This window comes from Avibacterium endocarditidis (assembly GCF_965138825.1).
Taxonomy (GTDB): Bacteria; Pseudomonadota; Gammaproteobacteria; order Enterobacterales; family Pasteurellaceae; genus Avibacterium; species Avibacterium endocarditidis.
The window spans coordinates 1-115,343 of sequence record NZ_CBCSDH010000005.1 but is presented as its reverse complement, the minus strand read 5'-3'; the positions used below and the strand labels follow the sequence as shown (position 1 = coordinate 115,343).

Here is a 115,343-nt window from a genome sequence, read left to right as displayed (position 1 = left end):
TAAGTTCAGGATAGGTTTTAGTTAAGACATTGACAATCTTCTTATACCCATCCATTGTACTTGGACGGAGTGATTTATATAAAAAAATTTTTCAAGTAATTGTTTAAAAGTACATGTCATACTAATTCTCCTTGTAATTTTAACCATTGATTATTTAACAAAATTTTATCTCCAAAAAATAGGCTAGTATCCTCAATAAGATAACCGCTCAAAAAAGAATGTTTATTCGGACCAATAACTTTACATTCCCAAATATTACGACTGTCATCTTCCATATGTTGCCTTTTATGGATACCTAAATTCTGGAAGTGTTTTTGTAGCAGTTCCCACGATGCTTGATCAGTACTCCCCGCTACTTCTCGTAAATATAGCTGAAAGATACTTGGCGTAACAAGAAATAGATGATTCTCAACAATATGGAGTTTAGCATTAGGTCTATTCCAGGATAATTTTTCAGCAATCACCCCTGCTTTTATCCAATCAATAAATTTTTTACCATCTATCATGTCAGATAAATCTGTACTTACCGCCAAGGTGGGAGATACATTATTGGACTTGGCCTGCTTGGAACGTTTTGGTTGTTTTGGCTGTTGCAGTTGCCCTACTTGAATGATTTCTTGTCCGACTGTGACCGGAGGCACAGTATTTACTGTTTCAGTCATAGAAGTCTCAAATCCTGATCCATGTTTCACTGCCTCTTTACACGTGGGTTCAATTTGAGAAAATAAATTAAGTGTAAAATCAATATCACTTACGCCCACTGTTTCAACTTTTTTATTGTTTATTGCCTCTCTTTGGCATTCTGTTTCAGAGCCTTTATTTTCAGGTGTATTTTCTGTTACCGCCGACCTATTTAATGAAGATGATGGAGACATATCTGAAGAAATAGGGATAGTATTCTCCTCAGATTTTGCGCTCTCTTCAACCACAAAGGTTACTCGCCCTTCAAATAATTCAGGGCGTTTGTCTATACTATCCCAAATAATATTCGGATCAATTTTAAGTAATGTAAAAGGTTTCGCAGGTGCCCAACCCACATTTGATACTACTTGACCATTCCATATAGCCGTTCCCGATTGTGTTTTCTGAATCGAATTATGTGCTTGCAATTCATCAAATAATTTTCCATTCTGGCTCGGTACGGAAATGCCCTGGCTTAATAAGTGTGCTCTAATATTGTCAGCCGTACTTTTACTCATTAGCCATAATCCCTCCTCTGTTAACCAACCATCAGAACCACCTTTTGGTGCATTTAATTTAAAATGGCTCACAACATGCCGTAAGGCAATGTGTAATTGTTTTGCAAAAGAAACTTTAGGTTGTTCAGATAATTTATTAGGGTCGCCTCCCAAGGCCAGCGTCACACTAATTTGATCCGCTTTTTGGATAATCTCTGTAAGTATTCCCGCTCTGTCGTGATGACCTGTAATTGTATACATCAGAGATGAAAAGGCCTGCTGATAAGTAGCTAACCAATCAAAAGCCACGTTAGGAATAAGATAATTTGCAAAAAATCCCCCAATCGCAGGGGGCAATGCATAATCCCTGTCCTTGATATATCTAAACTTGTAAGGCTGTGTCGGTATGCCATTCCAAGGATACCAACGTTCCCCATTTTTTTGTATTACTTCAAGATCAACAGCAACTTTACCAATATCATGTAATAAGGCCCCATAAATAATTGCCGCAGTCCATACATCACGCTGTTTTGCTTGTTCTTCTGGCGCAGCATTTTGCGGTAAAACATAATTTTGACGGAGTTTTGTGGCAATTGAGATAACCTCTAAACCATGATCTAGCATACCGCCAACATGGGAATGATGATGGGATTCTGAGGCAGGTAATAATTGCACCATTTCTGCATATCTTTCTATCGGCTCACGGTAATAGTGCTTAAACATCTCAGGCGACATTGAGACATTTTGCCAAATGGTTGTTAGATATTGTTGTCTCAGTGGGGTATTTAGCAGCTCATCTGCTTTTTTAGGTATAAACCATCCCTCTTTATTAAAAATATGGGAGGGAGCAATATTCTCTTTTTCTACCTTTTTAAACTTAGAAAGAATACGTAATAGCATTGAAAACTCTTGTTACATAAATCTATGATGATTTATTAAAACAAGGTTTTGAGCTACTCAGAAGACAAAATTTAATATAATTTATTTATAGTTTTTAAATGTTATAAGTTTACCTATGTTCAAATCAATCCTTATTTAGAGTTTTCTACTTTTATCGCCAATCACGCAAGCCATACCTTGTTATGTTACCAAAGTGCTTGCATACACAATAACTACACATTATAATTTGTATATTGATTGTATATTAATAGGATATGGAGACAACTATGCGTACAGCTGCAATTAACTTACGAGCTAAACCAATACAGCGTGATTTGATTGATCATGCAGCGTCTTTACTTGGAAAAACACGCTCTGATTTTATGTTAGATGCTGCTTGCACTTATGCACAAAACGTTATTTTAGATAGAGCAGTGTTTCAGCTTAATGAGGATAAATTTAATCATTTCATTGAAATACTTGAGCAGCCAGACTTAACTAATCCTGGGTTAGAGAAATTGATGGCTATCAACTCACCTTGGGAATGATAACGTGTATTCTAAACCTGAATTATTAACACACAACCATCACCTTGATTTATTTGATTGTGGTGAAGATTCACTAAATAGGTGGCTTAGACACAATGCAGTTAAAAATCAACAAAGTCAAGCAAGTAGAACATTCGTAATCTGTAAAGAGAATGTTGTTATCGGTTTTTATGCCTTAGCGGCAGGGTCAATAACTCATGAGTTTGCACCTGGTTCGTTAAGACGTAATATGCCTAAACCTATCCCAGTTATTGTCTTAGGGAGATTAGCTATAGATGTAAAATATCAAGGAAAAAAATTAGGGGCTGCATTACTCAAAGATGCAGTATTGAGAGCAAAAGTTGTATCAGAACAGGTTGGAGTGCGAGCTTTGTTAGTACATGCTTTGAATAAGCAAGCAAGGCAATTCTATTTACATTATGGTTTTCAACCATCTCCAATTGATGATATGTTATTGATGCTCAAATTGTAATTATTAAATTTTTATTGAGCTAACATCATTACTAAATAATCACTGGTTTTAACGTTCCTGTTTAAAATAAGTCTTGTGAGACTCCTCTAGGGCTTTACGTTTCTATAGGAAAGCCCTTTAGCCTTTTCGCAAGGCCCTTTCGGGTAAGTCCGCTCCACTTCTGTGGAGCGGTTTACCCTTGAAAAATTCCCCTTCCCCCCTTGGCCCTTTACTAGTTAACTAATAAAAGCACGGTTGAAAATTTTATCTATCTGTAAATTGGCTAAAACTCCGCGTATTACAATATGATTTTTTATATAATTCATGCTATCCTTATTCTATGTCTAGGCTTTGCAAGCAAACCTTGCACCCTATACAAGTGGATAAACTTTTTAAGTATTACACCTAAGCCATCAACAGAACAGCTATTGGTACTTTCGGCGGTAAATGATGATAAACTCATTGAAATTAAAAAATGTTGGACCTAAAGACAATTTAGAACTAAAACTAGGAACAAGATTAAATATCTTTACTGGTGATAATGGACTTGGCAAAAGCTTTTTACTTGACATCATTTGGTGGGCGTTAACTCGAACCTGGCCCAATGATATTAATTCAGAGATTGTAACCGGTTATTTAGCCAAGCCACGTGATATGGCACAAAAAAAAGAAGCTAAAATTGAATTTAACATCATTGGTAAAACAGGAAAACCAAAGAAATACAGTAGTACCTACGATGCTCGTGATGAAACATGGTCTGGCAGACAAGGGAGGCCAATAAATCCTGGTTTGGTCATTTACACAATGTCAGACGGCAGTTTTGCTCTATGGGATCCTGCTCGTAATTATTGGAAACAGAAAGGCGGAATTGATATTCAAGAACGTGTGCCTGCTTATGTCTATACTCAAAAGGAAATTTGGGATGGGCAGATTATCAAAAATTCTAATAATAAAGATGAACAAATTTTTGAAGGATTAGTACGTGATTGGAGTTTTTGGCAAATAGGAAATACTGAAGAATTCAGGTTATTAAAAGAATTGCTCAAATCTCTTTCGCCTGAAAATGAATTACTTGAACCAGGTGAGCTCACTCGTATTCGATTAGATGATGGCCGGAAGATACCTACTATCAAAATGCCTTATGGTAAGGAAGTGCCCCTTTATCACTTATCTTCAGGTGTAAGAAGAATTATAACTTTATGCTATTTCCTTGTATATGCTTGGCAAGAGCATCGTGAAAATGCAAGATTATTAGGCGAAGAACCAACAAAACAAATCATTTTTTTAATTGACGAAATTGAAGCACATTTACACCCTAAATGGCAGAGACAAATTATTCCAACTTTATTAAATGTAATGACTAAACTTGTAAATGGCGCACAAACTCAATTAATTACGGCCACACACTCTCCACTGATTATGGCTTCTCTTGAGCCTATTTTTGATCCAGTTAAAGATTTATGGGTGGATTTTGATTTAAAAGATGGTCTAGTTGAAGTAAAAGAAGAGCTTTTTGAAAAATTTGGCTCCATTAATAATTGGTTAGAGAGCGAAGCTTTTAATTTAAAAAATAGTTATGCGTTTGAATATGAAAAGTTAATAGAGGAAGCTAAAGCTTTAATTAGTTCAAAAAGAAAAGCTCAACCAACCAAAGATGAAATAGAATCTATGCGTAAAAGACTATCAGACGCACTCTCCCCTACTGATGAGTTTCTATTTTATTGGCGTTCCATTTGCGAAAAAAAAGGATACCTCCCTCATGTTACCAGTAAAACCTCATCCTGAACCTGGATATTTCAATCAACAAATTAGGGAACCAGGTAAAGCATGCCTGAAAGCCAATCCTGGTAAAAACAGATTAAAACCTTTCTGGACAAAGTGTTTGGGAGATATGCATTCCATATATCACGGAATATGTTGCTACTATGCCATATATATTGAACTTGAAAACGGTGCTTCGACGGTAGATCATTTTAAACCTAAAAATAAATATCCAGATTATGCATATGAATGGAGTAATTTTAGATTTTGTTGTCTACAAGCAAATCGTAGGAAACGTGATTATGAGGATATAATAGATCCGATGCATCTAAAAAAAGATATTTTACAGTTAGATATTGGGTCGGGGGAAATATATTATAGTGATCAGATTTCAGCGCCTGAAAAAGCATTATTAGAATCCACAATTGATCGTCTAAAATTAAATAGCCAAAGAATGTGTAATATGAGAATACGTCATCTGGCTGAATATTTACAGGGAAACATTAGTGGTAAAGGATTAAAAACAAGAAGCCCCTTTGTATATTATGAAGCTTGCCGTCAGGGCATCATATAATTTTCTTTAAAAGACTAATTAGTAATATCATAACTATCATCAATTATGATATTGAATTTTTTTTCTATCTGATTTTCCTCATCATCTTCTGGTTCAGTGGCTCTACGTGAGTTTAACCATTCTTCTTCTGATAAAAATTGTCTATAATTACAAATCATCATTCCTACATCATCACGTCCCCATAATCCGGCATAGTTAAATATTGACTCCTCTGGCTCTGCATGACAAATTTCTCCTTCACTTTGAGCAACGGCCAAATTTGAAAGCATAACGACTAGAATAATGATTATTTTGATAATAGCTGGCATTTTGATGATGATTTAAAAGTATCAATGTTGTTCCAGTGTAATAAATTTCATCTTTTTCTCATCCTAGAAACTATCTGAAATTTCAAAACAATTAATTCTCCTAAAATCTCCTGATATTTTGCAAAATAAGTACGTCATTAGGGTATACCTCAATGACACAGGCAAAAAGCCATTAAATGCCTCCGTCATTTAGACCAAAAATGGGGTTCAATAACAGGGTCATAAAAAAATAACCTTAATGAAGGTATATTGAGTATTTTATGTTCGCACGAATTTATATGCGGGTTTCAACCGAAGAGCAAGACCTACAACGCCAAGATAAATTGATCGAAGATGCAAAACAAAAAGGATTTTATGTGGTTGCGGTTTATCGTGAAAAAATTTCAGGTACAACAGAATGGGAAAAACGCCCTGAGCTCTCACGGTTAATTAGTGATTTGCAACAAAATGACGTAGTGATTGCAGAGAGCATCGATCGTTTAACACGATTAGAGCCGAAAAAAGCCCTTGAACTGATTGATGCCATACAATCGAAAGGAGCAAAAATTCAGGTTCCCGAAGTATTTGACTTTGATACCGTATCACAAAGCCTCGGTACAAGTGCAGAGGTTTTTGATCCTAAATTTTTAATGTCTGATCTCTTTTTAGCAATGCAGAATATGTTTTTAAAACTCGCCGTCAGTGTGGCACACAATGATTTCCAAAAAAGAAAAGCAAGACAACATCAGGGAATTGCACTAGCACGCAAACAAAAGAAATATCGAGGACGGCAACCTAATACCGCATTACACCACGCCATTATTGAACAACGGAAAAATGGGACATCCATTAAAGAGACCGCGGCAATCCTTAATACAAGTGAAAGTACGGTATTACGGGTTTGGCGACAAAGAAAAAATAATCGTGAGGAATAAGTAATGGAAAAAGTAACATTATCAAAATCAGCCAAACCAATTAAAGAAAAGAATACGCTCTTCGCAATTATTTGGATATCTTTTTTTATTGATTTTGTATGTAACCTGGCGCTTCATTATTATTTTTTTGAAAATGAACAAAACTCTATTACTATTTTTAGTATTTTACTTCCTTTCGGTATAGGCATTCCTTGTCTATGCTTTCAAACTGCTTGCTCTTGGTCTTCAAAGTATGTATATAAATACGAAAGTAATACAATACCTGTTATATGGGGAGGGGACCTGAATAAGTATTTCAAAATAAAAATTAAAGCGACAACTTTGAGTTTTAAATATATAGGTTTAATATCCTTTATCATATCACTTCCTATTTTTATGCTCTCATTATTGGGTAAATCAAGCTCAATAGTTATTGAGTTTTTTATTCATATGCTATATTTAACTGTATGCTTTAATTCTGCCGTGTGTTTTTTTCTTTTTACTCAAGCTTTTTTATTAACAACTCAATACAGGAAAGATATATGAAAAAATATGACGATTAATTTTATTTATAGCCCACCACAACTGGAGGAACAAACCCTCAGTATAGAAAAACTAGAGTTAGTTATTCATCTATGTCAACTGAGACTTGAAAGGGATATTGATTTACCATTAACGCATATTACTTTTATTCGAACTGATTTTGTACTCAGTAAAGAATGACCGTTAAGCCAATGGATAAAATCACCCACTGTCCAGTGCCGCTCTCGTGATAACAAAGATAATCGTAACGCTTTCTTGCCATCTTTGATAAATTCATCAATTAACTCGTCGGTCAGTTGCTGTAACCTATCTAGCCCCAATAATCGAAATGATGGCCAACCATAGCCTCCAGAAACAATATTCACTTCTTCAGGCATTGGGATTAACAAGTTAAAATCAACCACATGCTGATTTTCTTCTTGATCGAAGCGGAAAACTTTTTCAACAATCGACTTCAGCATGGCAGAATCTTGAGCTGAGACTTCAAGGGTATTTTCACACCAATTTGGCATCGTGTATCTCCTTATTTAAGTGAAATGATAAAAGGGATACACTGCCCCAAAGGGATAAATGTATCCCCATTGGGAAAAGTGCGGTGAAATTTAACCGCATTTTTAAAGGTTGAAAGGAAGAGGGCATCATTAAATGATGCCACTCCGTATGGTTTACGCTGCTTCGGGATAGTAATGTTCATATTGTTTTTGAACATCAAGCGTCTCAAGCATATATTCACAGGCTTTGCGGGCAAATCCTGAAGCTTTGAGAATGGCACGATTATCCTCTTTCAAAATCTTGAGCCAACTTTGAATATAGGCGGCATTTTGTGGAACTTGGTTAAACCCAAGATGTGCACATAAAAATGCCCCGCCCATTTCAGCAATCAGTTCTTCAAAGGCATAGACTTTGTTGCCAAATTTGGCTTTCCCAGAGGCAATGCCTTCTCGATTTAAACGCGAGGCGTGCCCTGTGGCGTGCGTCATTTCGTGCAAAAGTACGCTGTAAAAATCCTGCTCTGAATGGAATTGCTTCATTTCAGGCATCACGATTTTATCGGCATTCGGTCGATAAAAAGCGTTAGGGCTTGGCTCGATATTAACCGTTAGCGACATACCGTCGATAATTTTGCGAATATCTGCGTAAATCTGGTATTGGGTCAGCTCAGCATCTACAGCACGTTCTTGAACGTTATCAAACATTACTTTCGGCAAACCGTCGCATTGTTCGATGTTGAAAACAGGATAACGTTTTAAAATGGCAAACTGCTCCATTTCAGGGTTGCCCTCTTCATCACAAATCGGGTTACCTTCGTCATCACATTTTTCACGCTCAATCGGGCAATAACTGGCGACAATAGTGGCTTTCTCACCTTTACGCACATAGCCACCTAATTTGTTAGCGGCCCGTGCGGTGATCCATTTACATTGTCGATAGCCATTTTCTGCACCAGCAATCCATAAAAGTAAGATATTTATTCCTTGATAGTATCGTCCTGACACGGCATTGCAAGGTATGCCTAAATTGCCTTCAGGGTTATCCCAAGGTTTTAGCCAAGGAACCGTGCCTGCTTCAAGTGCGGTGATAATTCTATCGGTAATTTCTTGATAAATATCTTTTTTCTGTGTTGAATTTTTCATTGTGGTTCTCCTAAATAAAAAGGGGAACCGCTCCACAATCGGAGAATGTTCCCCGATTGGGTTGAAAAGTCAGTCAATTTATTGAGGCTGACGTAATTGTGTTAAACCTGCCAACTTGTGTGCAAAGGTTCTCGCTTCACGAATGGCATCAAGGATTAAATCACGTCGATTGCCGCCGTAAGTGGTATCCTCACTCAAGTAAGTACACCAACCTAATGAACTTTCGCCCATTTGAATGTCGAGTGCTTTGTGATAGACCGTAGCACTTAAATCAACGATTTTCATGCCATTCAAAATGGCTTCGCAAAATTGATTGGTATCCTCATAGCCAAAATCTTCTGAGCTAAAATAGCCATAATGAAAAGGCACGGGTTCAACCGTAAATTCAATGCGATACTGTTTAGTGTTAATGGTGCGACGTTTTTCTTCTGGTTCAATATACATTGATTCCAGCAAACGATACCCAAGACGTTCCAGCATTGTTGAGGTGTCTTTAATGTATTCGCCTAAATCCGCAATAAAGTTGTCCCAGATTTCTCTGAATATGGCTTTATCTTTGTTGCGAATATCTCGAAAGCAAAACGCTTCTTCCGCTGGACGCGTATCAAGGCTCATTGTATTACAATGGGAATAGCGATAACCGAAATGATTACGCGTAATGTCAAGCACATTGAAATATTCATTCGCTCCAATATATTCGGCAATAAATGCAAATCGGCGATAGGCTTTCTCTGTTTGTTCAGGATAAATGTGTTTATACAGATTAATCCAATCATCAGAATAAAGCCGACCATAAAAGGCAACGCCATCGCCTTGGCTATAAGAAAGCGAACTTTCAATCGTTAACTCACTTGGAAAGCCTGCCTCAACCAATTTATTGTCAAAATAAGTGTGTAAAATATTCATTGTGTTTCTCCAAAATAAAAAAGGGGAAACACATTCCCTCAAGGGAAACGTTTTCCCCTAAGGATAGGAATATCTTATCGTAATACGATTAAGATAGGTGTTGAAAGGTTAAGCCCCTTTGCGTAAATCATCACTTAAGCGTAATAACGTTACCGTCTGTAAATGATGGAATAATGCCTTTAGCTTGGCTTTCATCTTGTTCGCCCTCCTGAGACCAACAAGGTATTTTCGTCTTTTTGAGTCACCTCTAAAAAACGAAAATGTGAACCATTCTGAGCAGGCATTTTTTGTAAAAATCGCACCGCACTTTCTTGTGGTTGGCGAGCAGCCCAAACAGCCTTAGCTTGCTGAATAACTTCATCAATCAAGGCTTGCTGGGGTTTCGTATCAAGATGCTGATATTTCGGCATATAATCTCCAATTGCCGAGAGTAAAATTTGCACTCTCATTGTGTTTCTCCTCGATAAAAGATAGGGAAACACTCCATAGAGAAGTATTTCCCTATGAAATATGAATAAAATCTTAATTAAATCACTAAGATTTACTATTTATTGACAAATTAAATCAACATGAAGTATGCCCCGAAAGCTCCCGCAAGTAATGAAAGCATCATCAATCCCAAAGAGATGAAAATCCAACGCTTTTTCTTTTGACGAGCTTCTTGTTCAAACGCTTCTGCTTGAGCGGCTAAATGAGCGAATATTTCCTGATCAATTAGCCTTTGCTCTTCTTCAATGCGTTGGTTGATCCCTTTTGTGACATCAAGGTATTTATTGGTTGCTGCTTTCTTTGCAGAAACAAACATACCACCTAATTGATGGCCCAATTTATTGAAGATATTAGATTTTGGTTTAGAGGCGAATGGATCAAATACATCCAGTTCTTTAGAAGTAAGATTATTCATAATGAATTCTCCATTAAAAGTTTAAAAAAATTCAAGGAGAAATCACCCACAGGGAATGATTTTTCCCTGAACAGGTTATGAATGTGAAAGATGCGTTCCCGAACAATATGTCGGAGTCCTTTTCAGAACGCTGAGGAACATTTAGGCAGTGAACCAATCTTGCCGCAACAAGATCGTAGCGTTATAGGTTCTCGCTACCTACTTTGCTATCCATGATAGCGAAAGATTACGATGATTATTTGATGTATTCACGTCATGATCAATCAAAAACTCTTTTTTCATTTTGGATAATTTATTCAATAAAAAATTCTCTAAAATTTAAACAGAGTTTTTCATTTCATTTACAACAAGAAATTTTTAAGGTTACGCTTAAGTTATTCTCTCTAAGGATTGTTATGCGAACCTTCAACTTAACCCCATTATTACTGTTAGTCTCGCCATTTTCTTGGGCTGCTCAAGAAACACAAATAACCGTATATACCAGTCAAAATTACCCTATACAGAATGCGAATTTAGCCCATCAAATCTACCTTATTGATCGTGTAGGACAACTTGAAACGCAATTTAGTGCCTCACTAAGCCCTAACCTGCAACAAGCAGAAAAAGAAGTCAGAAAAATGATGACCTCAGAAAATTGGAAGCAATTTGACAGAGCGATTCAAGAGGCTTATGTGGGAGTCACTAAAGCATGGGCCACGGGAGTTGCCAAAATCCCTGCCATTGTCTTTGAAAATGATACCCATACGCCGGCGGTAATTTATGGTGAAACCGATGTTCAGCGAGCCTTAACACGTTATGAACAATCCCATGTAAGGAAATGACGATGAAACAATCAATATTACGAAAAATACTATTAAGTCAGGTAACTGTAGCAGCTATTCATTTCATGCCTACGACTGCATCAGCGGAGATAAATACAGCAACTATCATGACATCAGGGGCTTCTCCAAGTTGTGCTGATTATCAAACCGTTGGCGTCTGTTATTGGCTGTACTGTACCTATTGGAGTTGCAGCGTAAAAACCTCCGTTAAGGTTCATCATTTTATTCCTGAGATGGTTGTCTCCGTCTATAACCATAATAATCAAAATCCCTGGAAAGAAGTGAATTTTATGAATCAAGGGGTTATGGGTGGCCAATATGAAACGCCAACTAAAAAATACACGCAGTATACCTTTAAAAATGGCGATGCCATTGGCCATCCTGGGGGCATTATTTTGCAAATGCTCAGTAGCTATGGTTATTCATGCGAAAGCCAAACGACGCCATTTCAACCTTATTTTTTAAGCGCATTAGATGCCATTGCATGGCGCTCAAATATGCCGGAAATGTTCTATCCAGAGGCGATTACACCTGGCATGCGCGAAGTGAATAAAAACGGTGATGTGTGGGGAAATCTTTATCCACGCTCCGGAAGTGTGACTCAACCCCATGACTATAAAGCCGCGGCCGTTATCGCACAACGTATTGCAGACATTATTAGTCGTACAGGTCAGCTACATGTGTATTACCCTGCGACAAGACGAGGCGGCCAAGGTAAATGGTATCCCAAAGAAGTGAAAGAAGGCGATAAAAAAACACACCGTTGGCAAATGCTCAGCCCCAAAATGGAACAAAGTTGCTCTGTATTCCCTGATGGAAATGCGACAGATAGCTATGGCGATAAAGTCTCCCCAACAGAAAATTACAGTTGGGCACTTTGGCGTCCTTATGCCTGCTGCAAACGCGAAGGACAAGTATTTCTAGGCAATACAGATTGGATCACGACACATACTCATTAAATCAAGGATAAATTATAATGAAATTTAAAATAAGTGCGTTAAGTTTAGGTATTTTATTATCTTTATCAAATATCACACTGGCTAATACCGATTACGTTCAAGGTAGCGTATTATCCGATAAAGTTTTTTATCAAATCGGGGGAGGCTCAGCAATTGCTCCACCTCCGGCCCGAAAACGAGCTAATGAATATAGCCTCGGTATTGGATGGCGAGCGAACCTGATGTGCGGTAATTTTGACTTAAAAACAACAGTTAAAAATCAATTAAATGGGATTACTGAGGGATTTAAAGATTTGTACAGCAATGTCATTCAATCTGCAACGGGGGCAGTTGCAAGCCTACCAGCGATGATCATTCAACGCGCCAACCCACAACTGTACGATATATTAACCAATGGGCTATATCAGGGTAAAATTGATTTCGACAACTTAAAAACCAGCTGCGAAGAAATGTCTGAACAATTAGCCGACTATGCCATGGACAGTAAATGGGCCAAAATGGCGGGGCTAGAAAATTACAAAAAGATCACGGAATCCGAACCCGATGCGAAAAAAGCCAAAAAGAAACTGGAAAGTGAACAGGGGGAAAATGGGACGCCTTGGGTAGGAGGAGAAGCTAGAGGAGGGAAAGGACAAAAATCCCTTGAGTTAATTGGTGATGTTATCGGAGCAGGATTTAATATGGCTCAAGGACGCAACGTACTAAATAACAACCCAATACCTAAAACACAATGCGATGGGATGCTATGTACTGAATGGCAATCACCACAAGATATGCGAGATTATGCAATGCGTATCCTAGGTGAAAAAACAATGAAAACCTGTGATAATTGCGGCGGTGAACCGAAAAAAACAAAACCTGGCCGTGGTTTAGCCCCAGAAATTGAAGCACAAACCAAAATTAAAGCAACGCAATTAGAAAATATTTTAAATACGAATGACATTACCAATGAAAAACTCACTGAACTGAGCACATCAACGGTTGCCGTTACGAGAGGACTTATTGAAGCATTAAAAGAAGATCCTGATGCTCCAATACTTGGTGCGAGACTAGCCCAAGAGCTTGCAATATCCAAAGAGTTAGAAAAAGCCTTAGTATTACGCCGAGTACTCTTAACAGGGATGCGAGAACCTAACGTAGCAAACAATGCTGCAGCCCAAGAAGATCTTGAAGTGGCCTTAAAAATGCTTGATAGAGAAATTGAACAAGTTAAATTAGAAATGGATTTGCAAAAATCAATTAGCAATAACACGGCAATAGCAATACTTAATAATCGAATCACTGACCAGTTACGTTCTCTTGATAGTAATGCGAACGATAACTCTAAGCGCTTAGCTAACTTATCTGGATTAGCCGGTAAAAATGATACTGATACCTCATTAGGTGGTGCACTAGGCTTTCCTAAACACCTACAAGAGCGATATATTTTAATCCCACGCTCTGAGGAAGCGAGTGGATTAGTGAATATCTATGCAAGTTATGCCCCAACAAGTCCTAGTTCTAGTTCAGGAGCATACTCTCCAATTGGTGCAATTAGTGGCACAGCAATGGAGCAAGCCTCTGGTTTATTAAAAACCTTTGAAGGCTACAGTAGCAAGGCATATTGGGATGTCAATGCTTATCGGACAGGATATGGCTCAGATACCATAACAAAAGCAGATGGAACGATTGTGCGTGTCACCAAAGACACTATCGTGACACGTGAAGATGCAGAAAGAGACTTGGCTCGACGTACACAAGAATTTGCCAATATTGCTAAAAGGGAAGTCTCACCAGAGACTTGGAATGCCCTATCTCCACAAGCACAAGCTGTATTAACCTCCTATGCTTATAATTATGGCACTCTGAGAAAAACCAAAAGCGTGATCACAGCCGCACAAAAATCTGCTGCAACAGGAGATATGACCGCACTTGCTGATGCGATACGCAATCGCCAAAACGATAACAAGGGCTCAAATGCAAGACGTCGTAATCAGGAAGCTGATTATATTCTAAATAAATCATAATAATGTATAATTTATCTAGAAATTAAACCTGACCATTAAGGAGCAATATGATGCGTAAAACACTATTCACGTTATTCGTTACAACAACACTTGCAACTATCACTGTACCTGCACAAGCTGCCACAGGAGCGATTTTTTCTTGTGTTTCAAAAGACGGTAATACCATTACTGTAGAAAAATCTGGTGCTAACTATGTGTTATCATACAAGAAATTAAGGCTCAGTAATGCGATAAAAGATATTATGCCGCGTAATAATACGATTGTTGCCAGTCGTTCTGGTCATATTTTGTATTCACTTGAATTTGAAGATAACCAAAATAGTTATTATGTGCAATATCAGGAGTCAATGGGCGATGGTAAACCACTATTTGCAGGGATATTTAAAGTACCTAACAATGCCGAACCGAAACAGTTTGCCGTGTGTAATACGAAAAAGCCTATGACGAAAAACTTTGAAACCTCACTTATGCCCCAATAACTTATGCCGCAATCTGGCGTAGGTTATTAATCATTATCTGCGACATAACGAAAAGCACACGAGAATGGTTTTATTCGTGTGCTTTTTTATCGCGCTATACAAGTCACGCTAACATCTGAATTCAATAAAATACGGTATTGACATCGAATAAAAAATAGTCGTATATTACAAATAATAAGGATAACTAATAGATTGGAGTATATATGTTAGGTCAAAAGATGAGTTATAAAGCGGGTCATAAATTAGGTTTATTATTTAAATCTACCCGAGCACTTTTTGAACGTTTAGCTATTAAGTTACGTATTCCTGCTAAATATGGCGAATATCTATTTATTGCCGTTTCTATTATTGTTGCTATCTTATCCCTCTATGTATTATTTGCCATATTTATAGTGCTATTTGTGCTGGCTTTTTTGAGGACAAAAACTCATTCGGATGATTCTGATGATACTAATAATGTGTGTTATGATGGCACTTCTCCATATGATCCATACTACTACGAATGGTATTACGGAAATGATGATGAATAAATGAGAAAATGCACTTATCTAATATACTTGAATAAGTGCATTTGGGCTTATTATAGGAGCTTATTCTTAATTTTGTCCGTTTCTTTCTCTGTTATATTACCTGTTTTATTTGCTCCTTTTTCCATAGCAGAAACTATATTACCTGCTTTTACTCCAGCCCATCCCATCATCCCCATCCATAAGGTTGGCAAAATCAGAAACAGTGTATTCACCACCGTTCCCATTACTGCATCATCAAACTCATTTTGAATGCCCATCCAGTTCCAAGAGGAATGAGTATCACTGAGATATAATGCCGAATACATCCAGGTATCTAACCACCTTGCCAGTTCCCACCAAAATGTGAGGAAAAATACCGAAAATTGCACAATAGTGATAGTGATTGCAGTAGAAATATTATAACCACTGACAACCATCAGAAGCGGAATCGCTAAATTAATAGCAAGTAGCATAATGCCCTGAAGCATCGGTAAGGCTTGCCGTATGGTTTCAAAGGTGGGCGCTGCAAATAATCCTCCTAGTGAATGGGTTGCATAAGTCGATATTTTTCGTAGACTATCAAAATGTATGCCATTATCTCCATCCGCAATCTGCCCACCATAACCACCATACACGCGGCCACTTGATACTTGGATATTTTGAGGACTGACTACGCGTCTTAATACGGCTTCTTCATACGTCTGCGCATCAGTACTTACTGTTTTTAACCGCTCCCAAATACTTTGTTCAACTTGTTGTAATAATCGCGCACGTAACCCAACTGAGCTATCAGACCACCAGGTTTTACAAGAGGGATACCCACCATTTCCCGTATTAGGTAGACCAACATCTCGCTTCGCATCATACGGCCAATGCGTCCGAGGTAACTTAGAACGATACGTATCATAAAGTCCTACGGTATTGAGCATAATCTTTGAACCAATCCAGTCTAAGTCTCTCGCTTGCGCTTCATCAAGTTCATATTGCAGACGTTTGATTTTAGAACGTGCGGGAATAAAACACTGCTCAACAAAGTCAGTGACCTCCTGACGTAATACTGGACTAGTAATCTGAGTATGTTGAATATCGAAGCGAATTTGCCTTAAATCTGGCTTACAAGGGATCGCCGCAACCATCCCATGTGTTATTCCCTTACTCAAAGTATAAGTAAATGCCCACCATATTGGTAAGGTGGCTTCTTTACCACTTAACTCTGAAGACAACTTTGCAAGCCCAGTATCTTGCGGTTTATAGACCGTATACCCACAGTTTTCCATCCGTTCGGTATTAAATTCTAATGTACTATATGACACCGTAAAAACAGGCATACAGGTCAGTATCATGGTCAAAAAGCTCATATAAATGGCATTTTCTAACCAACTTGCCAGCAATTTGCCTTTATTTCCCTCATCGTCTCCTTGCTCTCTTACTTTCAGCGTTAAGCCTATAATGTGGAAAAGAATAGGCAGGGCAAACACCCCAGTCTGAGTCAGTAAATCCCAAAGGTTATTGTTAATGATCCAGCCAAGTAATGTAAGAAAGTATTCAAAATAATTATCAACGGTAAGTGAGATATTCATCGTACTATACTCCTGTTCTGATAAGTTGCATCATATTGATACCCTCCATCACGACAACCCAAATCACACACGTAATCACTAACCGTTTAGTGTTATCTAATTTGTCTCGTAATTTGTATAAGAAAAATCCGACAACTGCATAAATAACAAATCGCAATAAGACGAATAACAACCAATATGATTTAAAAAGAGCAGGGAGTGCTAAATCAGCCCCATATTCTAAGGAAAAATGGGCAACCACAAACAATCCCACTATCAGGAAAAACACGATTGCAGCCAGTTTAGTCAGTGATTTCATTGTGCTCATCGTCGTGCTCCGTGTTAGCTTTTAAATGAATATTGGCTTGTAATTCTCGCTTTAATACCTTGGTTAACCAGTATGCATCGGTTGAATCAACAACACTAATATAACGTCGATAAGAATTATCAGTGTGATTGTTCGGAAATTCTGTATAACCGGCCACAATAATTTGTAACCCAAATTGACCAAGATCACCCCAAATAGTCAGTTTAATGTATCCCATATTTGTTACTCGATAAGGGAGCACATCTACTTTAGAAATATTTCCCGCATAGTGATGTACACATTCACACAGTGTATCAATCTGTTGCTGTACATCCGTTGAGAGTGTCTGTTTCAATGTACCCAAATCAATTGGCTGAGATGGGTTAATGTAAAATAGTGTGTGGCGTCTCACTGTCTATCCCCCTTGCTTTATCAATATTTTCAGCAACCTTAATTGCAGCATCGAGCTCTGAAATACCATATTGCCGCATCAGTGCTGCGCGTTCCGCTTTTTCTTCAGGTTCTGTCATCGCCAACGCTAAATATAAACTCGGTGGCACAACACGGAATAAGGCCTCCATTTTTGAGGACAACAAGACGCCTTCCGTATATTTGCGGTTCTCTTTTCTTACTGAAATAATTAAGTTAATTTGTTCATCGCTCAATTTTTTAAATCGAGACACTTGTTCTACCTCGTCTTTTTCAAGGCAAAGTAATTCCCAAAACTCAAGCATTGAAAGAAGCTTAGCCGCATCACCGGGGAAATCTTTTAAGTTTTGTGTTCCCATCCATAACCAAATACCTAGTTTACGCCACATTTTTCCAGCCTTGGTTAGAAAGCGAGCCAACATAGGATTGACGGTGATAATGTGCGACTCATCAGTGATGTTCACGATGGGACGTCCAGAAAACTGGTATTTTTCTCCCAATGAATTGATATGATTAATTAAGGAAATATACGCAATAGCAAGCTGTGCTTCATACCCCTCGCGAGCAAGAGTGGCCAAATCCACTAACGTCACATCAGCATCGGGCCAAATTACTCCTTCTCGGTTAAATAGTTCGGCCTCAAAACTGCCTTCTTGGCAAAACATCCCTATGGATTCTCCCATTTCATACGCGCGATTACGTCTTGCCTCAGGCAGAGACTCGTCTTGACTTAGCATAAAAAGGGCATCTCGAATATCTTGCGTCAGAGTTGTTCGATTTTCCGCATACGTTTTTTCTGCGGCCAAAATAATCGCTCTACGTATCATCGCTTTATCCGCACGCGTCATTTTTTCATCTTCTCTGATTTCACCACCGGTTATCATCAAGCGTGCTGCGATTTCCATCTCCCCTAAAATATCACGCTGATCGTCTCCCTCCTCATCGCTAGATGCTTCCTCATTCTCTATTTCACTTAACGATGTATCATCAATATCACGCAATATTTCTTGCTGAGCTTCAGATAAAGACGGATCGGCAATAAGTTTATGACAATCTGCAAACAGCGGAAGTGAAATTCCCCCACCTGGTTTCAATGTTACGCGATTTACACTCACCCCATAACGTTCAAGATATTCAGCCATTAACCCAAATGAGTTTCCCGCCTCAATCACAAACAATCTAGGGCGATGTATTGCCATCAATTGGGCAATCTTACCGTTAAATGTGGCCGATTTACCTGCACCTGTTGGTCCAAGGATAAGGCAATGCGCAGCTTTGGAACGATCTTCTTTGTTTAATGCATCAAAATCGAGTGGTGCACCACCTCGATTAAAATACGTAATACCTGGATGACGTGTTCCTATGCTACGCCCAAAAACGGGCATTAAATTCGCAATATGTTGCACAAAGTTAAATTTGGTATAGAGGTTTTTACTGTCATCTGCGGGATTAAAACACATTGGCAACCAACGTAAATAGCTGTTAAGTGGCGCAACTTCAGCACCCTCTCGAATCGCAACTAACCCTGTCGATTGTAACGTGGTTCTGAGTTTTCGAGAGCGACGTTTAAGCTCATCCTTGTTCTGTGCCTTTAAATAAAAGGCAAGTGAAGAACGGTATAGCTTGTGTTTTTCTTTTAAAAATTCTTTAACACGCTCACAATCTTTACGCGCATAAATAGATTCCGTATTTTCACCTAAGGCATTATCATAAATGCCTTGAATATGTAACTCTAATAAATCCTGTGGATAGACGACGACCGTCAAAGCCATCACAACCCCTTCGGGCAATAAATCAAATAACGTATTAAAGTTATCTCCGCGTTTCACTTCACCGGTCAAATGCCCGACTTCGGGTGCACGTCTAAGTGAGTCAACCATAATCACTTCGTGAGGCTGTTCATCAAATAGCCAATAATGCCCTTCGGTACGAGGTGGATTAACAAAGAGCGTTTCAGCAAAATCATTACTTAAATACAGATCATCTTTATTTTCCGTTTCTTTAATGGTGTAATGACAGGTCTTATAAAACTCTTCCGGATGATCATAAAGTTCTGGCGCGGGATTAAACCAACGTAGGAGCCACTGATGAATCGCATGACCATCTAAACGTGTTACTCGCACTCCCGCACTTAACAAGGCATTGGTCACTGTTTCACAGGTTGCGTTTAGGTCTTCTAAGGCTAACCCAAGCTCTGTATTGGCATCCACATAACGGTAGATCACCATACGCGTACGTCGTTGCTGCCCTCGCCATTGTGTTCCTGTTACGGTTTTATCCTCAAACAATCCACCTGGTTTCGATATGTCACGCAAATGTTTTGCCATAATATTGAGCCATTGTTCAGTAAATTCCGTCCCTTTGGCATTGGGTCTGACATACTCACGTAGCACTTGCTCATACTCAGCCGACATTTCATCATCCTGACAATAGAACTGGACGACCCAAGGATGTTTATCCAACTCAACAAATGAATCTTGAATGGCATTACAAACTTGCGCTCTAACCATGTTTAAATAATCGGATGATCGTCCTTCTGTTCCAATAACTGCCAATTCAAAGACGGCACCAAGAGAACGGCCATCTTCAAGCAATAAGGCTTTTTCATCATCTAAGAACTCAACCCAAGGCAATTTATCAACAATAGAGGGTTGCGGTTTATACTGTTGCAAATGTTGTGCCGTCGTATATTTTCCTTGTCGTAACAAAAATTGAGGCTTATTTGAGATGTTGTGAGAGATCTCGACTATCGCTTGAGTCTCTTCAACGCTATCCAATTGGGGCGCTATCTTCGCTTTTTTGTGCTTTGTGGTTTTAAACAGTTTTCCAAGCATAGTTACCTCTAGTAATCTCGAGTACGCTCACCAGGCTGTGCATATTGCACGCGTCCATAAAACGGAAATACGGTGGTATAACCAGGGATAGGGACTGGCTCTGCGGTATTGGATAAATGAGGAAAAACAAACATCGCTAAATCAGGATTAGGTAAGCGAGGAAATAAGTTTTTGGCTTCATTTTCCGCGGTGCGGGTATAATGATCAAACTCAGCAGATTGTGCAGCAGGACTCTCAATGGGTCTGACAAATTGTAAGGCATTACGTGCTTCGATTAAGGCTGATTGCGAACCTCCGCCTTGTTTCCACACATCCAGCATCGTTTCCCCATCTGTAGGGAGGAGTTCTTTTTGTGATGTTGAGCAAGCAATTACCCCGAAAGTACAGGTTGAAAGCACAATTATTTTTTTCAGCATAGACATAATAGTATTCCTTCTTAATCCATTTGGCGTGAACCACCTATTGTGGTGTAATTCACTTTTCGAGCCTGTCCGTCATAATCAATTTCAATTTGTTGATCAATATGTACCGCAATTTTTTGACCTGGTGGTACATAAACGGCATCAAACGTTTGACCATAACGTTGTCTTAACCAATCAGAGGTTTCTTTAAGCCCTCCGCCTAATGCTTGACCTAAAATATATTTACCTTGATTGCCTGTTACTGCACCCACAACTGAATTTCCCTCTGCGACCGTCGTCGTTTGTCCCATTGCTAATCCTTGTGCAGCTGCCTCTGCACCGGAAAGGAAAAACTGTGTCGTTAAATACTCCGGTGCATTGGTTTTACGCGTACCTGGAATACAAGGCACCCCTTCAGGGTTAGATAACCAACCAATCCCATTGTTATTATTTTGATTTTTCTTTTGCCCTGTCGAAGTCACAATGCGCCCATCACTGAATACAAAGGTCATACTTTCTACTTTTCCACGGACACAAGACAGCGTCCAATCGCCTGTCGCCGTTCCTGAAATGATTGCTCCTTCAACATCAGGTAACTCAATCCCATTAGCCGTTAAATTTTCTCGTCCAACTAATATTTTGAACGGATAAGGATCGGAAACACTGCCATTAAGTGGCACCCGCCCAAGCAATGCAGTCATAGAGACCGCGCCCATAAGCGTGGCGTTTCTTGGAATGGTATAAAAAGGAAAATTCACGCTTTTTTCTTTCTTTTTATAACGACTTTCTTGGCCAATAAATTCATTTGTTGCTTTACCCAGATGGGTATCATCCAACATTTTAAACGGATTAGAAAAAGTGCTTGTTTTCTGACCTTTGAAATTATTATCAACCACATTACCTTTGCTATCACGATAGACTAAGTCATCAGGTGATACCCATGTCACTGCACCCTCCATATATTGCTCATCTGAGGCAATGCCTTTGCCAATTGGAATATCAGAAGTACTTGTAGTTGTATTGACCTGTTGTTGAACGTGTTGCGATAATTGTGAAAAACGTTGCTCAAATTGAGTCATTAATTCATTTTGTTTTTGATTTACAGCATCTTGAATTTGACGATTTACATTAGATAAATCTCCTCTTAACGTCTGATTTTCACGTTTGAGGCGCTCATTTTCATCATTGGCTTTTTCAATATCTGAACGTACTTGTTTTAATGTCCCAACAAGTGTTTTTAGCGTATCATGTGGCGTATCACCTGCGATGATACCTAACTCTTGCTGCTCTTGCTTTGTCACGTCATAGATCACCCCTTCTGGTGTCGTGCTGATTGATTTTTCAGATTTTCCTCTTGAAAAAATGACAATCACAGTAGCGACTAATCCCAAAAAAATAACAAGAAGGAGTTTTAGCATGCCATTTGATTTATTGATATTCATTCCTTACGCTCCTACTTCTTCAATGCTTTCTTTTTTACTGTCACAATTTTCTTATTAGAGGGCACAAAATGCACCTGCGGAATAAACGCATTGCTTGGATTACCTTCTGTCACAAGATAGACAACCGTTGTATCTTCAGGCGATCCTGTTTCTCCTAGAAACGCATGTTGAAATGTGGCTGCGTAAAAATAACCTTGAAGATAGCGAGGATCTAAATCCACAGGATTTTTAGAGAGATTTTTTATACGCACAGCTGTCACGACATATTCACCTAATCCCCAACTTTCTAATGGCGTACTATGCACATATAAATTAGGTAACAATGTTGGTAGGGATTTTGGTAATTTTAGAGCGACACGACGCACACCAGGTAAAGGCTCGATGGTTCTTAATGGCGCATACAGAGATTGAGCAGCATAACGCGTTAACGCGGCCGGTATCGGTAATTGGCTTGTCAGTGACGTCATCGTCTCCTCATCTGAGACTGCTGTTTGGGGCAGATGTTTATTATTTGTTGCAACATCTTCATTAAATAAAATCCGTACAGGCTCTAAACGCCCTTTATTGGCTCGGCTACGTAGATCAATCAAGATAATCTCACCAGATTCAATATCCCGTAATTGTAATCGACTTAGCTCAAACACATCATTTGATTTTAGGTAGACAGTTCCCCCTGTGCTTTGCACGCGTAACTTGTTCTCTATCTCAGCAGGAATACCGACAGCAACATTCTTATCAACAAAAATTATCCGCTCTTCATTCACATTGAGATCAATAGTTAAAGGTATGCGCTTCCAAGGCATTAATAATTCTGCTTGCGTTAATGTGGTCGCCAAAGAAAGCAATATGGTCAGTAATAATTTAATTTTCATAGACAATTCCCTATTTTTTCTCTGAGACTGGCTCAATTTCTAATCGTTGTGGTGTTGAACGATAACAATTTAGTGCAAGTCCCCAAGGATTGGCTTCGGGATCGACATCATAACGCACCACATTTAGCGGATAACGCACTAGTACACGTTTAACGGGGTTATCCAAATAATATTCATCGGTGCTTAAATCAAGTGTCACATCCCAGCTATCTTGGCTATTGACTTTTACACGCGAATTATCAAAACCACGTCCAGGTATTTCATATACCCCACGTACACGTGAGCGAAGTTCACCTAATAAATTTCTGTTTTCATAATCTTGTTCCAAGAATCGTTGACATTGCGGCGTTAAATAAGCTTGTAAAGAGTGAATATTACGTTTATAATCATACTCACCGTCTTTCGGCCAACGATTAAGTTGCTGGAAAATATAAAATGTAAATGCATAGACCGTTGAAGGAGGAATTTCCCACCAAGCTCGAACAGAGCCTGTCCGTAAATCTGGCGGGTTATGTACGATGATGTTTCTAGGAACGGTATAAAGACCATATCCTAACCCCGTCACCACCATTAATAAAACAACAATAATGATACGCAAACTCTGGATATGAAACCGTTGACTCGTTAACTCGTGTTTATATTTACTCATTATCTGTGATTACCTTGTCCGTTTAATCGCCCAATCCTGTGCAGTAGTAATAAATTTTGAGGGAGAAAACTTGAGCTCAAAAAATCTTTCAAGCCAGTTATCTGGTTTACCCCGTTTTAAGCGCGAAAGATAGACACCGCCAAAACGAATACTCAAAAATAAGGTGGGTACAATGGCTGTGGGTATCCAAACCCAATTACCTAAAAAGAGCACTATCACAACCCCTATTACAAACCCAATACCGAAGCCCGATATTGCAACAATAACAAGCTCTGATATTGTCATACCTCGATAGACCACAGGTGGTTTATTAAGTCTTTCAGGAATAAAGGTGATTGTTTCTGATGATAGATGCTCTTTCATACCGACTTCCTAATTCAAAATATCGACAGCCTTAGTAATTAACCAGATAATGACAACTAGAAGGATGACCCCAACGCCACAAATCATCCCAAACTCACCCCAGCTTTTTTTACCCGATCGAACTTCACCAAAGGTTTCAAGTGCGGCTGTGGCGACTTTTAAAAAAGCGATAGCACTAACGAGTAATCCACCAAAAACGATCCCATCATACGCATAGTTTTTAAGTGTTTCATAAAGCCCTGAGCCTTCACCTTTACTCGGTGCTTCCATTGTCGGTAACGCGGCAAAACTCATCTTAGTAGATGCCATAAATGCGCCTAATGAAACCAAGAGGTTAGTGGCCAGTTTTTTTATTTTTTGATATTGCTTTTTCATTGTGTATTCCTTAATTAATGATTAAAAAATTAATGCAGTAAAAAATAACCCATCACTAAGCTAACCAGTGCAATACGCCCAATCATCCAACCTAATTTATTTAAGGATAATTGTCCTTTTTTTAGACCTTCATATGCACTTGATAAGATATAAGCCCAAACAAAGAAGAACACCGCAAAGATTATTGCCACAATAAAAATTCTGACCTCACCTGCACTGCTTCCCGCACCGATATCAAATGCTTTTATCAGTTCGTTGTTCATTGTGATGCTCTTATTTTGTTATAGTCACCAGAAAGTGTTTTAAGTTGCCTTGGATCTCGAGGTTGCGCACGATCGGTATTCAAATAATAATGAATACCCTCCTTGACTAACTCAATATCTTGGCGCGCTTTCAGATAATCAAAATAGAAACGAGCTTTAACCTGCACTTTTGATGACTGTCTAGCCTGTTGTTGTGCACGATAAAGCGCTTGTTTGGCAGATTCTAATTGTCTGAGTGCCTGATCTAGCTCAGCTTGTTCATTAGCAAAGCTGGGAACGGCAAATAGAGCTGGGAAAAGGAAAATGATTAGTGATTTACGCATTATGGTTCTCCTATCAATGAGTTACTGCAAAGGAAATAATGCAAAAATTACCTCTCAAATGTAATGATTAATTCTATTGAAATTTCAGAGAGTTTTTTAAGACGTGATATGAGAGAGCCCTATGAGAGAAAGGAATAAGCTTAATGCAAGATAAAGAAAAATCATCTTGTGATTTTTATGATATGCCGTAATTTCTAAAACGCAGAGAGTGAGAAAGATACCTGCAACCAAAACAGAAAAGTAAGAGAGTAATAGCATAAACGTCACCTAATAATACAAATTTACTTGCCTATTAGGATAAACAATAAGGGTAAAAAATCGCTACATGAAACTATTTTATAATTTCGTTTAAATAATTTATAACTGTCGGAAATACAGGTAAGATAGATATTATTGATAGAATAATCCCAAATATAGCCAGCAACAAACTGCCTAATTTGTAACGTTTTTCTGAGATAAAAAGAGTATTAATGATCTCGGCTAACTGTCTAATATTTTCAGCATTATCATTCGTTTTTAATAAATTAATTTTATCCATTATATAGCTAGGGAGTTCTGAAAAATTGAACTCTTTCTGATAGTCCTTAAGTAAATCTTCAACACGCTTAGCATTATCGTCATCATTCTCAAGCTCATCTAAGTATAGTTTGGTTAACTGGTTAACTACTTGAAAGCGTTTTATCTTAATTTGATTCGATAGTGCTGTTATACTATATAAAGTCAATTTATTCTTATCAAGTAAACTTTTAGCTTTAACATAGAATGCATTATTTTTTCTTTTTTCAGACAAAGATATCACATAGACTATAATGAATAATATGAGATAAGCCCAGATTACAAAAAATTTATCATATGTCATAACTAATTCAATAAAAAATAGTCTTGGGAAAATTATTACATATTATAAATACTTTTTAAAGTTAGAGGCTGTCAATGATATCATCAACCCAAATAGCACGGCACCAGGAATAAGGATCATATTAGGGTGTATTGCAAAGGGAATAGACAGATAAATAACCCACGCAATAAGCATAACAGGACCTACTGATTTTTTGGCATGATGATATTTAAAAGCAGACTCTCGTCCAATACCAAAACGCCTTAAATCACGTTGTACTAATCCATCAACTAACCCAACCAAGGCAACAAGAATAAATAACGGACTGGTTAATACAATAACAATCAATCTGATAATGAATGTCATCGTGACATACAAAACGGATTCAATATAAGCACGCGCATAAAACCATAGATAGGCAGAAAGACTATCGGGATTTTTTGGTGAGGTTAGCCAACTTTGAAGCCCAGTTTTCACAAACAACCAATGATGAATAAATGCTAGCATTTGCTGTGCCAGTATAACAGGATAGCTATGAATGAGGCTTTGTTGGAACCCTTCAGAAAACCAATTAAATTCAGTAAGCATCACTTGTTTGCTATGTTCAGCCCCTTGTTCTGACCAAAAATACGCAATGCCCACCCATTCAATCATAATACTAAGTAGTAAGGACGTGATAAGCACGCCAATCAGTGTACAGGGACGCGATGACGTTTGCTTGACAGGGCGTTGCGGTACATCATTGCCTTGCATATTAATGTATCCTTCCTTGTTCAAGCAACTCGCATTGAACTAAAATATCACCTTGATACTGCTTCTCAAATCGCATCCAGAAGGCAAATGCATTTTTGTTGGTTAGCCCCACCTCTGGTGCCGTCCAGAGTGATATATCAAATTGTATCAATGCATTAGCCAGCTGATGCAGTGAGTAACGACGTTCATACCAGAGAGGAAAGATGCGTTTTTCAAAAAATCGTAATCGTTCCTCATCAGACATACCACTGCTAGAGCAGAAAAAATATTGACTGTCTAAATCAATCAGACAATCAGGCACAGTTAAAACTGATACAGATTTATTCGCCATGGATATTATCATTTTCTTGCATTTCCTCGTCTTTACGTATATCAAACGTCGTTTGTCTATACTGTGATTGTTGAAAGGCCTCAAGGACATCTTGATTGGGTTTATACTCATCCACCCCTTCCCACCAAGATTGGCTTGTTTGATAGTTTTCTCGCATATACCCCACTAATTTTTGTAGGGATTCGGGCATACAATCATCTTTTCCTTTCGCGGGTAGTGGCATCCGTATTTTCCACAATTTACCACCTTCTAACAAGGCAAAGGCTTGTCCTTTTGGTAAATTAATAATATCTGAAGGAGAGATCAATTTTTGTCGGCTAGTGATCACGCGATCGCCTGTGCTTGAATTAAAATCTTTACTGTCCCCAGGATCGCTAGAGTCGGTGACATTTGACATGGCCATCACATCTAACACACTAACTTCAGGTAATTGATTTGTTAACAGTTCAGCCGTTGAAAACTCTTTAACCCGAAACATTAAAAGCGAGTTAAAGTTACCAATAATTTGCCCAGCTTTCGCTCGATTACCAATACGTGCTTCCACATCAGATAATGTCTGGGTATAGGCAATCACATTAATCCCTGCCCCTCGTGCTTTATTCAGTAATGGAATAAACTCATCGCCAATCAGTTCATTAAATTCATCAGCATGCACATTGATCACTGTTTTTTTGTTAAAAGATTGAGGGAGGCTATCATTGACTCCAAATTTATAAATATGACCTGCCATTGACACTAAGTCAGCAAACATACTGTTACCCACAGAGGCAGCTACAACTAAATCAGATAACGCATCAAGTCCCACATAAACAATGGCTTTTTTACGAATAACGGTTTCCCAATCAAAAATCGGTCTTGGATCAGAAATATCGGAATAATCAGGAGATAACAATTCTGAGACTTTCCCTGTGGTGAGTTTTTCTAATAATGGTAAAAGTGAAGCCACAATTTTATCAAAGTAAGTTTTATCATAGCGTACCGCACTACATAAACCATCTAAAATGGGTTCAAATTCTTTACTTTCTCGAATATATTGTTCAACGGCAACCACCATCGGATCACGCCCTTTCATCGCAATAGAAACGGTCTTTTGATCCAAATTCGCGGCAATTCCTGAAATAGCTAACCAAATTTGCGGATCTTTTTTGTCAAAATAGGTTTTTGCATAATCTAAAAATAACGCATCAATACTACGTACATAACGGGCAATACTCTCATAATCAGGACGAATTCCTAGGGCAACTAATGCTCGCGCGATAATATTGACAAATCGCCAAGCAAACTCTTTAAATGCAGCAGAGTTTCCTGCACCACTTAATTGCCCTGAAATCCGTGAGGCAACCTCAGTAATTTTATTAAAACGACCAATCGCATTATAACGTGCAGATACTTCGGGCCAACCAAGATGAAAGACATAGAATTCATTTTCTCGTCCGGCTCGTTTTGCTTCCGCATACATACGTAAAAGCATATCGGCATCACCCTTAGGATCGACAACGATAACCACTTCACGCTCATCAAAATTACGTCCCCGATGAATATCTTGTGTGACAAGCACTTCTGCACAACGTGTTTTACCAACCCCAGTAGTCCCTTGAACCAAAGTATGACCTGCTCTATCGACCATAGAAAGCATCACATTCATCTCCTGTAATTCAACACCGTGTAACTCCGGTTTACCTCCAACAGGTGGGAGCGGTCTAACAGGGTTAAAAACAGAGTCTGTTGCCGTTAATTTAGCTAGCATGCTTTTTTCATGTTTGCGTTCAAAAGCTCTCACAAAGTTAAATAGCCAAGAAGGTTGAATGTAAGGTCGTGCTTGAGGCAGACCACAATCATGTAAACGCTGAGTATGACGTTGCGTCCATAAAAAGCCTTTCCCCAAAAATAAGTATTTTTGACTTACGGGGATTTGTTTACTGGTTAATTCATAATGAGGTAAGCGTTTTAAATTACGGTGATAACGAAGAATTTGCCAACCTTGATAACCTCGTCTGATTCCTAGTAATGCAAAACCTGCTGCCATACCATAACCAATGTGAGGAGCTAATGCGATAGACCAAGGTGCCAAAATACAGAGTACGACTGCACCTACACAGACAGCGGAAGTATAAAGCTCAACGGGAGGTCGTAATAACGCTTCTACAAGATGTTGTTTACTCATTGTGTGATCCCATCCGCAGTAAGTAAGAAAGGATAATGATAAATCCCTAATCGTTCCGCTAAACTATCCGCAGGTGCTGGCATGAGCATAAGACCAGGGGCTAATTCTCGTAATGCTTGGAGTTCTTGTTGCGTTTCCACATTCACAACAATGCCCATTGCAGAAAGTGTCGTCAATTGCTGATAATGATCTTGCAACCAATTTTTTGAATATTCATCTGCACCAATTAAGAATAACGGCGAAGCACCGGGTAAATTGAATACTTGCGTTTCAACTTTTCCTGGAGATAGCTTATGGGAAACAACTGGTAACAATTGTGCTTCACTTACCTCTGATGGAATCGCATTAGGATGTTGAGGTGCATTGTCCGTATGAACGGGTTGGATAGGCTCATAAAATCGTACCGCACTTTCGCCGCCTAAATCGGCAAACACGGTAAGCACTGCTGAAACAGTACTAGCGCCAAAAACAAACATCGTACTCAAAATGAACGAACGAAATCGGTTCATTTATTTTCTCCTTAAAAAACACATATAGATGAAATAACCTATTACCGCAAAATTCAAACTAATGAGTAGCGTAACCCAATAAATCTGATTGAATAGGGCTTGATAGGCTAAAGGGTAACCTTGCAATCTGGCTAATTGGGCTATCGTTGTCTCAAAATAGGCAGGTGAGAAAAAATAGAGCCATACACAACCATAAACGACGAGAAAACAAATCCCAACAGTGAAAATAAATTTCATAATGGGAATAATCGATTTTTTACTCATCATTTTTCAAATCTCGCAAATTTCTCTTTTCATATTGCACAGTATAGATAATACATTTAAGACATCTAAATGTATGAAGAACGATTACAAGCGATAAGCTAAAATAAAAACACCCAAACAAAATATCGGTAATGATAGGGTAAAACTCAGTGAATGAAATTGCTTTATCAGAGTATTTCAACAACTGTGCATCCAACAAAATAAACGCGAAGGCTAACGTGAGTACTACAATCTTTGCAACAAGGTTAAGCAAACTCATAACGGCCCCGAAGGTGCAGCGACAAGGCTCAGACTTCCAAGTATATAAATAAAGCTGAATTCTTGTTTTAATTACATCAATAACAATGTTCATCGTATCTCCTTCCTATTTAGGCTCAATCCAAACCAATGTGTTACCTTGTGGTTCAACCCAAAAAATTCCTTGATTTTTCACCGCACTTTTAGGGGTAACCCAAGCGTAGTTTTGTTCGTTTAAATGGATTAGATTATTCGCAATTTGTTTATGCAGTCGATAACGCTGGCCTTGATACGCAAGAAATTGCTTGACCGACATACCTTTACGCATACCATTGCGACGCATATTGCGAATATCTTCGGCATTCGCTCGCCCTAACAAGGCTCGATGTAATCCCTCCAAACCAATGTTATGGGCAAGATAGAGATGTTCATCAGTCGGCTTAATGCCTCGTAAGGCAAACTGTTCTAAATGCCAACGGGCTAATAAGGCCGTAGCATAGGTATTTGTGCGGTGATGACGGCGTGGATCGAATTTGGTGCCACGATTTGAGGGGGTTATTAATCGCATTCCAAGCATTTTCCCTCGCGTACTCTGTGCTAACCAATTCCAGGTTTTTTGTGTAAACTGCCCAACGCCTAATGCCCCTGTTGGCGAACGTTTTCCATACCAACCATCTTCCATCTTAATGAGACCGCGTAACATTGATTCGCTTACTTGGTAATGTTGAGCCGATTCTTTGATATATCCATCAATTTCACGACCAAATCCTGAAAATGCAAAGACAGAAGAACATAAGGATAAACTGACTAACCCCACCCTAATCAATACGCGAGAGATAACCATTGTCCATCTCCTTTGATTTGATAAGCAGCAGGCATCTTACCTTTGGCATATTTAAACCATTTGCCATTATCATGATTTAGCGTAATTTGACGGCGTCTTACCTTGTCAATATCAATATTATTTTTCACCGCCCAATCACGGATTTTGTCATCTTTTTGCTCGCTATCCACAACATAGATATCCAGCGGTACAGCTTTTGCATAATCCATAATTTTTCGTAAATCATCACGACAAGGTTCACAATCAGTTCGAGTAAAATAAATCACGCGATTTTCTGTTGAAAATACAGCGTTGCCTGCTTCATCCATCCGGAAAGGTAAAATATTTGGATAGAGTTTTTGGAATGCTTGACTATATGAAATCTGGAAAGCGATTTCTTTCTCTGCGCGTTGAAACTCTTTTTTTGCCAATAATTCGGCAAAATGTTGTCTTTCTGCCTCATTTCTTGCTTCAACCCCTAAGACAACGAGAGGATCGAGATTAGGCGTCCAAATCCCCCGAGGGCCTTTCATGATTTCTTCATAACGCATCCATTCCTCTTGAGTCAATCCCCACTCCGACCATTTATCCACTTGGATATGTTGCTCATTAATGCCATGGACATTTACCTCTTGTGAGACCACATTCTGAATATTCTGTGCCTGATTTAATGTATTCAAGGTAGTTGAATGGTTTGTCTGTATTTGTGCTAAACTTGACATCGACAGAAGATATGCAAGGAAGGAAAAAAATAATGTGTGATAAGAAAATTTTGCCATAGTGATATTCCTAAACTATGTTTTTAGAACATTTTTTCATCAAAAATGTTCTATTTAGTTATTTTTCACTTCATTTTTAATATAAACGTTAGTCTCTGCAGGTATTGGTAATGCCAGTCTACGCTCAAAACAAACTTCACGCTTGGAATCATTAACCGTTAGCTCATGAGCTTCTCCAGCAAGCATTTGGAGTGCATCACGCAACTTCATTGGGCCAAATTTGTAATGGACTTTAGGGAGTGGAAGATTGAATAGATGAGTGATTTCTGGACTAGACAAGCGACATAGTGTATAGCCTGTATTATTTAGTGTCTTTTCAAGCCCCTGACGAACAGAAAGGAGATATTTATTTGTTCCTTTCCCTACCATATTGACCGACACTAATTGGTCCAATAAATATTTTTGCCCGCCCATTGGTGAGGTGCTAATAAGCGTATATCGGTCATAACGTACCACCTCGGGGTATTTTTGATATTCTGATGATTGATAAATATCTTCTTGAACGACTCTCGTTAACTGAAGAGGATCAGGTTGGATAGGTTGAGGTTCTTCATGATGCGGTGCTTTATTGGCGCAACCTGTTAACAAAACACCACATAAAGCGAAACAAAAGGGAGATTTATTCATATATTGCATCCTTTAGTTAAATGGGATTAGAGAAAATAACTATCGGAAGCACTATGCAGAAAAATAATGTGATTTTTAACAGAAAATGAAATATGAAATCTTAACGATTAAATCTATTAGGAAATTTTAAAAGATCATTCCCTCCCTTCAAATGACAAGGCGTTTATCAAAAGAGGCAGTGGCTTACTTTTCGATGATCTTAATACGTCTACCTAGTTCATTTTTGCCTGATTATTAACACATAGAGAATCATTGAGAACAAGACAAAATTGTTTCGCGATATACTCAAGATATTGACTCACAGACTGATTACTTTTACCTCTATGTTGCTCAATTTGCCATTGTTGATTTTGTTTATTTCGATATAAACCCAGCGTAGAATAATGTTGCTTGACTTCTTTTCCTAACTTTTCAGCATATTTTACGGAAAACACTAAATAACATCCTGCATGACATCGTTCAGTATAAGTAAAGATGCAATGCCTCATTCGTTGTCCTTCCTCATAGAGAGCTTTACCTGTCGTCAATGCGGTAAACTCGACCTCTTTAATCTTATAGTAAGGTATATAGCCATCCCAAGATTTTAAAAGCTGTTGTTGATGAATTTCATCTTCCCGCCGTTGCTGTTCTTCAAGGAGTCTACGATGCCACAATTCACTTCGTTCGACCAAACGTCCCCACGTCTACGGCAAGCCTCGTTGCTGCTCATTATCTCTGGCTAAATAGTCAATAATGTCATGGAATCTACCGTTCATATCCCCTTTCAAATAGCTTCTTAATGCCTTAATACCCTCGTTTTTCCAATAGTCTACGGCATATCGGATAAATAGCCTAAGTAAACGTTCCTTGTTCTTATCCGAGATATGTCGATAATCGAAAAGATGCCCGTACATAAAAATTGTTATTTTAAGGCATACTGGAAGTTTTTCTGAGATACCCGGTTGCATCAATACAGAAAGGACATATTTGCAATAAGACCAATTGTGGTATTGCCAAACGCGAATAAATTGGGGAGATTGTCTTTTTATCCAACGCCATTGCTGCTTGCTCTCACAATAAGGCAACGTATCAGTACAAATTTTTTTGATTTGACTGTGGCGTTTCACCGTCACTAGGCGCAACCCAATAGTGATAGCTAAATAGATTGGGATCATCCCAATAGCGAGGATTAATTTGACTTAATAAGGGGAAAAGATTGGGGTATTCACAGGTTACGCGTGCTAATTTGTCAATATGTTTTTGATAAAAAAGGTAATGCCCCAAATGCACTCGATGTCCTTCTATTTTGATAACAGTCGAAACAATAGACTTATCCCAAAAATATTGCCATAACCATTTTGTCAGGCGTTTTGTATGGTTAGCATAGTTTTGTAATATAATACTACGACGCTGTAAGTATTTTTTTAGGATCTCAACCAGTTTATCCTCATAATGCAGCAAGCTATTTTTATTCTCAAGATACTTTTTCCTCAAATACGCTACAATCTTTCTAATGACATTATCTTGTATAATGATTAAAGATTTTAAAGGAAGATTCAAAAAAGGTATCGTATAACAATATTTCAGGTCTTTTTTTGCTCGTTCTTTCTTCCATTGTTGTGATACCAAGCACCAATATTCAACACGAATTAGCCCCGTTTTGTGGTTTTTAGTATAACGATAGAAATTAAACAACGTCAAAACAGCCTCTGTTTCGGTATTTTCCAAACGATAGACCTCATAAAACTTATGCTCAAAAATAAAATCTTTGCAGCTTTGATAAAACATCGTCAGTTTTGGACTGCCAAATAAATTTTTCTTTACCATATACCCCTCAAATAGTGAAGCAATGATCATTGGATAAAAAAGAAAAAAATGTAAGTAAAAAACAATTTTAAAATGACAATAAAAAACCCGTTTATTACATAATAAATGGGTTCGTGAGTTAAATGTTAATGTAATGTGGATTTGATTTCTTCCACTTTTGCCATAAACTCATCAAGCGTATTAATCGCTTCACCATCAATACAAAAATGGCTATCAAAGTCATTCACAAAGGTAAAAACATCGATGCGTTCGTCATCTTCGGCTAAATCAAGCTGCTCAAAGAATAGGCATTCCAACCGACCAATAACCAGGCTTTGGTAAATATTACCAAGGTGAGGAATTTCCTTACAACCTCGTGCAATCTCCCAAACCTCTTCATCTTCAACGCTGGCATCAAAATGAAAGAGAATCGCTTCCCAGTCCGCTAAATTTTCACTTACCCCACCCATATAAAGCAGAGGTACCGTGTTATAGGTTCTGTTGTAGTACATATGTGTTTCTCCTAAATAATCAATCAGAGAGAAACACACCCTAGAGGGAAGTATTTCCCTCTAGGGTTAAGATGGTGTAATAATTAGTTTGCCCGTACAGATAAAGCCACTTGTCCTTTTTCTTGTTCAATGAGCATTAAGGCATCATTGAGCAAACGATGAACTTGCTTTTTCCATTGCTGTAATAATTCCCACGGATTTTGTGGTACTTCAGCAAAACCACGCTGTTTTGTAAGTTCAATGACACATTGAGCTTTGTGCATAATGCTTTCAAGCTCAATGAGCAAACTTTTTACCCAGTACGTTTTACCTGGCGAGATAAAAGAGAAATTACGCATTTGTGCATTGATTTGTTCCATTGCCTCTAACGCCTGCTCTGAGATTAGTTGAAAATCCCAGTGTGTTGGTTTGAGCTCGAATGGACGCCCAAAAGCTAAAAGTGCGTGACTGCCATTTAACAATTGTTGACATTGTTGAATAAAGGCTGGGTTTTGCATTGTTTTTTGAAAACAAGCATGTTCTGGCTCAAACGCCTGAATACAGGCAAAATCCATACTCATTGATTCATCACATTCAATTTCACGTTGGCACTGTGATAATTGACGATAGAACCCTTTCACTGAGGACAGATGAGTCAACTCACTGACACGATCGCAGAGTTTATAGGTTAAATAGATGAATCGTTGCTGAATATTTTTTACGGTTTCATCGTAAATTTGAGCCGCTTCCAAAACTTGGTTTACCGTTAATGTTGTCATGGTGTTTCTCCTTAATTGATAAAAAATGAAAGGGAAACGCCCCATAAGGGAATGTTTCCCCTATGGGTGAATAAAGTGCGGTCAATTTTCACCGCACTTTTAACGTTAAAGATAAATGCAATTAGCCCCAAAGCCGCTGAGCTAGCTCAACTTTTTTCGCCAATTCATTAACTGCTTTTTTAGCATAAGTTAATGAATATCGACTCAAGCGTTTTTCTGGATTTTCTTTTAGTTCTTGATGATTAGCTTTGGCTTTTTCCAACTCGAACTGAAAATACGCAAGACTTTCTGGCATAGATAAATCAATGACGTCTGCACGCTCTAGCCAATAAGGGATTTTGTCCTCATTGTGCTCAGCTTTTTGCATTTCTTCGACTGCTTTATCCATACGTTTGGCATTACGCTCAATTAAGGCACGATGTCGTCTTTCGCTATGATGTCCCACTTTAATGGGTTCACCGAGGCTTAAAAACTCACGTCCTTCATTTGCAGCTTCACAATACTGTTCACTACGCGTTTGTGCATTGTCTGCCACCGTTTGATAATGTGCGGCTTTTTTAAGTGCATAGGTCTGACGGTTTAATCCATCACAACGCACGAAAGAATAAAAATAGAAGTCATCTTGTTGCTTCACAAGGTTATAGATTTCTACTTCCGTTTCTTTCCCATATTTACTGGTTAGCGTGACAATATCCCCTCGTTGATGAGGTTCAGCACATTTCGCCAAAAATACGTTTGGGACAAATTTTGCATAAGTGTTAAGTGACATAAGATATTCTCCTAATAAAATGGGGAATATCTGCCCCACAAGGGAAAATATTCCCCTATGGGTATTGAACGGAATCTACTTATTCAAAATAAGCAGATTTAATGTGAAATGTTAACGGGATTTGGCTCGTTTATCTGCTTTCGTATTTTTACCTGAAATCAGATCCCAATTAGCCCAATATACCAAGGCAGTAAAAGTACCTGCAGCCAGGACTAACACACTTGATACACCTAATAACCACCAATTCATACAAGCCTCCTTAGTGATGTTGCTTTATGTGTTTTACTGGTTTTTTTGTCTTTTTATTCATTATATCTGCCACATAATTAAGAAGCAAACCAAGCATCCAAAAGCTCACACCAACGATTAAGAGGGAGGATGCCTCCATTTCATTAATATTGTCTTTGGATAAGACAAAACCAACCAATCCCACACCAGCAATTGCTCCCGCTTTACGAAAATCATCTGCGATATATTGCAATATTTTCGCTGGGATTTTGCTAAAAAATTTGTGAATCATTTCGTTCACCGCCTTTCATAAAAAATTTAGGGAACGCCCCCACAAGGGAAATCATTCCCTAGGTGGGTAAAATGAATGTTAAAGCTAACAATCCAAAAAGTTAATCATCACGATAAATATCACCTGTCACCGTGTTGACTGCGCCACAAATTTGCTGCGCTTGAACATCGTCGTTGACGGTTTTCACATTCCCTGATATATCACCTTGAATAGCAACATCACCATTGACAGTCTCAACGTGTCCTGCATTACCTGTAACGACAATATCAGTAGCATTGTTTGCTTCAATGTGATTCACATTGCCAAAAACTTCAATGTGTAAAACAGGGGATGTATCAAGCGTGATCATTGCAATTTTCATCACTTGTTTACCGTTGACATAAATGCCTTGTTTCATTGTTTATTTCTCCAAAATGGTTGAAAAAAAGACTGACATCTATTGTCAGTCTTTATCAGTAAAGTTACGCTTGAGGCTTTTCGGAATCTGATTTTTCAGCTTCACTATACTTCAATTCACCATCAACTTTGACAGACTTGATGCGAATTAAACGACCTTTAAGCATTGTGCCAACATCACCTTTTTTGTGATATCTGCTCTCTGCTGTATAGGTAAAGGTATCTACCCACAAATCTGCAATCACAAATGAAATTAATACTTTTTTCTCCGCATTAACCGCATTTTGACAGCGACGAATAAGATTTGCAGTCTCCTCACCCACAACATTCACATCGAAATAACGATATTCTGGCTCTTTCGCATCACCCGTTAATGCAGCAATACGACAAGCAAGGAAAGGCTTACCTTTTTTCGGCGTGACTTCACGGATATTATTCAAACATCCAATACCTTGTGTGTGTAAATTGAAGTAACCGCTAGTTGGTTTAGATTGAGTAGTCATAATAAGTTTCTCCATAAATAAAAAAGACGGAGAAACATTTCTACCCAACACGGGAAAAATGTTTCCCGTCAGGGGTTAATTGATAAGAGGTAAAAGGTACACTCGCAAAAAATAGATGACGAAGAACGATTTTTTGTAATGGCTTTTCAGAGTGCTGAGCCAAATATGGGCTAATGAACTCTCTCTATCTACATAGAGCGTCGCTTTTCAAGAGTTCTGCGACTTATCAAAGTGCTATCAACGATAGCAACCTAACTAATCTGTAATGTACAATAACCTAAAACAAAAATAGAACAATTAATTAAATATTACTATAGAATAGTTAAACTTGACCATACAAGACAAAATAAAAAAGAAAAGCCCCGAGAAGTATTCACTTCTAGGGGCTTGACTAAAAACAAGATAATAATCACGATTAACTATTTGATTAAATCAAGATAAAGATGACCATATAATACAGAAAATCGTTGAATAGTTTCTGTTCTCGTCAAGACATCACTATCCATTTTACTCCATACTACCCAATAACAATGTGGTCATTTATTGGCATAACGCGCACCAAAATTGGCACAAAGGGCACTCGTTTTTTTCACCAGCGAGCTCTGGTAAAAACAAAGATACATTACTGCAAAGAAGAAAATGGACGCGCAGCCCCATCACCCAAAATGAATAATCCACTTTCTTCTTTGCAGTAAGCAAGATAAAAATAAGGTAAAAGATACACTCGCAATTCTATTGCCGTCTTTTTCAGAGTGCTAAAGAACGTTTGGGATGTGTAGTTTTACGCTTGACCTAAACTACAAAAAGGTCATCAAAGCTTAATTATTGTATCACTAGATACTCGATTAAAAAAGGTTTCCCCATTTATAGCAACTGCCCACGTACTTGCGAGGCTATTGAAACCGGCTTTCTTCCTCTTTTCTTTTTTACCCCAATATTTTCAATACCATTACAAGTAGGATATTTGGAGCATCCCCAAAATGGCCCATTTTTGCCAGCCCGTTTTACCATTGGACTATCACACTTTGGACATTTTTTTATTTCTATTTGTCCCATTTTAATCCCTTGCTGCATACAGGAGTTCATCAAATGACGAATAAATGCCTCTTGTTTTTGCATAAATTCATCAAGTGACAATAGCCTTTCGGCGATCTGGTTGAGTGCTTGTTCCCACAGCGCTGTAAGACCTGGATTTTTAAGTAAATCGGGTAAATTATCAATTAAGGTATTCCCCTCCACGGTCGCAAACAATGATTTACCTTTTTTCTTAATAAATCCTTTTTGTAATAAAGTTTCAATGACACCCGCACGAGTAGCTTCGGTGCCCAATCCTTCAGTTTCCCGTAATCTTTGTTTTAAACGTTCGTCAGTAACAAAACGCGCCGCATTTTTCATCGCACTTAATAGCGTTCCCTCGGTATAATGTGGAGGGGGAGAGGTTTTTAATGATTTCACTTCGGTATTTTGCACCGCACAAACTTCATTTTGACTAAGTTTAGGTACACATTGTTTCTCGCTTTCCTCATTGTCATCATCAGGGCTATTACCAAATAACATTTTCCACCCTTGCGCAACAATCACTTTACCTCTTGCGATCAATTGATGATTGACTGATTGTAATTGTATAGTTGTTTTATCTGCTTCAAAATATGGTAAAAACTGAGCCAAGTAACGCCGACAAATTAAATCATAAACTTTGCGTTCATCTTCATTCATTTTAGTTAATGACACATTTCCAGCTGTTGGGATAATGCCATGGTGAGCCGTTACTTTTTTATCGTTCCAGGCGCGAGATTTTTGCGATAAATTTAAGTGCGGTGCAATTTTCTGCCAATTTGGATTCACATTGAGTAGGCTTTTAATAATTTTAGGCACATCCGCAAATTGGGATTCGGGCAAATAACCACAATCTGTTCTAGGGTAAGTTGTTGCTTTATGTGTTTCATAAAGGGATTGCGCGATATCTAAGACTTGTTGTGCCCCCATGCCATATAATCGGTTACACTCACCTTGTAAATCACTTAATGCAAATAAGAGTGGTGGTGCATTTTTCTCTCGCTTAGTTTCTACATTCAATACTTGAGCTGTAGCAGATTGACGAATTTGTGCCTCGGCTTGCTGTATAACTTGGCTATTTAAACACAATCCTGACTCATCCAAATAATCTTCTGGAACAACATATTGTGCGATAAATTGAGCCTGCTGCTGTGTAGTGAGTAACACGTTTAATGCATAATGGTTTTTAGGCACAAAATTTGCGATTTCCCTATCTCGATTAACGACCATGGCTAATGTGGGACTTTGTACACGACCAACGCTTAATGGTGACCCCTGGTACCCTTTTTGCTGAGCCAATAACGTAAATAATCGAGAAAAATTCATTCCGATGAGCCAATCTGCACGACTGCGCCCTAACCCCGCATAATAGAGCGGTAAGGTTTCCTCATTACTTTTTAATGAACCTAATGCTTTTCTGATGCTGGCATCATCAAGTGCTGAGAGCCATAAACGCTGAATATGTCCGCGATAACCTGCAATCTCTAATAATTCTCGGGCAATCATTTCTCCCTCACGGTCAGCATCGGTCGCAATAATTAAACTTTTCGCTTGCTTAATCAATTTTATGACCACGTTATACTGTTTCTTACCTTCCTTTTTAGGAGATAAGCCCCATTTTTTCGGGATAATCGGTAATGTTTCAAACGTCCAACGCTTATAAGCAGGATCGTAATCTTCAGGTTGAAATTGTTCGACTAAATGACCAAATCCCCAAGTTACAAAAACAGATTTATCTGCATTAGCAAGAAATCCTTCACCTCGATGCGTTGCGCCAAGCACTTTAGCAATATCATTCCCTTGAGAGGGTTTTTCACATAAAAATAGCTTCATCTTATTCACCGTAAAATAAATTTTTAAGCTCAGGTCTATCGGTTTCTGAAATGGTTAATATCGCTAAAACAATTTCTTGACAATACTCACAAGATTGAATGTAATGACCAGCGGAACCAAGCATTAAATGCGAATGCAGAAAATCCCTCTAGTCATCAGGATAAATATAACCGTGCAGACTTGTTAGATAGTCTTTTATTTCTTCTATGTCTGCCTGTATAACCCAATCTTCAAGCTCTATCTGAAATTCATGCAATACTTGATGGCGAGTTCGAGGAAAAGTCATTGTTATCTCCGCTATATTAAATTAAGCACATCATTTTTATATTTAACCAATAACAGTGTTCACTAACAATTTTTTATTCTTTCTAATCAAAAGATAGATATAAAAAAATTAACCTAAAAAAACTTTATTAAATAGATAATAAAAAAACTCTCGATTTTCATCGAGAGTCAATGCGAGATTTAGTATTTGTTATATTTATAATGTTATTTTGGCAAGAATGAGAAAATAAAAGTAGCGTTATCTATTTTTTGCTAATTTTTATTTAATTGCCGTCAAAATATCAGATTTAATTTCTGCTGCAAACTCAGTACTTCCACGCGTTTTCCAATAAATCTTGGTTCCCGTTCCATTTTTCTCTAATGTCACTACCGCATAAAAACGGCTATTGGCATTATTAGGCGATTTAGGATTAGTAAAAACATCTGCCATCTGATAATAAACACCAGGGTTCACTTCATGGATAAATCCACGATTGTCTAATTCAGCATCATACAGCTTACGGCTTGATGAATCACGCGTACCACTGAGCTCTTCTGTTCGTGTAGTAAAACCAACTTGACGTTTAATCCGAACATATAATGTATCAATATCACGCTTAGATTCAATGCTCCCTTTGATGGTCTGTTTATCTGCATTCATTTGTCTATTTAATTGAGCCGCCCAATCACCTACCTGTTGATTAAGTGCAGAAAATTCAGCACAACCTGAGAGAATGCCTAACATAAAAAGTGCGGTTGTAATTTTTAATGTTTTCATCATACCTGCCCCATATTATATGTGACTCAAAACGGAATATCATCATCTAAAGGAATTTCATTAATCTCTGGCTGTGGTGCCGACGTTGATTGTGGAGCATGTTTTGGAGCTTGATGCTCAGACTGTGCAGGTTGAGCATATTGGTTACCACCTTGACCACGATCTGTACGACTATCTAGCATTTGAAGTACATCGCCTTGAATTTCTGTAGTGTAGCGATCTTGTCCATTTTGATCTTGCCATTTACGGGTTCTTAAACGCCCTTCAACATAAACTTTTGAGCCTTTACGTAAATACTCTCCGACAATCTCAGCTTGACGACGATAAAAAACGATACGGTGCCATTCCGTTAATTCACGTTTTTCACCTGTATTCTTATCTGTCCAACTTTCACTGGTTGCCACACTAATATTAGCAACAGCTTCGCCATTCGGCATTGTTCTCACTTCAGGATCTGCACCAAGATTCCCCACGATAATGACTTTATTAATCCCTGCCATAATGTTGTCCTCACAAATGATGAATAATTGATGTTATTTGTATTAAACGTGATTTTAAGTAAGAAAGGAGTAATTAATTAAACTTTATTTCTAAAGAGTTACACATAGACTCCTCACCATCAATGCACGCGACATTGCTTTTTCTCGTCAAAGGTAAGGGGGCTTGCTCCCTTACCTTTAAAAGGCCTTTTAGTCTAGGCTTTGCATACAACCTCAAATCTAGGATTTACCTACAAGAAAAATCTAGGCTTTACCTACAAGATTAGTCGTAATATTTTCGACCTGCGCCAATTTATCCCGACATTCTTTTAGCTGGCGAAGTATATGCACAGTGATAGCCATCTGCATATTTAGAACAATTCGTTCTTTTTCCGCCTGAAGCAATGCTCCCTTAAGCTCACTAGGTTGGGTTGGAGCAGATAATACCTCTTGAACGATTAACTGACCGTTCTTAGTATTATCAAAATTACGCCAACGTAAATAGCTAGCACCAGAACGACTTGTATTATCTTTAATAAATCGAATAGGTAAATGCCTAACAAGATTAGTTGATATCCCTTTAATCATCTCTGGTTGCAAATTAACAAATCCCTGACGCAACCTATTAAAGTCCTCAATGAGATTATCAAACTGCGCCAATGAATCAATGGGACTAAAAAGATTTCGCATCATCTGATGAAGATTTGTCTTCTGCGTCAATTCTCTATACATCCCCTCTGGGATTAAACTATATATGTTCATTCTTCGCCTCATATTCTGAATCTAAGCTCGTCACCTCACCCAATTCTGCTTCAGAACTCAACTGTCTAATGACTGGAGCAAACATAGCACGACGCTCGCCACTTAAAATATCTTGAGGTAATTCTAATTTAAAGCGTGCCACACACTCTTGATAGCGTTGGTTATTTTCAAGTGCATCTTGTCGAGTGATGCCTGAATGGCGATAGGTTTCAACCACCCCAAAGCATTTACGGATAAGTCCAGCCCCTGCTTCTAACCACTCTCTGGCTTGTTCTTTAGTCATAAGGGCAATATGGCTGGCGGTCATAACAGAACGTGCAAGCACATCAAATTCAGAAAGTAGGTAAATGAGTTTATAACCGAGTTGTGAATTCACAAAAATAGGGTAGGTTACGGGCGAAATATTTTCGCACCGTGATATATCAATATTATCTGGTAAATTCTGGTTATATACATCAACAAGATCATTCACCAGCTGTTTCATATTGTCCGTATAGCTCAACACTTTTTCCTCAAACTGAATCAAATACCAGTCTGCATAAGGATCGTCATTTGTGGCATCTTTTTGGATCTGCGATAAGATCGCAAGGCACCCAGGCATACTCATAATAGGGGGCTTTACAACTTTATCGCCATCACGTACGACGGTACGTCCCAACCATAGTCGTGTGGCATACTGAGAATGCAAGGTAAGCGTAATATTACTACGTAAAGCTCCAAGCTCTTGGTTGTAGTCTTGAGTCATATATTTTCTCCTGTGAAGTTATGTATTTTTCGTACACCATAAATTATATCTATTAGGCTTATTTTTTGTACAAATAAGCACTGACTGCGCCAATTCATATATTTTTTGTACAAACTGCCACCAGTGGTGCCACTTAGTCTATTTTTTATACAAACTGGCACCTAGGGTGCCACTCAGTATGTTTTTTGTACAAACCGCCACCAGTGGCGGCACTTAGGCTGTTTTTTATACAAACTGGCGCCAGTGGAGGCACTTAGTATATTTTCTGTACAAATTGCTATCCCCTTAAATTTGCCCGTAATTGTTGAGCAAGGTTGGCTACAACGGCTTTCGTGTGAGCCATATCGGTATTAGTTTGAGTATTTGCCTCTAACAAGCGTCGAGAGCTCACTAATCCAGTCTGACAAGGCTTAGTCTGATTTTTTTGCTGACTCTGTTTGTCCTGCCAATAAGGTTTAAACTCCCCTGACTGCGCTTTACGAATAATGCCAAAAATATACCCTAAAGGGTTTTGAATATTTCCTCGATGAATGCGTTGCTCTGCTTCAACCAAAATAGCTTGTGCAGTCTCCTTATCCAGCTTATTCAAGGCTCGATAAACGGTTTCTGTTTCTAATTTGCCTAAATTTAAACAATTCAAGCTATCGTACAGTACAGTACTTTTTTTAGTATTTAATACAGTACTAGTACTCTCTGAGTTCCCATTTGGAACTAAGCCTAAAATCAATGACTTATCTTCATCTTGATGACTGAGTTCCGTATTGGAACTCAGTAAAATTGACCTTTTTTCACTGAGTTCCCTGTCGATTTTTCCAAGTTCCTTATTGGAACTCAGTAACCTTTGCTGCGTTTCTTTAATGGCTTCATCCACATTCTTAGCTAATGGCGTAATTGGAGAACCAATGTGGAAACCCTGTTTATGTGCTTGATAACGTGCTTGTATTGCCTCAATATGAGAGACAAGAAGCCATAACTGCGCATCTTGATTGAGCATATCGTCAATAATACGTATCGCGACATCTTTAATTAAAGGGTCTTTATGTTTCACTGATTTTTCAAGCAAACGGAGATAGTCATCATTCAGTTGCAAACAATCAACGACACTTAATGGCTCATCATTCATTACATAAACATTACCTAGAATTTGCCCTCGTTCATTTCTGACCGTCTCACACAAGGTCAACCACCTTGTTAGACGTAACAGTAATAATGTTTGGCTGATCACTTTACGGGAAACACGTTTCCCCTCAAATGCACGTTCAGACAGCCATAACGAAAGTTCATCATAGGATGGAAACGCTGCCCCCTGAAATTGGTAAGCATTCAGTTTTATCAATTGCCAAGCAAGTTTTGCTCGAGGCGTTAAATAACTATCAGTTAATAGCCGTAAAGGGACACTTTCATGCCGATTACCAACAAAGAGTAAACCTTGAAAATCGGCCCGCTTTTTCTGTTCTGCTTTTTCTATCAATTTTTGTTTTGCAGACTCTGCGAAATGCCCTATAATCTGTGTCGATTTCATTAGCTGAATCCTCCTATTTATATAGCTGAGAAAATCATATAAACCGAGAAAGCGTCCACTTTCTCGGTTTTTTATTACAGTCCATTTTTCTGCCAACCAATGACTAATCGAGAGACTTCAGTCAGGCTGACCTGAGATTCTTCTGCGATATACATTAGTAAATCAAATCCCTCAAAGGTAAGCGATACATCATAGGAAACAGATTGCTTATGCTTTTGCCATAAGTCCCAGATTTTATTTTCTTCTTCCTCCGTGGCATTTCGTTTACGTCCCATAGACTCATTAATACCAAGTAAACGACGTCGTGCAGACACTTCCGCTGAACTCCAACCAAATCGACTATGCAAGATTTCTGATGATGCCCCGAGTTGTAATGCTCTATCAATGGCATTACGTTTTCGGGTTTCTTCTCTGACTGATTCAATCAAACTCCAAAAGGCATTATGATTAACCTTAATCTCCGCAAAATTAATTTTACTTTCAGCTAAATCACAAATTTCTTGTGTCGATAAATTACATAATTCAGTTAATTCTGTTTCATCAAAACCAAGTTGAGTACAGTAATTAATTTCACCACGACGAATATGGTTAATTAAATTGTAAATGATGGCTTGATTTAAACTTGCATTGACCATAGTTATTCTCCTGCTCGAGATTGTTCTTTGATATAACGCACTACGCGTAATAAACGGATAAGACGGACTAATAGCAAATCATCAATTGCTGGTTCTTCTTGATAAGAGCCAACTAACCAGGATGCAGATAAACGCAATTCAGTATCAGAAATTGGTACCTCCTCAGTGGCACAAGCACAAAGAAATTGATAGACAAATGAAACCAAAGGCGTAGGCTCAGTAATGTCTAACGGTAAGAGATTAAAGCTATAATCGACAGGTTGCTTTACAACATGTTGGACTAAATGCGCTAATCCCACACTTTGGGCTATTTCAAGCGCTAGGGTAAAGGCATCCATCTTATGTTTACGTTTCGGATAAATTTTCCATAAATTTGTTACTGGACATTTACCCACATTAGCAAATTCTAATCCATTAAGTTGTGCTTCTTCTGCGCGTTGTGCTTCTGGGTTCACACCTGGAACAAAACCTAATTCTTGATAATGGGTATGGATTGCCCGATTTAATTCATTTTCATCTGAATTAACGAGTTCAGATGGCAAAAGAGTAGAAATGCGCTCTTCAGAGATATCTGGGCTGTTAGCATCAGAGGATAAGGGGCCCGTCATTTCAGTTATGCCATCAAGTACTCCCGAATCCAACATTGTCTCTATGCTATCTTTCTGCATTTGGAGGGAAGATATAGCTTGTTCCTCGTCGGTTTCTCCATTATTGTCTCTTTGTCCCCCACCGTTTTCACTCCCTTGAGCGCGTAAAGCGCTTTCTGTGGCTAATTGAGTAATATGTGGTTGCTTTTCAATTAACCGTCTTAATTTACGCTCCTCAAGATCGATATCTATTTTTAACGTATCGTAAGAGACCTCATAGCTAAATGCTTCACTTAATTTGCCTATCAGGCTGTCTTGAAAGGTTTCTATGGCAAACTCCGTAGGATCTTCATCAAAACCAGATAAGACATTCATCCAAACTTCATCAAAGGTTGCATGAGGAGAATGCTCATCTTTATATTTATCCCACGCTGATTGGGCATTACGATGAATATGCAATAATTTTTCTATTTGAGCTTTACCTAAGCCATCTAATAGAATGTTGGGAATATGAGGATATAAGTAGGTTAAGCATTGCTCCATACGAGCAAGTATCTGATGAGATATTGGATATCCATTCTCACCTAATTTTTCTGAGAGCTTACGATGAGAAAAATATTCTTTATATTTTTCTTCATATAATGCTTTCACCTCTCTAATCCCTAAGGCTTTTTCAATAAAAGACAACTCCCCACGAATATCATTTTCGGCTAAATGCCCAATCAAAATATTTAATTTTGAATTAATATCATTTGCTTCCCCCTCCCAAGGTTTAAACACACATTCAATTGACCAAAAACGGGGATCTTGGGTTTCCTTAAATAATTCATTCAAGGCTTGCAGACGAGTATTTCCCCCGTCTGCAATGGTATAAAAATCCTCACCAGGACGTTGAGTGATATTCGGTGCATGATCTAGCCCACGTGCTTTAATTGAAGCTTTAATTTCTTCATAAGCTGGATTTTTGGTTTTACGCGGATTCCCTTCATAAGGACGTAATTTATCTAATGTCACCACGATTAATTGTTTTCTTTGTGGCATCACTGGTACAGCTTGATGATACTGTGGCGTATGATTTTGAATCGCGGGCTCAGTTAATCGTGCAAACATATCTTGACGACGATCTTTTGGTTTTCCAATAAATGGATTTGATTTTCTTCCGTTCATAATTCTCTCGCTTAACTGACAAGTCGCTGATATTCATCAGCAGATAAATTTTCAAACAAGGAAAATTCGCCTCTAAACTTAGCCATTACCGTACCTATTGGACCATTACGTTGTTTGCCAATAATAATTTCAGCTATCCCTGGATACTCTGTATTGTTGTGATAGACTTCATCGCGATAAACAAACAAAATTACATCCGCATCTTGTTCAATACTGCCTGATTCTCGAAGATCAGCTTGTAACGGACGTTTATCCGCACGTTGTTCTAAATTACGATTAAGCTGTGACAGGGCGATAACTGGACAAGCCATTTCTTTTGCTAAGGCTTTTAACGCGCGGGAAATAGAAGAAATTTCCTGAGTGCGGTTATTTCCATTTTTAAATTCTGGGTCAGACATTAATTGAAGATAATCCACAATGATCAAGCCAGGTTTGCCATATTTACGTGCATTACGACGCACTCGGCTACGCAATAATTGTGGCGTGAGATAACTGCTATCATCAATTAAAAAATGCCCTCTCCAATTCTCTCTTATATAGATAAACGCCTCATTGAAACGGGCGAGATCTTCATCTGAAAGATGAATCGCTTGGCGATATTTTTGCATTGATACTCGTGTTCGCATGGATATCAGTCTTTGCATCAACTGTTCAGCGGGCATTTCAAGGCTAAAATACTGCACGGTAGTATCCTTTTCTTTAAGATGTTCTAATGCGGTTTCAGCAAATTTTAATGAAAGGGCAGTTTTCCCCATAGAGGGGCGAGCGGCTAGAATAATTAAATCCCCATCTTGCGCACCCGATGTATTGTTATCAAGCCTATCAATCCCAAAAGGCACACCAGTAATACCAGATTTATTTTCAAAATTTGCGTCTATCTGATCTAAGATATTTAACATCACTTGATTCAAATCTACGGTGGTATCTATATCAGCTTGATTAAATACAATCTCCGTTAAGGATTTTTCTGTTTGTTCAATCAAGGATTCTAATTTGTCCCTAGAATTGATTTTGATAGTTTCTGCTCTTAACAAATTACCTAATGCAAATAATTTACGAGCTTGACTATCATTTCTCACAATATCAGCATAAGCAAGGATATTAGATGCACTCGGGGTTTCTTTACATATCTCTGCTAAATAAGCTAATCCTCCGCATTCTTCCAGTATGCCTTTCTCTTTTAATGTGCGTTCTAAAGTAAGCAGATCGACGGATTGTTTTCTTTCGATAAGCTCCCTGATTGCGCTATAAATTTGTCGATGTTCATGATGATAAAAATTATGCTCAGTTAATAAGAGGCTGACATCATCCCATTTATCATTAGATAAGATTAATCCGCCAAGTACTGATTGTTCTGCCTCAAAAGAATAGGCGGGAAATGGTTTACTGCTCATTGTTATTCACCTCGTTTTGTTTCAGTTTGGAAATGCGCTTTCCAACAAGGGAATAAGAGTGAACATAATTGACGAATGTTTTCTGCCTCTATTTTATTATGTCTATGGACAGGTAACGCTCGACTTGCTGCTTCTCGATAAGCTATTCGATGAGGAATTTCAAAATTGATGAGTTCAATTTGTGAATTTTTTTCAGCAAGATTAGAAAAAATGTCGTAAAGATTAGCAACAATGTCTTTGGCATCACGTGTCCTATCAAGACAATTAATGACGGCTTTTAAAGGGGGAAGTGAAATACCATACCCCGTAAAAATACTTAATGATTCATAGAGATTGATAGTTCCTCTCACAAACTCACGTGCAGACACCAGCTCAGGTTTAATTGGAGAAATCACAAGATCACTTGCCAATACGGTCATATCTACCGTAATACCTCGTGTCCCACGCGTATCAATAATAATTAAATCATACCCTTCAATTTTTTTAATTAATTCGCGGAATTTTAAAATCCCACCCGGTAAAGTATTTAACTCTGTAGTAAGACGGTCTAGTGGATCATTTGACTGAATCACATCTAAATTATCAAATTCGGTCTGCGTAATAATTTTGGCGATAGGTAAATCTGGGCGATTAAATAACTCATAGAGCCCAAAGGGCGATTGATTGGAAACATGATAATAAGAAGATAAGGTTGGTTGCGTGTCCGTATCAATCATTAAGGTTTTTATACCATGATCAGCACAAAACGCACCAATGTTTGCAACATTGGTGGATTTAGTTACACCACCTTTAGTGGAGATAACAGAAACAACGAGTGAGGAGTTTTTTGATATTAAACTTTTCATAACAAATTCTCGCATTGAAAATTAATGGAAAATTTGCTCTATTGTGATCAAATAAGGAGATATAGAATGGTGCCAGTGGCCGGACTCGAACCGGCACGCTTTTAAGGGCGGCGGATTTTGAATCCGCTACGTCTACCAATTTCGTCACACTGGCTAAGGCGTTTGAGAAAACAACCTAATGTGTTGTCGATGTGGTGAATTATACGGAGTTGATTTTTGCTTGCAAGTAAAATTTATGAATTTGATGATGAGTGAAGTTATTTTAGTCAATTTTAAAGTGCGGTAAAAATTTTTATGATTTTTCACCGCACTTTGTAAGTGAAAATAAAGAAAAATACCTTTACTCGGCATAAAAAAGCCTATCATTACAGATAGGCCAATGCTTTATTTTATCTTATTGTGCTTTTGTCGCTAATTCATTGTCATTGATTTGAATGGCTTTATCGAACAAATTCACGCCGCCTTTTACGCCGAAATCAAGCGTAGTTACGTTGTAAGCAATGCTGATATTTTCTTGTTCAAAGCGTTTTTTCAGCGCCATAATGGCTTGGCTTTTGGATTCTAAATAGTCTTCATAGGTAACGAAATCCACCCAAAAACGAATGATGAAATCGAAAGTTGAACTACCAATATCGGTGAAGTAGAAGTTGATGTCATTTTTATCGATCACGAAATCCCATTCTTGCATTAAATCTAAGGTAACTTGGCGAACTTTGTCTAAATCATCACCATAAGACACGCCTGTTGATAAAATAACGCGACGTTTTTTCAGTTTGGAATAGTTAAAAAACTCATCGCTATAAATCATCTGATTTGGGATCAGGGCGGTTTCGCCTTCAATGGTCATTAATTCTACTGTTACCAAGCCGATATTCACTACTTTACCAATAGAATTATTAATATTGACCCAATCACCAATTTCAAACGGCTGTTCTGATTTAATCAATAAGCCAGAAAAGGCATTAGAAGCAATATCTTTAAAAGCAAACCCAGCGATGATGCCTACAATCCCCGCACCAGCGAGAAGATGAGTGAGAAAAGAGGCGAGATGTAACACTTCTAAGGCAAGAATGATTCCAAAGAACCAAATGAGAATTTTTACGCCAATTTCTATTCCTTTTGCCGCTCGCGGATTTGCAGGGAAAAGGCGACGATAAATGCGTAATGCTGCCTTACTTAAGATTTTTGCTAAAAAATAGAACAGGGTAAGCAAAATAATGGCAGAGAGGATATTGGGAATAAAGCCAATTAGCCAGTCTTTCCATTGAGAAATCGTGTGAGTTACCAAGGTTAATGAATTGTTTTCAGTCATAAAATTTCCTATCATAAATAATCAAAAGAAAAGCCATTTATAAAAAATGGCTTTTTTATACCGCACTTGGGATCTAGCGTTTATGCGCTAATAACCACCAAGTGATAAGAATAAATAACCCGCTTGGCATTAATGCGCCTGCGATAGGTGGCACATTATAAACTAAACTGAGTGGGCCGAAAATCTCATTGACCACATAAAATAAAAATCCAAAGCAAATTCCTGTGATCATTCTTGCGCCCATTGTTACGCTACGCAATGGGCCAAAGATGAAAGAGAGCGCCAGTAACATCATTACGCCTACGGAAATCGGTTGAAAGATTTTCCGCCAGTAAGTGAGTTCAAAACGCTTGGAGTCTTGCCCTGTTTCTTTCATAAAGGCAATGTAATCCGCTAGCCCTGAAATAGAAAGTGAAGTCGGACGTAAAGACACAATGCCTAATTTATCGGGCGTTAAGGTGGTTTGCCACGCTTCGTTGAGATAATTGGCTGTGGTGATTTTGTCCGCTGAAATGTGTGATTTATTCACTTGCATTAATTGCCAGTTACCGTCTTTAAATTCTGCTTGATTGGCGTGGCTGACTTGCTCTAACTGACGTTTATCATTGAAATGATAAATATAAATATCATTGAGTTTGACGTTATCGGTGATGCGTCTGACATAAATAAAATCATTGCCGTCTTTTGCCCACACGCCATTTTTAACGGAAAGCATTTCACCGCCTGAAATGGCTTTAGCACGCATATCACGGGCAAATTGTTCCGTTTGCGGAATGCCCCATTCGCCAATTGCCATTGTAATTAGCACTAAAGGAATGGCGGTTTTCATTACTGCAAAACCAATTTTTAAACGTGAAAATCCAGACGCTTGCATTACCACTAATTCACTACGGCTCGCTAAGTTACCAAGGGCGATCAGCGCACCTAATAAAGCCGCCATAGGGAAGAAAGTTTCAACATCTTTAGGAATGGTTAAAACGGTGAAAAGCCCTGCTTGCAACACATCATAAGTGCCTCGCCCCACATTGCGAAATTGTTCCACAAATTTAATGATGGCAGAAAGCCCCACCAAGGTGAGCAGAGTGGCAAAAATCGCACCTAAAATGGATTTTCCGATGTAACGGTCTAGTGTATTCATCATTCTTGTTATTCCTTAGGCACGTTTTTTGAGAAGGTGGTAACGAATTTTATACATAAACGCACTGTTCCAGCTGTTTAACACAATACCTAATACTAAAAAGGCAACATTGACGGCAGGCATTAAGATGCTCGCATCTAATTTGCCTGCAGCACCAGCAGATTTGAACGAACTTTGTAATAAAAAATAAATTAAGTAGAGCAAAAGTGCTGGTAAAATTTTGGCAAATCTTCCTTGACGCGGATTTACTCGGCTCAATGGCACAGCGATTAATGCCATAATCGGCACGGCGAGAATTAAGGTAATGCGCCAATGAAGTTCCGTTTTTCCCGCTGGCGTGGTGCTAGTTAGCAGTTGGTTTAACGGCAGGGTTTCCGCATCATCGCTATCATTTTCTGTGGCTTTATAACCTAAATAGGCTTGATATTGCTCAAAATCCGTAATCCGAAAATCGGGCAACATTGCGCTACCTTCAATGCGTTGGCTATGGGTAAGATTTAAAACCTGATCACCATTTGGCAAAGCGGTGAGTTCACCTGAATCCGCCACAATCACAGAAGGTTTCTCATTTTTTTTATTTTGCATTTGGAAAACATAGACGCCTTGAATGGTATTATTTTGCACTTTATCAATAAACAGCACTAAATCACTGCTGTTTGCAGAAATAAATTGACCAGCAGCTAGCGCGCCCATTGTAGGATTAGCTTTGGCATCTTTAACAATTTGGCTTTGTTTTTGTAATGCCCAAGGGGAAAGCACTAAAGCATTATAACCCGCTAAGCCTGCGGTAGCGAAGGATAACAATAAGGCGACCTTAACCAGCAAGCGTTGCCCCACACCACAAGCACGCATTACGGTGATTTCACTTTCAGCATAAAGTCGTCCAAATGTAAGCAGAATGGCAATAAACAAGCATAATGGCAGCATCAATTGCGCCATTGTTGGCATTCCTAATCCAAGTAAGGAAAATACAAGATCGGCGGGTACTTTACCATTTGCTGCGGAACCTAACACTCGTACAAGTTGTTGGCAAAAAAAGATGAGGAGCAAAATGAAGAGGATCGCCGTTTGGCTTTTTAATACTTCTTTAGTTATATATCTGGTTAAAATCACAGCATTGCCTATATTATTTACTTGCAATTTTTATGAAAGTCATTTCAAATGGAATGGCATATAATACCGTATTTTTTAACATATAGCAGTAAAATTAGTGAGGAACAAATGAAATATACTGTAAAAAACACCGCACTTTCTGCGCTAACAGGGAATGTGATCGTTAGCGTATTTGAAGAAGGAAAACTTTCCCCCGCCGCACAGGCGCTTGATCAATTAAGCCAAGGGGCAATTAGCAAACTTATCAGCGCAGGCGATGTGAAAGGCAAGCAAGGCGAAGTGGTTACCTTGCGTTTACCTAATGCGAATTTAGAACGCGTCTTCGTGGTGGGCTGCGGCAAACAAGGGGAACTCAATGTTCGTCAATATAAGCAATTAATCAAAAGCGTTATCCAAGCAGTAAAAGCCACCAATGCGGCGCAGGTGTATAACTTTTTAACGGAAGTGCAAATCAACGAACGTGATCTTTATTGGAATGTGAGATTTGCCGTTGAAAGCATCGCAGAAAGTTTTTATCAATTCGATCAATTTAAAAGCAAAAAATCAAAGCAGAATACCGCTTTGCAAGAAATGGTGTTTGTCGTTGATTCAGCACAACAAGAACAAGCAGAAAAAGCGGTTCAACAAGGTCAAGCCATTGCACTTGGTGTACGTTGTGCGAAAGATGTAGCAAATTGCCCGCCAAATGTGTGTAATCCTGCGTATTTAGCCGAACAAGCGAAAAAACTCGCTGAAAAATCACCGCACTTTAAAGTGAGCGTGCTTGGTGAAAAAGAAATGGCTGAGCTTGGAATGAATGCCTACCTTGCGGTTTCACAAGGCAGCCAAAACGAAGCGCAACTTTCTATTATTGAATATCGCAATCACCCAAATCCGCAAGCAAAACCTATCGTGTTAGTGGGCAAAGGCTTAACCTTTGACGCAGGTGGTATTTCCTTAAAACCAGCGGATAGTATGGACGAAATGAAATACGATATGGGCGGCGCGGCTTCGGTTTATGGTGTAATGAATGCCTTGGCAGAATTACAACTGCCGCTAAATGTGATTGGCGTGCTAGCGGGTTGTGAAAACTTGCCAGACGGCAATGCCTATCGCCCAGGAGATATTTTAACCACAATGAGCGGCTTAACCGTAGAAGTGCTGAATACCGATGCGGAAGGGCGTTTAGTGCTGTGCGATACGCTCACTTATGTAGAACGCTTTGAACCTGAGCTAGTGATCGATGTTGCCACCCTAACAGGGGCTTGCGTAGTGGCACTCGGACAACACAACAGTGGTTTAATGTCGCCAAATGATCGCCTTGCAGAACAGCTACTCAATGCCGCACAACAAAGCGCGGATAAAGCTTGGCGTTTACCATTAAGCGAAGAATACCAAGAACAGCTTAAATCTCCATTTGCCGATCTGGCCAACATCGGCGGCCGCTGGGGCGGCGCAATCACCGCAGGCGAGTTTTTATCCAACTTTACCAAAAACTACACTTGGGCACACTTAGACATTGCCGGCACCGCCTGGCTACAAGGTGCCAACAAAGGCGCAACCGGACGCCCTGTGAATTTACTCACGCAGTTTTTGATCGATCAAGTAAAATAAGCATAAAAAAATCCCTCAATTATTTGAGGGATTTTTCTTTTGAACACTACTCCACTTCAATCAAAAATGCTTGATCTTGATCCCTGAGTTCCCCGATCTCAAATAATTCCACACCTTCTTGCTGTGCTAGCGCTGTTACTTGCTCCACCGCTTCAGGTTTTACCGCAATAAGCAAACCGCCTGAGGTTTGTGGATCGCACAACACAGCTTTTTGTAGATCATTCATAGCAGAAATTTTGTGTCCGTAGCTTTCAAAATTTCGTCCTGTGCCACCAGGTACGCAACCTTTTTCAATATAGCGGATCACGCCGTCTAAGGTTTTGATTTTATCAAAATACACTTTTGCCTTGAGCTGAGAACCCTCGCAAATCTCACTTAAATGCCCAAGCAAGCCAAAGCCAGTTACATCCGTCATTGCGGTGATGCCGTCTAGCTCCGCAAATTTTTCGCCAATTTTGTTCATTTGGCACATTGTTGCGGTGGCAAGGCCTTTGTGTTCAGGCTTGAGTTTGCCTTTTTTCTCCGCCGTAGTTAACACGCCAATGCCAAGCGGTTTGGTAAGATAAAGTTTGCAGCCAGCTTGCGCGGAAGCATTCTTTTTCACTTTGTCGGTAGAAATCACGCCTGTTACGGCTAAGCCAAAAATCGGCTCAGGGGCATCAATGGAATGGCCCCCCGCTAAGGCGATGCCTGCTTGTTGGCACGCAAAACGCCCGCCGTCCACAATACGTTGCGCCACACTAGGTGGAAGTAATTTGATTGGGAAACCTAAAATCGCAATGGCCATAATGGGTTTACCGCCCATTGCGAAAATATCACTAATGGCATTGGTGGCGGCAATACGCCCAAAATCAAAGGGATCATCTACGATCGGCATAAAGAAATCTGTGGTGCTGATGATGCCAACCCCATTGCCAATATCATAAACCGCCGCGTCATCTTTGGTTTCATTGCCCACCAATAAATTGGGATCAACAAACTTTTCCATTTCGGAATGCAAAATCGTTTCCAACACTTTCGGCGAAATTTTACAACCGCACCCAGCGCCGTGGCTATATTGCGTTAGACGAATGGTTTCTGCCACGGTTTGATCTAGGGCATTTTGTACATCGGTGAGATTGGTTTGTTTTGATTTAGTTTCTTTCAACATAGCTTCCTCGCTTTACCATCAACTGATGAGTGAATGTTTTCATTATACGCTGATTTTAGGGGTTGTTGATCATTCATTTTACATTTGAGCTAGAGCCTATTTTTTATGAGAATAAAGTGAATGTAGTGAAATTTAGTTATGCTAAATGAGCCATTCTCAGTCTAGTTATTACGAAAGATAGCCCTAGCTCAAATGTAAAATGAATGATTAACTCCCCCTAAGTGCGGTGATTTTTTGTGAAATTTTTACTAGAATAACGGATTATTATTTTTCCTTTTTCTGCCGATAAACAGACGAAAATGAATAGACGAAAACGCCCCACACTACAAATGATCGCCGATCATCTTGGCTTAACCAAAATGACCATTAGCCGTTATTTACGCAATCCTGATTCCGTTGCGCCAGAAACGCAGCACAAAATCGCTGCCGCAATTGAACAATTTGGCTATATTCCTAATCGAGCGCCTGATATTTTATCTAACGCCAAAAGTTTAGCCATTGGTGTGTTATTGCCCTCTCTCACTAATCAAGTGTTCGCGGAAGTGTTGAAAGGTATTGAATTAATTACCGATAAAGCAGGCTATCAAACGATGGTGGCGCACTATGGATATAGCGTAGCAAAAGAAGAACAACGCATTGAAAGCCTGCTTTCTTATAATGTGGATGGCTTAATTTTATCGGAAAATCACCATAGCCCACGCACCTTAAAAATGCTTGAAATCGCCAATATTCCTGTGATTGAAATTATGGACAGCAGTGAAATGGGTATTCAGCAAGTGGTGGGCTTTGATAATGTGGCGGCGGCGCAATCTATGGTGGAAACAATGATTCATTACGGGCATAAAAATATCCTTTATTTCACCGCGCGAATGGACAAGCGTACCAAGCTGAAAATGCAAGGCTATGAAAATGCAATGAAAAAACACGGCTTAACACCACATAGCCTGATTACCTCTGAACCTTCTTCTTTCACTCTAGGAGCAAATTTACTACGCCAAGCCCTGAGCGAATACCCCGAAACCAACGGCATTTTTTGCACCAATGATGACTTAGCTATTGGTGCGTTGTTTGAATGTCAGCGTTTGGGGATCAAGATTCCGCAAGATATAGGCATTGCAGGTTTCCACGGTCACGATGTGGGGCAATCAATGACACCACAACTTGCCACCGTGATCACGCCAAGATTAGAAATTGGCAAAATTGCAGCACAAGAATTGCTCAATCGCTTACAAGGTATCCCAATGAAAAGCCACATTATCAATTTGGGTTATGAAATTCATTTGGGGCAAAGTGTTAAGCCTTAATCACTATTCTTAATCGTTATTCCACGCCATTAAAAAAGGCATCCCAAGATGCCCTTTCTTTTTTAATCGCTAACTAAAATCAGCCATTCACAAATTTTTCGCCAAGTTCAATATCTGCACGCAAGGTTGGTAACATATCTTCTAAGGCTTTTTGCTCGAAAGCGCTTAATTCGCCAATTGGCAGGATTTCCTCTACCCCATCTTTACCTAAACGAACAGGCTGCGCGAAGAAACGTGCGTATTTGCCATCACCTTCTACATAGCTACATTCCACCACAGTTTGACCACTCAAGCCTTTCACTAAAGAGCGGGCAAAACGTGCTGCGGCTTGTGCCATAGAAAGGGTTGCTGAACCACCGCCGGCTTTGGCTTCCACCACTTCCGTACCTGCGTTTTGGATACGTTTGGTAAGCGGTGCGATTTCTTCCTCTTTCCATTGTGCATATTGCACTTGAGAGAGTAAAGGTAAAATAGTTACGCCTGAATGCCCACCAATCACTGGCACAGCGGTGCGTGAAACATCAAGATCTTTTAATTCAGCAACAAAGGTTTCTGAACGGATCACATCTAATGTTGTTACACCAAATAGTTTGCGTTTGTCATACACACCGGCTTTTTTCAGCACTTCTGCGGCAATGGCAACAGTGGTATTGACAGGATTGGTGATGATACCAATACAGGCTTTCGGACAAACTTGCGCCACTTTTTCAACAAGATTACGCACAATACCCGCATTAATATTAAATAAATCAGAACGATCCATACCTGGTTTACGCGCTACACCTGCTGAAATTAACACCACATCCGCGCCTTGTAACGCAGGTGTTGGATCTTCACCAGAAAATCCCCGCACTTTAACCGCGGTTGGAATATGGCTAACGTCCACCGCAACACCTGGGGTAACTGGGGCAATATCATAAAGAGATAATTCTGAACCAGCGGGCAGCTGTAACTTTAACAATAATGCTAATGCTTGACCAATTCCGCCTGCGGCACCTAAAACTGCAACTTTCATTTAATACTCCTCTTTTTGGTTATAAATCAAGTTAATTGGATTTTAGACTTATCCCATAGCAAATTCAAACAGAGAAATTCAATAGTGAGATCTAATTCAAATTTTTAAAAAATTTATTTTAAAATTGTTGCATTTCCTTTCTATTATGGCTTTTAAAACTTGCTAAAAATTGAATTTTTATGCAAAATCCTTGCAGATATTCGCAACATAACCAAACATTATGAGTACAGACAAAAACGATAATTTAATCTCTGCGTTTAAAACCTTGTTAGAACAAGAGCGTTTTGGCTCGCAAGGGGAAATTGTAAACGCCTTGCAACAGCTCGGTTTTAGCAATATTAATCAATCTAAAGTTTCCCGAATGCTAACTAAATTTGGCGCAGTTCGCACTCGCAATAGCCGAATGGAAATGGTCTATTGTTTACCAGCGGAATTAAGTGTGCCTACCTCTAGTAGCCCATTAAAAAATTTAGTGTTAGACATCGATCACAACGATTTTTTAATCGTAGTAAAAACTAGCCCTGGCGCAGCACAACTTATCGCGCGCTTATTAGATTCTGTAGGCAAAGCAGACGGTATTCTTGGCACGATCGCAGGGGACGACACCATTTTTATCACTCCAACCTCAGGCACCGCAATTTTAGACTTAATGCAACGTGTGCAAGAATTATTTGAAACTAGCCTATAATGAATATTCTACTCACTGGAGGCACAGGGCTGATTGGTTCAGCCTTAATCCCACAACTTCTCGCCAAACAATATCGCATTTGCCTTTTAACGCGCAACATTCAGCCTGAGCGTTTTCCAACCGAAATACAACAAATTGACAATCTTGCCCCATTGAAAAATCTCAATGCCTTTGATGCGGTGATTAATTTAGCTGGCGAACCGATTTTCGCGCATCGCTGGACAACTAAACAAAAAGCCAAACTTTTTGCTAGCCGAGTAAATTTAACGCAAAATTTGACCGCACTTATTAATCAAAGTGAGAACCCACCGCACACCTTTATCTCAGGATCAGCCACGGGTTTCTATGGTGATCACCAAGATCATTGGATTGATGAAAGCACTCCCGCTGGCACAGCATTTCCCGCACAACTTTGCCAACAGTGGGAAGCTGCGGCAATGCAAGCCAATACCCGCGTTTGCTTATTGCGCACCGCAATGGTACTAAGTCCAAATGGCGGTGCATTAAGTAAAATCTTGCCGTTATATCGTTTAGGATTAGGGGGAAAACTCGGCAGTGGTAAACAATATTGGGCTTGGATTAGCTTGCAAGATATGATCGCAGGGATTTTATTTTTATTGGAAAACCCACAATGCGAAGGGACGTTCAATCTTGCAGCCCCAGAGCCCATCACCAATCAAGATTTTAACCAACAGTTAGGCGATTTCCTCAAGCGCCCCCATTTCGCCAGTGTACCAGCTTTTGTATTACGTTGGGTTTTAGGTGATCGCTCACAATTATTATTAGACAGCCAACGCATTAAACCAGCGCGCCTCATTGAAGCGGGATTTGAATTTCAAGTGGAAAGTTTTTCGGCGTTTTTAGAAAAAAATTTAAGAAGATAAAAGGGGATATTTTCGGCGAGAATGAATAACCGTAATAATCTCAACACGATCGTCATATTCACGATAGACAATACGGTAATGGCGGCAAAAAACTTGTCTTCGCCCATTTCCAATTTGTTTTCCGCTTTTGGGAATGCGTGAAAGCTGCTCAAAGGTACGGAAAAATTCTGTTTGTAATTTTTTTACACTTTTTACTGATCCCGTGTAATCAGCTACACTATCAAAAATCTCCTGCATATTTGACATTGCAGAAGGAGAAATCCGCATAGGCTTAACTGGCATACTCCAAAAGCTCCTCGCGTTCTAACATTTCTAATTCTAACGCTTTGCGTTTTAGCAATTCATCAGTATGTTTTTTCCATTCTTCAAGGCTCATATATTCACCGCGCGCCAAAGCAGCCTCGCCCTCGGCAATGCGCTCTGCCAAAAACTCATCATAACCTGCTTCTTTTAACATTTTCTTTTCCTCTATTGAATAGATAAAATACAATGTAAGCCTACGCCATAATCATTGTAAATTCAACATCTACCTAAAATTTTCTATTGTTATCCCAGCCAGAAACTAGGATAATAGCAAGCTAGATTTTTTCTGACAACTTGGCTTTCAAGCATATAAAAATCATAACAAGGTAACGAAAGCAAGGGTAATAAACTGATGACTGACTATATTTTATTAATTATTAGCACCGCACTTATCAATAACTTTGTCCTAGTGAAATTCCTAGGGCTTTGTCCTTTTATGGGGGTATCGAAAAAAATCGAAACCGCCATTGGAATGGGGTTTGCCACAATGTTTGTGCTAACCGTTGCTTCCCTTTGTTCCTATTTGATTGATCGCTATTTGCTCACGCCATTTAATGGCAATTTTTTACGCACCTTGGTGTTTATTTTAGTGATCGCCGTGGTGGTGCAATTTACCGAAATGGTGATTCATAAAACCAGCCCAACCCTTTATCGTTTACTCGGGGTATTTTTGCCACTGATTACCACCAACTGTGCAGTGTTAGGCGTGGCGTTATTAAATGTGAACTTAGCCCATAATTTAACCCAATCTGTGGTTTATGGTTTTGGTGCATCCCTTGGTTTTTCCCTTGTTTTAGTGCTATTTGCTGCCCTGCGTGAACGCCTTGCTGCCGCGGATGTGCCAATGCCGTTCCGTGGTGCATCTATTGCCTTAATCACCGCAGGATTAATGTCCCTTGCCTTTATGGGTTTTGCTGGCATAGTGAGAGTGTAAAATGACAACCTTATATTATGTTCTTCTCGCTATTAGCGTACTTGCTTTGATTTTTGGTGCGATTTTAGGCTTAGCGTCCATCAAACTAAAAGTACAAGCCGATCCTATCGTAGAAAAAATTGATGCCCTACTGCCGCAAAGCCAATGCGGACAATGCGGTTACCCCGGCTGTAAGCCTTATGCCGAAGCCATTGCACAAGGCGATGTAATTACCAAATGCGTTCCTGGTGGTCAGCCATTAGTGGTGAAAATTGCCGATTTATTAGGCGTGGACGTGCCTGCAACGGATTTTGATGAAGAAGATAATGCGCCAAAAGTGGCATTTATTCACGAAGATATGTGTATTGGTTGCACCAAATGTATTCAGGCCTGTCCTGTTGATGCCATTATTGGTACAAATAAAGCAATGCACACGGTGATTCCTGATCTTTGCACAGGCTGCGAACTCTGCGTTGCCCCTTGCCCAACGGATTGCATTTCAATGATAAAAATAGAACAAGACATTGATCATTGGGATTGGAAATTCGATCCCAGCTTAACCATTCCCGTGGTAGAGATTACTGCAAGTAGCGCGAATAATCAGGGAGCGGAAAAATAATGGCTGATGTATTAACCAATTTTAATTCCGGTAAATTATGGGATTTCTCTGGTGGCATTCATCCGCCTGAAATGAAATCTCAATCAAATCACACACCTATTCGCCCAGCGGATCTGGTGGATACCTACTATGTTCCGGTTAAACAGCACGCTGGTAATGCTGGAAATCTGCTAGTGAACGTTGGGGATAAAGTGCTAAAAGGTCAGCCATTAACGCAGGGGGAAGGCTTACGCAATCTGCCTGTCCACGCCCCGACTTCAGGCGTTATCACAGCAATTGCGCCTTATATTGCCGCCCACCCTTCTGGTTTACCTGAACTAACCATTCAAATTCAGGCAGACGGTAAAGATGAATGGCGTAAACAGCACCCAATTGAAGATTTCCTGAGCCAAACGCCAGAACAGCTTATCGAAAAAATTTATCACGCTGGAATTGCAGGCTTAGGCGGTGCGGTATTCCCAACAGCGGCTAAAATTCAATCGGCAGAAAATAAAGTGAAACTGCTGATTATCAATGGTGCAGAATGTGAACCTTACATCACCTGTGATGATCGCTTAATGCAAGATCGTCCGAAAGAGATCATCGAAGGAATACGCATCTTACGCTATATTTTACGCCCTGAAAAAGTGGTTATTGCCATTGAGGACAACAAACCCAAGGCGGTGAAAGCCCTTAAACACGCTTTAAAAGGGGCAAATGACATTGAAATTCGCGTAATTCCCACCAAATATCCTTCAGGTGCAGCAAAACAGCTTATCCAAGTGCTAACAGGCATTGAAGTGCCGAGCGGTCAGCGCTCTTCCAGCATTGGCGTGCTAATGCACAATGTCGGCACGGCGTTTGCGATCAAAAGAGCGGTGATCAATGATGAACCGTTAATTGAACGCGTGGTTACACTAACAGGCGATAAAATCCCACACAAAGGCAATCTTTTGGTTCGCTTAGGTACACCGATTTCCGCCCTATTGCAACAAGTGGGCTATCAATATGACGCACGTTTCCCAGTGTTTATGGGCGGGCCAATGATGGGCTTTATTTTGCCCAATCTCAACGCGCCTGTAACCAAAGTCACTAACTGTTTGCTCGCGCCTGATCATTTTGAATATGCCGAACCCGAGCCAGAGCAAGCCTGTATCCGCTGCTCTGCTTGCTCAGACGCTTGCCCTGTGCATTTAATGCCGCAGCAACTATATTGGTTCGCGCGCAGTGAAGATCACCAAAAATCGGAACAATATGCCCTGCAAGATTGCATTGAATGTGGCTTGTGCGCTTATGTTTGCCCGAGCCACATTCCGCTTATTCAATATTTCCGTCAAGAAAAAGCGAAAATTTGGGAAATCAAAGAACAAGCACAAAAATCCCACGAAGCGAAATTACGTTTCGAGGCACGCCAAGCGCGTTTAGAAAAAGAAGAACAAGCCCGCAAAGCGCGTACCCAACGTGCTGCTGAAGCTCGCCGTGAAGAAATCGCAAAACAGAAAGGCGTTGATCCTGTTCAAGCCGCATTAGAACGTTTAAAAGCGAAAAAACAAAGCGACAGCGAAAGCCCAAATGTGAAAACCTTTGTGGACGAAAAAGGCCAGCTACAACCAGATAATTCCGATATTATGGCGCAACGCAAAGCGCGCCGCTTAGCTCGCCAACAAGCTGAACAAGAGAATGTGGCGTCCACTGATCAATCGCAAGAAAATTTAGCGCAAAATACTGGGGAAAATCGCACCGCACTTGATGCAAATTCCGATCCTAAGAAAGCTGCGATCGCAGCCGCACTTGCACGAGCGAAAGCTAAAAAGCAAGCTCAGAACGACACGGTTCAATCTGCAAGTTCCACAGAGAACAGTGTGGAAAATCAAGGTTTAACTGAACAAATGCAAAGCCAAAGTGCGGCTGGAAAAACAAAAGAAAAAACACCAGAAAACTCCACCACACTTGATCCGAAAAAAGCCGCTATCGCTGCAGCCATTGCACGAGCGAAAGCGAAGAAACAAGCACAGAACGGCACGGAGCAATCTACAAACTCAGCAGAGAACATTGTGGAAAATCAAGGTTTAGCCGAACAAGCAGAAACCCAAAGCGCGGCTGAAAAAACAAAAGAAAAAACGCAAGAAAATACCACCGCGCTTGACCCGAAAAAAGCGGCTATNGCTGCAGCAATTGCTCGAGCAAAAGCGAAGAAACAAGCGCAGAACAGCACAGTTCAATCTGCAGGCTCAACAGAGAAAAATGTGGAAAATCAAGGTATAGCTGAACAAGTGGAAACCCAAAGTGCGGCTGAAAAAACAAAAGAAAAAACGCAAGAAAATTCCACCGCACTTGATCCGAAAAAAGCGGCTATCGCTGCTGCCATTGCACGAGCGAAAGCGAAGAAACAAGCAAAAGAAAATCGATCCCAAGAAAAAGAATAAGGTTTAGCAATGTTTAAAATGATGAGTTCGCCACACACCCACTCGGGCAAATTGACTGCTCGTATTATGCTGTGGGTTGCGTTGGCAATGTTGCCTGCATTGGGCGCACAAGTTTATTATTTTGGTTTTGGTGTGTTAATTCAAAGCCTGCTCGCCATTACCCTTGCGTTAGTGTTGGAATTTATGGTTACGCGCTTACGCAAAAAGCCAAACCTGTTTTATATCAGTGATTTCAGCGTGGTGCTAACGGCATTAATGCTCGCGATGGCAATCCCACCTTACGCACCTTATTGGGTGATTTTAATCGGGACATTCTGTGCGGTCATTTTAGGTAAGCACGTTTACGGTGGCTTGGGACAAAATCTGTTTAACCCTGCAATGGTGGGTTATGTAGTGTTGCTCATTTCTTTCCCTGTGCAAATGACCGCTTGGTTGCCGCCCGTGGCGTTATTAAATGAGCCGCCTAGCTTGCAAGATGCTTATCAGCTGATTTTCCACGGCATTACTACGGACGGCTTCAGCCTGCATCAATTAGCCAATTCCATTGATGGGATTACCCAAGCCACGCCATTGGATTCCGTCAAAACCGCAAGCAAAATTAATATGGCGATAAGCGAAATTAATCAATCTCCTATTTTTGTGGAAGTGATGCCTTTTGAGAGTGAACTCAATCTTGGTTTAGGCTGGGCACAAATCAATCTTTTCTTTTTACTTGGCGGTGTTTTCCTAATTTGGAAGAAAATTATTCATTGGCAAATTCCTACTGCTTTTTTAGCCATAATGTTACTGGTAAACGGTATTCACTGGCTTACTTCTTCTTATGCACCAAGTCCTTTATGGCATTGGTTTAGTGGGGCAACAATGTTCGGCGCATTTTTTATTGCCACTGACCCTGTCACATCTTCAATCACGCCAAAAGGAAAACTGATTTTCGGTGCGATTGTGGGCTTGCTTGTGTGCCTAATTCGCTTTAATGGCAACTACCCTGATGGCGTGGCATTTGCTGTGTTACTGGCAAATATTTGTGTGCCACTGATTGATCACTACACTCGCCCGCGCGTGGCTGGATACAAAAGGAAATAAGCAATGCAAACGGTAAAAATTAGCACCCGTTATGGCGTGATCTTGGGCATTATTGCGTTAATTTGCACCGCACTTTCTACCGCTGTGTATTTCTTAACGAAAGCCCCTATTGAGCAAGCCATCGCCAAACAACAAGCAGAATTGCTTGCACAAATTATTCCACCGCAAAGTTACGATAACGATTTGCTCTCCAGTTGCTCACAGCCTGATTTCGCTGAAGCCAAAACCTTACGCATTGAGAAAATTTGTATCGCAGAGAAAAATCATCAGCCTGTGGCTTATGCTTATGAAACCATTGCGCCAGATGGCTATTCAGGTAATATTCGCTTTCTGGTAGGGATTACACCACAGGGTAAAGTGCTAGGTTTGCGTGTGCTTGAACACAAAGAAACTCCAGGCTTAGGTGATAAAATTGAACTGCGTATTTCTGATTGGGTGCTGAGCTTTAATCAACAAAAAATCAGTGCCGATAATCTCAATGATTGGGCGGTAAAAAAAGATGGCGGTAAATTCGATCAATTTACTGGCGCAACCATTACACCGCGCGCCATCGTCAATCAAACCAAGCGTTCAGCCTTGCCATTATTGCAACAAATGAATAATAACGCGGTGAAACAGGAGCAAAACTAATGCAAGAAAATCACGAAAAAAACCACCGCACTTTAGAGCATACATCAGAAAACGAAATGGGTTTGGCTTCCATTGAACCACAACAACCGCAACAAAGCGTGCCGACTGGGCTAAAAAGCCAATGGAGCGAATTATTTAAGCAAGGTTTTTGGCATAATAACCCCGCTCTTGTGCAACTGTTGGGGCTTTGCCCGCTACTTGCGGTGTCTAGCTCGGCAACCAACGCCCTTGGTTTAGGCATTGCCACCATTGCGGTATTAATCTGTACCAATGTGGTGGTTTCGTTGTTCCGCAAGCATATTCCGCACGCCATTCGTATTCCTATTTATGTGATGATTATCGCCACCACGGTAACCATTGTGCAACTGATTATGAATGCCTACACTTATACGCTTTATCAATCCTTAGGGATCTTCATTCCGTTGATTGTAACAAACTGTATTGTCATTGGCCGCGCGGAAGCCTTTGCATCAAAAAATGGCGTGCTGCTTTCGCTCTTTGATGGCTTTGCAATGGGCGTGGGAATGGCGTTCAGCTTGTTTGTGCTAGGTGCAATTCGTGAAGTGTTAGGCACAGGTAAACTGTTTATGGGAATGGAAAACCTGCTCGGCAACTGGGCAACAGCGTTACATTTAAACCTTTTTGAGCTAAACAGTAGCTTTTTGCTCGCTATTCTTCCCCCAGGAGCATTCCTTGGTTTAGGTTTAATGTTGGCAGTAAAAAACTTAATCGATAACCAAAAACCATAAATCACAATGAATAAACAAAAACGTATTGAAATTTTAACGCGACTGCGGGATCAAAATCCCCACCCCACCACTGAATTACATTATAATTCGCCCTTTGAATTATTAATTGCGGTGATTTTATCGGCACAAGCCACTGATAAAGGGGTGAATAAAGCCACGGCTAAACTCTTCCCTGTGGCGAACACCCCACAAGCGATTTTAGAACTTGGGTTAGATGGCTTAAAGAGCTATATCAAAACCATTGGACTATTTAATAGTAAAGCCGAAAATATTATTAAAACCTGCCGTGATCTGATCGAAAAACACAATGGCGAAATTCCCCAAACCCGTGAAGAACTTGAAGCCTTAGCTGGAGTTGGGCGTAAAACCGCGAATGTGGTGTTAAATACCGCCTTTGGTCAGCCGACTATTGCGGTGGATACGCATATTTTCCGCGTCTGCAATCGCACCAACTTTGCCCCTGGTAAAACCGTGTTGCAAGTAGAAGAAAAATTACTCAAGGTTGTGCCGGTAGAATTTAAAGTGGACGTGCATCATTGGCTGATTTTGCACGGACGTTACACCTGCATTGCGCGCAAGCCACGTTGCGGTTCTTGTATTATTGAAGATCTTTGTGAATACAAAGACAAAACTGAAAATTAAGGTAGTTTATGACAACAAAAAAATCTGAACGACAAACTTGGTCAAGCCGATTAACCTATATTATGACTGTCGCTGGCGCAACCGTAGGGTTTGGTGCAACTTGGCGTTTCCCTTATTTAGTGGGTGAAAACGGTGGCGGTGCATACGTTTTATTATTCTGCATTGCGATGATCGTCATCGGTATTCCAATGATCTTAGTGGAAAACGTGATTGGTCGCCGCTTGCGTGTGAATTCCATTGATGCCTTTGAAGATAAACTCACCGCCAAACCCCATTCAAAATATTGGAAAATCATTGGTTATATGGGCTTGCTCGGTGCCTTCGGCATTATGGCTTACTATATGGTGCTTGGCGGCTGGGTGATGAATTATATTATCAGCCTGATTTCTGGCAGCCTAGATATTTCTAGCACCATCAGCAAAGACTATGCCAAAACTTTCTATGAACAAAGCATTAGTAATAGCCCGCTCCAAATCGCACTTTACACCTTTATTTTTGTGGCCATCAACTATGTGATCTTAGCCAAAGGGATTATCGGTGGTATTGAGCGTTCGGTAAAATATTTAATGCCATTGCTGTTTGTGTTTTTAATTGGAATGGTGATCCGCAACATTACCTTACCCGGTGCGGCGGAAGGGATTATTTATTATCTCAAACCTGATTTTTCTAAAATTACACCGCAGTTATTTATTATGGTGCTAGGTCAAGTTTTCTTTGCTCTGAGTTTAGGTTTTGGCGTGCTAATCACTCTTTCAAGCTATCTGAGCAAGGAAGAAAACCTAGTGCAAACCGCTGTAATCACTGGGTTTACCAATACCGTTATTGCGGTTTTAGCGGGCTTTATGATTTTTCCGTCTTTATTCAGCTTTGGCATTGAACCGAACGCAGGCCCAACACTGGTTTTCCAAAGTTTGCCAATTGTGTTCTCGCATATGTGGGCAGGGCGAATTTTCGCCATTATCTTCTTTAGTTTATTATTGATCGCCGCGCTAACCACTTCTATTACTATTTATGAAGTGATTATCACCGCACTTCAAGAAAAGCTCAGAATGCGCCGTGGAAAAGCCATTGCCTTAACCCTTGGTGGCATTTTCTTGCTCGGTAATATTCCTTCTATTTTGAGCGATAACTTACTGAAAGATTACACTTTCTTCGGCAAAAGCATTTTCGATGCTTTCGATTATGTGAGCGGAAATATTCTCTTTTTACTCACCGCACTTGGCTGCGCCATTTTCGTGGGCTTTGTGCTTAAAGACGAAGCGAAAAAAGAACTTTCCAGCAAACCAAATTCCACTTTCACAAAAATTTGGTTTAATTATGTGAAATATGTCGTGCCATTGATTATTTTGGTGATTTTTGTGAGTAATTTAATTTAACCTGTTTTCCTATAAAAATAAGGAGCTGATTTTTTTCAGCCCCTTATTTTTTCACTATGTGCTAAATTAATGGCTTTCTAATCCATTGCGAATTAGCGTTTCAAACGCATCATAAGCCACCAAAAAGGCATCGTGGCCGTAATCGGAAGGGAATTCGTGATAGCTCAAATCAACGCCAGCTTGTTCAAGCATTGCTTTACTTTTTCTCACGTCCACGGCTTTGAAAAGCTGATCATTAGTCACCCCAATTAAAGTATAACGTGCCTTAATACGCGACAATGCCTGCTCTGTACTTTCATAACCCAACGCAGGATCATACAAATCCAATGCGCGTAACAAATGCAAATAGCTGTTGGCATCAAAACGATCGAGAAACTTTTGCCCTTGATAACTGAGATAGGATTCCACTTGAAAATAATCGCCCCAATACTGCCCTTCTACTTTCGTGGCGCGTCCAAAGGCTTTGGTTAGTTGAATATCGGTGCGATAAGTCAGCATTCCTAACATTCGCGCAATTGCCAGCCCTTGCGAGGGCGGTTCACCGTCATAATAATCGCCATGATTAAAATGAGGATCGGTGATAATGGCTTGGCGCATCACGTGATTAAACCCGATGGCTTCTGCACTAAAATAAAGAGAAGAGCAAAGATTGACGATATTATCCATAAAATCAGGATAATCAATCGCCCATTGAGTGGCTTGCATTCCGCCGAACGAACCACCAACAATACCTTTTAAATGGGGAATTTTAAGATAATCGAGCAGCACTTTCTGCACCTTGACAATATCCTGCACAAGGATATGCGGAAACTGGCTGCCGTAAGGCTTTTGTGTCTGTGGATTGATTGACGCAGGCCCTGTTGTGCCTTTGCAGCCACCTAGCACGTTAGAGCAAATGAAGAAATATTTTGACGTATCTAACGCCAAGCCCTCCCCCATAAAATTTTGCCACCAACCAGCTTGATTAGGATCATCATTATAGGGTTCAGCATCGCCGGTTAAGGCGTGACAAATCAGTACCGCATTGCTTTTATCCGCATTCAATTTGCCATAGGTTTGGTAGGCAACATCAATATGCCCAAGTTCCCCACCTAAGGTAAGTTTGAGCGGTGTTTGTGTAAAGAGTGTTGCTGTTTGTACTGCCATTTCCTATCCATTACTTCATTGATGCGATCTTGCCAAGGTAGGCTACATAAACTACCCTTAGCCCTATACCTTGTCAAGAAATTTTAGACGTCTAAACTTCTAGACGTATTTTAGAATAAATTTACTTGAATTTACTAGTATTTTTTATTATTTTGATGCTCAAGATGTAAAAAAATATGAATTTTATGCTGAAATCCTTTTTCCGTTACCTTTTTTCTTTTCGGTGGTTTAACGCTCTGCTTCGAAAATTTCTACGGTATTGCCTATTCCTTATTTTTCTTTGCGGACTATTGCTTGTGCTTGTTGATCAAGCGATTGGCTTTTACGTTCGCCAAGGTATTTATACGGATATAAAAAAACTGCCCTATCGTCCTTATGGCTTAGTGCTAGGCACGTCAAAATATTTCAGCAAAAATACGCCAAATTTGTTCTATTCTTATCGACTATTAGCCGCGAATAACCTATTTAAAGAACGGAAAGTGGATTATTTATTGCTTAGCGGAGATAACCGCACGGTGGAATATAACGAACCGCGCACTATGTTCAAAGATTTGAAGAAAATGGGTGTGCCAGAAGAATTTATGTATTTGGACTATGCAGGGTTTCGTACCTTAGATTCCGTGATCCGCGCCGATCAAGTGTTTAAAGCTCATTCTATCACCATCATTACACAGCGTTTTCATTGTGAACGGGCTTTATTCATTGCCAAATATCATAATATTGACGCAATCTGCTTTGCGGCGGAATACCCTAGTGGCTATACCTTTGTGCGCTTCCGTGAGTTTTTTGCTCGTTTACAGGCAGTATTGGATCTTCTTGTTGAAAAAGAACCGCACTTTTTAGGCAAACCAGAACCACTACCACCACCGCCTTTCTCCGATTAACAATGATGAACTAAATCGCGCAATACCTTAGTTGGTTCTGGTAAGCTTTCTGATTTATGGTTAAGCCGTTCTAGCACTAAATCAAGCAATTTATCGGCAATTTTCTTGTGATCTTGCACCGCACATAGGGTTTTGTTGGCTAATAATTCTAACATTTCGTGATCCCCAAAAGTGGCAATCACTAATTGTTGTGGAATCCCTTTATTCTGCCTTAATAGCACTTGGAATATGCCCTGTAACAACGTCAAAGACGTAACAAACAAAGCATCTGGTAACGAATTTGTTACAAGCCATTGCTCAAAGGTGTACGCAGCAGAATCACGGTGAAATTGTTCACTATAAAGAAATTCTACCGAATTTTCTGACCGCTCTTTTAATGCCTCACGAAAGCCTAATTCACGCTCCTTGCTCGTTGGTAATTCAGGTAATGCACCAAAAAAGAGTACATTGTTAAAAGATTGCTGTTTAAACAAATCTTGTGCCAAACGATAAGCATCATTTCTATCATCAGAGAGCACATTGATCACATTATCGCCACTTATCTTACGGTCAAAACCAAAAACTGGCACTTCACTTTGCTGATAAAACAAATTGTCCGCTGGCAAGGAAGTTGAAACAATCAGCGCATCAATTTTGCGTTGGAAAAGGTGCTTGGCACAAGCCATCTCATTATTTGGATTATCATTAGAACAGGCAATCAGCAGTTGATAGCCTTTTTCGCGAAACTTTTGTTCAAGCTGATGAGTAATTCTTGCATAACTCATATTTTCAAAATCAGGAATAATCAACCCAATAGTATTGGTTTTTCCCGCTCTCAAGCCTGCTGCCATTGCGTTAGGTTTGAAATCATATTCCTTGATTAGCGATTGTACCTTTTCAATGGTTTTATCACTTACTCGATACTGTTTTGCTTTGCCATTTACCACATAACTTACTGTTGTTCTGGAAACCCCAGCAAGTTTAGCTAGCTCGTCTAATTTCACATTAACTCCTTTTAATATGCCATTTCAATTTTAAAGTGCGGTGAATTATAACACCAAATTTTCAGTCATTTTTATGCGGAAATTCTCGAAATTTGATCTATCTCGCAAAAAATCACCTCATCTGCTGAACATAAAAAAGACTGAATTTTTTCAATTCAGCCTTTTCTTTATAAAAATCAAATTAGCTGTTAGCACGGCGGCGGGTAATCACCGCATTTGAAAGTTGCTCCAGCACTAATTCGGAGTCTTCCCAACCGATGCAGGCATCAGTGATACTTTGTCCGTAAACTAATTCTTTGCCTTCTACTAGATCTTGTCTGCCTTCCACTAAATGGCTTTCGATCATTACGCCGAAGATTTGGTTTGAACCCTGTGCAATTTGCTGGCAAACATCTGCGCAAACCTCTAATTGTTTTTTGAATTGCTTATTGCTGTTTGCGTGGCTGAAATCCACCATAACGTGTGGAATTCGACCGCTCTTTTCAATGCTTTCGCAAACTTCATTGACATCTTTTGCGCTGTAATTTGGCCCGTTATCACCGCCGCGTAAAATAATGTGACAATCTGCATTTCCTTTAGTGGAAACGATAGCAGAATGGCCAAATTTGGTTACAGAAAGGAAATAATGCGGTGCTTCTGCCGCGCCAATGGCATCAAGGGCAATGCGTACACCACCATAGGTGGCATTTTTAAAGCCTACGGCACAAGATAAGCCTGAAGCTAATTCGCGGTGAACTTGCGATTCTGTGGTTCTTGCCCCAATTGCGCCCCAGCTCATAAAATCTGCCACATATTGCGGTGTGATCATATCCAAAAATTCGCCTGCGGTTGGCACTTCTAAGTTATTAATATCTAACAATAATTTTCGTGCGATGCGTAAACCATCATTGAGCGCATAGCTGTTATTTAGGTAAGGATCGTTGATTAGCCCTTTCCAACCTACGGTTGTACGCGGTTTTTCAAAATAAACACGCATAATAATTTCTAGGCTATCTTGATATTTTTCACGCATTGCTTTGATGCGTTGCGCATATTCCAAAGCCGATTTTGGATCGTGAATGGAACAAGGCCCAATCACGACAAGTAAACGATCATCTTTGCGATGAATAATATTGTGTGCTTGTTGGCGAGCTTTTTTTACGGTGTTGATCGCCACTTCGCTTGCTGGATATTTTTCAATTAACGCAATGGGTGGTAGCACCTGCTCTACTTTGCCAATTCGGGTGTCATCGTTAGCAATATAAATGTCATTTTTGCTTTTTGTCATACATCACTCTCTTACATCTTGGTTTGTATTTTATAATTACTTGCTTATCCGCATTGCGAATACTTAATTGTGTGTCAATGTAACATGCATTTTTGTACTAGTAAACTAGTTTAAAAACATTATTAATAAATTTTTAATGACTGCTTAAAACTTGCGCAGGTTGCAATTTTGCCGCGCGACTTGCTGGATATAAACTAGCGATCAAACTTAGCACTAAGGCCACCACAAAGACCACCGCAATATCTTGCCAATGAAGTTCACTCGGCAAAAAGTCCACGAAATACACGCCGTCTGAAAGCAGTTTTCTGCCAATTAAAAATTCAATGCCTTTAATTAATTGGGTGAGATTTAATGCCGTTACGCAGCCTAACAGCAGCCCGATGACACAGCCTTTCATTCCAGCTTGTAAGCCATACCAAATAAAAATTCGTTTAATAAAGCCATCATTTGCGCCAAGGGTACGCATAATAGCAATATCGCCTTGCTTGTCTTTCACCGCCATAATCAAGGTTGAAATAATATTAAAGCACGCCACGCCAATCACTAGCACCATTGCTAAATACATCACGGTACGAATAAGCTGAATATCGCGGTACATATAGCCAAATTTACTAATCCAATTTTGCGCGGACAAAAATTGTGGATACTGTTGCAAGGTTGGGTAATCCAATTGTTGCACAGCAAAAGGGTGCTGCACTTTGAGTTCAACACCTGTGGCTTCATCGGCGGAATAATCCAAGAATTGCTGCGCAGTTGCAAGGGGAATTAAGGCATAACTGTGATCGAGCTGGCCGTCAAGGCGCAGAATCCCTGTAATTTGCATACGCTCACGCATTGGCTGGGTAAAATTATTGGTGCCGTCTGATTGAGAAATCAACAATGTTACCCAATCCCCCTCTTGCACCGCTAATTCACGCGCAATGCCAGAGCCTAGGACTAACCCGCCTTCACGAGAGAAATTTTGCCAGCCATCGCCTAATACAAATTGTCCTAAGGCACTCACTTGATCTTGCTTGTCTGCTTCAATGCCTTTCACTTGCACCACTTTTAACTTCGTGCCATTTTCTACCAAAGCAGTAAAACTGACAAAAGGGGAACTCGCCAACACGCTAGGATCTTGTTTTAAAAGTGCGGTTAAATTTTGCCAATTTTTTATTGGCGTACTCTCGCCCTGTTCAGAATAAGCAGAGATTTCAACGTGTGGCACAACCGCTAAAATGCGTTTATTTAGCTCACGTTCAAAGCCGTTCATCGCACTTAGCCCCACGATCAACACCATTACACCAAGGGCAATGCCAAGGGTAGAAAACATTGAAATCAGTGAAACCAAACGATTTTTCTGCTTACCACGCTGATAACGCCAGCTAATAAAAAAGGGTGCGTTCATCTAGCTTTCTCCACGCAATACACCGTCTTGCATCACCATTCGGCGAGAAAGTTTCTCCGCCAACTGCAAATCGTGCGTGACCAATAAAAAGGCAATTCTTTGCTCTTGGTTTAATTTCAAAATAAGCTCAAAAATGCTTTCTGTGGTTTTGCGATCCAAATTCCCTGTGGGTTCATCAGCTAGCACTAAAGCAGGATTATTCACTAACGCACGAGCAATGGCGACACGCTGGCGCTCACCGCCAGACAACGCAGAAGGACGATGCTTAATGCGATGTGCTAAGCCCACCGCCTGCAACATTTTTTCGGCACGGTCTTGCGCTTCACTACGATTTTGCTTACCAATCAACATCGGCATCATCACGTTTTCTAGCGCGCTAAAATCTGCCATTAAATGATGAAATTGATAGACAAACCCCATATATTGATTGCGCAATTTCGCTAATTCATCAGCGCTTGCCTTTTGCAAAGATTGCCCTTTAATGAACACTTCACCGCTGGTTGGCTGATCTAAGCCACCTAGGGTATGCAATAAGGTACTTTTGCCCGAACCTGAACTGCCCACAATCGCCACCAATTCGCCTTCTTCCATTGAGAAAGTAACGTCTTTTAGCACTTGTGTTTGGTTTTCCCCTTCTTGGTAAACTTTGGTTAAATTTTGGCAGCTGAGTAAAATTTGCTTCTCTGTCATTCTTTTCTCGTTATTTTTCTGTTTCGCTTTATAGTAAAAAATTTCGTAAAAAAGCACCGCACTTTGTTACGCATTATTCATAGCGCAAGGCTTCTGCTGGCTCAATTTGTGCCGCGCGGTAAGCAGGATAAATCGTTGAACATAAAGAAAATAATAAGGATACCGCAACAATAATCACAATCTGTGAAAGATTTAATTCTGTCGGTAAACGAATATTTTCTGCACTAAACCACGCCATAATGGAATCTAAATTTAATGTGGTTAGCACGCCAAGCAGCGTGCCAATCAAGGTTCCACTAATGCCTACTAATAGCCCTTGCCAAATAAACAGGCTGCGCACTTGCGATTTATTCAGCCCTTGGGTTTGCAAAATGGCAATTTCCCCTTGCTTATCCACCACCATTAAGCTGAGCGATGTGATAATATTTGAAATGGCAACCACAATAATCAAGCTAATCAACAAGCCCATCATATTTTTTTCCATTTTTACCGCTTGGAAAAACTCCCCTTTTTGACTACGCCAATCGGTTATCTGCCATTCATCTGCACTGAAATAGTTAGGAAGTTCGGTAATATCAAAAGGATCGCGTAAAAATAAGCGATAACCTTGCATTTGCTGTGGGCCAATACGCATCAATCTGCCAATATCGGAAAGATTGGCAAACACGGCGTTGCTGTCATTTTGCCCTGAAGCAAAATAAATATCGCTAATGGTAAATAAGCGTTGCACAGGCACACGACCAAAGGGCGTATATTGGCTGTTTTCCGTGATCATTAAACGGACTTTATCGCCAATTTGTAAATGTAATTTTTGCGCTAATTGCGATCCCATTACCAATTTAAATTCGCCTGCGGGTAATAATTGCTCAAAAGATTGGGGTTGAAAATGGCTCAGTAAAGAATCATCAGAAAAATGTTGAATACCTATCACTTGCCCAGCACTCACGCCTTGTGGTGCTTGTAAAATCACATTCGTGGTGTTAATCGGAATGGCGCGCTGCACAAAAGCTGGCATTGTCGGTGTTGGCGCTTCACGGGATAAATGACCTGACTTTGGCATAATTATGGCGTGGGGAATGGTGGAAAGCACTTGCTTCTTCTGTTGATTTTCCAAACCATTCATTACCGAAAGCACGATGATTAACGCCATAATACCCAGCACAATCCCCATCATTGCAAGGTTGGTAACTAATCGCCCAAAACGATCCGCACTTTTCGCTCGCCAATAACGCAGGGCAATAAATAAAGAAATCGGTAAATTCATCATTATTATTTAAGGGTTGAAATAACAAATTTCCCCTGCATAACAGGGGAAATTTCGTTCGATAATAAATTTATTTGCCCGTTGCGACAAATTCTTCCATATTTTGTGTTACTTTTTTCACCAAAATTTCCACCGCACCATCAGATGCCCAAGCAATGTGTGGGGTGATGATTAAATTTGGTAAACGCGTTGCCGCTTGGATAAGTGGGTTATCTTTCTCAGGCGGCTCTTTCACTAACACATCTAAAGCCGCGGCTGCGATTGTGCCATTTTCTAACGCTTCTGCTAAGGCTTTTTCATCTACTAAAGGCCCGCGCCCTGTGTTGATTAAATATGCCGTTGGCTTCATTAATTTTAATGTTTCGGCGTTGATCAAATTGGTGGTTTCAGGTGTTAAAGGGCAATGTAGGGTAACAATGTCCGCTTCTTGCAACACTTGCTCAAAAGGTAAATAGCCCTCACGCACTGTTGTCGCCCCTTTGCGTTCTGCATAAATCACCTTCATTCCTAGCGCTTCAGCTAAACGGCCAATTTCTTTACCAAGATTGCCTTTACCCACAACACCTAAGGTTGAACCTTTCACATCGGTGATCGGGTAATCAAAATAACAGAACTGTTTGCTATCCGCCCATTTGGCGCTGAGCTGATCTTTATACCAGTTCATTAAACTGTGTTTTAAAGCAAAAATTAACCCTAAAACGTGTTCAGGCACGGTAACAGAAGAATAGCCCGTCACATTTTTCACTGCGATGCCTAACTCTTTCGCCGCCTCTAAATCCACATTATTTGTTCCTGTGGCGGTAATTGCGATCAATTTTAAGTTCGGGAGCTGTTTCATTGTTTCACGATCAAACACGACTTTGCTCGTAATCACAATATCCGCATCTTTCGCGCGCTCAATGGTTTGTTCAGGCGAAGTATGCTCATATTCCACCCATTGATGCTCAAAGTTAGGGCGTGGAATAGGAATATGTTTTGGAATGGCTGTGCTATCAAGAAAAACAATTTTCATAAAATGCTCCTTATCTATTTTAGGGATATGCCCTATCTGCAAAAATTCATCAGGGGCTAAATAAGTCTATTAAAATATAAGCGATTTTACCCTATAAGTTAACTAATTGTTACAAAAAACTACCGCACTTCCAACACAATATCATCAAATAATTTTTTCACCGCGTTGTTATCGTGCAAACGCTCTGCTTGCTCCACCATTGGGCGGGTTAAGTGCGGTGAAAACATATTGATAAAATCGTACATATAATTGCGTAAGAAAATGCTATGTTTGAAAGCAATTTGCGTCATACTGGAACGGAAAATATGGCTAGCATCGATCGCCACTAGATCTTTATCTTCTGGCGTATGGGCCATTGAAGCCATAATGCCCACGCCTAAGCCTAAGCGCACATAGGTTTTGATGACATCTGCATCTGTGGCGGTAAACACAATATTCGGCAATAGCCCTGCGCTGTTGAAGGCATAATCCAAATCCGAAACGCCTGTAAAACCAAAGGTATAGGTAACAAGGGGATATTTACTCAGTTCTTCAATCGTCAGATCTTGACATTGCGCTAAGGGATGATCATTTTTAACGATCACGGAACGATTCCATAAGTAACAAGGCAATAGCACCAAGTCATCAAATAAATATTGCGCTTCCGTAGTGATCGCCAAATCCACTTCGCCAGAAAGTAATGCGTCATAAATTTGCGTTGGCGAACCCTGATGAATATGCAAGCTCACATCGGGATATTTTTTGGAAAAACGCTCTACCACAGAAGGCAGCATATAACGCGCCTGCGTGTTAGTGGTGGCAATGCGTAACACGCCGTGATTAGGCTGCGTATATTCATCTGCCACGGCTTTAATACTTTGCGTTTTCACCAATAATTCGCGTGCAATCGCAACAATTTTTTTGCCCGCTGGGGTAAGGGCTTTGATATGTTTACCGTTACGCTCAAAAATCTCTAAGCCTAATTCATCTTCCAACAACCGCACTTGTTTACTGATCCCAGGCTGCGAGGTAAACAAGGTATTTGCCGCTTCGGTTACATTCAAATTTTGATTTACGATTTCAACGATATAACGTAATTGCTGAATTTTCATCATCACTCCTTGATCAAAGTGCGGTGCTTTTTTATGAAATTTTTTAGGCTTTTTATAGAGTTTTTAAGTTTTTTTGTAACGTTTATTCATATCCGCATAACGTTTTACCGCACGACGGATTTGCCCAGTTTTGGCGCGTCTGCGTTGTTTGGTGACGTCTAATTTGCTTTGGGTTTCTGGTTCAAGCCCCACCAATTCACGCAGATAATTCACATTGGTAAGATCCATTTCTTCCCATCCACCGCGTGGTAAGGTTTTCATTAATTTGATATTGCCGTAACGAATGCGGATCAAACGGCTCACTTGAATGCCTTGCGATTCCCATAAGCGGCGAACTTCACGGTTACGCCCCTCCATTAGGGTAACGTCAAACCATTGGTTCATTCCTTGTCCGCCCATTGGCTTGATGGCTTTGAAATTGGCTGGCCCATCTTCTAACTGTACGCCTTTGCGTAAACGGGCGATCATTGCTTCGTCCACCTGACCAAAAACGCGCACGGAATATTCACGCTCCACTTCACGGCTTGGGTGCATTAAGCGGTTTGCTAATTCGCCGTCTGTGGTAAACAGCAATAAGCCAGAGGTGTTAATATCCAAGCGGCCTACCGCAATCCAACGTGATCCAGTTAAGCGCGGCAAACGATCAAACACGGTGGCGCGCCCTTCGGGATCGTGGCGGGTACAGAGTTCGCCTTCAGGTTTATAATACATCAACACGCGACACACTTCTTTTTGTGCTTGTTGTAAATTTACAACGTGCCCGTCAATGCGGATCTTTAAATTCGCATTCACCACAACGCGATCGCCCAGTGTTGCCATTTTGCCGTTTACGCTCACGCGGTTGGCGGCGATCATCGCTTCAATTTCACGGCGAGATCCTTGCCCTGCGCGCGCTAACACTTTTTGTAATTTTTCCCCTTCCACTTTATGAGTGGTAGAAAGTGCGGTCTTTTTTACCGCACTTTTTTCTTTGCTTTCTGCATTTGATGCGAAAGGCTTGTCTGTACGTTTTCTTTCCGTGTTATTTTTTTCAGCAAAACGCATTCCCTTGGCGGCATTGCGTTGTGAATAAGATGTTGTTTTCATATTTCCTCTTGTCGCTTTCCCAAGCGTCTAACAGTTTGAAAAGATTAAATAAATGGTGTGGTTGAACCGCTGCCCTCACGCAAAATTACAGGCGTGTTGTCGGTTAAATCCACCACGGTTGTTGGCTCTTGCCCTAAATAGCCACCGTTAATAATTAAATCCACTTGATGTTCTAAACGATCGCGAATTTCTTCTGGATCAGATTGCGTAATAAATTCTTCCCCCGGCAACATCAAAGAACAAGATAAAATCGGCTCGCCTAAGGCATTTAGTAAAGCGAGTGCAATTTGATTATCTGGCACGCGCAAGCCAATCGTTTTGCGTTTTGATGTCATCAAACGGCGTGGCACTTCTTTGGTGGCAGTGAGAATAAAGGTGTAACGCCCCGGTGTGTTATTTTTAATCAGTCGATACGCCATATTGTTCACCGTGGCATAGGTTGAAAGTTCTGATAAATCGCTACACACAAGGGTGAAATTATGATTTTCTGGCAGTTGGCGAATTTGCACAATGCGATCCATTGCGTGCTTATCGCCGAGCATACAACCCAAGGCATAACCTGAATCCGTTGGGTAAACAATCACCCCACCTTGTTTCAAAATATCCACCGCTTGATTAATCAAACGCGGCTGCGGATTTTCTGGATGTATATAAAAAAATTGGCTCATAACCTTTATCCTGTCATCATTAACTTGGGCATTATACCGAAATTCCCCGTTGATTATAGGGTTAGGGGAAAATAAATTTACTTTTCGCTGTTGCCCCGATGCTATCCCTTTGTTACTATAACGCTAAAGATGACAGGAAGTTTTTAATGCGAATATTCAAGACAAAAGCATTTCACAAATTTGCTCTAAAGCACGCCATCAGCGATGCGTTGTTAGTTGAAGCCATCTTGCGGGTGGAACAAGGATTAATTGATGCCGATCTTGGCAGTAATATTATCAAACAACGCATAGCAAGAGCGGGACAAGGGAGAAGTGGTGGTTTTCGATCGTTTATTTTCTACCGAATTAATGAAAATCACTATTTTGTTGCAGGGATTAGCAAAAATACACAAGACAACATTTCAGCACAAGAATTAGTTGCCTTGAAAGCATTGCAAAAAGAATACGCTGAGTTAATGCCAGAACAAATTGAGGCGCAAATAAAAAATGGCGCCTTCATTGAAATATTATGGGAGAGAAAAAAATGAGTGAACTACTTGCAATGATCCACGAAAATGCTTCGGATCTATACGAGGCAGGATTAATGGATAAAAAAACAATGAAAAAATTTGATGAACTCTGTTTAACGCCTGTTTCACCTTTCACCCCTGAAGAAATCAAAGCCATTCGTGAAAAAGAACAGGTTTCTCAAACTGTTTTTGCCCATTATCTCAATGTGAGCAAAAATATGATTTCAGAATGGGAAAGAGGGGTGAAAAAACCCAGTGGTGCGGCACTTAAATTGTTGAATTTAGTACAACGCCGCGGTATTGAAATTCTCGCTTAACTTAAAAACGCTTTATCAAAAGATAAAGCGTTTTCTTTTTACGATAAAATTTACAAATTCTCCAACCCAAACTGATACAACGCATTTTTCTTATAGCCATAAAGCTCTGCGACAATCGCGGCGGCTTTTTTGAGCGGAAGTTCTTTGGCGATAAGTGCTAAGGCTTTGATGGCCTCGGGGGAAAAGCTTTCTTCTTCACTGTTTACATTGCCTTCTACAATCAGCACCATTTCGCCTTTGCTGCGGTTTGGATCTTCGCTCACCCACTGGCGTAATGCGCCGACTTCATCGCCGTGAATAGTTTCCCAAGTTTTGCTCAGCTCGCGTGCTAGCACCACATAACGATCAGCGCCGAATACCTTTTCCATATCCGCAAGGCAATCTAAAATGCGGTGGGTGGATTCATAGAAAATCAAAGTGCGGTCTTCTTTTGCGAGATTTTCCAATTTATCGCAACGGGCTTTCGATTTAGCGGGCAGAAAGCCTTCAAAACAAAAACGATCGGAAGCAATGCCTGAGGCGCAAAGCCCTGCTATTGCGGCACAAGCGCCCGGAATTGGTACGATTTTAATGCCAGCTTGGCGACATTTTCTCACCAGATGAAAGCCTGGATCGCTAATCAGTGGCGTACCTGCATCAGAAACTAAGGCGATCGTTGTGCCTTGCAATAGTTTTTCGCACAGAATATCGGCTTTTTGTTGTTCATTATGATCGTGCAAGGCAAAAAAAGGCTTTTTAATGCCGTAATGACTCAGCAATAAGCCACTATGGCGCGTATCTTCTGCGGCAACTAAATCCACTTGTTCCAACACTTGTAATGCGCGTTGGCTGATGTCTTGCAAATTGCCAATGGGCGTTGCTACGATATATAAAATTCCAGTTAAATTGTCCATTTTTACTTCTTTTATTTGATTTTAATTATTGAGATAAGTAAGATCCCCGAGATTGTTTTCAACAACGGAGTAATTATGACTATTCTATTACAACGCATTAATTTAAAAAATCGATTAATGCCTTTTTTATTTGCATTGGTTTTGGCGGGCTGTACCAATTTGTTCGGTAACAGCTTTACAAATGTGCTGAAAAACGATGCAAATGCCAGTTCGGAATATTACATCAATCAAATTCAACGTACACAAAATCTTGAAGATCAACAAACTTACAAATTGCTTGCTGCGCGTGTGTTGGTGCGTGAGAATAAAATCCCGCAAGCGCAAGCAATGTTAGCAGAATTAAACGATCTTAATGAAGAACAGCTGCTTGATAAAGCTATCATTGAGGCCCATATCGCTGCTGTGAAAGGCAATAATAAAGCCGCCGACACACGTTTAAAAGCGATTGATCTTGCTTTATTAAGCCCTTCGCAAAAAGCACGTTACTATGAAGTGGTTGCGCGTGTGGCAAAAAATCGTAATCAAATTATGAATGCCGTAAAAGCGCGTATTCAAATTGATTCCCTATTAACCGACACACAAAGAAAACAAGAAAATAATGACCGCACTTGGGCCTTATTACGCAATGCAAACCGTGGTTTAATTAACAATACATCGGCGGAAGGCAGTGCTGCTTTAGGTGGCTGGTTAGCATTAACTAAAGCCTACAACGATAACTTAAATCACCCAGCTCAATTAAGCCAAGCCTTACAAAGCTGGAAAGCGGCTTATCCAAGACATAGCGCCAGTTATCTTTTCCCAACGGAATTACAAGGGCTATTTAACTTCCAACAAACGCAGTTAAACCAAGTTGCCCTACTTCTGCCATTAAGTGGTGATGCGCAGATCATTGGTAGCACCATTAAGCGTGGTTTTGATGATGCAAGAGGCGGTTCAGACATTCAAGTGAAAGTGTTTGATACCCTTGCTACGCCAGTGGAAAGCATCATTGAGCAAGCGAAACTTGAAGGCATTAGTACCGTTGTTGGTCCATTATTAAAGCAAAATGTGGATAAATTGACTAACCGCCCTGATTTATTACAAGGGCTAAATGTGCTTACCTTAAACTCAACAGCAAATTCTCGTGCCATTGGTCAGCTTTGCTATTACGGCTTAGCCCCTGAAGATGAAGCAGAATCTGCGGCAAATCGTATTTGGGATCAGGGTATTCAAAATCCATTTATTATTGTGCCGCAAAGCGATCTCGGTCGCCGCACCGCTTCTGCATTTAACACTCGCTGGCAACAGCTTTCAGGTACAGATGCCAATATCAAATTCTACAATAATGCTGATGACATCACTTACACACTACAATCAGGCTTAAACCAAAATATTCAAGCTTTATATATTGTGGCAACAAACAATCAGCTTAGTGATATTAAAATGGCGATTGATAACAGCAACATTAACTTGAAATTATTTGCAAGTTCACGCAGCAATTCATCAAATAATACGCCTGAATATCGCTTATTAATGAATGGGTTAGAATTTAGTGATATTCCATTCTTTAAAGATGTGGATTCTGCACAATACAAAAAAGTGGCAGGCTTTACCAATGGGGATTATTCCTTAATGCGTTTGTATGCAATGGGCGCAGATGCGTGGTTATTGATCAATCAATTCAATGAGTTACGCCAAGTTCCAGGCTTCAATATTAACGGCTTAACCGGTAAATTAAGCGCTGGCCCGAATTGTAATATCGAACGTGATATGACGTGGTATCAATACCAAAATGCGTCAGTGGTTGTATTAAGCAATTAATATGTTTAAATCCAAACGTCAGCAAGGGGCGAGCTTTGAGCAACAAGCTCGCCTTTTTTTGCAATCTAAAGGGCTAAAATTTATTGCCGCCAACCAGCATTTTAAATGTGGTGAACTGGATTTAATTATGCAAGATGGCGAAACCATTGTTTTTGTTGAAGTGCGGCAAAGAAAAAATGATTTTTTTGGCTCTGCCGTGGAAAGTGTAGATTGGCAAAAACAGCAAAAATGGCTAGATGCCGCCAATATGTGGCTGGCAAAACAAGATTGCAGCCTAGAAGATACTGATTGCCGTTTTGACTTAGTGGCATTTGGTAATACAATACAAGACTTACAGTGGATTCCTAATTTTCTTGATGAATAAGCCTGATAAATCACAATGTTAGATAAAATAAAAGATCTTTACAGCGAAAGCATACAAACCCAGATTTCTGCTTCGAGCTTATTGCCTAATGCCATTTTTCAAGCGGTGCAAAACATTGTCGCTTGCCTATTGCGTGGCAATAAAATTATCGTCTGTGGGCAAGGGCGCTCTTATGCCAATGCGCAATTTCTGGTGGCGAATTTGCTCAATCGCTATGAGCTAGAAAGACCGAGCTTTCCTTCCGTGTTATTAAGTTTGGATAACGCCATTGGATCAGCGATTATTGCCGATCGCCCCAAGCAACAATTCTACCAACGCCAATTCAATGCGGTGGCACAACAAGGGGATCTGTTGATAGTGTTCTCCCCTTTTGGTAATGAAGAAATGGTGCTAAATACAATTAATTCTGCACTAAATAAAGAAATTAGTGTCATAGCATTAACGGGAGCAAATAACGATCATATTCAAGGCTTTCTCACCGAACAGGATTTGGAAATCACCGCCCCCACGGTAAAAGAAAGCCGTATTTTGGAGCATCACCTATTTATTATTAATACGATTTGTGAGTTAATTGATCATTCTCTTTTTTCTCATTCATAGATCTCAACCCTTTATAGATAATCAAAAGGAGTACAACTAATGAAAACAAGGAATTTAAAAAAATTAGCCCTTATTCTCGGCACTACATTTGTTCTACAAGGCTGTGTTAGCGCCACAGTGGCAGGCATTGTTGGGGCAACAGCTGTTGCAACCAAAGTTGCCACCGATCCAAGAACAGTAGGAACACAGGTTGATGACGAAACCCTTGAAGAAAAAGTTTTACACGCCATTAATAAAGATCAACAACTGGATAGCGAAGCTCGCATCAATGTGGTTTCATATAGCGGAAGAATTTTACTTATTGGGCAAGTACCAAATGAAAGTTTAAAAGAAATTGCTACAGGGCTTGCTAAAGGCATCGATAACGTTTCCGAAGTTTATAACGAACTGCGTGTAGGCTCACCAATCTCCCTTGGACAAATCAGCAAAGACAGCTGGATCACCACCCAAATCAAATCCAAACTCTTCGTCAATTCAGGCGTGAAATCCACAGATGTAAAAGTGATCACCGAAAATGGCGAAGTATTCCTAATGGGCAACCTCACCCAACAACAAGCCGATGCTGCCACTGAAGTTGCAAGAAATGTTTCGGGCGTAGTAAAAGTGGTGAAAGTGTTTAAATACTTGAATTAATCTAATAATAAGTGCGGTGCTTTTTTTGTAATATTTTCTTAAAATAAAAAATACATAAAAGCACCGCACTTTATTTTTATACTTTTGCTCAAACCTTAAAACAAGCCACTAAATGCTGTTCATTTCCTTCCAAGCGTGGTTTGCTGAGTGTACATTCAGTGTCTGCAATGGGACAACGAGTACGGAACACGCAGCCTGAAGGCGGATTGATTGGCGAAGGGAGATCTCCTTCTAATAGCTGAATTTTTTTGCTTCGCTCTAAATCAGGATCGGGAATTGGCACGGCTGACATTAAGGCTTTGGTGTAAGGGTGTTTGGTTTCGTGATACACCTTATCATAAGTACCAAGCTCTACTGCATTGCCCAAATACATCACCAATACGCGATCGGAAATGTGTTTAACCACAGCAAGATCATGTGCGATAAAAATCAGCGATAAGCCCATTTCTTTTTGTAAGGATTTTAACAAATTCACTACTTGCGCTTGAATGGATACGTCCAACGCTGAAACGGGTTCATCGCAAATAATTAATTTTGGCTCAATAATCAAGGCGCGTGCAATGCCAATCCGCTGGCATTGTCCACCTGAAAATTCGTGCGGATAGCGGTTGATCAAATTTGGCAATAAGCCCACTTTTAGCATCATTGCTTGCACGCGATCTTTGACTTCTTGCGCCGATAAATGGGGAAAATAAATTTTCAGTGGTTCAGCAATAATATTTCCAATGGTCATTCGCGGATTGAGTGATGCCAAGGGATCTTGGAAAATCATCTGAATATCTTTACGCGTATCGTGCCACTGCTTTTCAGATTGCTGGCTGAGATCTTTACCTAGCCATAAAATATTGCCGCCTGCGGCTTTCACTAAGCCAATAATCGAACGAGCAAGGGTAGATTTTCCGCAACCAGACTCCCCTACCACGCCCAAGGTTTCCCCTTCATACAATTTAAAGGAAACGTGGTTTACTGCGTGCAAGGTTTGTTTTTTCTTAAATAAAAAGCCTTCGTTGCTTTGTACTTTGAAATGTACGCTCAGATCTTCAACTTCTAATAATAATTTTTTCATCTTAATTCCCCCTTACCAGCTGGCTTGGCTCAATAAAACAAGCACGCAAGCGGTTTGGCGCAAATTGTTCCAATGGCGGACTGTTTTGGCATTGTTCCGTTGCAAATTGGCAACGTGGGCTAAATGGACAGCCCGTTGGCAAATGCAATAAATTAGGTGGATTGCCGGGAATGGTTAAGAGTTTATCTTCTTCAGAATCCAAACGTGGCACGGCGTTGATCAAACCAATGGAATAAGGGTGAGTTGGCTGATAGAAAATATCTTTCGCTGAGCCATATTCCATCGTTCTTCCCGCATACATCACCAGCACCTGATCGCAGCTCCCAGCCACCACGCCAAGATCGTGCGTAATCATAATAATTGCTGTATTAAACTCGTGTTTTAACTCATTTAACAGCGTCATTATCTGTGCTTGTACAGTTACATCTAAGGCGGTGGTTGGTTCATCAGCAATTAATAATTTTGGACGACATAATAATGCCATTGCAATCATCACACGCTGACGCATTCCGCCAGAAAATTCGTGCGGATACATTGCCATTCGCTTGCGTGCTTCTGGCATTTTCACCGCATCAAGCATTTTTACGGATTCTTCAAAGGCTTGTTTGCGATCAAAACCTTTATGCAACATTAATACTTCCATTAACTGTTCGCCAATTTTCATATAAGGATTGAGCGAAGTCATTGGATCTTGGAAAATCATCGCAATTTGCTCCGCTCTTAGGCGGTTTAATTGTGATGGCGATAAGCCTAAAATCTCTTCACCATTAAAACGGGCTGAGCCTGAAGTGCGTCCGTTATCAGCTAATAGTCCCATCAAAGCAAACGCGGTTTGCGATTTTCCTGAACCTGATTCACCAACAATGCCTAAGGTTTCACCAGCATTAAGGCTAAAGGTTAAGTTGTTTACTGCAGTAACCTCGCCGTCTGGCGTTTTAAAGGTTACTCTTAAATCTTGAACATCAAGGAGAGGGTGTTTTTCGTTTTTCATTTTCTCACCTTATCGATCTTTCGGATCAAGCGCATCACGCAAGCCATCACCAATAAAATTAAAACAAAATAGGGTTACCACAAGGAACAATGCGGGGAAAATAAGTAACCAAGGCGCGGCTTCCATTGAGTTTGCCCCATCATTTAGTAATGCGCCCCAACTACTAAGCGGTTCTTGTGTACCTAATCCTAAGAAACTTAAAAAAGATTCAAACAAGATCATTCCCGGCACGAGCAAGGAGGCATAAACCACCACAACACCTAATACGTTCGGCACAATATGTCTCCAAACAATTTGACTTGGTGAAACACCACATACAATGGCTGCTTCGATAAATTCTTTCCGTTTAAGGCTTAGGGTTTGCCCACGCACGATACGCGCCATATCCAGCCAAGACACCATGCCAATTGCCACGAAAATAAGCAAAATATTTTGCCCAAAAAATGTAACCAATAGGATCACAAAGAACATAAACGGGAAAGAATATAAGATCTCTAAAATACGCATTAAAATCGCATCGGTTTTGCCGCCCACATAGCCTGCGGTTGCGCCATAAAGCGTGCCAACTAAAACGGCGATAAACGCCCCTGCGATCCCAACTAATAAGGAAATACGTCCACCAATGGCAAGCCGAACCAGAAGATCTCGCCCTAAGCCGTCTGTGCCTAAATAGTGCATTGATTCAAAATCTGGCGGTGAAGACATCATTGCCCAATCGGTATCATCATAGCTAAAGGGCATCAACATTGGTGCAAAGGTTACAAAAAGCAAAATGAGAAATAACACGAAAAGGCTCACCACCGCCGCTTTATTGCGGAAAAAACGGCGTCTGGCATCTTGCCATAAACTGCGCCCTTCGACTTTGTCTAATTGCTCCCCCAATTTTTCCATTAGTGCTTGATTTTCTTTTGTTTTTATCATTGTCTGCACTCCATTAATAACGAATTTTCGGGTCAATCACGGCATAAAGAATATCTACAATGGCATTGAACACAATGGTTAATGTGCCAACCAAAATAGTTAAACTTAGCACTAAGGAATAATCACGATTTAGCGCACCATTCACGAAAAGCTGCCCAATTCCTGGTAACACGAAAATACTTTCAATCACCATAGAGCCGGTAATAATTCCCACAAAAGCAGGCCCCATATAAGAAATGACAGGCAACAGTGCTGGGCGTAACGCGTGTTTCAAAATAATTCGCGACATTGGCAGCCCTTTTGCTTTCGCCGTGCGAATAAAATTAGAATGCAAGACTTCGATCATTGAGCTACGCATAATCCGCGCAATACTAGCAATATAAGAAAGGGAAAGGGCAATCATTGGTAAAATCATATTGGTCAGCTGCCCGCCTTCCCAACCGCCTGATGGCAGCCATTTTAAGGTAATAGAAAAAATCAGCACCAACAACGGGGCGACCACAAAACTGGGGACAACAATTCCCGTCATCGCAAAGGTCATTATCAAATAATCTAGCCACTTATTTTGTTTCAACGCGGCGATAACGCCTGCGGAAATCCCACATACTAAGGCAATCAAAAAGGCTGAAAACCCTAATTTTAACGATACAGGGAAAGATTGCGCGACAAGCTGGTTTACGCTGTAATCTTTATATTTGAACGAAGGCCCGAAATCACCGTGCGCCAAATCTTTCAAGTAAATGCCATATTGCACCATTAATGGTTCATTCAAATGGTATTTTGCTTCAATATTGGCGATGACTTCTGGTGGGTAATTTTTTTCACTGGAAAATGGACTCCCCGGGGCAAGTCGCATCATAAAAAAAGAAACGGTGATTAAAATAAATAAGGTTGGGATCGCCTCTAAAATACGGCGAAAAATTAATTTAAGCATAAAATTATTCCCACAAAAAAATTTAGAAAAAAACACCCGCACTTTTCTTAAAATGCCAAAAGTGCGGGTAAAAAAGATTAATGTTTAATGATATAAACGTCTTTTAAATAATAGTTTTGTGCTGGGTGCGCATAAGCAAAGCCTTTCACCCAAGGTTTAATTAAACGCGGTTGAACATAGTGATAAACTGGCACCATTGCGGTATCCGCATCTAACAATCCTTCTGCTTTGGCATACACTTCTGCACGCTCATCATCGCTTTGCGCTTTGAATGAAGAATCAATCAAGGCATCATAAGCTGGATTTTTATAGAATGCAGTGTTGTTCGCACTATTGGATAAATAATAGTTCAAGAATGTGCTGGCTTCATTATAATCCGCACACCAACCTGCACGCGCCACATCAAAGTTGCCTTGATGACGCGTATCTAAGTAGGTTTTCCACTCTTGATTCTCCAAGGTGATATTCACCACGCCTTGTAAATTTTTCTTCCAAATGGACTGCGCGGCACTCGCCAATTTTTTGTGGTTATCAGAGGTGTTATATAACAATTTGAAATTTAACGGGTGAGATTTATCAAAGCCCGCTTCTTTCAACAATTTAAGCGCTTCTTGATTACGCTGATCTTGCGTCCAATTTGCCCACTCAGGGTTAGTCATTTTCTCAGCCCCATTGATAAATGGCGGGGTGAAAATATAAGCGGGTTTTTGCCCTTGTTGTAACACTTTATTTGTTAAAATTTCACGTTCTAAGGCCAAAGATAAGGCTCTACGCACTTTTGGATTATCAAACGGTGCTTTTGCCGTATTGATTTCGTAAAGATAAGTACAAAGTTGCGGCGCGTGATAAAGCTCATCGCCTAATTCTTTTTTCACTTTGCCATATAATTCAATTGGAATTTCTTTCCCTGTAATATCTTCATCGCCTGCACGATAACGCGCCACATCTGTTGATGAAGATTCGATAGGCAATAACACTACTTTATCCAACACGGTGCGCGCGTTGTCCCAATAATTCGGATTGCGCTCTAACACGGCTTTTTCGTTTACAACTGCAGATTTCAGCACAAATGCCCCGTTACCTACGAGATTACCTGGTTTCGTCCAGTTATCACCAAATTGCTCTACCACTTTTTTATTTACTGGCGCTAACACATAATGCTCAACCAATTTATCAACATAAGGCACAGATTCGGTTAAATGTAACACTAACGTATGATCGTCTTTGGCTTCAACACCGAGATCAGTAACAGGAAGTTTGCCTGCGGTAACTTGATCCGCATTTTTCAATTTCACAAATTCTAAGAAGCTTGCATAAGGTGCTGCCGTTTTCGGATCGGCTAAACGCTGCCACGCATAAACGAAATCACCTGCCACAACAGGATCACCATTTGACCATTTAGCATCAGGGCGAAGGTGGAATGTCCAGGTTTTGGAATCTGGGCTATGTTCCCAAGAGGTCGCCGCCCCGGGAATAATATGCCCTTTCGGATCAGAAGTCACTAAGGTTTCAAACAACTGACGCGCATAATAACTTTCTACATCGCCTTCCATTTTTTGTGGATCAAGGGTGGCAGGGTTAGAACTAATATTCCAAGTTAATTCTTGCTTGTCAGCCAACTGTGTCCCAGCGGGTACCTCAGCCGCCATTGCCGACCCCACAGAAAGGGATAACCCTAAAACGGCAGATAAAAGTGTTTTTTTGAATGACGTGTGCATCTTTTCCTCCTAGATTGTTTTTATAAAATGGCTTTTATTAATAAAGGAATTTTCCAAGGTTGTAAATAAGAAATTGCGAAATCATCAGGAATTTTCTCTCTCTTTCCTAATCGCAACAGTTGATTTACAAAAAATAGACAAAAAAGCACCGCACTTTTGTTTTAATTGGGCTGAATAATGTCACTAATAGTGCATAAAAAAGCTGACTTCATACTGAAATCAGCTTTATCGGTTAAATTACAAAAGGATTAATATCCCATCGCTGCGCCATCTGGATTACGCGGATCTGAAGCGCCATAAAATCCGCCTTCGGTTACTTGAACAACTTGTTCACGTCCCATTGTCGCTTTTGTCACGACATCGTAACCTTTTTGTTTAAGCAGCTCGATGGTGTCTGGGCTAATGCCTTCTTCAATGCGTAGCTGATCAGGTTGCCATTGGTGATGAACACGCGGAACAGTAATCGCTTCAGCAGGATTCATTCCATAATCAATCACATTTGTAATACTTTGTAATACAGTTGTAATAATTCTCGCCCCACCCGGTGTGCCTGTAACTAACCAAGGCTTACCCTCTTTTAATAGAATAGTTGGCGTCATTGAAGATAATGGACGTTTTCCTGCTTGGATCGCGTTTGCATCGCCACCAATCAAACCAAATGCGTTAGGTACGCCAGGTTTTGCAGAAAAATCGTCCATTTCATTATTTAATAAAATACCTGTTCCTTCCGCCACAATACCTGAGCCAAAATTGAGATTGAGCGTATAAGTTACAGCTACCGCATTTCCATCTTTATCCATAATTGAATAGTGGGTTGTTTGATCACTTTCATAAGGGATTGGATTGCCTTCTTTAATCTCTGTTGCTGGCGTTGATTTTTCTGGATTAATTTTTTTCACTAACTCATCGGCATAAGCCTTTGACGTAATTCCCGCGACAGGCACTTTAACAAAATCGGGATCTCCGAGATAAGTCGCACGATCCGCATAAGCCAATTTCATCGCTTCGGCATAGTGATGAATGGATTTGGCACTATTAAAACCAAATTCTTTCATTGGATAATGCGATAAAATATTCAGCAACTGAACCAAATGTACCCCACCAGAACTTGGCGGTGGCATTGTTACCACTTTATAACCACGATATTCTCCCACGATTGGCTTACGAATTACTGCTTTATAATTTTTCAGATCATCAAGGCTAATTAAACCGCCGTGCTTTTCCATTTCTTGCACGATTTTTTGTGCAATTTCACCTTCATAAAAAGCAGATTTTCCTTCTTTGGCAATAAGACGTAACGAATTGGCTAAATCTTGCTGAACTAAATTATCACCAAAGGTAAGTGGCTGATCTTGATTAAAAAAGATTGCTTTCGTGCTTTGCCACTTGGCTAAATTCTCTTTTTCAATTTCTAAAGTTGCTGCTAAAGTTGGACTAATCGCAAAACCTTGCTCGGCTAATTTAATTGCTGGCGCAATCACTTGCTCACGAGATAAGGATCCCCATTTTTCTAATGCTAGCAGTAAACCCGCAACCGTTCCTGGTACACCCACAGCGGAATGAGTAAACAACGATTTCCCATCAACCAGATCACCTTTTTCATCTAAATACATATCTCGGTGTGCTTTTTGTGGTGCCATTTCTCTGAAATCGATGGTTATATTTTCACCGCTTTTGGCATCATGCAACACCATAAAACCGCCGCCACCTATATTACCGGCATTTGGTAGTACTACAGCTAAAGCAAATCCCACTGCAACCGCCGCATCAATGGCATTTCCCCCCTGACGTAAAATATCCAAACCAACTTGCGTTGCTAAATGTTGCTCTGTTGCTACCATTCCATTTTTTGCATATACAGGGTGGAAAATGTCCTTACTCTGATCATAGCGTTGAGCCGCTAAGATAGACTGTTGGGTTGCTTCTGTGGAATATGCTGGCAAAGAAACCATAGATAAAGAAAAAGGAATCGCTAACAATGTAGCGAGAAGAGATTTACGAAAATGCATAATGTGTTACCTTCCTGATAGTTATAATTTATAAAGATAGCTAGATTAATGAACAACCTTCTGTTCACCAATCCCAATCAAAAAACCAAGCAAACTCTCATCATATAGAAAAATTTCACTCTATTTTTTTGATTGCATCTATTTTTTAACAAAAAGATAACAATCCATCAATCATTTAATGATTATATTTAAGATCAAAATTACATAAAAAAGCACCGCACTTTTGTTTTTACACATAAGAGTACACATAGAACAGACTGAGTATAAAACCAAAGAGCGGTGCTTTTTCGCTTAATTTTTTTATTTAGGTTTAGGAGAGTTTTTCTAACTTTGCTAACGCGGCAATGAGCCATTTGATGCCTTCGCCTTGGAAAGCAATTTGTAGGCGAGTGTTGTTGTCTTCGCCCTCCACGTTAATAATTGTGCCATTACCGAATTTGGCGTGTTTGACTTTTTGCCCCATTCGCCATTCACTAGCATTGCCCGATTTATGCGTATTGAGCGATCCCACGGCTGCGCGGTTATAGGCGCGGGTAACGGTGCCGCGTAAACGCACTTCTTGAATGCAATCTTCTGGCAGTTCCTCAATAAACCGTGAAGGCAAATGGCGCTCTTCTTTACCATATAAACGGCGGCTTTCTGCATAGCTAATGGTGAGTTTTCGTTTGGCTCGAGTGATCCCAACATAAGCCAGACGGCGTTCTTCTTCTAAACGCCCCGGTTCTTCAAAGGAACGGAAACTCGGGAATATTCCCTCTTCTACGCCCACCATAAAAACACGGGCAAATTCTAGCCCTTTGGCAGAATGCAAGGTCATCATTTGCACGCTGGATTGATGTGGTGAAGCCTGCTCTTCCCCTGCTTCTAAAGAGGCGTGAGTGAGAAATGCCATTAAGTCTGTCATTTCTTCGGCGTCTTCAGGCTTGATAAATTCTCGGGTGGCGCTGACTAATTCTTCCAAGTTTTCGATCCGCACTTCGCCTTTCTCGCCTTTTTCTTGCTTATACATTTCATATAAGCCTGAATGTTTGATGACAAAATCCGTTTGCGCGAACAAAGGCATTTCCGCCGTTTCTTGCTGTAAGGAATTAATTAATTCTGTAAAGCGCAACAAGGCAGTGGCAGCACGTCCTGCCAGCATATTTTCCTGAATGGCAACTTGAATGGCTTGCCATAAGGTGATTTGCCGCTCACGCGTTAATTGGCGCAGAACATCTAAGGTGCGATCGCCAATACCACGCGCAGGCGTGTTAATAACACGTTCAAAGGCGGCATCATCAAAGCGATTGGCGATTAAACGCAAATAGGCTAAGGCATCTTTAATTTCTTGTCGTTCAAAGAAGCGTAATCCACCATAAATGCGATAAGGAATTTGCGCACGAATCAAGGCTTCTTCTATCACGCGCGATTGGCTATTGCTACGGTATAAAATGGCGCAATCATCTAGTTTTCCACCATCATCAAGCCAGATTTTGATTTGGTTTGCCACAAACTGCGCTTCGTCAATTTCATTGAATGCGGCATAAATTCCCACAGGATCGCCCTGTTCACCCTCTGTCCATAAATCTTTACCAAGACGGTTGCTGTTATTGGCGATCAAATGGTTTGCGCTATTGAGAATATTGGCCGTAGAGCGATAATTTTGCTCAAGGCGAATGGTTTGTGCATTGTGAAAATCTTCTAAGAAACGGTGAATGTTTTCTACTTGTGCGCCACGCCAGCCATAAATAGACTGATCGTCATCACCCACGATCATTATTTTGCCCGTTTCACCTACTAATAATTTGATCCACGCATATTGAATTTTGTTGGTATCCTGAAACTCGTCAACTAAAATTTGCGAAAAGCGTTGTTGATAACGTTGCAAAATCAACGGTTTTTTCAGCCATAATTCATAGGCACGAAGCAATAATTCGGAAAAATCCAACAAGCCTGCGCGATCGCAAGCATCTTGATAAATTTGATAAATTTTGATCCAAGTGCGTTCTTGCATATCCCCTTGATCATCGATTTGATGTGGACGCAAACCTTCTTCTTTTTGGTGGTTGATATACCAGCAGGCTTGCTTTGGTGGATAGGCTTTTTCATCAATATTGTGCAGTTTAATCAAGCGTTTAACTAAGCGTTGTTGATCATCACTGTCTAAAATTTGAAAATCCTGTGGTAGCCCTGCATCGGCATAATGGGCGCGTAGCAAGCGGTGAGCAATGCTGTGAAATGTGCCGATCCACATTCCCATTACACGCTGTGATGAATATTTCGCCAGAGTTTCTTCAATTCGATGGCGCATTTCTGCTGCGGCTTTATTGGTAAAGGTTACCGCCATTATGCTTCCTTCAGAAATTTGCTCAACAGCAATCAACCAAGCAATGCGAAAAGTCAGCACTCGCGTTTTACCGCTACCCGCGCCCGCTAGCACTAAATAATTGCCTAAGGGCGCAGCCACTGCCTCGCGTTGTTTATCATTTAATCCATCAAGTAATTCAGAAATATCCATCACATCACCACTGTTTTTTTATACAGTTTAAATTATAGGGGGATTTTGTCAAAAGGCAAGAAGTGCGGTGAAATTTTTATGAATTTTTCACCGCACTTTAATTAAGGCAATAAATAGAGATAAACGGTGATCTCTTCCCTATCGTGATACAAATGTTTTGCTTTGAGCTTGAATTTAAGTCCTTGTTTATCCAAGGCTTGTTCGATCATTGCTAAACATTCTTTGACTTCCGCATAACGCTTTTTCATCGGCAATTTTAAGTTGAAAATACTGGCGTGACACCAGCCATTGATCAACCATTTTGTGATGAGTTGTGCGATGCGACTAGGCTGTTCCACCATATCACACACTAGCCAATCAATGCGGCGGCGTTTCGGGGGCTGAAATTTAAAACCGTCTTCCGCGCAATGTTCGATCCGCCCTGTTTCGTGCAGACTGGCAGCCATTTTTCCGTGATCCACGGCATAAACAAATAAACCACGTTTTACCAGTTGATATGTCCAGCCCCCAGGGCAAGCACCAAGATCGACCGCATATTGGTTTTCGTTCAGATATTGGCTTTCTTTTTGTTTCGGAATAAAGGTTAAGATGGCTTCTTCTAATTTCAGGGTTGAACGGCTTGGCGCGTCTGCGGGGAATTTAAGCCGTTGAATGCCCATAAAATAAGGGGAATGGTTGTGGTTGTAGGAATATCCAACATAGCACGCGGTGGATTGCAAGAAAAAAACGTGTAACGTTACCGCACTTTTGTGGCTATCTTTACCCTGTAGAAAACCTTCTTTTTTCAATGCGTTACGCAGTGGCACAGTAAATTTACGGCAAAATCCCGAAAGCTCTTTGGCTTCGTTGGTATCGGCGGTTTCCACAAATAATTCAGTGCTATTTTTGAGCTTTTTCGCCAATTCACTTTGACGATATTGCGATAAAATGGGGCTAATACGATCTTCAGGGGAAAGATCTTGCAATAAATCAGACACCACGATCATTTGGCGAGCAAAAATCAGTTGATCAAAAGGCAATTCTTGTGCAAGACGATCCGCTTCGCCTGCTTGATAACATTCAAAAATCACATAGCCTGAATTCGGCTCAACACGGGCAAAACCAAACACGCCGCGCTCACTGGCTTTATCGGTGATTTCCGCGGCTAACTCTTTTTCAAAACCAATACGGCAATATAAGGCAAGTTTATTCATTATTATTTCTTATTTCTTTAATTATCCATTGGCGGAATGCCAAAATTTGTTCATCATTGGCTTTATCTAATTGATTTACCACATAAAAAGATTTTGGATCTTTTAGCTGGGTTGGGAGCACCACTTGTAAATTCCCTTTATCAATTTCCTGTTGAGCCAGCAATCGATTAGCAAGCACAATACCTTGTCCGTGTACAGCCGCTTGTAATGCCATAAAAGTATGGCTAAAAATTGGCCCGTGCTGAATCTCTAGCCCTTTGAGGTGCAAATAATTCGCCATATTCTGCCAGTTATCACGGGTATGAATATGAATCAGCGTATGTTTTTTAAGATCTTCTGCAGAATGTACAGGTTGTTTAGCCAAAAGTTTTGGTGAAGCCAGTAAAAGCAAATTCTCTTCGGCTAACTTTTCTACTTGCAGATTTTCCCACGCACCACGTCCATAGTAAATAGCAATATCAATTTCGCGATTTAATAAGCCTTCATCTTGATCTACACCCGTTAAACGCACTTCAATATCAGGGTGAAGATCATTAAATCCGCTTAAACGTGGCACAAGCCATTGAATACCAAAGGTTTGTGGTACGCTGATGGCAATATGTTTTTCATTTTTCTGCAGCATTAATTTTTGCGTAACTTCGGACAAACGGCGCAAAATCTCGGTAACTTCTTTAAAATAAATCTGCCCTAACTCAGTTAACACTAACGCACGGTGCTGACGCTTAAATAATTCAATGCCTAAAAAATCTTCTAATAATTTAATTTGATGACTCACTGCGGCTTGGGTAACAAAGAGTTCATCAGCAGCTTTTGTGAAACTTAAATGACGTGCCGCACATTCAAAAGCTTTCAGTGAATTCAAGGGAGGCAAACGTTTATACATAAAATCTTCTCAAATGAAAAATTATCAGTTATACTAACTCACTGATTTATCTATTAGTTTTTTTTATGCAAGGGATAAAAAAATATCCTTTGTTCTCGCCCACGCATCTCACTACAATACATACATACTTAATGATTGGTAATTCCTTATTGGTTAAGAGTTTCGACTTAAGTATGATGTTGTGTTTGCATAGTTCGGGCAACCGAACGGAGTAACTGGTTAGTTACTCATTTCACTTCCTGTATATTTTTTAACCCATTTAGGTTAGACACCGCTCATTTGAGCGGTGTTTTTTTATGTGCCAGATCCTACCACAATTTCACTTTGCACCGAAATAGATTTCCTTGTAGCTAGCAAAGAATAAATCACATTTTTTCCTAATAAAAAATAAATTCAAAAATAACCGCACTTTTATTGTTGCAAGTTTTTGATAATGGTGTAGATTAAAACCATTCTGTTGTAACAACATCATTATTAAGGAAATAAAATGACAATCAAAAATCTCGACTGGCAAAATCTTGGTTTTGGTTATATCAAAACTGATTATCGCTACATTGCATATTGGAAAGATGGCAAATGGTCTAAAGGTGAGCTCACCCAAGATAATGTTTTACACATTAGCGAGGCTTCTAGCTCATTACATTATGGGCAACAATGTTTTGAAGGCTTAAAAGCCTACCGTTGTAAAGATGGCTCAATCAACTTATTCCGTCCTGAGCAAAATGCTGAGCGCTTGCAAAAAAGCTGCCAACGTTTGTTAATGCCTGAAGTCCCGACAGAAATGTTCATTGATGCTTGTAAACAATTAGTTAAAGCAAATCAAGATTGGCTTGCGCCTTATGGCACTGGCGCAACGCTTTATTTACGCCCGTTTGTGATTGGCGTGGGAGATAACTTAGGCTTAAGCCCTGCTACAGAATATATTTTCTCTATTTTCTGTAGCCCAGTAGGTGCCTACTTCAAAGGTGGAATGAAACCAACTAACTTTATCGTATCCGAATACGATCGTGCCGCACCGCACGGCACAGGAGCGGCTAAAGTGGGTGGAAACTATGCGGCTAGCCTTTATCCAGGAAAGCTCGCCAAACAACGTAACTTTAGCGATTGTATTTATCTTGATCCAACCACACACACAAAAATTGAAGAAGTGGGTGCGGCAAACTTCTTTGGTATCACGAAAGACAACAAATTTGTTACGCCACTTTCTCCGTCAATTCTGCCAAGTATTACAAAATATTCTTTGCTCTATTTAGCTAAAGAACGCCTTGGTTTAGAAGCCATTGAGGGCGATATTTATATTAATGAGCTGGATCAATTCAAAGAAGCGGGCGCGTGCGGAACAGCTGCCGTAATTACCCCAATCGGTGGTATTCAGTATGGCGATAATTTCCACGTTTTCTATTCTGAAACGGAAGTAGGCGAAATAACCCAAAAACTTTATAACGAGCTTACAGGCATTCAATTCGGTGATATTGAAGCACCTGAAGGTTGGATTGTAAAAGTGGAATAATTTCCCAAATTCAATCAAGACATAATAAAAAAGGGGCGTTTGCCCCTTTCGTTTTATACCAAATCCAACGCCACCATTCGACTTGGTCGGATAACGTTGTTTTTATCCACTTCTGCCACACCAAGAAATTGATTTTCGGCAGAAAATAACCGCACTTGTCCATAAATGCCTTGTGGATTATCAAACTTCACACGTTGTCCAAACCCAACAGCTCGGCTTTGTTCGGCACTTAAAGCCAACGCAGGCAAGGATTTCACGGCACTGTCCGCTGGCAATAAATGCTGATCGAGCAAGGTTAAATCTTGCTGTTCGCTCAAGGCTTGTAGTGTCTCAATGGTCATCATTGCGTCTTTTGGATAATCCGCCACAGCAAGGCGGCGGAGCATTGTAACGTGTGCACCACAGCCTAGCGCTTCGCCTAGATCGTCCACTAAGGTGCGGATATAAGTGCCTTTCGAACAATGCACTTCCAAGGTTAAATAAGGCGCTTGGTAATCAATAAATTTCAGCTCAAAAATGGTAATTGGACGGGCTTCGCGCTCCACAGTGATCCCTGCGCGGGCATATTCATAAAGCGGTTTTCCCTGATGTTTTAAGGCTGAAAACATTGTCGGCACTTGCATTATGTCGCCACGGAATTGTTCAAGTGCGGTCAAAATCTCTTCTATTTTTGACCGCACTTCTCGCGTTTCCACCACTTGCCCGTCTGCGTCAGAGGTGTCCGTGCGTTCACCGAGTTTTGCGGTAACCAAGTAACGCTTATCAGAATCGAGCAAATATTGCGAAAACTTGGTGGCCTCACCTAAACAAATGGGCAACATTCCTGTGGCAAGGGGATCTAGCGCACCAGTATGCCCTGCTTTATTTGCCTGAAAAAGCCGTTTTACTTGTTGCATAATTTGGTTAGAACTCGCCCCTTGCGGTTTGTCTAACAAAAAAATGCCGTGAATATGACGGCCTTTATTTTTTGCCTTACTCATTGTTTTCTTTGCTGTTTTCTTTATTGTTTTCGTGGCTTTCTACATCGCCTTGGTAGCGTTTTTCATCATCACGAATCACTTCGCTCACCAAGTTGGACATTCTCATTCCTTCCACTAAGGATTTGTCATACACAAAGCGTAACTCTGGCACGATACGCAAGCGCATTGCTTTAGCCAGTAAAGAACGAATATAAGGCGAGGCTTTTTCCAGCCCTTTCATTCCGCTTTCAATAACGCTGTCATCTTGATCAAATAAGAAAGTTACGAACACTTTTGCGTAAGCCAAATCGCGCGATACTTCCACATCAGACACGGTAACCATTCCAATACGCGGATCTTTCACTTCGCGTTGCAAAATCACCGCAATTTCTTTTTGTAATTCTTGTGCGACACGGTCGCTACGTTTAAATTCTCTTGGCATAATTAATCCCTATCTGAAACCGTCCACTCTATGTTATCTAACATATTTTTATTAACAACACTCACTTTATTTACCCCTCTTAAAAGTTGTTCTAACTTAGACTTTAACAAAGAAAGATAGGGTTTTACTTCTCTATCATTATATTTCTCGGGTAATTCAATATGTAATACAACGTGTAAAAACTTTATTTCGTCACGAAAACAATCTCTTTGCATAGAGATTTCATCAGTTTTATTAAATTTTCCTAAAACTAATCCAGTTAAAGAATCCCGCACTTTTTCAATTATTTTCATAGGTAATTGCTGAAGTTCAATCCCCAAATCCTCAAGAGACTCCTGCCGGAATTTTCCCCACTGCCTAAAGTCTTTCACTTCTATCGCATATAATGTATTTTTATTAATATAGAAAAAATCAACTGCCTTGAACCCTCCGAAAGCATTTTGAGTGAGCGTTTTTCTATATAAATTTGTGCCATCATATTTTATGACGTTATCCGTTGGAAATTCAAAAACTAAATTGCCTTCATTAAATATTTCCATCTATTTGCCCTTATCATAACGTTAGGATCTTAGATGACTGCATTAACTCCTCATCAAGCAATGTTAATACGCTGAGATCTGTAAATTTTTTACCTTGCTCTACGATAACGGAATCCTGCTCACTCATTAACCCAAAATAAGCAATATTAGACTCTTTAAAACTGTCTTCATGCTGTAAAATCTCTAATTCTCTTAATAAAAATAAGGAATGTGTCGCAATAAATATCTGGATTCCATTTTTAGATAACAGTAATATGATTTTGGCGATCAGTTTTATTATTTTTGGATTTAAATTTGCTTCTGGCTCATCCCAAAACAAACATCCTTTATCCAATAAAGTCCCCGTTGCCACTAACCTTGCTACCATTGCTAATTTTCTGAGTCCCTCCGCAACTAAGGGTATTTCCATATTTCCTTTACCTGGAATGGCTAAATAAAAACGTCCCGTTTTATCTAAATTTATCTTGCCTCCCATCGCCTCTTCTAAAGGATCTAAAATCTCTTTTGCTTTATCTTCTCTTTTACCTCTTGATAAAAGATCTCCCAACAATAGAATAGTATCATAATAGGTTTCCTCAAACTCGAGATAACGATTTTCATATATCGATGAAAAATTAGGATATAAAGTTAATAATTCTCTGGTTGGGAAATAGACTGGACTAAATTCTTCTCCTATCTTATTAATTCTGTCAATTTTGACATCTGTTTTAGTCGAAGTCGCAAAACTAAAAGAACAATTTTGTTCTTCATTAGAGAAAAACGCTGAAATTTCACAACGGTCTCTACCTTGTTTTCTTTTGACTAACCGTCCTAAAGTTTCTGCTTTAAATACAGACACTATTTTTTCTGCATATGCTTTTTGTAAATAGGATTTTGTAGGTTCTTGCTTTATTTTTTGTAATTTAGCTTGAACTGCAATAATAGAATAAGCAACTTTTAATAAATGGGTTTTTCCTTGCCCATTTTCTCCAATAATAATATTTATGTTTTTAGAAAAATCTAACTGTGCATTCGAAAATACGGTGAAATTATTCAGTGTCAGTTTCTTTAACATAATTCTATATCCTATGTTTTTCATATAAAGATAGCCAAATATCTTAATTTGGCTATCTTTTATTTTATATCTAAATTGAGCGTTTAATTTCAACCACTTCAAAGACTTCGATTTGGTCGCCGACTTTGACATCGTTGTAGTTTTTCACGCCAATACCACATTCCATACCACTACGCACTTCTGCAACGTCATCTTTGAAGCGGCGGAGAGATTCCAATTCGCCTTCAAAGATTACCACGTTGTCGCGTAATACACGGATTGGGTTGTTACGTTTCACGACCCCTTCGGTTACCATACAACCTGCGATTGCACCGAATTTAGGGTGGCGGAAGACATCACGCACTTCAGCAAGCCCGATAATTTCTTGTTTAAATTCAGGTTGTAACATTCCGCTCATTGCCGCTTTGATTTCGTTAAGTAGTTCATAAATAATTGAATAATAACGTAAATCAATACTTTCATTTTCAATGATACGGCGTGCTGACGCATCGGCACGAACGTTAAAGCCGACAATAATCGCGTTTGAAGCCGCCGCAAGGGTGGCATCAGTTTCGGTAATTCCGCCCACACCTGAGCCAACCACATTCACTTTCACTTCTGGGGTTGAAAGCTCTTGGAGGGCTTGAACGATCGCTTCAACCGAGCCTTGAACATCGGCTTTTACAATCACGTTCAATTCTGCCACATCGCCCTCAGCCATATTGCTAAACATATTTTCAAGTTTCGCTTTTTGCTGACGAGCGAGTTTCACTTCGCGGAATTTACCTTGACGATACAATGCCACTTCGCGCGCTTTTTTCTCATCACGCACCACCGTGGCTTCATCACCCGCTGACGGCACGCCTGATAAGCCTAGCACTTCCACAGGAATTGAGGGGCCTGCTTCTGAAATTTCTTTACCGTTTTCATCACGCATTGCACGCACACGACCATATTCAAAGCCACAAAGTACAATGTCACCACGGCGTAATGTGCCTGATTGAACGAGGATTGTTGCCACTGGACCGCGACCTTTATCAAGGTAAGATTCAATCACCACACCCGTTGCCATTCCATCTTTCACTGCACTGAGTTCTAATACTTCAGATTGCAATAAAATCGCATCAAGCAATTCATCAACGCCCGTTCCTTTTTTCGCTGAAACATAAACGAATTGCGTATCCCCACCGAATTTTTCGGCGATTACTTCGTGTTGTAGTAATTCTTGCTCTACGCGATCTGGGTTGGCTTCAGGTTTATCAATTTTGTTCACCGCCACCACAATTGGCACGCCTGCTGCTTTCGCGTGTTGGATCGCTTCGATGGTTTGTGGCATCACGCCATCATCAGCCGCCACCACTAGCACTACGATATCTGTCGCTTTTGCACCACGCGCACGCATTGAGGTAAAGGCCGCGTGTCCTGGGGTATCCAAGAAAGTGATCATTTTGCCGTCATCGGTTTCAACGTGATATGCACCAATGTGCTGGGTAATCCCACCCGCTTCGCCTGCAGCTACTTTCGCTTTACGAATGTAGTCAAGTAAAGAGGTTTTACCGTGGTCAACGTGTCCCATAATGGTAACCACTGGTGCACGATTTACTTTTTCCGCATTCACATCACGATCGCCTAATACAGATTCTTCTAGCTCATTTTCTTTACGCAGGATCACTTTGTGTCCCATTTCTTCAGCAACAAGCTGTGCGGTTTCTTGGTCGATCACTTGGTTGATGGTGACCATTTCGCCCATTTTCATCATTGTTTTGATGATTTCGGTGGCTTTCACTGCCATTTTGTTGGCTAATTCCGCTACGGTAATGGTTTCACCAATTACCACATCACGGTTTACCGGTGCGGCTGGTTTAGTAAAGCCCTGTTGTAAGCTGCTGCCTTTTTTGCCTTGTTTACCTTTAAAGCCTTTTCCGCCTTTAGCATCTTTTTGGTTACGGCGATTGGATTCACGCTCGTTTTTGTTGCTATCGTCTTCGCGTCCGCCTTTTTTCGCTTTGGCTACTTTATTTTTGCCACGACCACGATTTTCATTACGGCGTTCTTCTTCATCTTCCGCTTCACGCGCATAGCTTGAAGTGAGATGATAATCTGAATAATCTTCAGAATTTTCATTTTTTTCATCCGCACTTGCAAGATCTGCATAACGTTTTGCTTCTTCTGCGGCTTTGCGTGCTTGCTCTTCCGCTTTTTGACGAGCTAATTCATCAGCTTTACGGCGTAACTCGGCTTCTTCCGCTTTCAAGCGCTCTTTTTCTTCATCAACCGCTTTGTTGGCCGTTTCTTTTGCTGATTTTTCTGCTTTTTCTTTCGCTTTTTGTTCAGCTTGACGTTTTGCCTGTTCAGCTTTTTCCGCGTCTTTTTTCGCTTTTTCAGCTTCTTTCTGCGCTTTTTCTGCGGCTGCTTTCTCTTCCGCCGCTTTCTTTTCCGCTTCTTGTTTTGCTTTTAAGCGTGCTTCTTCTTCAGCACGGATAGCGGCTTCCGTTGGCACAGTACGTTTTTTACGCACTTCCACTTGTACAGTTTTGTTTTTACCTGTACTGGTTGTGGTGCTTGCCGTGGTTTTCGTACGGCGCTGTATGCTTAATTTTTTCGGTGCATCCGATTTTTTTACTTCATCTACCATAATTTTACACCCCTTTTTATTCTTCGCTGAACCAACAAATGTTGCGTGCTGCCATAATTAAATCCGCTGCTTGCTCAGTGCTTAATTCTTCAATATCGGCTAAATCATCAACACCTTGCTCCGCTAATTCTTCTAAGGTGGTGATTTGTTTTTCTGCAAGTTTGAACGCAAGATGACGGTTCATTCCTTCAAGATTGAGTAGCTTGTCTTCAATATGCGCTTGTTTTAACGCTTCTTCTTCCGCTAATGCAGCGGCTGTTAGTGCATCTTTCGCGCGGGTTTGCAACTCTTCCACTAAATCTTCATCTTCTAAACCATCAATCGCAGTAAGTTCGCTCACTGGCACATAGGCTAACTCTTCTAAATTAGTGAAGCCCTCTTCAACCAGAATTTGCGCGAATTCTTCGTCAATTTCTAAGGCGTTCATAAAGAGTTTCAACACTTTGTTATCTTCAGCTTGATGTTTTTCATTTAGCTCTTCTGTGGTCATTACATTTAACGCCCAACCTGTAAGCTGTTTGGCTAAACGCACGTTTTGACCATTGCGTCCGATGGCTTGTGGTAAGTTTTCCGCTTCAACAGCAATGTCCATAGAATGGTTATCTTCATCAACCACGATAGACGTTACATCGGCTGGCGCCATTGCGTTAATCACAAATTGTGCAGGATTGTCGTCCCACAATACGATGTCCACACGCTCACCACCTAATTCATTGGTGATAGCTTGCACACGCGCGCCACGCATACCCACACAAGCACCCACTGGATCAATACGTTTATCATTGCTTTTCACAGCAATTTTGGCACGCGAACCTGGGTCACGGGCTGCACCTTTAATTTCAATTAGCTCTTCACCAATTTCTGGCACTTCAATACGGAAAAGCTCAATGATCATTTCAGGTTTTGCACGGGTAACAAAAAGCTGTGCGCCTTTGCTTTCTGGGCTAACGCGATATAACACGCCACGCACACGATCACCTGGGCGGAAATTCTCGCGCGGTAACATATCTTCACGCAAAATCACCGCTTCTGCTTGCTGACCTAAATCTAAAATAATATTTTCACGGTTTACTTTTTTCACCGTTCCCGTAACAATTTCGCCTTCATTAGAGCGGAATTGCTCAACGATTTTATTACGCTCCGCTTCACGGATTTTGCTGCTGATCACTTGGCGTGCGGTTTGCATTGTAATGCGATCAAAGGCAACGGATTCAATTTGATCCTCAATGTAATCACCTAATTGCACACTTGGATCATCAAACTGTGCTGCTTCAAGTGTGATTTCTTTGGTTGGATTTGTTACCTCTTCCACCACTAACCAACGGCGGAAGGTATCAAATTCACCTGTTTTTGGATCAATCACCACACGGACATCAATTTCTTGATCGTATTTTTTCTTAGTAGAAAGTGCGATTGCGCTTTCTAATGCTTCAAAAATCTTTTCGCGTGGTAACAATTTTTCATTTGAGACCGCTTCTGCCGCCAATAAAATTTCTTTACTCATATTTCCTTCCTATATAAAACTAAAATTGAGGCACGACATTGGCTTTTTGAATATTGCCATACACCAAAACTTGTGGTTGCCCATCAACGATCAGCGTGATCATATCGTTTTCTACTTTCTCTAATTTACCTTGCCATTTACGGCGTTCCAACACAGGAATACGCAAATGCACCACAATTTCTTCGCCAATATAGCGTTGATATTGTTCAAGGGTAAATAATGGACGATCCACGCCCGGTGAAGACACTTCAAGGTTATATTTATCCGAAATCGGATCTTCCACATCTAAAATGGCGCTGACTTGACGGCTTACATCCGCGCAATCATCAATGCTCACCCCACCTTCTTTATCAATGTAAAGACGTACCGTTAAAAAACGGCCAACACGCTGACATTCAATACCCCAAAGTTCACAGCCTAAATCTTCAATAGAACCTTTTAATAAATCTGATAATTTCTCTTCTAAAGTTGCCAAAACAACCTCCTTAATCAAACTTAGGACGTAAAAAAAGGGCTAATCAGCCCAGTTCTACATCTAAATTGCTCGTACAAAAAAACCCCAAAATTGGGGTTCTTTCTACTGAACTTGTTATGAATTGGTTGCGGGGGCTGGATTTGAACCAACGACCTTCGGGTTATGAGCCCGACGAGCTACCAAGCTGCTCCACCCCGCGTCCGAAATATGTGGCGTATTATACGCATAGAAAAACAAATAGCAAGGCTTTATCAAAAAAACTTACAAAAAAAAGCACCGCACTTATTTGTTTGGCGTGTTTTCAAACAAGCGATAAATGGCGATTAAATCCATTCTTGCAATAGGTTTGAAAGGCAATAATAAATAATATAACCAGCGGTTTTTGGCAATAAAGGATTGTGTTTGTTGCCAAATTTCTGGCTCACAATATTGCTGATATTTTTCTACCGTTAAACGCATTTGCTCATCAGAAATGCAGTCAGAACGCCCAAGGCTATGGATAAAAATTAAGCTATCCCGTACCTTTTGCCAATTTAGCTTGGCGTGATTGGAACGGGATTCAAAATCAATAAATTGCACCTTGCCATCGTGCCACGCCATATCACGAAGCGCTGGGCGGCCGTGAACTAAGCCTTTTTTATGCAGATCCGTTAAGGCCTTTGCGCCGTCTGCTAAAATCGCCAATTTTTCATCAGAACTGAGATCAGGCTTATCCACCCAATAACTGATAGTTTTGCCTGCATCTTTTAGCACTAAAAAATCTTCGCCAAATGCCATTAATTGTGGCACAGGGGCATTTTTTTCGGCTAAAAATTGTAAGGTTTTCAATTCATTTTGAAAGGCCTTTTGCGGTTGCGGTTTGAGTAAACGCCACACGCCTTTGAGTTGTTCAGGTTGTTTGAGCCAATAGCGCTGATCGTCATAATCAAAGCTCACAATTCGCTCGCCTTTATGCTGTTTAAGCAAGGCTTGCACCTTTTCTTGAAATTCACTATTTTGTGCCGACATCAAACAACCTCATTTTTACTTAATCATTATTTCCAAACATCAGGATTCACGCCACGTTTAAGTAGCTCTGGATGTTCTTCAATTTTAAATTCTGGCTCACGAATACCAGCTTTAATTTGGCGTTGATAATCTTTTAATAACGTCCACACAATCGGTGAAAGCAATACGATAGACACCAAGTTAATTAGCGCCATCACCGCCATTACGGTATCGGCAAAGTTCCACACCACATTACCTGAATTCACCGCACCGAAATAAACGAAAAATAGCACCACTAAACGGAAAATAAACACTACCACAGGGCGGTTTTTCAGGAAGCGGATATTGCTTTCTGCGTAGGCATAGTTACCAATAATCGAAGAAAACGCAAATAACAATAAGATGAACGCAAGGAAATGCAAGCCAAATTCCCCAACGTGATATTGTAGCGCATTTTGCGTCAGAGAAATGCTTTTCAGCGTTTCGCCGCCGTAGTTGTCTGATAGCAAAATGATGATTGCCGTACAAGAACACACAATGATGGTATCCACAAACACGCCAAGCATTTGGATTAAACCTTGGCTTACTGGGTGCTTAACATCTGCTGAAGCCGCAGCATTTGGCGCAGAACCCATACCTGCCTCATTCGAGAATAAACCACGCTTAATTCCCATTAACATTGCTTTAGAGAAAATCGCCCCGAACATACCGCCAGCCATTGCGTCAAAAGAGAACGCACTATGAATAATATTACTGATTACAGTTGGGATCATTTCAATGTTCATTCCCATAATGATCGCTGCCATAATTAAATAAAACAGCGCCATTGTTGGCACAACTTTAGCGGAAACTTTACCGATTCGCTTCACCCCCCCAAAAATAATTGAGGCAGTTAAAATTACTAACCCAATTCCTACATAGCTTGGTGTCCATTTCCACGCATTGCCTGTGGCTTCTACAATCGCATTGGATTGCACCGCATTAAAGGCAAAACCAAAAGTAAAAATTAACGCAATAGCAAAGCACGCCGCCAACCAGCGAGATTTTAAGCCTTGCACAATATAATAAGCGGGGCCACCACGGCTCACGCCATCTTTATCTTTTAATTTATATAATTGAGCAAGAGAAGATTCCGCTACCGCACTGGACATTCCGATCAACGCCGTAACCCACATCCAGAACACTGCGCCTTCACCACCAATGGCAATCGCTGTGGCGACCCCACCAATGTTACCCACGCCCACACGGCTGGCTAAGCCTGTCGCAAAGGCTTGGAATGGTGTTAAAGAATCCCCCGTAGAGGCACGTCCAAACCACATCTCACGCAAACTTTGTGGAAATAAGCGTAACTGCACTAATCCTGTGGTGAGCGTAAAGAAAATACCCACGCCTAATAAAGTGATTACGGTAATATCCCAAAGTGGGCCATCAAATGTTTCCACAAACCACGTTAGAGCCTGCTCCACATTGCTGATAATTTGCTCAATCATAAACTTCTCCTCATAATGAAAGCAGGCATTTTAATGGATTTTATATAAAGAGAGAACAATTAGGATAAAAAAGAGAATAAAAAATCAAAAAAGTGAATATTCTTAAAAAATTTTTCAAAAAATTATCGCAGTTTATTATTTTATATTTAATACACTTACTAAAAAGAGTGAGCATACTCCCCGTAAAAAACTAAAAATTATTCATAATCCCATAAAAACGATACCGTTTTAATCTATGCTGTTGATCGCCTCACAGCAAAACACGCTGAGTGGAAAATGCCTTTACCTTTAATTTGCAAAAATGTGAGCTATATCACATTCTATTTTTAATAAACGCTTACAATGAAATTGAAATTATGGTTTAATAATTTTAAAATTAATAAATTAAAAATAACAAACTTAACGACAACCTAATTTAAGAAGTTAAAGGAGCAACTATGTCAAACATCTTAGATCAATTCTCACTGAAAGGAAAAATTGCTTTAGTTACAGGCGCATCATACGGTATCGGCTTTGCTATCGCTTCTGCATTAAGCCAAGCAGGAGCAAAAATCGTATTCAACGATGTAAATGAAGAAAACTTGAAAAAAGGCCTTGCCGCTTATAAAGAAGCAGGCATTGATGCGCACGGTTATTTATTTGATGTAACCGATGAAAACGCAGTAAAAGAACACGTTGCCAAAATTGAAAACGAAGTGGGCGTGATTGACATTCTTGTAAACAATGCGGGTATCATTCAACGTATCCCTATGTTAGAAACCACCGCAGCGGACTATCGTAAAATTATTGATATTGATTTAACTGGGCCGTTCATTATGTCAAAAGCCGTATTACCTTCAATGATCAAAAAAGGACACGGTAAAATCATCAACATCTGCTCAATGATGAGTGAATTAGGTCGCGAAACCGTGGTGGGTTACGCTTCTGCAAAAGGTGGCTTAAAAATGCTAACCAAAAACATCTGTTCAGAATTTGGTGAAGCCAACATTCAATGTAACGGTATCGGCCCGGGTTACATCGCTACCCCACAAACCGCACCATTACGCGAAAGACAACCAGACGGCTCACGTCACCCATTCGATCAATTCATCATCGCCAAAACCCCTGCCGCTCGCTGGGGAACGCCAGAAGATCTCGCAGGCGCTGCGGTGTTCTTATCCTCTGACGCCTCAAACTTCATCAACGGTCATATTCTATACGTTGACGGCGGTATCTTGGCGTATATTGGTAAACAGCCGTAAAATTTATCATGTAATTTTAGTTAGATGTAGAAGATCGTTAGGACTTCTACATTTTATAAATAACTTATAAATAACAATTCCCCCTTCTAGTATTACCAAATATCTTTTTCACTCAACTTATGTTATTTATCCATCCTATTTGATTGCCTATATTACAAAGTCGATCAAAATAATCTTAGCTTTTGATTCCCCGTACTATTTCACTTAAACAGATTAAAAACCTAAACCAATTGTTTATTTTTATTAATACTGATCATATCCCAGCTAACATCATCTAAATGTAGATAAAATTTTAGGAAAAGTAACGGCTCAACACAGCATAGCTAGTATAGGCTTACTCTTCGTCAAAAAAATTTGAAACAAATAAAGATCAGTAATTTAGTCGAAGACTTTTTTCTTTGCCTACCTTCTAACAAACAAAAGAAAGAAGATCGCTCAAGGAGCAAAATTCGTTCTTAACAACAAAGAAAAAACCTTGTAAACAAATAAAAACACCCTGTAAAAAAATGATTACATTTTCTAAAAAGTGCGGTAAAATTTACCGCACTTTTAGTTTAACTAGGAAAATATTATGAAAAACAAGACATTTGGAAGTGCCTTGCTTGTTGCGGGGACGACAATTGGGGCGGGAATGTTGGCGATGCCGCTCACTTCAGCAGAAATGGGTTTTGGCTATACCCTTGCGTTGCTCTTTATCCTGTGGATTTTGCTTTCTTACAGTGCGTTGCTGTTTGTTGAAGTGTATCAAAAAGCTGAACGCAAAGACGCAGGAATTGCGACACTCGCTGAACAATACTTCGGTATTACAGGGCGTGTGTTAGCGACCCTTTCGCTAGTGATTTTTATGTACGCCATTCTTTCCGCCTATGTAACAGGTGGCGGTTCGTTATTAGCGGGATTATTGCCATTTTTAGGGGATAATGCGACTTCCGTTTCTATCGTGCTATTCACAGTGGTGCTAGGCGTGTTTATCGTCATCAGCACTGGTGCGGTGGACGCACTCACCCGTTTATTATTCGTGATTAAACTGGTGGCGTTTGTGTTGGTGTTGGCAATGATGTTGCCATTGGTAACAAGCGATAACTTGCTTGCAATGCCATTGAAAGATTTCTTGATTGTATCGGCAAGCCCTGTGTTCTTCACGTCATTTGGCTTCCACGTTATTATTCCTAGTATTAACAAATACTTAGATGGCGATATTAAACGTTTACGCATTGCTATTATCGGCGGAACGGCAATTCCATTAGTGGCCTATATTTTATGGCAAATGGCAACCCACGGCGTGTTCCCACAATCGGAATTCGTGCGAATTGTAAATAATGATCCAACCTTGAACGGCTTAATCAATGCGACATTCCAAGCCACAGGTAGCTCATTAATCAGTGGCGCGGTGAGAACATTCTCAACCCTTGCATTAGTAACCTCATTCCTTGGCGTGGCGTTATCGCTGTTTGACTGCTTAGACGATTTATTAAAACGTGTAAACATTAAAGCGCACCGTATTCAGCTAGGTTTATTAACCTTTATTCCACCGTTGGCATTTGCGCTATTCTACCCAGACGGCTTTATCGCCGCCCTTGGCTATGCAGGACAAATGTTCACCTTCTACGGCTTAGTATTGCCTGTGGGCTTGGCGTGGCGCGCAAGAAAACGTTATCCAGATTTACCATATCGCGTAATGGGCGGTGGTTTAGGCTTAATTCTTGCGCTGTTATTAGGTTTATTAATTATGAATGTGCCGTTCTTAATTCAAGCAGGTTATTTACCACAAGTGATTGGTTAATAAATTGATTTAACAGAAAATTTCACTTAAGCCGATCGTCAGATCGGCTTTTTTTATCCATATCACAAGCCTTACACCTAAAAAGCATTATTATTTTTATTGAAACTAATTTTCAAAAATATAGAATTAGCAAAATTTATCTCACCTTTTTATCCTATTATGAATATCAGATTTACACCGATTGCAATGGCCGTTGCCCTTGCCTTACATAGCCCTTTGCTCTTTTCCCTTGATCGCCAAAGTGCGGTGGAAAAATTAAAAGATTTAGCCGAAAACTCACCAATAGAAGTCAATTGGCAAGACACCGATCGCACGGCGACAAGTGATTTTGTTAAACTTGCAAGAGCGATCCACGTTGATACCGGGGTGGATTTACGTTCTTTTAATGAAGGGGAAAAACGGACGAAAATAATCCGCCTGTGGATAGCACGGATACTGTGGAAGAAAACCGCCCTGAACCAATAGCTGATTCATAAAATACGCCAAAAGAAAAAATAGACGAAAATTCCACCGCACTTATTGATACTACGGAAGAACATCGTCCTGAACCAGCAGCTGATTTAGAAAATACATTAAAAGAAAAAACAGATGAAAATTCCACCGCTCTTGTGGATACTGCGGAAGAAAACCGCCCTGAACCAGCAACTGATTCAGAAAATACATCAAAAGAAAAAACAGATGAAAATTCCATCACTCTTGTAGATACAGCAAAAAACGGAGGTGCTGAAACCATAAATACGACCAAAACGGATAAAGACAATCCTAAGCATTTTGTGCGTCAATCTGATCCGAAATACTCCGGGTGGAGTGATGATGCGCGATTGCTTGATCAGGCTTTAGCAGAACTTGATAAGAAATACTACGCTGGAACACTCACTGCTGAGCAGGAAAAATGGGCCAATAAATTGGTGAATATCGATCGCCAACATTTTGCCGAGTATGTTTTTTATCAGGGCATTCAAACTTTCGCCCATCAGCAACAAGTGATGTTAAACGCACAACAAGGCGCAACACTAACTTGGTTAAATAATCTTGCTCAACATCAACAAAGCACTGTTTGGTTAACCCTAGACAATGCCAATATTGAGCCAGAATTAACTTATATTCATAACAAATCACGTTTTAATAATGTGGCAATTAATGGCTTGAAAGTGGAGGGCAAACATAAATTGGCCGCACGTTTAAGCAATCAAAGACATAACTATGAAGAACGTTACAAAGCGGTAACTAAATCCTTAAAAGAAAGATTTACCGAATTGCAACTCCGCTACGGCTATGCCTTATCGCCGCAAATTGAATTGTTCGGTGCGGTGAATTACGGCAAAGGTAAGCTGAAATACCAAAGCAGCTTTAATGCTGAACGCAACAACAATGAAGGCCGCACAACGGGCTATGGCGCCAATGTTGGAATGGCGTGGCGTTATCCGATTACGGCGAATTTAAGCTGGCACAATATGTTTGATCTTGCCTACGGATACAAAGAATTATCTCATTTGACAACGAGCAATGATGTTCAAATAAGTAAACTGAAAACCCAGTTTAGTAGTCTTGGTGCTGTTTCCCAGCTTAATTACCAATTCGGTAATATCAATCTTTTTGCTCACACGCGCGTGCAAAAAACCTTATCCAGCAAAACTAAAGGCGAGGCAAATTATTTCGGCGTACAAACTAAGGTAGATCAACGCAATAAGATTTACCCGAAAACTCAAGTACAGTTTGGTGCGGGCGTGAGTTACCAGCATCAGGGTTGGAAAGTGTCCACCAGTTTTAATACAGGTAATTACCGCCAACGTGATATCAATGCTGAAATAGGTTACACTTTCTAAGTGTTATACTTTGCTAACCGATAACAATCCGCACATTTCACATGCGGATTGTTATTCATCACTAATGTAACGAACCATGAATTTACCACCGACTAACAAAGCATATCTGTATTTGAAATGAGTTTTAAATCTTGACAATTTTTGGGGTTATTTCGCTGACTACAAGAATACTGTAATTCCCCCTATGTTTCAGATTACGATGAGCCAATTGTTCTAGCATTAGTTTACGAGGTTTTGTCCTGTTAGCTTGTTATATTGGCCGTTCTCACAGTTGTTTCTAGGGCAGAAAAGCATCTATTTCAGGCAGAACCAATTTTTATAGAAAACCCTGTCACTGACATTCCCCATACCTCATCACTCTCTCATTTTAAAAATAACACATTGATAAAATTGTAAATTTATCAAGCTTTATTTCCTGTTTTGATTGATTATAAAATTAATGTGTGACACTTTTTTTCGAGAGGATAATTCTTTTTTACTACCTAGAGCTCCAGAAGCATTTTGATAAAATAATGGAAATTTTCCTTTTCACTGGAGTTTGCTAGGATTCACAACGTAATTCATACACAAAGCAACTTTTGAGCATGCCTTAGATTCAAATACTTTGGTTATTTGTGGGTGATAGATTGTCAAAGCACGTGAATTGTCGAAAGTTATTGGCGAGTACGCGCAAAATTTACCTAAAAAAAGATTAATTGACATAAATTGAACAAAAATTTATATTATTAACAGTTATAAAAATGCAGTTAGGTATGCAATAGACAATTACTTGATTGCGTTTTAGTTTTGTTTTTTAACCTAGATGAACCAATATGACAAATAAATTTAGTTTAGTAACTTTAGGTATTTTGTCTTTTTGTGGAGTGGAAACTGCACAGGCTACAACTGAGATTGATGCTAGACGTGAAGAGATTATTATTTTTTCACGTCAAGGTGAAACACAGCTCAAAGCCGCCATTCCCCAACTCAAGACGCTTTATCAACAAACTCATGATTGAAGGTACGTGATGATTTAATCGCATTACTTATGCGACAATCACGTTATGCTGAAGCCATTTCTTTTTGTGCTAATTGTACGCCAAATCAATATTCTGAAAATGAATTAGCGAATCTGGCACGTGCTTATCGCAATGAAAAGCAGTTTAAGCAATCCTTAAAATTTGGGGCTGTAGTAGATTAGCCCTAAATTTCACACCATTTTCGCAATATTTTTAACTGCTCTTTTGGTGGCCCAAAGTTAAACCGAAATTCACATTCCTTCAAGAATAAAGAAAAGTTTTTTCGGTTAATTCCATTATATTTTCGCAGTATCCGCTTCGCCTGATTCCAAAAATTTTCAATGCCATTAATATGATTTTGTTTCACCGCAAATAGCTCGGAATGATTGATTC

121 protein-coding genes, 2 tRNA genes and 2 pseudogenes (1 of these 125 running past the window's edge) are annotated in these 115,343 nt (G+C 40.0%); 38 read left to right on the top strand and 87 right to left on the bottom strand.

The window, feature by feature from the left end; all coding sequences use genetic code 11:
• Nucleotides 1–55, bottom strand: partial view of a tyrosine-type recombinase/integrase gene (locus ACNAV8_RS04355; RefSeq protein ID WP_415777280.1) — the start only. The gene continues 785 nt to the left of window position 1, outside the view; 55 of the gene's 840 nt are visible here — the first part of the coding sequence; the start codon lies at nt 53–55; its stop codon lies beyond the left edge, outside the window.
• A gap of 61 nt (nt 56–116) precedes the next feature.
• Complete coding sequence (mobH, locus tag ACNAV8_RS04350) at nt 117–2,078, bottom strand: MobH family relaxase (protein WP_103854619.1); 1,962 nt, start codon at nt 2,076–2,078, stop codon at nt 117–119.
• A gap of 266 nt (nt 2,079–2,344) precedes the next feature.
• Here mobH and ACNAV8_RS04345 point away from each other — a divergent pair, with 266 nt between their 5' ends.
• The 4 genes from ACNAV8_RS04345 to ACNAV8_RS04330 all read left to right on the top strand — a co-directional run bounded on the left by ACNAV8_RS04345 (nt 2,345) and on the right by ACNAV8_RS04330 (nt 5,391).
• The gene (locus tag ACNAV8_RS04345; protein ID WP_103854620.1) at nt 2,345–2,605 is read left to right on the top strand and encodes a type II toxin-antitoxin system TacA family antitoxin; all 261 of its coding nucleotides are present in this window, start codon (nt 2,345–2,347) and stop codon (nt 2,603–2,605) included.
• A 4-nt stretch (nt 2,606–2,609) separates the two neighbouring features.
• Entirely contained in the window at nt 2,610–3,077 is a 468-nt protein-coding gene (locus ACNAV8_RS04340; RefSeq protein ID WP_103854621.1) for a GNAT family N-acetyltransferase, read from the top strand.
• Nucleotides 3,078–3,503: 426 nt separating this feature from the next.
• Nucleotides 3,504–4,841, top strand: a complete 1,338-nt coding sequence (locus ACNAV8_RS04335; RefSeq protein WP_415777279.1) for an AAA family ATPase — start codon at nt 3,504–3,506, stop codon at nt 4,839–4,841.
• Nucleotides 4,816–5,391 carry an HNH endonuclease family protein gene (locus ACNAV8_RS04330; RefSeq protein ID WP_415777278.1) on the top strand — a complete coding sequence of 192 codons (576 nt, stop codon included), beginning with the start codon at nt 4,816–4,818 and terminating at the stop codon, nt 5,389–5,391. Before ACNAV8_RS04335 ends, ACNAV8_RS04330 begins: the two co-directional genes overlap by 26 nt.
• A 14-nt stretch (nt 5,392–5,405) precedes the next feature.
• On the opposite strand, the gene ACNAV8_RS04325 is transcribed toward ACNAV8_RS04330, so the two are convergent.
• On the bottom strand, nt 5,406–5,699 hold the full coding sequence (locus ACNAV8_RS04325) for a hypothetical protein (protein ID WP_415777277.1): 294 nt from the start codon (nt 5,697–5,699) through the stop codon (nt 5,406–5,408).
• 278 nt (nt 5,700–5,977) lie between these two features.
• Between ACNAV8_RS04325 and ACNAV8_RS04320 the strand changes: the two genes are divergently transcribed.
• Both ACNAV8_RS04320 and ACNAV8_RS04315 read left to right on the top strand, forming a co-directional pair.
• Nucleotides 5,978–6,613, top strand: coding sequence for a recombinase family protein (locus tag ACNAV8_RS04320; RefSeq protein WP_415777276.1), 636 nt, complete (start codon nt 5,978–5,980; stop codon nt 6,611–6,613).
• A 3-nt stretch (nt 6,614–6,616) separates the two neighbouring features.
• A complete protein-coding gene (locus ACNAV8_RS04315; RefSeq protein ID WP_415777275.1) occupies nt 6,617–7,138 on the top strand; it encodes a hypothetical protein in 522 nt (173 codons plus the stop codon).
• A 92-nt stretch (nt 7,139–7,230) separates the two neighbouring features.
• On the opposite strand, the gene ACNAV8_RS04310 is transcribed toward ACNAV8_RS04315, so the two are convergent.
• The 5 genes from ACNAV8_RS04310 to ACNAV8_RS04290 all read right to left on the bottom strand — a co-directional run bounded on the left by ACNAV8_RS04310 (nt 7,231) and on the right by ACNAV8_RS04290 (nt 10,579).
• Nucleotides 7,231–7,647 carry a hypothetical protein gene (locus tag ACNAV8_RS04310; RefSeq protein WP_103854626.1) on the bottom strand — a complete coding sequence of 139 codons (417 nt, stop codon included), beginning with the start codon at nt 7,645–7,647 and terminating at the stop codon, nt 7,231–7,233.
• A 153-nt stretch (nt 7,648–7,800) separates the two neighbouring features.
• Complete coding sequence (locus ACNAV8_RS04305; protein ID WP_103854627.1) at nt 7,801–8,769, bottom strand: ArdC family protein; 969 nt, start codon at nt 8,767–8,769, stop codon at nt 7,801–7,803.
• 78 nt (nt 8,770–8,847) lie between these two features.
• Nucleotides 8,848–9,675, bottom strand: a complete 828-nt coding sequence (locus tag ACNAV8_RS04300) for a hypothetical protein (protein ID WP_103854628.1) — start codon at nt 9,673–9,675, stop codon at nt 8,848–8,850.
• A 191-nt stretch (nt 9,676–9,866) separates the two neighbouring features.
• On the bottom strand, nt 9,867–10,124 hold the full coding sequence (locus tag ACNAV8_RS04295; RefSeq protein ID WP_103854629.1) for a hypothetical protein: 258 nt from the start codon (nt 10,122–10,124) through the stop codon (nt 9,867–9,869).
• 110 nt (nt 10,125–10,234) lie between these two features.
• On the bottom strand, nt 10,235–10,579 hold the full coding sequence (locus ACNAV8_RS04290; protein ID WP_103854630.1) for a hypothetical protein: 345 nt from the start codon (nt 10,577–10,579) through the stop codon (nt 10,235–10,237).
• Nucleotides 10,580–10,974: 395 nt separating this feature from the next.
• Here ACNAV8_RS04290 and ACNAV8_RS04285 point away from each other — a divergent pair, with 395 nt between their 5' ends.
• The 5 genes from ACNAV8_RS04285 (at nt 10,975) to ACNAV8_RS04265 (ending at nt 15,374) form a co-directional block, all read left to right on the top strand.
• Nucleotides 10,975–11,400 carry a TIGR03757 family integrating conjugative element protein gene (locus tag ACNAV8_RS04285; RefSeq protein WP_415777274.1) on the top strand — a complete coding sequence of 142 codons (426 nt, stop codon included), beginning with the start codon at nt 10,975–10,977 and terminating at the stop codon, nt 11,398–11,400.
• Nucleotides 11,401–11,402: 2 nt separating this feature from the next.
• Nucleotides 11,403–12,359, top strand: a complete 957-nt coding sequence (locus ACNAV8_RS04280; RefSeq protein WP_462934454.1) for a TIGR03756 family integrating conjugative element protein — start codon at nt 11,403–11,405, stop codon at nt 12,357–12,359.
• Between the two features lie 17 nt (nt 12,360–12,376).
• Complete coding sequence (locus tag ACNAV8_RS04275) at nt 12,377–14,365, top strand: integrating conjugative element protein (protein WP_415777272.1); 1,989 nt, start codon at nt 12,377–12,379, stop codon at nt 14,363–14,365.
• A gap of 47 nt (nt 14,366–14,412) precedes the next feature.
• Complete coding sequence (locus ACNAV8_RS04270) at nt 14,413–14,844, top strand: hypothetical protein (RefSeq protein ID WP_146256837.1); 432 nt, start codon at nt 14,413–14,415, stop codon at nt 14,842–14,844.
• A 203-nt stretch (nt 14,845–15,047) separates the two neighbouring features.
• Nucleotides 15,048–15,374: a hypothetical protein gene (locus ACNAV8_RS04265; protein WP_103854635.1), complete on the top strand. Its 327-nt coding sequence runs from the start codon at nt 15,048–15,050 to the stop codon at nt 15,372–15,374.
• Nucleotides 15,375–15,424: 50 nt separating this feature from the next.
• On the opposite strand, the gene ACNAV8_RS04260 is transcribed toward ACNAV8_RS04265, so the two are convergent.
• The 44 genes from ACNAV8_RS04260 to lptF form a co-directional block, all read right to left on the bottom strand.
• Nucleotides 15,425–16,933 carry a conjugal transfer protein TraG N-terminal domain-containing protein gene (locus ACNAV8_RS04260; RefSeq protein ID WP_103854636.1) on the bottom strand — a complete coding sequence of 503 codons (1,509 nt, stop codon included), beginning with the start codon at nt 16,931–16,933 and terminating at the stop codon, nt 15,425–15,427.
• Between the two features lie 4 nt (nt 16,934–16,937).
• Nucleotides 16,938–17,231: a hypothetical protein gene (locus ACNAV8_RS04255; protein ID WP_146256838.1), complete on the bottom strand. Its 294-nt coding sequence runs from the start codon at nt 17,229–17,231 to the stop codon at nt 16,938–16,940.
• Entirely contained in the window at nt 17,215–17,574 is a 360-nt protein-coding gene (locus ACNAV8_RS04250; RefSeq protein ID WP_181021973.1) for a hypothetical protein, read from the bottom strand. Before ACNAV8_RS04250 ends, ACNAV8_RS04255 begins: the two co-directional genes overlap by 17 nt.
• 28 nt (nt 17,575–17,602) lie before the next feature.
• Nucleotides 17,603–20,482, bottom strand: a complete 2,880-nt coding sequence (locus ACNAV8_RS04245) for a conjugative transfer ATPase (protein ID WP_103854639.1) — start codon at nt 20,480–20,482, stop codon at nt 17,603–17,605.
• A gap of 8 nt (nt 20,483–20,490) precedes the next feature.
• A complete protein-coding gene (locus ACNAV8_RS04240; RefSeq protein WP_103854640.1) occupies nt 20,491–20,904 on the bottom strand; it encodes a TIGR03751 family conjugal transfer lipoprotein in 414 nt (137 codons plus the stop codon).
• Nucleotides 20,905–20,918: 14 nt separating this feature from the next.
• Entirely contained in the window at nt 20,919–22,325 is a 1,407-nt protein-coding gene (locus tag ACNAV8_RS04235; RefSeq protein WP_415777271.1) for a TIGR03752 family integrating conjugative element protein, read from the bottom strand.
• Nucleotides 22,326–22,336: 11 nt separating this feature from the next.
• Nucleotides 22,337–23,197, bottom strand: coding sequence for a TIGR03749 family integrating conjugative element protein (locus tag ACNAV8_RS04230; protein WP_103854641.1), 861 nt, complete (start codon nt 23,195–23,197; stop codon nt 22,337–22,339).
• A gap of 10 nt (nt 23,198–23,207) precedes the next feature.
• Nucleotides 23,208–23,846 (bottom strand): PFL_4703 family integrating conjugative element protein, encoded by a 639-nt coding sequence (locus ACNAV8_RS04225; RefSeq protein WP_103854642.1) that lies wholly within the window; start codon nt 23,844–23,846, stop codon nt 23,208–23,210.
• Between the two features lie 9 nt (nt 23,847–23,855).
• Nucleotides 23,856–24,209: a TIGR03750 family conjugal transfer protein gene (locus ACNAV8_RS04220; RefSeq protein ID WP_415777270.1), complete on the bottom strand. Its 354-nt coding sequence runs from the start codon at nt 24,207–24,209 to the stop codon at nt 23,856–23,858.
• A 9-nt stretch (nt 24,210–24,218) separates the two neighbouring features.
• On the bottom strand, nt 24,219–24,584 hold the full coding sequence (locus ACNAV8_RS04215; protein ID WP_103854644.1) for a TIGR03745 family integrating conjugative element membrane protein: 366 nt from the start codon (nt 24,582–24,584) through the stop codon (nt 24,219–24,221).
• Between the two features lie 29 nt (nt 24,585–24,613).
• On the bottom strand, nt 24,614–24,847 hold the full coding sequence (locus tag ACNAV8_RS04210; protein WP_415777269.1) for a DUF3262 family protein: 234 nt from the start codon (nt 24,845–24,847) through the stop codon (nt 24,614–24,616).
• Nucleotides 24,844–25,170 (bottom strand): integrative conjugative element protein, RAQPRD family, encoded by a 327-nt coding sequence (locus tag ACNAV8_RS04205; RefSeq protein ID WP_103854645.1) that lies wholly within the window; start codon nt 25,168–25,170, stop codon nt 24,844–24,846. The genes ACNAV8_RS04210 and ACNAV8_RS04205 overlap by 4 nt, the downstream gene beginning before the upstream one ends.
• Before the next feature lie 331 nt (nt 25,171–25,501).
• Nucleotides 25,502–26,029, bottom strand: a complete 528-nt coding sequence (locus ACNAV8_RS04200; RefSeq protein ID WP_103854646.1) for a hypothetical protein — start codon at nt 26,027–26,029, stop codon at nt 25,502–25,504.
• A 42-nt stretch (nt 26,030–26,071) separates the two neighbouring features.
• On the bottom strand, nt 26,072–26,761 hold the full coding sequence (locus ACNAV8_RS04195; protein WP_103854647.1) for a TIGR03747 family integrating conjugative element membrane protein: 690 nt from the start codon (nt 26,759–26,761) through the stop codon (nt 26,072–26,074).
• A 1-nt stretch (nt 26,762) separates the two neighbouring features.
• The gene (locus tag ACNAV8_RS04190) at nt 26,763–27,104 is read right to left on the bottom strand and encodes a hypothetical protein (RefSeq protein ID WP_103854648.1); all 342 of its coding nucleotides are present in this window, start codon (nt 27,102–27,104) and stop codon (nt 26,763–26,765) included.
• Nucleotides 27,082–29,256, bottom strand: a complete 2,175-nt coding sequence (gene traD, locus ACNAV8_RS04185; protein WP_103854649.1) for a type IV conjugative transfer system coupling protein TraD — start codon at nt 29,254–29,256, stop codon at nt 27,082–27,084. Before traD ends, ACNAV8_RS04190 begins: the two co-directional genes overlap by 23 nt.
• Nucleotides 29,253–29,765 (bottom strand): integrating conjugative element protein, encoded by a 513-nt coding sequence (locus tag ACNAV8_RS04180; RefSeq protein WP_103854650.1) that lies wholly within the window; start codon nt 29,763–29,765, stop codon nt 29,253–29,255. Before ACNAV8_RS04180 ends, traD begins: the two co-directional genes overlap by 4 nt.
• A gap of 256 nt (nt 29,766–30,021) precedes the next feature.
• The gene (locus ACNAV8_RS04175; RefSeq protein ID WP_415777268.1) at nt 30,022–30,381 is read right to left on the bottom strand and encodes a hypothetical protein; all 360 of its coding nucleotides are present in this window, start codon (nt 30,379–30,381) and stop codon (nt 30,022–30,024) included.
• Nucleotides 30,382–30,393: 12 nt separating this feature from the next.
• On the bottom strand, nt 30,394–31,110 hold the full coding sequence (locus ACNAV8_RS04170) for a lysozyme family protein (RefSeq protein ID WP_103854653.1): 717 nt from the start codon (nt 31,108–31,110) through the stop codon (nt 30,394–30,396).
• Nucleotides 31,089–31,868: a TIGR03759 family integrating conjugative element protein gene (locus ACNAV8_RS04165; protein ID WP_415777267.1), complete on the bottom strand. Its 780-nt coding sequence runs from the start codon at nt 31,866–31,868 to the stop codon at nt 31,089–31,091. Before ACNAV8_RS04165 ends, ACNAV8_RS04170 begins: the two co-directional genes overlap by 22 nt.
• Nucleotides 31,869–31,922: 54 nt before the next feature.
• A complete protein-coding gene (gene pilL2, locus ACNAV8_RS04160; RefSeq protein ID WP_415777266.1) occupies nt 31,923–32,495 on the bottom strand; it encodes a PFGI-1 class ICE element type IV pilus protein PilL2 in 573 nt (190 codons plus the stop codon).
• Between the two features lie 212 nt (nt 32,496–32,707).
• Nucleotides 32,708–33,166, bottom strand: a complete 459-nt coding sequence (locus ACNAV8_RS04155) for a PcfJ domain-containing protein (protein ID WP_103854656.1) — start codon at nt 33,164–33,166, stop codon at nt 32,708–32,710.
• A 397-nt stretch (nt 33,167–33,563) separates the two neighbouring features.
• Nucleotides 33,564–34,301: a hypothetical protein gene (locus ACNAV8_RS04150; protein WP_415777265.1), complete on the bottom strand. Its 738-nt coding sequence runs from the start codon at nt 34,299–34,301 to the stop codon at nt 33,564–33,566.
• A 125-nt stretch (nt 34,302–34,426) separates the two neighbouring features.
• Nucleotides 34,427–34,792 (bottom strand): hypothetical protein, encoded by a 366-nt coding sequence (locus ACNAV8_RS04145; protein WP_103854659.1) that lies wholly within the window; start codon nt 34,790–34,792, stop codon nt 34,427–34,429.
• Between the two features lie 83 nt (nt 34,793–34,875).
• The gene (locus ACNAV8_RS04140) at nt 34,876–35,550 is read right to left on the bottom strand and encodes a hypothetical protein (protein ID WP_415777264.1); all 675 of its coding nucleotides are present in this window, start codon (nt 35,548–35,550) and stop codon (nt 34,876–34,878) included.
• A 121-nt stretch (nt 35,551–35,671) separates the two neighbouring features.
• Complete coding sequence (locus ACNAV8_RS04135) at nt 35,672–36,319, bottom strand: DUF3560 domain-containing protein (protein WP_103854661.1); 648 nt, start codon at nt 36,317–36,319, stop codon at nt 35,672–35,674.
• 111 nt (nt 36,320–36,430) lie between these two features.
• Entirely contained in the window at nt 36,431–36,568 is a 138-nt protein-coding gene (locus tag ACNAV8_RS04130; RefSeq protein WP_181021975.1) for a hypothetical protein, read from the bottom strand.
• A gap of 10 nt (nt 36,569–36,578) precedes the next feature.
• Entirely contained in the window at nt 36,579–36,848 is a 270-nt protein-coding gene (locus tag ACNAV8_RS04125; RefSeq protein ID WP_146256844.1) for a hypothetical protein, read from the bottom strand.
• A 91-nt stretch (nt 36,849–36,939) separates the two neighbouring features.
• Complete coding sequence (locus ACNAV8_RS04120) at nt 36,940–37,236, bottom strand: hypothetical protein (protein WP_103854663.1); 297 nt, start codon at nt 37,234–37,236, stop codon at nt 36,940–36,942.
• A gap of 64 nt (nt 37,237–37,300) precedes the next feature.
• Complete coding sequence (locus tag ACNAV8_RS04115; RefSeq protein ID WP_103854664.1) at nt 37,301–37,738, bottom strand: STY4534 family ICE replication protein; 438 nt, start codon at nt 37,736–37,738, stop codon at nt 37,301–37,303.
• An 864-nt stretch (nt 37,739–38,602) separates the two neighbouring features.
• Nucleotides 38,603–40,627: a DNA topoisomerase III gene (locus ACNAV8_RS04110; protein ID WP_415777263.1), complete on the bottom strand. Its 2,025-nt coding sequence runs from the start codon at nt 40,625–40,627 to the stop codon at nt 38,603–38,605.
• 544 nt (nt 40,628–41,171) lie between these two features.
• Nucleotides 41,172–41,672, bottom strand: coding sequence for a hypothetical protein (locus ACNAV8_RS04105; protein ID WP_415777262.1), 501 nt, complete (start codon nt 41,670–41,672; stop codon nt 41,172–41,174).
• Nucleotides 41,673–41,695: 23 nt separating this feature from the next.
• A complete protein-coding gene (ssb, locus tag ACNAV8_RS04100) occupies nt 41,696–42,169 on the bottom strand; it encodes a single-stranded DNA-binding protein (protein ID WP_103854666.1) in 474 nt (157 codons plus the stop codon).
• A 243-nt stretch (nt 42,170–42,412) separates the two neighbouring features.
• Nucleotides 42,413–42,910: a DUF3158 family protein gene (locus tag ACNAV8_RS04095; RefSeq protein ID WP_181021976.1), complete on the bottom strand. Its 498-nt coding sequence runs from the start codon at nt 42,908–42,910 to the stop codon at nt 42,413–42,415.
• Nucleotides 42,897–43,655, bottom strand: coding sequence for a PFL_4669 family integrating conjugative element protein (locus tag ACNAV8_RS04090; protein ID WP_103854668.1), 759 nt, complete (start codon nt 43,653–43,655; stop codon nt 42,897–42,899). The genes ACNAV8_RS04095 and ACNAV8_RS04090 overlap by 14 nt, the downstream gene beginning before the upstream one ends.
• Before the next feature lie 277 nt (nt 43,656–43,932).
• Nucleotides 43,933–45,177: an STY4528 family pathogenicity island replication protein gene (locus ACNAV8_RS04085; protein WP_415777261.1), complete on the bottom strand. Its 1,245-nt coding sequence runs from the start codon at nt 45,175–45,177 to the stop codon at nt 43,933–43,935.
• 74 nt (nt 45,178–45,251) lie between these two features.
• Nucleotides 45,252–45,812: a DUF2857 domain-containing protein gene (locus ACNAV8_RS04080; RefSeq protein ID WP_245872485.1), complete on the bottom strand. Its 561-nt coding sequence runs from the start codon at nt 45,810–45,812 to the stop codon at nt 45,252–45,254.
• Nucleotides 45,813–45,814: 2 nt separating this feature from the next.
• Entirely contained in the window at nt 45,815–47,566 is a 1,752-nt protein-coding gene (locus ACNAV8_RS04075; protein ID WP_415777260.1) for a ParB family protein, read from the bottom strand.
• A gap of 11 nt (nt 47,567–47,577) precedes the next feature.
• A complete protein-coding gene (gene dnaB, locus ACNAV8_RS04070) occupies nt 47,578–48,960 on the bottom strand; it encodes a replicative DNA helicase (RefSeq protein WP_415777259.1) in 1,383 nt (460 codons plus the stop codon).
• 2 nt (nt 48,961–48,962) lie between these two features.
• Nucleotides 48,963–49,805, bottom strand: a complete 843-nt coding sequence (locus ACNAV8_RS04065; protein WP_103854675.1) for a ParA family protein — start codon at nt 49,803–49,805, stop codon at nt 48,963–48,965.
• Nucleotides 49,806–49,872: 67 nt separating this feature from the next.
• Nucleotides 49,873–49,959 (bottom strand) — tRNA-Leu (locus ACNAV8_RS04060).
• Between the two features lie 240 nt (nt 49,960–50,199).
• Nucleotides 50,200–51,117, bottom strand: a complete 918-nt coding sequence (locus ACNAV8_RS04055) for a mechanosensitive ion channel family protein (RefSeq protein WP_415777258.1) — start codon at nt 51,115–51,117, stop codon at nt 50,200–50,202.
• A gap of 73 nt (nt 51,118–51,190) precedes the next feature.
• Complete coding sequence (gene lptG, locus ACNAV8_RS04050) at nt 51,191–52,258, bottom strand: LPS export ABC transporter permease LptG (RefSeq protein WP_103854818.1); 1,068 nt, start codon at nt 52,256–52,258, stop codon at nt 51,191–51,193.
• 12 nt (nt 52,259–52,270) lie between these two features.
• Nucleotides 52,271–53,368 carry an LPS export ABC transporter permease LptF gene (gene lptF, locus ACNAV8_RS04045; protein ID WP_103854817.1) on the bottom strand — a complete coding sequence of 366 codons (1,098 nt, stop codon included), beginning with the start codon at nt 53,366–53,368 and terminating at the stop codon, nt 52,271–52,273.
• Nucleotides 53,369–53,476: 108 nt separating this feature from the next.
• Between lptF and ACNAV8_RS04040 the strand changes: the two genes are divergently transcribed.
• Nucleotides 53,477–54,961, top strand: a complete 1,485-nt coding sequence (locus ACNAV8_RS04040; RefSeq protein ID WP_415777257.1) for a leucyl aminopeptidase — start codon at nt 53,477–53,479, stop codon at nt 54,959–54,961.
• 46 nt (nt 54,962–55,007) lie between these two features.
• Here the strand turns inward: ACNAV8_RS04040 and selD are convergent, their stop codons facing one another.
• Nucleotides 55,008–56,045, bottom strand: coding sequence for a selenide, water dikinase SelD (selD, locus tag ACNAV8_RS04035; protein WP_103854820.1), 1,038 nt, complete (start codon nt 56,043–56,045; stop codon nt 55,008–55,010).
• 365 nt (nt 56,046–56,410) lie between these two features.
• On the opposite strand from selD, the gene gntR reads away from it, so the two are divergent.
• Nucleotides 56,411–57,415 (top strand): gluconate operon transcriptional repressor GntR, encoded by a 1,005-nt coding sequence (gene gntR, locus ACNAV8_RS04030; RefSeq protein ID WP_103854816.1) that lies wholly within the window; start codon nt 56,411–56,413, stop codon nt 57,413–57,415.
• 79 nt (nt 57,416–57,494) lie between these two features.
• Here the strand turns inward: gntR and mdh are convergent, their stop codons facing one another.
• Nucleotides 57,495–58,430 (bottom strand): malate dehydrogenase, encoded by a 936-nt coding sequence (gene mdh, locus ACNAV8_RS04025; protein WP_103852527.1) that lies wholly within the window; start codon nt 58,428–58,430, stop codon nt 57,495–57,497.
• 220 nt (nt 58,431–58,650) lie between these two features.
• On the opposite strand from mdh, the gene argR reads away from it, so the two are divergent.
• Both argR and ACNAV8_RS04015 read left to right on the top strand, forming a co-directional pair.
• A complete protein-coding gene (gene argR / locus ACNAV8_RS04020; protein ID WP_103854815.1) occupies nt 58,651–59,118 on the top strand; it encodes a transcriptional regulator ArgR in 468 nt (155 codons plus the stop codon).
• Entirely contained in the window at nt 59,118–60,002 is an 885-nt protein-coding gene (locus tag ACNAV8_RS04015) for a TIGR01777 family oxidoreductase (RefSeq protein WP_103854814.1), read from the top strand. Before argR ends, ACNAV8_RS04015 begins: the two co-directional genes overlap by 1 nt.
• On the opposite strand, the gene ACNAV8_RS04010 is transcribed toward ACNAV8_RS04015, so the two are convergent.
• Both ACNAV8_RS04010 and ACNAV8_RS04005 read right to left on the bottom strand, forming a co-directional pair.
• Entirely contained in the window at nt 59,991–60,284 is a 294-nt protein-coding gene (locus ACNAV8_RS04010) for a type II toxin-antitoxin system RelE/ParE family toxin (RefSeq protein WP_194750614.1), read from the bottom strand. The two genes, ACNAV8_RS04015 and ACNAV8_RS04010, sit on opposite strands and share 12 nt — an antisense overlap.
• Nucleotides 60,274–60,459, bottom strand: coding sequence for a hypothetical protein (locus tag ACNAV8_RS04005; RefSeq protein WP_103852530.1), 186 nt, complete (start codon nt 60,457–60,459; stop codon nt 60,274–60,276). Before ACNAV8_RS04005 ends, ACNAV8_RS04010 begins: the two co-directional genes overlap by 11 nt.
• Nucleotides 60,460–60,657: 198 nt before the next feature.
• Between ACNAV8_RS04005 and rsxA the strand changes: the two genes are divergently transcribed.
• The 9 genes and pseudogenes from rsxA to ACNAV8_RS03960 all read left to right on the top strand — a co-directional run bounded on the left by rsxA (nt 60,658) and on the right by ACNAV8_RS03960 (nt 68,722).
• On the top strand, nt 60,658–61,239 hold the full coding sequence (gene rsxA, locus ACNAV8_RS04000) for an electron transport complex subunit RsxA (protein WP_415777256.1): 582 nt from the start codon (nt 60,658–60,660) through the stop codon (nt 61,237–61,239).
• Nucleotide 61,240: 1 nt separating this feature from the next.
• Nucleotides 61,241–61,837, top strand: coding sequence for an electron transport complex subunit RsxB (rsxB, locus tag ACNAV8_RS03995; RefSeq protein ID WP_103854813.1), 597 nt, complete (start codon nt 61,241–61,243; stop codon nt 61,835–61,837).
• Nucleotides 61,837–63,980: pseudogene (gene rsxC, locus ACNAV8_RS03990) on the top strand (electron transport complex subunit RsxC); the annotation flags it as partial. The gene rsxB and the pseudogene rsxC, both read left to right, overlap by 1 nt.
• A gap of 1 nt (nt 63,981) precedes the next feature.
• A pseudogene (locus ACNAV8_RS03985) lies at nt 63,982–64,242 on the top strand (hypothetical protein); the annotation flags it as partial.
• A gap of 9 nt (nt 64,243–64,251) precedes the next feature.
• A complete protein-coding gene (gene rsxD / locus ACNAV8_RS03980; protein ID WP_415777254.1) occupies nt 64,252–65,325 on the top strand; it encodes an electron transport complex subunit RsxD in 1,074 nt (357 codons plus the stop codon).
• 3 nt (nt 65,326–65,328) lie between these two features.
• Entirely contained in the window at nt 65,329–65,955 is a 627-nt protein-coding gene (rsxG, locus tag ACNAV8_RS03975; RefSeq protein WP_103854821.1) for an electron transport complex subunit RsxG, read from the top strand.
• Between the two features lie 56 nt (nt 65,956–66,011).
• Nucleotides 66,012–66,704, top strand: a complete 693-nt coding sequence (locus ACNAV8_RS03970; RefSeq protein ID WP_103854844.1) for an electron transport complex subunit E — start codon at nt 66,012–66,014, stop codon at nt 66,702–66,704.
• A gap of 6 nt (nt 66,705–66,710) precedes the next feature.
• A complete protein-coding gene (nth, locus tag ACNAV8_RS03965; protein WP_103854822.1) occupies nt 66,711–67,346 on the top strand; it encodes an endonuclease III in 636 nt (211 codons plus the stop codon).
• An 8-nt stretch (nt 67,347–67,354) separates the two neighbouring features.
• Nucleotides 67,355–68,722 carry a sodium-dependent transporter gene (locus ACNAV8_RS03960; protein WP_103854823.1) on the top strand — a complete coding sequence of 456 codons (1,368 nt, stop codon included), beginning with the start codon at nt 67,355–67,357 and terminating at the stop codon, nt 68,720–68,722.
• A gap of 66 nt (nt 68,723–68,788) precedes the next feature.
• Here the strand turns inward: ACNAV8_RS03960 and metX are convergent, their stop codons facing one another.
• Nucleotides 68,789–69,868, bottom strand: a complete 1,080-nt coding sequence (gene metX, locus ACNAV8_RS03955) for a homoserine O-acetyltransferase MetX (RefSeq protein ID WP_415777252.1) — start codon at nt 69,866–69,868, stop codon at nt 68,789–68,791.
• A gap of 185 nt (nt 69,869–70,053) precedes the next feature.
• On the opposite strand from metX, the gene ACNAV8_RS03950 reads away from it, so the two are divergent.
• Nucleotides 70,054–70,752: a SanA/YdcF family protein gene (locus tag ACNAV8_RS03950; protein WP_103854845.1), complete on the top strand. Its 699-nt coding sequence runs from the start codon at nt 70,054–70,056 to the stop codon at nt 70,750–70,752.
• On the opposite strand, the gene cra is transcribed toward ACNAV8_RS03950, so the two are convergent.
• From cra to ACNAV8_RS03905, 9 genes are all read right to left on the bottom strand, one after another.
• Nucleotides 70,749–71,735, bottom strand: a complete 987-nt coding sequence (gene cra / locus ACNAV8_RS03945; RefSeq protein ID WP_103854824.1) for a catabolite repressor/activator — start codon at nt 71,733–71,735, stop codon at nt 70,749–70,751. The two genes, ACNAV8_RS03950 and cra, sit on opposite strands and share 4 nt — an antisense overlap.
• Nucleotides 71,736–71,916: 181 nt before the next feature.
• Entirely contained in the window at nt 71,917–73,002 is a 1,086-nt protein-coding gene (gene aroG, locus ACNAV8_RS03940; RefSeq protein WP_103854825.1) for a 3-deoxy-7-phosphoheptulonate synthase AroG, read from the bottom strand.
• A 133-nt stretch (nt 73,003–73,135) separates the two neighbouring features.
• Nucleotides 73,136–74,389: a lipoprotein-releasing ABC transporter permease subunit LolE gene (lolE, locus tag ACNAV8_RS03935; RefSeq protein ID WP_103854826.1), complete on the bottom strand. Its 1,254-nt coding sequence runs from the start codon at nt 74,387–74,389 to the stop codon at nt 73,136–73,138.
• Nucleotides 74,390–75,079 (bottom strand): lipoprotein-releasing ABC transporter ATP-binding protein LolD, encoded by a 690-nt coding sequence (gene lolD / locus ACNAV8_RS03930; RefSeq protein WP_103854846.1) that lies wholly within the window; start codon nt 75,077–75,079, stop codon nt 74,390–74,392.
• Nucleotides 75,080–75,152: 73 nt separating this feature from the next.
• A complete protein-coding gene (locus ACNAV8_RS03925) occupies nt 75,153–76,343 on the bottom strand; it encodes a lipoprotein-releasing ABC transporter permease subunit (RefSeq protein WP_415777291.1) in 1,191 nt (396 codons plus the stop codon).
• A gap of 70 nt (nt 76,344–76,413) precedes the next feature.
• Nucleotides 76,414–77,355 carry a 2-hydroxyacid dehydrogenase gene (locus ACNAV8_RS03920; protein ID WP_415777251.1) on the bottom strand — a complete coding sequence of 314 codons (942 nt, stop codon included), beginning with the start codon at nt 77,353–77,355 and terminating at the stop codon, nt 76,414–76,416.
• Between the two features lie 119 nt (nt 77,356–77,474).
• Nucleotides 77,475–78,446 (bottom strand): HTH-type transcriptional regulator CysB, encoded by a 972-nt coding sequence (cysB, locus tag ACNAV8_RS03915; protein WP_415777290.1) that lies wholly within the window; start codon nt 78,444–78,446, stop codon nt 77,475–77,477.
• Nucleotides 78,447–78,509: 63 nt separating this feature from the next.
• Complete coding sequence (gene rluB, locus ACNAV8_RS03910) at nt 78,510–79,490, bottom strand: 23S rRNA pseudouridine(2605) synthase RluB (protein ID WP_342750330.1); 981 nt, start codon at nt 79,488–79,490, stop codon at nt 78,510–78,512.
• A gap of 86 nt (nt 79,491–79,576) precedes the next feature.
• Complete coding sequence (locus ACNAV8_RS03905; RefSeq protein WP_115249807.1) at nt 79,577–80,200, bottom strand: L-threonylcarbamoyladenylate synthase; 624 nt, start codon at nt 80,198–80,200, stop codon at nt 79,577–79,579.
• Between the two features lie 146 nt (nt 80,201–80,346).
• Here ACNAV8_RS03905 and ACNAV8_RS03900 point away from each other — a divergent pair, with 146 nt between their 5' ends.
• Both ACNAV8_RS03900 and ACNAV8_RS03895 read left to right on the top strand, forming a co-directional pair.
• Nucleotides 80,347–80,727 carry a type II toxin-antitoxin system RelE/ParE family toxin gene (locus tag ACNAV8_RS03900; RefSeq protein ID WP_103852548.1) on the top strand — a complete coding sequence of 127 codons (381 nt, stop codon included), beginning with the start codon at nt 80,347–80,349 and terminating at the stop codon, nt 80,725–80,727.
• Nucleotides 80,724–81,026 carry a helix-turn-helix domain-containing protein gene (locus ACNAV8_RS03895; RefSeq protein ID WP_103852549.1) on the top strand — a complete coding sequence of 101 codons (303 nt, stop codon included), beginning with the start codon at nt 80,724–80,726 and terminating at the stop codon, nt 81,024–81,026. The genes ACNAV8_RS03900 and ACNAV8_RS03895 overlap by 4 nt, the downstream gene beginning before the upstream one ends.
• Before the next feature lie 50 nt (nt 81,027–81,076).
• Here ACNAV8_RS03895 and rsmI read toward each other — a convergent pair whose 3' ends face one another.
• Entirely contained in the window at nt 81,077–81,919 is an 843-nt protein-coding gene (gene rsmI / locus ACNAV8_RS03890; RefSeq protein ID WP_415777250.1) for a 16S rRNA (cytidine(1402)-2'-O)-methyltransferase, read from the bottom strand.
• A 75-nt stretch (nt 81,920–81,994) separates the two neighbouring features.
• On the opposite strand from rsmI, the gene ACNAV8_RS03885 reads away from it, so the two are divergent.
• From ACNAV8_RS03885 to dolP, 4 genes are read left to right on the top strand one after another with little or no spacing between them, the layout of a single operon-like run.
• Complete coding sequence (locus tag ACNAV8_RS03885; RefSeq protein WP_103854828.1) at nt 81,995–83,719, top strand: penicillin-binding protein activator; 1,725 nt, start codon at nt 81,995–81,997, stop codon at nt 83,717–83,719.
• A 1-nt stretch (nt 83,720) separates the two neighbouring features.
• Nucleotides 83,721–84,083 (top strand): YraN family protein, encoded by a 363-nt coding sequence (locus tag ACNAV8_RS03880; RefSeq protein WP_103852552.1) that lies wholly within the window; start codon nt 83,721–83,723, stop codon nt 84,081–84,083.
• A 15-nt stretch (nt 84,084–84,098) separates the two neighbouring features.
• Entirely contained in the window at nt 84,099–84,683 is a 585-nt protein-coding gene (locus tag ACNAV8_RS03875) for a D-sedoheptulose-7-phosphate isomerase (protein WP_103854829.1), read from the top strand.
• A gap of 39 nt (nt 84,684–84,722) precedes the next feature.
• Entirely contained in the window at nt 84,723–85,316 is a 594-nt protein-coding gene (gene dolP / locus ACNAV8_RS03870) for a division/outer membrane stress-associated lipid-binding lipoprotein (protein ID WP_415777249.1), read from the top strand.
• A gap of 88 nt (nt 85,317–85,404) precedes the next feature.
• Here the strand turns inward: dolP and oppF are convergent, their stop codons facing one another.
• The 9 genes from oppF to ACNAV8_RS03825 form a co-directional block, all read right to left on the bottom strand.
• Complete coding sequence (gene oppF, locus ACNAV8_RS03865) at nt 85,405–86,382, bottom strand: murein tripeptide/oligopeptide ABC transporter ATP binding protein OppF (protein ID WP_415777248.1); 978 nt, start codon at nt 86,380–86,382, stop codon at nt 85,405–85,407.
• 1 nt (nt 86,383) lies between these two features.
• Nucleotides 86,384–87,373 (bottom strand): ABC transporter ATP-binding protein, encoded by a 990-nt coding sequence (gene oppD, locus ACNAV8_RS03860; protein WP_103854831.1) that lies wholly within the window; start codon nt 87,371–87,373, stop codon nt 86,384–86,386.
• A gap of 9 nt (nt 87,374–87,382) precedes the next feature.
• On the bottom strand, nt 87,383–88,294 hold the full coding sequence (gene oppC / locus ACNAV8_RS03855; RefSeq protein ID WP_415777247.1) for an oligopeptide ABC transporter permease OppC: 912 nt from the start codon (nt 88,292–88,294) through the stop codon (nt 87,383–87,385).
• A 13-nt stretch (nt 88,295–88,307) separates the two neighbouring features.
• Nucleotides 88,308–89,228 carry an oligopeptide ABC transporter permease OppB gene (gene oppB / locus ACNAV8_RS03850; RefSeq protein WP_103852558.1) on the bottom strand — a complete coding sequence of 307 codons (921 nt, stop codon included), beginning with the start codon at nt 89,226–89,228 and terminating at the stop codon, nt 88,308–88,310.
• 77 nt (nt 89,229–89,305) lie between these two features.
• Nucleotides 89,306–90,946, bottom strand: coding sequence for an ABC transporter substrate-binding protein (locus ACNAV8_RS03845; RefSeq protein ID WP_103854833.1), 1,641 nt, complete (start codon nt 90,944–90,946; stop codon nt 89,306–89,308).
• Between the two features lie 248 nt (nt 90,947–91,194).
• On the bottom strand, nt 91,195–92,958 hold the full coding sequence (gene ggt, locus ACNAV8_RS03840; protein ID WP_415777289.1) for a gamma-glutamyltransferase: 1,764 nt from the start codon (nt 92,956–92,958) through the stop codon (nt 91,195–91,197).
• Between the two features lie 307 nt (nt 92,959–93,265).
• Nucleotides 93,266–95,452 carry a DNA helicase II gene (uvrD, locus tag ACNAV8_RS03835; protein ID WP_415777245.1) on the bottom strand — a complete coding sequence of 729 codons (2,187 nt, stop codon included), beginning with the start codon at nt 95,450–95,452 and terminating at the stop codon, nt 93,266–93,268.
• Between the two features lie 101 nt (nt 95,453–95,553).
• A complete protein-coding gene (gene rlmM / locus ACNAV8_RS03830) occupies nt 95,554–96,645 on the bottom strand; it encodes a 23S rRNA (cytidine(2498)-2'-O)-methyltransferase RlmM (RefSeq protein WP_415777244.1) in 1,092 nt (363 codons plus the stop codon).
• Nucleotides 96,638–97,528: a transcriptional regulator GcvA gene (locus ACNAV8_RS03825; RefSeq protein WP_103854835.1), complete on the bottom strand. Its 891-nt coding sequence runs from the start codon at nt 97,526–97,528 to the stop codon at nt 96,638–96,640. Before ACNAV8_RS03825 ends, rlmM begins: the two co-directional genes overlap by 8 nt.
• Before the next feature lie 487 nt (nt 97,529–98,015).
• On the opposite strand from ACNAV8_RS03825, the gene ACNAV8_RS03820 reads away from it, so the two are divergent.
• Entirely contained in the window at nt 98,016–99,038 is a 1,023-nt protein-coding gene (locus ACNAV8_RS03820) for a branched-chain amino acid aminotransferase (protein WP_103854836.1), read from the top strand.
• Between the two features lie 53 nt (nt 99,039–99,091).
• Here the strand turns inward: ACNAV8_RS03820 and truB are convergent, their stop codons facing one another.
• From truB to ACNAV8_RS03770, 10 genes are all read right to left on the bottom strand, one after another.
• Nucleotides 99,092–100,018, bottom strand: coding sequence for a tRNA pseudouridine(55) synthase TruB (gene truB, locus ACNAV8_RS03815; RefSeq protein ID WP_415777243.1), 927 nt, complete (start codon nt 100,016–100,018; stop codon nt 99,092–99,094).
• Complete coding sequence (gene rbfA / locus ACNAV8_RS03810) at nt 100,011–100,439, bottom strand: 30S ribosome-binding factor RbfA (protein WP_103854838.1); 429 nt, start codon at nt 100,437–100,439, stop codon at nt 100,011–100,013. Before rbfA ends, truB begins: the two co-directional genes overlap by 8 nt.
• Before the next feature lie 2 nt (nt 100,440–100,441).
• Entirely contained in the window at nt 100,442–100,978 is a 537-nt protein-coding gene (locus ACNAV8_RS03805) for a cysteine--tRNA ligase (protein WP_103854839.1), read from the bottom strand.
• 13 nt (nt 100,979–100,991) lie between these two features.
• Nucleotides 100,992–102,032, bottom strand: a complete 1,041-nt coding sequence (locus ACNAV8_RS03800) for an AAA family ATPase (RefSeq protein WP_415777242.1) — start codon at nt 102,030–102,032, stop codon at nt 100,992–100,994.
• A gap of 70 nt (nt 102,033–102,102) precedes the next feature.
• Nucleotides 102,103–104,646 carry a translation initiation factor IF-2 gene (gene infB / locus ACNAV8_RS03795; RefSeq protein WP_415777241.1) on the bottom strand — a complete coding sequence of 848 codons (2,544 nt, stop codon included), beginning with the start codon at nt 104,644–104,646 and terminating at the stop codon, nt 102,103–102,105.
• Between the two features lie 16 nt (nt 104,647–104,662).
• The gene (gene nusA, locus ACNAV8_RS03790) at nt 104,663–106,150 is read right to left on the bottom strand and encodes a transcription termination factor NusA (protein ID WP_415777240.1); all 1,488 of its coding nucleotides are present in this window, start codon (nt 106,148–106,150) and stop codon (nt 104,663–104,665) included.
• A gap of 19 nt (nt 106,151–106,169) precedes the next feature.
• Nucleotides 106,170–106,625, bottom strand: a complete 456-nt coding sequence (gene rimP / locus ACNAV8_RS03785; protein WP_103854841.1) for a ribosome maturation factor RimP — start codon at nt 106,623–106,625, stop codon at nt 106,170–106,172.
• A 122-nt stretch (nt 106,626–106,747) separates the two neighbouring features.
• A tRNA-Met gene (locus tag ACNAV8_RS03780) sits at nt 106,748–106,824 on the bottom strand.
• Nucleotides 106,825–106,907: 83 nt separating this feature from the next.
• Complete coding sequence (locus tag ACNAV8_RS03775) at nt 106,908–107,636, bottom strand: BUD32 family EKC/KEOPS complex subunit (protein WP_415777239.1); 729 nt, start codon at nt 107,634–107,636, stop codon at nt 106,908–106,910.
• Nucleotides 107,637–107,659: 23 nt separating this feature from the next.
• Nucleotides 107,660–109,102 (bottom strand): alanine/glycine:cation symporter family protein, encoded by a 1,443-nt coding sequence (locus ACNAV8_RS03770; RefSeq protein WP_415777238.1) that lies wholly within the window; start codon nt 109,100–109,102, stop codon nt 107,660–107,662.
• A gap of 437 nt (nt 109,103–109,539) precedes the next feature.
• Here ACNAV8_RS03770 and ACNAV8_RS03765 point away from each other — a divergent pair, with 437 nt between their 5' ends.
• The 6 genes from ACNAV8_RS03765 (at nt 109,540) to ACNAV8_RS03740 (ending at nt 115,132) form a co-directional block, all read left to right on the top strand.
• Nucleotides 109,540–110,343, top strand: a complete 804-nt coding sequence (locus tag ACNAV8_RS03765; RefSeq protein ID WP_103854843.1) for a gluconate 5-dehydrogenase — start codon at nt 109,540–109,542, stop codon at nt 110,341–110,343.
• Nucleotides 110,344–110,914: 571 nt separating this feature from the next.
• Nucleotides 110,915–112,126 (top strand): aromatic amino acid transport family protein, encoded by a 1,212-nt coding sequence (locus tag ACNAV8_RS03760; RefSeq protein ID WP_415777237.1) that lies wholly within the window; start codon nt 110,915–110,917, stop codon nt 112,124–112,126.
• A gap of 159 nt (nt 112,127–112,285) precedes the next feature.
• On the top strand, nt 112,286–112,591 hold the full coding sequence (locus ACNAV8_RS03755) for a hypothetical protein (RefSeq protein WP_103855575.1): 306 nt from the start codon (nt 112,286–112,288) through the stop codon (nt 112,589–112,591).
• Between the two features lie 143 nt (nt 112,592–112,734).
• Complete coding sequence (locus tag ACNAV8_RS03750) at nt 112,735–113,952, top strand: hypothetical protein (RefSeq protein ID WP_415777236.1); 1,218 nt, start codon at nt 112,735–112,737, stop codon at nt 113,950–113,952.
• An 812-nt stretch (nt 113,953–114,764) separates the two neighbouring features.
• On the top strand, nt 114,765–114,950 hold the full coding sequence (locus ACNAV8_RS03745; protein WP_415777235.1) for a hypothetical protein: 186 nt from the start codon (nt 114,765–114,767) through the stop codon (nt 114,948–114,950).
• Nucleotides 114,951–114,979: 29 nt separating this feature from the next.
• Nucleotides 114,980–115,132 carry a hypothetical protein gene (locus ACNAV8_RS03740; RefSeq protein WP_181022038.1) on the top strand — a complete coding sequence of 51 codons (153 nt, stop codon included), beginning with the start codon at nt 114,980–114,982 and terminating at the stop codon, nt 115,130–115,132.
• A 2-nt stretch (nt 115,133–115,134) separates the two neighbouring features.
• Here the strand turns inward: ACNAV8_RS03740 and ACNAV8_RS03735 are convergent.
• Nucleotides 115,135–115,343: transposase (locus tag ACNAV8_RS03735; protein ID WP_415777234.1), on the bottom strand; the 209-nt coding region annotated here is incomplete at its 5' end.

Bases quoted from the DNA above. Each gene is read 5' to 3' on its own strand.
- mobH (WP_103854619.1), bottom strand. From the start codon at position 2,078: ATGCTATTACGTATTCTTTCTAAGTTTAAAAAGGTAGAAAAAGAGAAT.
- ACNAV8_RS04345 (WP_103854620.1), top strand. From the start codon at position 2,345: ATGCGTACAGCTGCAATTAACTTACGAGCTAAACCAATACAGCGTGAT.
- ACNAV8_RS04335 (WP_415777279.1), top strand. From the start codon at position 3,504: ATGATGATAAACTCATTGAAATTAAAAAATGTTGGACCTAAAGACAAT.
- ACNAV8_RS04330 (WP_415777278.1), top strand. From the start codon at position 4,816: ATGTTACCAGTAAAACCTCATCCTGAACCTGGATATTTCAATCAACAA.
- ACNAV8_RS04325 (WP_415777277.1), bottom strand. From the start codon at position 5,699: ATGCCAGCTATTATCAAAATAATCATTATTCTAGTCGTTATGCTTTCA.
- ACNAV8_RS04320 (WP_415777276.1), top strand. From the start codon at position 5,978: ATGCGGGTTTCAACCGAAGAGCAAGACCTACAACGCCAAGATAAATTG.
- ACNAV8_RS04315 (WP_415777275.1), top strand. From the start codon at position 6,617: ATGGAAAAAGTAACATTATCAAAATCAGCCAAACCAATTAAAGAAAAG.
- ACNAV8_RS04310 (WP_103854626.1), bottom strand. From the start codon at position 7,647: ATGCCAAATTGGTGTGAAAATACCCTTGAAGTCTCAGCTCAAGATTCT.
- ACNAV8_RS04305 (WP_103854627.1), bottom strand. From the start codon at position 8,769: ATGAAAAATTCAACACAGAAAAAAGATATTTATCAAGAAATTACCGAT.
- ACNAV8_RS04300 (WP_103854628.1), bottom strand. From the start codon at position 9,675: ATGAATATTTTACACACTTATTTTGACAATAAATTGGTTGAGGCAGGC.
- ACNAV8_RS04295 (WP_103854629.1), bottom strand. From the start codon at position 10,124: ATGAGAGTGCAAATTTTACTCTCGGCAATTGGAGATTATATGCCGAAA.
- ACNAV8_RS04290 (WP_103854630.1), bottom strand. From the start codon at position 10,579: ATGAATAATCTTACTTCTAAAGAACTGGATGTATTTGATCCATTCGCC.
- ACNAV8_RS04285 (WP_415777274.1), top strand. From the start codon at position 10,975: ATGCGAACCTTCAACTTAACCCCATTATTACTGTTAGTCTCGCCATTT.
- ACNAV8_RS04280 (WP_462934454.1), top strand. From the start codon at position 11,403: ATGAAACAATCAATATTACGAAAAATACTATTAAGTCAGGTAACTGTA.
- ACNAV8_RS04275 (WP_415777272.1), top strand. From the start codon at position 12,377: ATGAAATTTAAAATAAGTGCGTTAAGTTTAGGTATTTTATTATCTTTA.
- ACNAV8_RS04270 (WP_146256837.1), top strand. From the start codon at position 14,413: ATGATGCGTAAAACACTATTCACGTTATTCGTTACAACAACACTTGCA.
- ACNAV8_RS04265 (WP_103854635.1), top strand. From the start codon at position 15,048: ATGTTAGGTCAAAAGATGAGTTATAAAGCGGGTCATAAATTAGGTTTA.
- ACNAV8_RS04260 (WP_103854636.1), bottom strand. From the start codon at position 16,933: ATGAATATCTCACTTACCGTTGATAATTATTTTGAATACTTTCTTACA.
- ACNAV8_RS04255 (WP_146256838.1), bottom strand. From the start codon at position 17,231: ATGAAATCACTGACTAAACTGGCTGCAATCGTGTTTTTCCTGATAGTG.
- ACNAV8_RS04245 (WP_103854639.1), bottom strand. From the start codon at position 20,482: ATGCTTGGAAAACTGTTTAAAACCACAAAGCACAAAAAAGCGAAGATA.
- ACNAV8_RS04240 (WP_103854640.1), bottom strand. From the start codon at position 20,904: ATGTCTATGCTGAAAAAAATAATTGTGCTTTCAACCTGTACTTTCGGG.
- ACNAV8_RS04235 (WP_415777271.1), bottom strand. From the start codon at position 22,325: ATGAATATCAATAAATCAAATGGCATGCTAAAACTCCTTCTTGTTATT.
- ACNAV8_RS04230 (WP_103854641.1), bottom strand. From the start codon at position 23,197: ATGAAAATTAAATTATTACTGACCATATTGCTTTCTTTGGCGACCACA.
- ACNAV8_RS04225 (WP_103854642.1), bottom strand. From the start codon at position 23,846: ATGAGTAAATATAAACACGAGTTAACGAGTCAACGGTTTCATATCCAG.
- ACNAV8_RS04220 (WP_415777270.1), bottom strand. From the start codon at position 24,209: ATGAAAGAGCATCTATCATCAGAAACAATCACCTTTATTCCTGAAAGA.
- ACNAV8_RS04215 (WP_103854644.1), bottom strand. From the start codon at position 24,584: ATGAAAAAGCAATATCAAAAAATAAAAAAACTGGCCACTAACCTCTTG.
- ACNAV8_RS04210 (WP_415777269.1), bottom strand. From the start codon at position 24,847: ATGAACAACGAACTGATAAAAGCATTTGATATCGGTGCGGGAAGCAGT.
- ACNAV8_RS04205 (WP_103854645.1), bottom strand. From the start codon at position 25,170: ATGCGTAAATCACTAATCATTTTCCTTTTCCCAGCTCTATTTGCCGTT.
- ACNAV8_RS04200 (WP_103854646.1), bottom strand. From the start codon at position 26,029: ATGACATATGATAAATTTTTTGTAATCTGGGCTTATCTCATATTATTC.
- ACNAV8_RS04195 (WP_103854647.1), bottom strand. From the start codon at position 26,761: ATGCAAGGCAATGATGTACCGCAACGCCCTGTCAAGCAAACGTCATCG.
- ACNAV8_RS04190 (WP_103854648.1), bottom strand. From the start codon at position 27,104: ATGATAATATCCATGGCGAATAAATCTGTATCAGTTTTAACTGTGCCT.
- traD (WP_103854649.1), bottom strand. From the start codon at position 29,256: ATGAGTAAACAACATCTTGTAGAAGCGTTATTACGACCTCCCGTTGAG.
- ACNAV8_RS04180 (WP_103854650.1), bottom strand. From the start codon at position 29,765: ATGAACCGATTTCGTTCGTTCATTTTGAGTACGATGTTTGTTTTTGGC.
- ACNAV8_RS04175 (WP_415777268.1), bottom strand. From the start codon at position 30,381: ATGAACATTGTTATTGATGTAATTAAAACAAGAATTCAGCTTTATTTA.
- ACNAV8_RS04170 (WP_103854653.1), bottom strand. From the start codon at position 31,110: ATGGTTATCTCTCGCGTATTGATTAGGGTGGGGTTAGTCAGTTTATCC.
- ACNAV8_RS04165 (WP_415777267.1), bottom strand. From the start codon at position 31,868: ATGGCAAAATTTTCTTATCACACATTATTTTTTTCCTTCCTTGCATAT.
- pilL2 (WP_415777266.1), bottom strand. From the start codon at position 32,495: ATGAATAAATCTCCCTTTTGTTTCGCTTTATGTGGTGTTTTGTTAACA.
- ACNAV8_RS04150 (WP_415777265.1), bottom strand. From the start codon at position 34,301: ATGGTAAAGAAAAATTTATTTGGCAGTCCAAAACTGACGATGTTTTAT.
- ACNAV8_RS04145 (WP_103854659.1), bottom strand. From the start codon at position 34,792: ATGTACTACAACAGAACCTATAACACGGTACCTCTGCTTTATATGGGT.
- ACNAV8_RS04140 (WP_415777264.1), bottom strand. From the start codon at position 35,550: ATGACAACATTAACGGTAAACCAAGTTTTGGAAGCGGCTCAAATTTAC.
- ACNAV8_RS04135 (WP_103854661.1), bottom strand. From the start codon at position 36,319: ATGTCACTTAACACTTATGCAAAATTTGTCCCAAACGTATTTTTGGCG.
- ACNAV8_RS04130 (WP_181021975.1), bottom strand. From the start codon at position 36,568: ATGAATTGGTGGTTATTAGGTGTATCAAGTGTGTTAGTCCTGGCTGCA.
- ACNAV8_RS04120 (WP_103854663.1), bottom strand. From the start codon at position 37,236: ATGAAACAAGGCATTTATGTCAACGGTAAACAAGTGATGAAAATTGCA.
- ACNAV8_RS04115 (WP_103854664.1), bottom strand. From the start codon at position 37,738: ATGACTACTCAATCTAAACCAACTAGCGGTTACTTCAATTTACACACA.
- ACNAV8_RS04110 (WP_415777263.1), bottom strand. From the start codon at position 40,627: ATGAAGCTATTTTTATGTGAAAAACCCTCTCAAGGGAATGATATTGCT.
- ACNAV8_RS04105 (WP_415777262.1), bottom strand. From the start codon at position 41,672: ATGATGAAAACATTAAAAATTACAACCGCACTTTTTATGTTAGGCATT.
- ssb (WP_103854666.1), bottom strand. From the start codon at position 42,169: ATGGCAGGGATTAATAAAGTCATTATCGTGGGGAATCTTGGTGCAGAT.
- ACNAV8_RS04095 (WP_181021976.1), bottom strand. From the start codon at position 42,910: ATGAACATATATAGTTTAATCCCAGAGGGGATGTATAGAGAATTGACG.
- ACNAV8_RS04090 (WP_103854668.1), bottom strand. From the start codon at position 43,655: ATGACTCAAGACTACAACCAAGAGCTTGGAGCTTTACGTAGTAATATT.
- ACNAV8_RS04085 (WP_415777261.1), bottom strand. From the start codon at position 45,177: ATGAAATCGACACAGATTATAGGGCATTTCGCAGAGTCTGCAAAACAA.
- ACNAV8_RS04080 (WP_245872485.1), bottom strand. From the start codon at position 45,812: ATGGTCAATGCAAGTTTAAATCAAGCCATCATTTACAATTTAATTAAC.
- ACNAV8_RS04075 (WP_415777260.1), bottom strand. From the start codon at position 47,566: ATGAACGGAAGAAAATCAAATCCATTTATTGGAAAACCAAAAGATCGT.
- dnaB (WP_415777259.1), bottom strand. From the start codon at position 48,960: ATGAGCAGTAAACCATTTCCCGCCTATTCTTTTGAGGCAGAACAATCA.
- ACNAV8_RS04065 (WP_103854675.1), bottom strand. From the start codon at position 49,805: ATGAAAAGTTTAATATCAAAAAACTCCTCACTCGTTGTTTCTGTTATC.
- ACNAV8_RS04055 (WP_415777258.1), bottom strand. From the start codon at position 51,117: ATGACTGAAAACAATTCATTAACCTTGGTAACTCACACGATTTCTCAA.
- lptG (WP_103854818.1), bottom strand. From the start codon at position 52,258: ATGATGAATACACTAGACCGTTACATCGGAAAATCCATTTTAGGTGCG.
- ACNAV8_RS04040 (WP_415777257.1), top strand. From the start codon at position 53,477: ATGAAATATACTGTAAAAAACACCGCACTTTCTGCGCTAACAGGGAAT.
- gntR (WP_103854816.1), top strand. From the start codon at position 56,411: ATGAATAGACGAAAACGCCCCACACTACAAATGATCGCCGATCATCTT.
- mdh (WP_103852527.1), bottom strand. From the start codon at position 58,430: ATGAAAGTTGCAGTTTTAGGTGCCGCAGGCGGAATTGGTCAAGCATTA.
- argR (WP_103854815.1), top strand. From the start codon at position 58,651: ATGAGTACAGACAAAAACGATAATTTAATCTCTGCGTTTAAAACCTTG.
- ACNAV8_RS04015 (WP_103854814.1), top strand. From the start codon at position 59,118: ATGAATATTCTACTCACTGGAGGCACAGGGCTGATTGGTTCAGCCTTA.
- ACNAV8_RS04010 (WP_194750614.1), bottom strand. From the start codon at position 60,284: ATGCCAGTTAAGCCTATGCGGATTTCTCCTTCTGCAATGTCAAATATG.
- ACNAV8_RS04005 (WP_103852530.1), bottom strand. From the start codon at position 60,459: ATGTTAAAAGAAGCAGGTTATGATGAGTTTTTGGCAGAGCGCATTGCC.
- rsxA (WP_415777256.1), top strand. From the start codon at position 60,658: ATGACTGACTATATTTTATTAATTATTAGCACCGCACTTATCAATAAC.
- rsxB (WP_103854813.1), top strand. From the start codon at position 61,241: ATGACAACCTTATATTATGTTCTTCTCGCTATTAGCGTACTTGCTTTG.
- rsxD (WP_415777254.1), top strand. From the start codon at position 64,252: ATGTTTAAAATGATGAGTTCGCCACACACCCACTCGGGCAAATTGACT.
- rsxG (WP_103854821.1), top strand. From the start codon at position 65,329: ATGCAAACGGTAAAAATTAGCACCCGTTATGGCGTGATCTTGGGCATT.
- ACNAV8_RS03970 (WP_103854844.1), top strand. From the start codon at position 66,012: ATGGGTTTGGCTTCCATTGAACCACAACAACCGCAACAAAGCGTGCCG.
- nth (WP_103854822.1), top strand. From the start codon at position 66,711: ATGAATAAACAAAAACGTATTGAAATTTTAACGCGACTGCGGGATCAA.
- ACNAV8_RS03960 (WP_103854823.1), top strand. From the start codon at position 67,355: ATGACAACAAAAAAATCTGAACGACAAACTTGGTCAAGCCGATTAACC.
- metX (WP_415777252.1), bottom strand. From the start codon at position 69,868: ATGGCAGTACAAACAGCAACACTCTTTACACAAACACCGCTCAAACTT.
- ACNAV8_RS03950 (WP_103854845.1), top strand. From the start codon at position 70,054: ATGCTGAAATCCTTTTTCCGTTACCTTTTTTCTTTTCGGTGGTTTAAC.
- aroG (WP_103854825.1), bottom strand. From the start codon at position 73,002: ATGACAAAAAGCAAAAATGACATTTATATTGCTAACGATGACACCCGA.
- lolE (WP_103854826.1), bottom strand. From the start codon at position 74,389: ATGAACGCACCCTTTTTTATTAGCTGGCGTTATCAGCGTGGTAAGCAG.
- lolD (WP_103854846.1), bottom strand. From the start codon at position 75,079: ATGACAGAGAAGCAAATTTTACTCAGCTGCCAAAATTTAACCAAAGTT.
- ACNAV8_RS03925 (WP_415777291.1), bottom strand. From the start codon at position 76,343: ATGAATTTACCGATTTCTTTATTTATTGCCCTGCGTTATTGGCGAGCG.
- ACNAV8_RS03920 (WP_415777251.1), bottom strand. From the start codon at position 77,355: ATGAAAATTGTTTTTCTTGATAGCACAGCCATTCCAAAACATATTCCT.
- cysB (WP_415777290.1), bottom strand. From the start codon at position 78,446: ATGAAAATTCAGCAATTACGTTATATCGTTGAAATCGTAAATCAAAAT.
- rluB (WP_342750330.1), bottom strand. From the start codon at position 79,490: ATGCGTTTTGCTGAAAAAAATAACACGGAAAGAAAACGTACAGACAAG.
- ACNAV8_RS03905 (WP_115249807.1), bottom strand. From the start codon at position 80,200: ATGAGCCAATTTTTTTATATACATCCAGAAAATCCGCAGCCGCGTTTG.
- ACNAV8_RS03900 (WP_103852548.1), top strand. From the start codon at position 80,347: ATGCGAATATTCAAGACAAAAGCATTTCACAAATTTGCTCTAAAGCAC.
- ACNAV8_RS03895 (WP_103852549.1), top strand. From the start codon at position 80,724: ATGAGTGAACTACTTGCAATGATCCACGAAAATGCTTCGGATCTATAC.
- rsmI (WP_415777250.1), bottom strand. From the start codon at position 81,919: ATGGACAATTTAACTGGAATTTTATATATCGTAGCAACGCCCATTGGC.
- ACNAV8_RS03885 (WP_103854828.1), top strand. From the start codon at position 81,995: ATGACTATTCTATTACAACGCATTAATTTAAAAAATCGATTAATGCCT.
- ACNAV8_RS03880 (WP_103852552.1), top strand. From the start codon at position 83,721: ATGTTTAAATCCAAACGTCAGCAAGGGGCGAGCTTTGAGCAACAAGCT.
- ACNAV8_RS03875 (WP_103854829.1), top strand. From the start codon at position 84,099: ATGTTAGATAAAATAAAAGATCTTTACAGCGAAAGCATACAAACCCAG.
- dolP (WP_415777249.1), top strand. From the start codon at position 84,723: ATGAAAACAAGGAATTTAAAAAAATTAGCCCTTATTCTCGGCACTACA.
- oppF (WP_415777248.1), bottom strand. From the start codon at position 86,382: ATGAAAAAATTATTATTAGAAGTTGAAGATCTGAGCGTACATTTCAAA.
- oppD (WP_103854831.1), bottom strand. From the start codon at position 87,373: ATGAAAAACGAAAAACACCCTCTCCTTGATGTTCAAGATTTAAGAGTA.
- oppC (WP_415777247.1), bottom strand. From the start codon at position 88,294: ATGATAAAAACAAAAGAAAATCAAGCACTAATGGAAAAATTGGGGGAG.
- oppB (WP_103852558.1), bottom strand. From the start codon at position 89,228: ATGCTTAAATTAATTTTTCGCCGTATTTTAGAGGCGATCCCAACCTTA.
- ACNAV8_RS03845 (WP_103854833.1), bottom strand. From the start codon at position 90,946: ATGCACACGTCATTCAAAAAAACACTTTTATCTGCCGTTTTAGGGTTA.
- uvrD (WP_415777245.1), bottom strand. From the start codon at position 95,452: ATGGATATTTCTGAATTACTTGATGGATTAAATGATAAACAACGCGAG.
- rlmM (WP_415777244.1), bottom strand. From the start codon at position 96,645: ATGAATAAACTTGCCTTATATTGCCGTATTGGTTTTGAAAAAGAGTTA.
- ACNAV8_RS03825 (WP_103854835.1), bottom strand. From the start codon at position 97,528: ATGTATAAACGTTTGCCTCCCTTGAATTCACTGAAAGCTTTTGAATGT.
- ACNAV8_RS03820 (WP_103854836.1), top strand. From the start codon at position 98,016: ATGACAATCAAAAATCTCGACTGGCAAAATCTTGGTTTTGGTTATATC.
- truB (WP_415777243.1), bottom strand. From the start codon at position 100,018: ATGAGTAAGGCAAAAAATAAAGGCCGTCATATTCACGGCATTTTTTTG.
- rbfA (WP_103854838.1), bottom strand. From the start codon at position 100,439: ATGCCAAGAGAATTTAAACGTAGCGACCGTGTCGCACAAGAATTACAA.
- ACNAV8_RS03805 (WP_103854839.1), bottom strand. From the start codon at position 100,978: ATGGAAATATTTAATGAAGGCAATTTAGTTTTTGAATTTCCAACGGAT.
- ACNAV8_RS03800 (WP_415777242.1), bottom strand. From the start codon at position 102,032: ATGTTAAAGAAACTGACACTGAATAATTTCACCGTATTTTCGAATGCA.
- infB (WP_415777241.1), bottom strand. From the start codon at position 104,646: ATGGTAGATGAAGTAAAAAAATCGGATGCACCGAAAAAATTAAGCATA.
- nusA (WP_415777240.1), bottom strand. From the start codon at position 106,150: ATGAGTAAAGAAATTTTATTGGCGGCAGAAGCGGTCTCAAATGAAAAA.
- ACNAV8_RS03770 (WP_415777238.1), bottom strand. From the start codon at position 109,102: ATGATTGAGCAAATTATCAGCAATGTGGAGCAGGCTCTAACGTGGTTT.
- ACNAV8_RS03765 (WP_103854843.1), top strand. From the start codon at position 109,540: ATGTCAAACATCTTAGATCAATTCTCACTGAAAGGAAAAATTGCTTTA.
- ACNAV8_RS03760 (WP_415777237.1), top strand. From the start codon at position 110,915: ATGAAAAACAAGACATTTGGAAGTGCCTTGCTTGTTGCGGGGACGACA.
- ACNAV8_RS03755 (WP_103855575.1), top strand. From the start codon at position 112,286: ATGAATATCAGATTTACACCGATTGCAATGGCCGTTGCCCTTGCCTTA.
- ACNAV8_RS03745 (WP_415777235.1), top strand. From the start codon at position 114,765: ATGACAAATAAATTTAGTTTAGTAACTTTAGGTATTTTGTCTTTTTGT.
- ACNAV8_RS03740 (WP_181022038.1), top strand. From the start codon at position 114,980: ATGCGACAATCACGTTATGCTGAAGCCATTTCTTTTTGTGCTAATTGT.